Source organism: Ruegeria arenilitoris, assembly GCF_013032445.1.
GTDB lineage: Bacteria > Pseudomonadota > Alphaproteobacteria > Rhodobacterales > Rhodobacteraceae > Ruegeria > Ruegeria arenilitoris_F.
In genome coordinates this window covers 115,344-229,067 of the sequence record NZ_WQCA01000005.1, presented here as the reverse complement: position 1 = coordinate 229,067, position 113,724 = coordinate 115,344, and the positions used below count along the sequence as shown (strand labels likewise).

Annotated in this window: 108 protein-coding genes, 1 tRNA gene, 1 pseudogene and 1 riboswitch (2 of these 111 running past the window's edge); of the genes and pseudogenes, 58 read left to right on the top strand and 52 right to left on the bottom strand. The window is 56.9% G+C overall.

Going from position 1 to position 113,724, the window contains the following annotated elements; all coding sequences use genetic code 11:
• Positions 1-583, bottom strand: the 5' portion of a protein-coding gene (locus tag GOW98_RS08995) for an SIMPL domain-containing protein (RefSeq protein WP_170331152.1). It extends 113 nt beyond the left edge of the window; 583 of the gene's 696 nt are visible here — the first part of the coding sequence; the start codon lies at positions 581-583; its stop codon lies beyond the left edge, outside the window.
• Between the two features lie 164 nt (positions 584-747).
• On the opposite strand from GOW98_RS08995, the gene GOW98_RS08990 reads away from it, so the two are divergent.
• Positions 748-2,610: a hypothetical protein gene (locus GOW98_RS08990; RefSeq protein ID WP_170331150.1), complete on the top strand. Its 1,863-nt coding sequence runs from the start codon at positions 748-750 to the stop codon at positions 2,608-2,610.
• Between the two features lie 35 nt (positions 2,611-2,645).
• Here GOW98_RS08990 and hppD read toward each other — a convergent pair whose 3' ends face one another.
• On the bottom strand, positions 2,646-3,743 hold the full coding sequence (hppD, locus tag GOW98_RS08985; protein WP_170331148.1) for a 4-hydroxyphenylpyruvate dioxygenase: 1,098 nt from the start codon (positions 3,741-3,743) through the stop codon (positions 2,646-2,648).
• Positions 3,744-3,889: 146 nt separating this feature from the next.
• Here hppD and GOW98_RS08980 point away from each other — a divergent pair, with 146 nt between their 5' ends.
• Both GOW98_RS08980 and GOW98_RS08975 read left to right on the top strand, forming a co-directional pair.
• Positions 3,890-4,345 (top strand): Lrp/AsnC family transcriptional regulator, encoded by a 456-nt coding sequence (locus tag GOW98_RS08980; protein ID WP_170331146.1) that lies wholly within the window; start codon positions 3,890-3,892, stop codon positions 4,343-4,345.
• Between the two features lie 19 nt (positions 4,346-4,364).
• The gene (locus GOW98_RS08975) at positions 4,365-6,245 is read left to right on the top strand and encodes a monovalent cation:proton antiporter-2 (CPA2) family protein (RefSeq protein WP_170331143.1); all 1,881 of its coding nucleotides are present in this window, start codon (positions 4,365-4,367) and stop codon (positions 6,243-6,245) included.
• A gap of 28 nt (positions 6,246-6,273) precedes the next feature.
• Here GOW98_RS08975 and cobT read toward each other — a convergent pair whose 3' ends face one another.
• Positions 6,274-7,287, bottom strand: coding sequence for a nicotinate-nucleotide--dimethylbenzimidazole phosphoribosyltransferase (gene cobT / locus GOW98_RS08970; protein ID WP_170331141.1), 1,014 nt, complete (start codon positions 7,285-7,287; stop codon positions 6,274-6,276).
• Between the two features lie 79 nt (positions 7,288-7,366).
• Here cobT and cobS point away from each other — a divergent pair, with 79 nt between their 5' ends.
• Positions 7,367-8,131 carry an adenosylcobinamide-GDP ribazoletransferase gene (gene cobS / locus GOW98_RS08965; RefSeq protein ID WP_170331138.1) on the top strand — a complete coding sequence of 255 codons (765 nt, stop codon included), beginning with the start codon at positions 7,367-7,369 and terminating at the stop codon, positions 8,129-8,131.
• Here cobS and GOW98_RS08960 read toward each other — a convergent pair.
• The 6 genes from GOW98_RS08960 to GOW98_RS08935 all read right to left on the bottom strand — a co-directional run bounded on the left by GOW98_RS08960 (position 8,128) and on the right by GOW98_RS08935 (position 13,980).
• Entirely contained in the window at positions 8,128-8,898 is a 771-nt protein-coding gene (locus GOW98_RS08960; protein WP_170331136.1) for an ion channel, read from the bottom strand. The two genes, cobS and GOW98_RS08960, sit on opposite strands and share 4 nt — an antisense overlap.
• Positions 8,899-9,010: 112 nt before the next feature.
• The gene (locus GOW98_RS08955; RefSeq protein ID WP_170331134.1) at positions 9,011-9,520 is read right to left on the bottom strand and encodes a CarD family transcriptional regulator; all 510 of its coding nucleotides are present in this window, start codon (positions 9,518-9,520) and stop codon (positions 9,011-9,013) included.
• Positions 9,521-9,803: 283 nt separating this feature from the next.
• A complete protein-coding gene (gene fdxA / locus GOW98_RS08950) occupies positions 9,804-10,142 on the bottom strand; it encodes a ferredoxin FdxA (protein ID WP_170324594.1) in 339 nt (112 codons plus the stop codon).
• Positions 10,143-10,208: 66 nt separating this feature from the next.
• Positions 10,209-10,574, bottom strand: coding sequence for an RNA-binding S4 domain-containing protein (locus GOW98_RS08945; RefSeq protein WP_170331132.1), 366 nt, complete (start codon positions 10,572-10,574; stop codon positions 10,209-10,211).
• Between the two features lie 6 nt (positions 10,575-10,580).
• Complete coding sequence (locus GOW98_RS08940) at positions 10,581-13,388, bottom strand: helicase-related protein (protein ID WP_170331130.1); 2,808 nt, start codon at positions 13,386-13,388, stop codon at positions 10,581-10,583.
• Positions 13,389-13,410: 22 nt separating this feature from the next.
• On the bottom strand, positions 13,411-13,980 hold the full coding sequence (locus tag GOW98_RS08935; RefSeq protein ID WP_437436854.1) for a tetratricopeptide repeat protein: 570 nt from the start codon (positions 13,978-13,980) through the stop codon (positions 13,411-13,413).
• A gap of 69 nt (positions 13,981-14,049) precedes the next feature.
• On the opposite strand from GOW98_RS08935, the gene GOW98_RS08930 reads away from it, so the two are divergent.
• The 3 genes from GOW98_RS08930 (at position 14,050) to GOW98_RS08920 (ending at position 17,220) form a co-directional block, all read left to right on the top strand.
• Positions 14,050-14,340, top strand: coding sequence for an SCP2 sterol-binding domain-containing protein (locus tag GOW98_RS08930; protein ID WP_170331126.1), 291 nt, complete (start codon positions 14,050-14,052; stop codon positions 14,338-14,340).
• Entirely contained in the window at positions 14,340-15,317 is a 978-nt protein-coding gene (locus GOW98_RS08925; protein ID WP_170331123.1) for an alpha/beta fold hydrolase, read from the top strand. Before GOW98_RS08930 ends, GOW98_RS08925 begins: the two co-directional genes overlap by 1 nt.
• 82 nt (positions 15,318-15,399) lie before the next feature.
• Positions 15,400-17,220, top strand: a complete 1,821-nt coding sequence (locus tag GOW98_RS08920; protein ID WP_170331121.1) for a M3 family oligoendopeptidase — start codon at positions 15,400-15,402, stop codon at positions 17,218-17,220.
• Here the strand turns inward: GOW98_RS08920 and GOW98_RS08915 are convergent, their stop codons facing one another.
• Genes GOW98_RS08915 through GOW98_RS08905 form a run of 3 tightly spaced genes read right to left on the bottom strand, consistent with a single transcriptional unit; the run spans position 17,221 to position 19,413 of the window.
• Positions 17,221-18,096: a DMT family transporter gene (locus GOW98_RS08915; protein WP_170331119.1), complete on the bottom strand. Its 876-nt coding sequence runs from the start codon at positions 18,094-18,096 to the stop codon at positions 17,221-17,223.
• A 13-nt stretch (positions 18,097-18,109) separates the two neighbouring features.
• Positions 18,110-18,379, bottom strand: a complete 270-nt coding sequence (locus GOW98_RS08910; protein ID WP_170331117.1) for a DksA/TraR family C4-type zinc finger protein — start codon at positions 18,377-18,379, stop codon at positions 18,110-18,112.
• A gap of 59 nt (positions 18,380-18,438) precedes the next feature.
• On the bottom strand, positions 18,439-19,413 hold the full coding sequence (locus GOW98_RS08905; protein WP_170331115.1) for a Gfo/Idh/MocA family protein: 975 nt from the start codon (positions 19,411-19,413) through the stop codon (positions 18,439-18,441).
• A gap of 153 nt (positions 19,414-19,566) precedes the next feature.
• Between GOW98_RS08905 and GOW98_RS08900 the strand changes: the two genes are divergently transcribed.
• Complete coding sequence (locus GOW98_RS08900) at positions 19,567-20,745, top strand: dipeptidase (protein WP_170331113.1); 1,179 nt, start codon at positions 19,567-19,569, stop codon at positions 20,743-20,745.
• A 206-nt stretch (positions 20,746-20,951) separates the two neighbouring features.
• Positions 20,952-22,031, top strand: a complete 1,080-nt coding sequence (locus tag GOW98_RS08895) for a fasciclin domain-containing protein (protein WP_170331111.1) — start codon at positions 20,952-20,954, stop codon at positions 22,029-22,031.
• 51 nt (positions 22,032-22,082) lie between these two features.
• On the opposite strand, the gene rpoH is transcribed toward GOW98_RS08895, so the two are convergent.
• Positions 22,083-22,979 carry an RNA polymerase sigma factor RpoH gene (gene rpoH / locus GOW98_RS08890; protein WP_170331109.1) on the bottom strand — a complete coding sequence of 299 codons (897 nt, stop codon included), beginning with the start codon at positions 22,977-22,979 and terminating at the stop codon, positions 22,083-22,085.
• 146 nt (positions 22,980-23,125) lie between these two features.
• Complete coding sequence (locus GOW98_RS08885; protein WP_170331108.1) at positions 23,126-24,160, bottom strand: RluA family pseudouridine synthase; 1,035 nt, start codon at positions 24,158-24,160, stop codon at positions 23,126-23,128.
• Here GOW98_RS08885 and GOW98_RS08880 point away from each other — a divergent pair.
• From GOW98_RS08880 to GOW98_RS08850, 7 genes are all read left to right on the top strand, one after another.
• A complete protein-coding gene (locus GOW98_RS08880; protein WP_170331106.1) occupies positions 24,159-24,464 on the top strand; it encodes a DUF6476 family protein in 306 nt (101 codons plus the stop codon). The two genes, GOW98_RS08885 and GOW98_RS08880, sit on opposite strands and share 2 nt — an antisense overlap.
• 451 nt (positions 24,465-24,915) lie before the next feature.
• Entirely contained in the window at positions 24,916-26,082 is a 1,167-nt protein-coding gene (locus GOW98_RS08875) for a tyrosine-type recombinase/integrase (RefSeq protein WP_170331105.1), read from the top strand.
• Positions 26,083-26,104: 22 nt separating this feature from the next.
• Positions 26,105-26,938 (top strand): hypothetical protein, encoded by an 834-nt coding sequence (locus GOW98_RS08870; RefSeq protein ID WP_170331103.1) that lies wholly within the window; start codon positions 26,105-26,107, stop codon positions 26,936-26,938.
• 102 nt (positions 26,939-27,040) lie between these two features.
• On the top strand, positions 27,041-27,301 hold the full coding sequence (locus GOW98_RS08865; RefSeq protein ID WP_170331101.1) for a helix-turn-helix transcriptional regulator: 261 nt from the start codon (positions 27,041-27,043) through the stop codon (positions 27,299-27,301).
• Positions 27,294-28,025 carry a hypothetical protein gene (locus GOW98_RS08860; protein WP_170331099.1) on the top strand — a complete coding sequence of 244 codons (732 nt, stop codon included), beginning with the start codon at positions 27,294-27,296 and terminating at the stop codon, positions 28,023-28,025. Before GOW98_RS08865 ends, GOW98_RS08860 begins: the two co-directional genes overlap by 8 nt.
• Before the next feature lie 100 nt (positions 28,026-28,125).
• Complete coding sequence (locus GOW98_RS08855) at positions 28,126-29,334, top strand: hypothetical protein (protein ID WP_170331097.1); 1,209 nt, start codon at positions 28,126-28,128, stop codon at positions 29,332-29,334.
• Positions 29,335-29,540: 206 nt separating this feature from the next.
• Positions 29,541-29,879, top strand: a complete 339-nt coding sequence (locus GOW98_RS08850) for a hypothetical protein (RefSeq protein WP_170331095.1) — start codon at positions 29,541-29,543, stop codon at positions 29,877-29,879.
• Between the two features lie 150 nt (positions 29,880-30,029).
• Here GOW98_RS08850 and GOW98_RS08845 read toward each other — a convergent pair whose 3' ends face one another.
• The 3 genes from GOW98_RS08845 to GOW98_RS08840 form a co-directional block, all read right to left on the bottom strand.
• Positions 30,030-31,700 (bottom strand): hypothetical protein, encoded by a 1,671-nt coding sequence (locus tag GOW98_RS08845; RefSeq protein WP_170331093.1) that lies wholly within the window; start codon positions 31,698-31,700, stop codon positions 30,030-30,032.
• Between the two features lie 118 nt (positions 31,701-31,818).
• Positions 31,819-31,944 (bottom strand): hypothetical protein, encoded by a 126-nt coding sequence (locus GOW98_RS26055; RefSeq protein WP_302479257.1) that lies wholly within the window; start codon positions 31,942-31,944, stop codon positions 31,819-31,821.
• 541 nt (positions 31,945-32,485) lie between these two features.
• On the bottom strand, positions 32,486-32,653 hold the full coding sequence (locus GOW98_RS08840) for a hypothetical protein (RefSeq protein ID WP_170331091.1): 168 nt from the start codon (positions 32,651-32,653) through the stop codon (positions 32,486-32,488).
• 905 nt (positions 32,654-33,558) lie between these two features.
• On the opposite strand from GOW98_RS08840, the gene GOW98_RS08835 reads away from it, so the two are divergent.
• Both GOW98_RS08835 and GOW98_RS08830 read left to right on the top strand, forming a co-directional pair.
• Positions 33,559-33,957 carry a plasmid mobilization protein gene (locus tag GOW98_RS08835; protein WP_170331089.1) on the top strand — a complete coding sequence of 133 codons (399 nt, stop codon included), beginning with the start codon at positions 33,559-33,561 and terminating at the stop codon, positions 33,955-33,957.
• Positions 33,957-35,186, top strand: coding sequence for a hypothetical protein (locus GOW98_RS08830; RefSeq protein ID WP_170331087.1), 1,230 nt, complete (start codon positions 33,957-33,959; stop codon positions 35,184-35,186). Before GOW98_RS08835 ends, GOW98_RS08830 begins: the two co-directional genes overlap by 1 nt.
• A 23-nt stretch (positions 35,187-35,209) precedes the next feature.
• Here GOW98_RS08830 and GOW98_RS26230 read toward each other — a convergent pair whose 3' ends face one another.
• Entirely contained in the window at positions 35,210-35,380 is a 171-nt protein-coding gene (locus tag GOW98_RS26230) for a transposase (protein ID WP_170331085.1), read from the bottom strand.
• A gap of 414 nt (positions 35,381-35,794) precedes the next feature.
• On the opposite strand from GOW98_RS26230, the gene GOW98_RS08820 reads away from it, so the two are divergent.
• The 4 genes from GOW98_RS08820 to GOW98_RS08805 are packed head-to-tail and all read left to right on the top strand — an operon-like array spanning position 35,795 to position 42,168.
• Positions 35,795-37,378: a type I restriction-modification system subunit M gene (locus tag GOW98_RS08820; protein ID WP_170331083.1), complete on the top strand. Its 1,584-nt coding sequence runs from the start codon at positions 35,795-35,797 to the stop codon at positions 37,376-37,378.
• A 9-nt stretch (positions 37,379-37,387) separates the two neighbouring features.
• Complete coding sequence (locus GOW98_RS08815) at positions 37,388-38,677, top strand: restriction endonuclease subunit S (RefSeq protein WP_170331081.1); 1,290 nt, start codon at positions 37,388-37,390, stop codon at positions 38,675-38,677.
• Positions 38,678-38,689: 12 nt separating this feature from the next.
• Entirely contained in the window at positions 38,690-39,340 is a 651-nt protein-coding gene (locus tag GOW98_RS08810) for an abortive infection family protein (protein ID WP_170331079.1), read from the top strand.
• Positions 39,337-42,168, top strand: coding sequence for a type I restriction endonuclease subunit R (locus tag GOW98_RS08805; RefSeq protein ID WP_170331077.1), 2,832 nt, complete (start codon positions 39,337-39,339; stop codon positions 42,166-42,168). Before GOW98_RS08810 ends, GOW98_RS08805 begins: the two co-directional genes overlap by 4 nt.
• A 97-nt stretch (positions 42,169-42,265) precedes the next feature.
• Here the strand turns inward: GOW98_RS08805 and GOW98_RS08800 are convergent.
• Positions 42,266-42,352, bottom strand: a tRNA-Leu gene (locus tag GOW98_RS08800).
• A gap of 143 nt (positions 42,353-42,495) precedes the next feature.
• Here GOW98_RS08800 and GOW98_RS08795 point away from each other — a divergent pair.
• Both GOW98_RS08795 and lipB read left to right on the top strand, forming a co-directional pair.
• The gene (locus tag GOW98_RS08795; protein ID WP_170331075.1) at positions 42,496-43,155 is read left to right on the top strand and encodes a DsbA family oxidoreductase; all 660 of its coding nucleotides are present in this window, start codon (positions 42,496-42,498) and stop codon (positions 43,153-43,155) included.
• 39 nt (positions 43,156-43,194) lie between these two features.
• Positions 43,195-43,857 (top strand): lipoyl(octanoyl) transferase LipB, encoded by a 663-nt coding sequence (gene lipB / locus GOW98_RS08790; protein WP_170331073.1) that lies wholly within the window; start codon positions 43,195-43,197, stop codon positions 43,855-43,857.
• Positions 43,858-44,433: 576 nt separating this feature from the next.
• On the opposite strand, the gene GOW98_RS08785 is transcribed toward lipB, so the two are convergent.
• A complete protein-coding gene (locus GOW98_RS08785; RefSeq protein ID WP_170331071.1) occupies positions 44,434-44,853 on the bottom strand; it encodes an HIT family protein in 420 nt (139 codons plus the stop codon).
• Between the two features lie 304 nt (positions 44,854-45,157).
• On the opposite strand from GOW98_RS08785, the gene ctaD reads away from it, so the two are divergent.
• The 4 genes from ctaD to GOW98_RS08765 all read left to right on the top strand — a co-directional run bounded on the left by ctaD (position 45,158) and on the right by GOW98_RS08765 (position 49,241).
• Positions 45,158-46,816, top strand: a complete 1,659-nt coding sequence (gene ctaD, locus GOW98_RS08780) for a cytochrome c oxidase subunit I (protein WP_170331069.1) — start codon at positions 45,158-45,160, stop codon at positions 46,814-46,816.
• 155 nt (positions 46,817-46,971) lie between these two features.
• Complete coding sequence (locus GOW98_RS08775) at positions 46,972-48,000, top strand: bestrophin family protein (protein ID WP_170331067.1); 1,029 nt, start codon at positions 46,972-46,974, stop codon at positions 47,998-48,000.
• Positions 48,001-48,105: 105 nt separating this feature from the next.
• Positions 48,106-48,705 (top strand): 2-hydroxychromene-2-carboxylate isomerase, encoded by a 600-nt coding sequence (locus tag GOW98_RS08770; protein ID WP_170331065.1) that lies wholly within the window; start codon positions 48,106-48,108, stop codon positions 48,703-48,705.
• A 44-nt stretch (positions 48,706-48,749) separates the two neighbouring features.
• Positions 48,750-49,241: a DUF2244 domain-containing protein gene (locus GOW98_RS08765; protein WP_170331056.1), complete on the top strand. Its 492-nt coding sequence runs from the start codon at positions 48,750-48,752 to the stop codon at positions 49,239-49,241.
• Between the two features lie 25 nt (positions 49,242-49,266).
• Here GOW98_RS08765 and GOW98_RS08760 read toward each other — a convergent pair whose 3' ends face one another.
• Entirely contained in the window at positions 49,267-49,752 is a 486-nt protein-coding gene (locus GOW98_RS08760) for a GatB/YqeY domain-containing protein (protein ID WP_170331054.1), read from the bottom strand.
• Between the two features lie 183 nt (positions 49,753-49,935).
• On the opposite strand from GOW98_RS08760, the gene carA reads away from it, so the two are divergent.
• Complete coding sequence (gene carA / locus GOW98_RS08755; RefSeq protein WP_170331052.1) at positions 49,936-51,102, top strand: glutamine-hydrolyzing carbamoyl-phosphate synthase small subunit; 1,167 nt, start codon at positions 49,936-49,938, stop codon at positions 51,100-51,102.
• A gap of 84 nt (positions 51,103-51,186) precedes the next feature.
• Entirely contained in the window at positions 51,187-53,061 is a 1,875-nt protein-coding gene (locus tag GOW98_RS08750) for a glycosyltransferase family 2 protein (RefSeq protein WP_170331042.1), read from the top strand.
• A gap of 3 nt (positions 53,062-53,064) precedes the next feature.
• On the opposite strand, the gene GOW98_RS08745 is transcribed toward GOW98_RS08750, so the two are convergent.
• Positions 53,065-53,712, bottom strand: a complete 648-nt coding sequence (locus GOW98_RS08745) for a GntR family transcriptional regulator (RefSeq protein WP_170331039.1) — start codon at positions 53,710-53,712, stop codon at positions 53,065-53,067.
• A gap of 100 nt (positions 53,713-53,812) precedes the next feature.
• Here GOW98_RS08745 and GOW98_RS08740 point away from each other — a divergent pair, with 100 nt between their 5' ends.
• The 3 genes from GOW98_RS08740 to GOW98_RS08730 all read left to right on the top strand — a co-directional run bounded on the left by GOW98_RS08740 (position 53,813) and on the right by GOW98_RS08730 (position 56,066).
• Entirely contained in the window at positions 53,813-54,457 is a 645-nt protein-coding gene (locus tag GOW98_RS08740; protein ID WP_170331036.1) for a pyrimidine 5'-nucleotidase, read from the top strand.
• A gap of 87 nt (positions 54,458-54,544) precedes the next feature.
• The gene (locus GOW98_RS08735) at positions 54,545-54,793 is read left to right on the top strand and encodes a hypothetical protein (protein ID WP_170331034.1); all 249 of its coding nucleotides are present in this window, start codon (positions 54,545-54,547) and stop codon (positions 54,791-54,793) included.
• 76 nt (positions 54,794-54,869) lie between these two features.
• Complete coding sequence (locus GOW98_RS08730) at positions 54,870-56,066, top strand: UbiH/UbiF family hydroxylase (protein ID WP_170331032.1); 1,197 nt, start codon at positions 54,870-54,872, stop codon at positions 56,064-56,066.
• 22 nt (positions 56,067-56,088) lie between these two features.
• Here GOW98_RS08730 and GOW98_RS08725 read toward each other — a convergent pair whose 3' ends face one another.
• Positions 56,089-57,216, bottom strand: coding sequence for an aminotransferase class V-fold PLP-dependent enzyme (locus GOW98_RS08725; RefSeq protein ID WP_170331030.1), 1,128 nt, complete (start codon positions 57,214-57,216; stop codon positions 56,089-56,091).
• A gap of 233 nt (positions 57,217-57,449) precedes the next feature.
• Here GOW98_RS08725 and GOW98_RS08720 point away from each other — a divergent pair, with 233 nt between their 5' ends.
• On the top strand, positions 57,450-58,151 hold the full coding sequence (locus GOW98_RS08720; RefSeq protein WP_170331028.1) for a GntR family transcriptional regulator: 702 nt from the start codon (positions 57,450-57,452) through the stop codon (positions 58,149-58,151).
• A gap of 6 nt (positions 58,152-58,157) precedes the next feature.
• Here the strand turns inward: GOW98_RS08720 and GOW98_RS08715 are convergent, their stop codons facing one another.
• Together GOW98_RS08715 and GOW98_RS08710 are read right to left on the bottom strand one after the other, a co-directional pair.
• On the bottom strand, positions 58,158-58,616 hold the full coding sequence (locus tag GOW98_RS08715) for an Lrp/AsnC family transcriptional regulator (protein WP_170331026.1): 459 nt from the start codon (positions 58,614-58,616) through the stop codon (positions 58,158-58,160).
• Positions 58,613-59,068 carry an Lrp/AsnC family transcriptional regulator gene (locus GOW98_RS08710; RefSeq protein WP_170331023.1) on the bottom strand — a complete coding sequence of 152 codons (456 nt, stop codon included), beginning with the start codon at positions 59,066-59,068 and terminating at the stop codon, positions 58,613-58,615. The genes GOW98_RS08715 and GOW98_RS08710 overlap by 4 nt, the downstream gene beginning before the upstream one ends.
• Positions 59,069-59,199: 131 nt before the next feature.
• Between GOW98_RS08710 and ilvC the strand changes: the two genes are divergently transcribed.
• Complete coding sequence (ilvC, locus tag GOW98_RS08705) at positions 59,200-60,222, top strand: ketol-acid reductoisomerase (protein WP_170331022.1); 1,023 nt, start codon at positions 59,200-59,202, stop codon at positions 60,220-60,222.
• 77 nt (positions 60,223-60,299) lie between these two features.
• Entirely contained in the window at positions 60,300-61,202 is a 903-nt protein-coding gene (locus GOW98_RS08700; RefSeq protein ID WP_170331019.1) for a DMT family transporter, read from the top strand.
• On the opposite strand, the gene glmM is transcribed toward GOW98_RS08700, so the two are convergent.
• From glmM to GOW98_RS08660, 8 genes are all read right to left on the bottom strand, one after another.
• Entirely contained in the window at positions 61,199-62,542 is a 1,344-nt protein-coding gene (glmM, locus tag GOW98_RS08695) for a phosphoglucosamine mutase (protein WP_170331017.1), read from the bottom strand. The two genes, GOW98_RS08700 and glmM, sit on opposite strands and share 4 nt — an antisense overlap.
• A gap of 34 nt (positions 62,543-62,576) precedes the next feature.
• On the bottom strand, positions 62,577-63,575 hold the full coding sequence (folP, locus tag GOW98_RS08690; RefSeq protein ID WP_170331015.1) for a dihydropteroate synthase: 999 nt from the start codon (positions 63,573-63,575) through the stop codon (positions 62,577-62,579).
• Positions 63,572-64,492: a dihydroneopterin aldolase gene (locus GOW98_RS08685; protein WP_170331013.1), complete on the bottom strand. Its 921-nt coding sequence runs from the start codon at positions 64,490-64,492 to the stop codon at positions 63,572-63,574. The genes folP and GOW98_RS08685 overlap by 4 nt, the downstream gene beginning before the upstream one ends.
• Before the next feature lie 281 nt (positions 64,493-64,773).
• Positions 64,774-65,415 carry a cell wall hydrolase gene (locus tag GOW98_RS08680; RefSeq protein ID WP_170331011.1) on the bottom strand — a complete coding sequence of 214 codons (642 nt, stop codon included), beginning with the start codon at positions 65,413-65,415 and terminating at the stop codon, positions 64,774-64,776.
• A gap of 186 nt (positions 65,416-65,601) precedes the next feature.
• Positions 65,602-68,142: a putative PEP-binding protein gene (locus GOW98_RS08675; protein ID WP_367646826.1), complete on the bottom strand. Its 2,541-nt coding sequence runs from the start codon at positions 68,140-68,142 to the stop codon at positions 65,602-65,604.
• Positions 68,143-68,206: 64 nt separating this feature from the next.
• Positions 68,207-70,282 (bottom strand): glycine--tRNA ligase subunit beta, encoded by a 2,076-nt coding sequence (gene glyS / locus GOW98_RS08670; protein ID WP_170331009.1) that lies wholly within the window; start codon positions 70,280-70,282, stop codon positions 68,207-68,209.
• 9 nt (positions 70,283-70,291) lie between these two features.
• A complete protein-coding gene (gene gltS, locus GOW98_RS08665) occupies positions 70,292-71,506 on the bottom strand; it encodes a sodium/glutamate symporter (RefSeq protein WP_170331007.1) in 1,215 nt (404 codons plus the stop codon).
• A gap of 7 nt (positions 71,507-71,513) precedes the next feature.
• The gene (locus tag GOW98_RS08660; RefSeq protein ID WP_170331005.1) at positions 71,514-72,035 is read right to left on the bottom strand and encodes a DUF6446 family protein; all 522 of its coding nucleotides are present in this window, start codon (positions 72,033-72,035) and stop codon (positions 71,514-71,516) included.
• Between the two features lie 91 nt (positions 72,036-72,126).
• On the opposite strand from GOW98_RS08660, the gene GOW98_RS08655 reads away from it, so the two are divergent.
• Positions 72,127-72,759 (top strand): MarC family protein, encoded by a 633-nt coding sequence (locus GOW98_RS08655; RefSeq protein ID WP_170331003.1) that lies wholly within the window; start codon positions 72,127-72,129, stop codon positions 72,757-72,759.
• Between the two features lie 8 nt (positions 72,760-72,767).
• Here GOW98_RS08655 and GOW98_RS08650 read toward each other — a convergent pair whose 3' ends face one another.
• Positions 72,768-73,697, bottom strand: a complete 930-nt coding sequence (locus tag GOW98_RS08650; protein WP_170331001.1) for a glycine--tRNA ligase subunit alpha — start codon at positions 73,695-73,697, stop codon at positions 72,768-72,770.
• A gap of 205 nt (positions 73,698-73,902) precedes the next feature.
• Here GOW98_RS08650 and GOW98_RS08645 point away from each other — a divergent pair, with 205 nt between their 5' ends.
• Positions 73,903-75,642 carry a serine protease gene (locus GOW98_RS08645; protein ID WP_170330999.1) on the top strand — a complete coding sequence of 580 codons (1,740 nt, stop codon included), beginning with the start codon at positions 73,903-73,905 and terminating at the stop codon, positions 75,640-75,642.
• A gap of 53 nt (positions 75,643-75,695) precedes the next feature.
• On the opposite strand, the gene GOW98_RS08640 is transcribed toward GOW98_RS08645, so the two are convergent.
• The 5 genes from GOW98_RS08640 to metZ all read right to left on the bottom strand — a co-directional run bounded on the left by GOW98_RS08640 (position 75,696) and on the right by metZ (position 82,337).
• Positions 75,696-77,270 carry a thiamine pyrophosphate-binding protein gene (locus GOW98_RS08640; RefSeq protein WP_170330996.1) on the bottom strand — a complete coding sequence of 525 codons (1,575 nt, stop codon included), beginning with the start codon at positions 77,268-77,270 and terminating at the stop codon, positions 75,696-75,698.
• Entirely contained in the window at positions 77,270-78,718 is a 1,449-nt protein-coding gene (locus tag GOW98_RS08635) for a TrkH family potassium uptake protein (RefSeq protein ID WP_170330994.1), read from the bottom strand. Before GOW98_RS08635 ends, GOW98_RS08640 begins: the two co-directional genes overlap by 1 nt.
• A gap of 50 nt (positions 78,719-78,768) precedes the next feature.
• On the bottom strand, positions 78,769-79,596 hold the full coding sequence (locus GOW98_RS26050; protein ID WP_170330992.1) for a transcriptional regulator: 828 nt from the start codon (positions 79,594-79,596) through the stop codon (positions 78,769-78,771).
• Positions 79,597-79,872: 276 nt separating this feature from the next.
• The gene (folE2, locus tag GOW98_RS08625; protein WP_170330990.1) at positions 79,873-80,976 is read right to left on the bottom strand and encodes a GTP cyclohydrolase FolE2; all 1,104 of its coding nucleotides are present in this window, start codon (positions 80,974-80,976) and stop codon (positions 79,873-79,875) included.
• Positions 80,977-81,146: 170 nt separating this feature from the next.
• Positions 81,147-82,337 (bottom strand): O-succinylhomoserine sulfhydrylase, encoded by a 1,191-nt coding sequence (gene metZ, locus GOW98_RS08620; RefSeq protein WP_170330988.1) that lies wholly within the window; start codon positions 82,335-82,337, stop codon positions 81,147-81,149.
• 65 nt (positions 82,338-82,402) lie between these two features.
• Positions 82,403-82,480: riboswitch (SAM riboswitch) on the bottom strand.
• A 133-nt stretch (positions 82,481-82,613) separates the two neighbouring features.
• Here metZ and GOW98_RS08615 point away from each other — a divergent pair.
• The 6 genes from GOW98_RS08615 (at position 82,614) to GOW98_RS08590 (ending at position 88,532) form a co-directional block, all read left to right on the top strand.
• Positions 82,614-83,549, top strand: coding sequence for an alpha/beta fold hydrolase (locus tag GOW98_RS08615; protein WP_170330986.1), 936 nt, complete (start codon positions 82,614-82,616; stop codon positions 83,547-83,549).
• 23 nt (positions 83,550-83,572) lie between these two features.
• The gene (locus GOW98_RS08610) at positions 83,573-84,262 is read left to right on the top strand and encodes a glutathione S-transferase N-terminal domain-containing protein (RefSeq protein WP_170330984.1); all 690 of its coding nucleotides are present in this window, start codon (positions 83,573-83,575) and stop codon (positions 84,260-84,262) included.
• Positions 84,263-84,909: 647 nt separating this feature from the next.
• The gene (locus GOW98_RS08605) at positions 84,910-85,797 is read left to right on the top strand and encodes a helix-turn-helix domain-containing protein (RefSeq protein ID WP_170330982.1); all 888 of its coding nucleotides are present in this window, start codon (positions 84,910-84,912) and stop codon (positions 85,795-85,797) included.
• 113 nt (positions 85,798-85,910) lie between these two features.
• Positions 85,911-86,864, top strand: a complete 954-nt coding sequence (locus tag GOW98_RS08600) for an alpha/beta hydrolase (RefSeq protein ID WP_170330980.1) — start codon at positions 85,911-85,913, stop codon at positions 86,862-86,864.
• A gap of 118 nt (positions 86,865-86,982) precedes the next feature.
• Complete coding sequence (locus GOW98_RS08595) at positions 86,983-87,450, top strand: nuclear transport factor 2 family protein (protein ID WP_170330978.1); 468 nt, start codon at positions 86,983-86,985, stop codon at positions 87,448-87,450.
• A 617-nt stretch (positions 87,451-88,067) separates the two neighbouring features.
• Positions 88,068-88,532 carry a phosphate-starvation-inducible PsiE family protein gene (locus GOW98_RS08590; protein WP_217359471.1) on the top strand — a complete coding sequence of 155 codons (465 nt, stop codon included), beginning with the start codon at positions 88,068-88,070 and terminating at the stop codon, positions 88,530-88,532.
• A 332-nt stretch (positions 88,533-88,864) separates the two neighbouring features.
• Here the strand turns inward: GOW98_RS08590 and GOW98_RS08585 are convergent.
• Positions 88,865-89,631: pseudogene (locus GOW98_RS08585) on the bottom strand (transposase); the annotation flags it as partial.
• Positions 89,632-89,715: 84 nt separating this feature from the next.
• Positions 89,716-90,087 carry an OB-fold nucleic acid binding domain-containing protein gene (locus tag GOW98_RS08580; RefSeq protein ID WP_170330976.1) on the bottom strand — a complete coding sequence of 124 codons (372 nt, stop codon included), beginning with the start codon at positions 90,085-90,087 and terminating at the stop codon, positions 89,716-89,718.
• Positions 90,088-90,214: 127 nt separating this feature from the next.
• Here GOW98_RS08580 and GOW98_RS08575 point away from each other — a divergent pair, with 127 nt between their 5' ends.
• Together GOW98_RS08575 and GOW98_RS08570 are read left to right on the top strand one after the other, a co-directional pair.
• The gene (locus GOW98_RS08575) at positions 90,215-90,538 is read left to right on the top strand and encodes a 2Fe-2S iron-sulfur cluster-binding protein (RefSeq protein WP_170324526.1); all 324 of its coding nucleotides are present in this window, start codon (positions 90,215-90,217) and stop codon (positions 90,536-90,538) included.
• Entirely contained in the window at positions 90,538-91,284 is a 747-nt protein-coding gene (locus GOW98_RS08570) for an FG-GAP repeat domain-containing protein (protein ID WP_170330974.1), read from the top strand. The genes GOW98_RS08575 and GOW98_RS08570 overlap by 1 nt, the downstream gene beginning before the upstream one ends.
• 94 nt (positions 91,285-91,378) lie before the next feature.
• Here GOW98_RS08570 and purD read toward each other — a convergent pair whose 3' ends face one another.
• Positions 91,379-92,641: a phosphoribosylamine--glycine ligase gene (gene purD, locus GOW98_RS08565; RefSeq protein ID WP_170330972.1), complete on the bottom strand. Its 1,263-nt coding sequence runs from the start codon at positions 92,639-92,641 to the stop codon at positions 91,379-91,381.
• A 75-nt stretch (positions 92,642-92,716) separates the two neighbouring features.
• Between purD and xseA the strand changes: the two genes are divergently transcribed.
• A complete protein-coding gene (gene xseA, locus GOW98_RS08560) occupies positions 92,717-94,210 on the top strand; it encodes an exodeoxyribonuclease VII large subunit (protein ID WP_170330970.1) in 1,494 nt (497 codons plus the stop codon).
• Positions 94,211-94,217: 7 nt separating this feature from the next.
• Here the strand turns inward: xseA and GOW98_RS08555 are convergent, their stop codons facing one another.
• On the bottom strand, positions 94,218-94,613 hold the full coding sequence (locus GOW98_RS08555; protein ID WP_170330967.1) for a hypothetical protein: 396 nt from the start codon (positions 94,611-94,613) through the stop codon (positions 94,218-94,220).
• Between the two features lie 127 nt (positions 94,614-94,740).
• Between GOW98_RS08555 and GOW98_RS08550 the strand changes: the two genes are divergently transcribed.
• From GOW98_RS08550 to GOW98_RS08530, 5 genes are all read left to right on the top strand, one after another.
• Positions 94,741-95,379: a lysoplasmalogenase family protein gene (locus tag GOW98_RS08550; protein ID WP_170330965.1), complete on the top strand. Its 639-nt coding sequence runs from the start codon at positions 94,741-94,743 to the stop codon at positions 95,377-95,379.
• A 58-nt stretch (positions 95,380-95,437) separates the two neighbouring features.
• Entirely contained in the window at positions 95,438-96,601 is a 1,164-nt protein-coding gene (gene ftsY, locus GOW98_RS08545) for a signal recognition particle-docking protein FtsY (protein ID WP_170330963.1), read from the top strand.
• 85 nt (positions 96,602-96,686) lie between these two features.
• Positions 96,687-97,589, top strand: coding sequence for an EamA family transporter (locus GOW98_RS08540; protein WP_170330960.1), 903 nt, complete (start codon positions 96,687-96,689; stop codon positions 97,587-97,589).
• Between the two features lie 16 nt (positions 97,590-97,605).
• Positions 97,606-98,211, top strand: a complete 606-nt coding sequence (locus GOW98_RS08535; protein ID WP_170330958.1) for an inner membrane-spanning protein YciB — start codon at positions 97,606-97,608, stop codon at positions 98,209-98,211.
• A 153-nt stretch (positions 98,212-98,364) separates the two neighbouring features.
• Entirely contained in the window at positions 98,365-99,033 is a 669-nt protein-coding gene (locus GOW98_RS08530) for a Crp/Fnr family transcriptional regulator (RefSeq protein ID WP_170330956.1), read from the top strand.
• A 211-nt stretch (positions 99,034-99,244) separates the two neighbouring features.
• Here GOW98_RS08530 and GOW98_RS08525 read toward each other — a convergent pair whose 3' ends face one another.
• From GOW98_RS08525 to rpiA, 6 genes are all read right to left on the bottom strand, one after another.
• Positions 99,245-100,681, bottom strand: a complete 1,437-nt coding sequence (locus GOW98_RS08525; protein WP_217359490.1) for a DegQ family serine endoprotease — start codon at positions 100,679-100,681, stop codon at positions 99,245-99,247.
• Between the two features lie 185 nt (positions 100,682-100,866).
• A complete protein-coding gene (locus GOW98_RS08520) occupies positions 100,867-101,061 on the bottom strand; it encodes a DUF2065 domain-containing protein (protein ID WP_170330952.1) in 195 nt (64 codons plus the stop codon).
• Positions 101,061-101,939, bottom strand: coding sequence for a protease modulator HflC (gene hflC, locus GOW98_RS08515; protein WP_170330950.1), 879 nt, complete (start codon positions 101,937-101,939; stop codon positions 101,061-101,063). Before hflC ends, GOW98_RS08520 begins: the two co-directional genes overlap by 1 nt.
• Positions 101,939-103,081 (bottom strand): FtsH protease activity modulator HflK, encoded by a 1,143-nt coding sequence (gene hflK / locus GOW98_RS08510; protein WP_170330948.1) that lies wholly within the window; start codon positions 103,079-103,081, stop codon positions 101,939-101,941. The genes hflC and hflK overlap by 1 nt, the downstream gene beginning before the upstream one ends.
• Positions 103,082-103,153: 72 nt before the next feature.
• A complete protein-coding gene (gor, locus tag GOW98_RS08505; protein ID WP_170330946.1) occupies positions 103,154-104,512 on the bottom strand; it encodes a glutathione-disulfide reductase in 1,359 nt (452 codons plus the stop codon).
• A 141-nt stretch (positions 104,513-104,653) separates the two neighbouring features.
• Positions 104,654-105,439, bottom strand: coding sequence for a ribose-5-phosphate isomerase RpiA (rpiA, locus tag GOW98_RS08500; RefSeq protein WP_170330944.1), 786 nt, complete (start codon positions 105,437-105,439; stop codon positions 104,654-104,656).
• Positions 105,440-105,606: 167 nt separating this feature from the next.
• Between rpiA and GOW98_RS08495 the strand changes: the two genes are divergently transcribed.
• Genes GOW98_RS08495 through GOW98_RS08480 form a run of 4 tightly spaced genes read left to right on the top strand, consistent with a single transcriptional unit; the run spans position 105,607 to position 109,071 of the window.
• Entirely contained in the window at positions 105,607-106,308 is a 702-nt protein-coding gene (locus GOW98_RS08495) for a glutathione S-transferase family protein (protein WP_170330942.1), read from the top strand.
• A gap of 1 nt (position 106,309) precedes the next feature.
• Positions 106,310-107,683, top strand: a complete 1,374-nt coding sequence (locus GOW98_RS08490; RefSeq protein ID WP_170330941.1) for an L-serine ammonia-lyase — start codon at positions 106,310-106,312, stop codon at positions 107,681-107,683.
• Positions 107,684-107,705: 22 nt separating this feature from the next.
• Positions 107,706-108,116 carry a GFA family protein gene (locus tag GOW98_RS08485; RefSeq protein ID WP_170330939.1) on the top strand — a complete coding sequence of 137 codons (411 nt, stop codon included), beginning with the start codon at positions 107,706-107,708 and terminating at the stop codon, positions 108,114-108,116.
• 40 nt (positions 108,117-108,156) lie between these two features.
• Positions 108,157-109,071, top strand: coding sequence for a DMT family transporter (locus GOW98_RS08480; protein ID WP_170330937.1), 915 nt, complete (start codon positions 108,157-108,159; stop codon positions 109,069-109,071).
• Here GOW98_RS08480 and GOW98_RS08475 read toward each other — a convergent pair.
• Positions 109,016-109,693 (bottom strand): thiamine diphosphokinase, encoded by a 678-nt coding sequence (locus GOW98_RS08475; RefSeq protein ID WP_367646825.1) that lies wholly within the window; start codon positions 109,691-109,693, stop codon positions 109,016-109,018. The two genes, GOW98_RS08480 and GOW98_RS08475, sit on opposite strands and share 56 nt — an antisense overlap.
• A 152-nt stretch (positions 109,694-109,845) precedes the next feature.
• Here GOW98_RS08475 and GOW98_RS08470 point away from each other — a divergent pair, with 152 nt between their 5' ends.
• Both GOW98_RS08470 and GOW98_RS08465 read left to right on the top strand, forming a co-directional pair.
• On the top strand, positions 109,846-111,456 hold the full coding sequence (locus GOW98_RS08470) for a hypothetical protein (RefSeq protein ID WP_170330934.1): 1,611 nt from the start codon (positions 109,846-109,848) through the stop codon (positions 111,454-111,456).
• 70 nt (positions 111,457-111,526) lie between these two features.
• Complete coding sequence (locus tag GOW98_RS08465) at positions 111,527-112,201, top strand: GNAT family N-acetyltransferase (protein ID WP_217359470.1); 675 nt, start codon at positions 111,527-111,529, stop codon at positions 112,199-112,201.
• A gap of 74 nt (positions 112,202-112,275) precedes the next feature.
• Here GOW98_RS08465 and GOW98_RS08460 read toward each other — a convergent pair whose 3' ends face one another.
• Positions 112,276-112,518 carry a DUF2842 domain-containing protein gene (locus GOW98_RS08460; protein ID WP_170330932.1) on the bottom strand — a complete coding sequence of 81 codons (243 nt, stop codon included), beginning with the start codon at positions 112,516-112,518 and terminating at the stop codon, positions 112,276-112,278.
• On the bottom strand, positions 112,518-113,724 hold the 3' portion of the coding sequence (locus GOW98_RS08455) for an adenylosuccinate synthase (protein WP_170330931.1). Its footprint extends 89 nt past the window's final position; the window shows 1,207 of its 1,296 coding nt (coding positions 90-1,296); the start codon falls outside the window, past its right edge; its stop codon occupies positions 112,518-112,520. The genes GOW98_RS08460 and GOW98_RS08455 overlap by 1 nt, the downstream gene beginning before the upstream one ends.

Sequence of the window (113,724 nt, the reverse complement as noted above, 5' to 3'; positions counted from 1 at the left end):
GGCGGACACCGCCAGCCTGTTCGCTGATCGTCTGAACCTGCCCCAAAGTCACGTTGGCCGCCTGCGCCAATTGCTCGGCCTTTGCGGTGGCCTCGGCCACGGCCTTGGCGCGCGCCTCTGCCTGCAGCGGGGCAGGATCCTGGACACCAAAGCTCAGCCCGCCGAAGTCATTGGCGCCGTCCTGAATGACCGCATCCATGATAGTTCCCAGCTTGGTCAGATCACGCACGCGCACCTGTACGTTATTCGAGGCGACAAACCCTGTAATCTCAGGCCGCTCACCGCTGGAGTTGTTGCGACCGGACCAGACCGGCGATAGTGACAAATCGCGAGTTTGCACGTCGCGGGTTTCAACACCCATGTCCTCCAGCCGCTTCAGAATCCGTGCCACGGCATCAGAGGTCGCCTGCATGGCGTTCGATGCCTCTGTATCTTCGTTAGTGACGCCCAGAGTGATGGTTGCCATATCGGGCGCGGCCTGAACGGTTCCGGTCGCATCCACAGTGATGCGACGTTCTTCCGCATGGGCCATGCCTGCTGCAGTCACGGCCATCATCGCGGCCAGAAAAGCGATTTTCTTCAAGGTCTTCCCTCCAAATTCTCTACTAACAACATGGTGGCGACAGGGCGGATCAAACAAGGGGAACTTCCGGCTTTTTCTTTCCCTCGGCGGGAACCTGCTTTAATGTCTCTCTGCGGACGAAATGTCGTTTGCATTGATGCTGACAATTATGGTTCCTCGGGAATATGAAACCCGCCTTTGCGCTGTCTTTTTCTGCGACCGGAATTTCTGTGCATCACCAGTCCGATGGCGACTGGTATTGCATAGGTGAGGTTGCGCTGGATGCGCCAGACCTGAACGCGCAGCTACACGCATTGCGGGACACAGCGTTTGCTCTGGAAAACAACCTGAGCTGCAAGGTTGTGATTCCTGCGGATCAAGTCCGGTTCCTGTCGACGGAAACAGACGGAGAATCGCCCGAGGAACGTGAAAGCCGGGCGCGGTCGGCGCTGGCTGATGCAACCCCCTATTCGGTCGACGATCTGGTCTTTGACACCGCAAGGGCCGGCGCAACCACCCATGTCGCGGCCATCACGAAACAGACGCTAAGCGAAGCGCGCGATTTCGCGACCGAGCACGGGTTCATTCCGGTTCAGTTTACGGCAGACACCAATCCGGACCTCTTCCCGACGGAACCGTTGTTTTCAGAACATACAACGGAATACAAAGACCCAGCGGCACCACACAACAGTGAAACCACTGCGTCTAACGTCCACACCATTGCAAACACCACGCCTCCGGAAGTATTCCGTACGCCATCTGTGGGCGCGGCTCCCAAGGCGACCTCTGAAACGCCGGTCAAGCGATATGTAATCCCGGCCGCAGCCTGCCTCGCAATCGTGCTAGCGTTGGGTGCGTGGGCCCTGATCGCGTCGAATAGAGGCGAAGAAGCGGAAACCGCGCAGAGCGAAACCTCCCCGCCCGCGCCTGAAACTCAGGTCGTTGACGTCGCACCAGAAGTGCAAGCCGAGCCGGAAACACTGCCCCCCGACACAGCTGAGCGCGAACAGGATGCCGCCTCGGCCGACGACACTGACCTTTCAGCCACAGATGCCGCGATCCTCGAAGCGCTGAACGTGGCGCCTACGCCAGTAGAAGAAATCGCTCAGGACCCAGACCCTCAGGACATCCCAGAGCAAGAGGGTATAGAGATCACTGCACCCGAACCTCTGCTGCCCCCGGTTCTGCCGGCACTGGACGAACTGTATCTGGCATCCATCGACAACTCTAACCTGTCCAACGACGCAATAGCCCTGCCTTCAATCGAGAGTTTTGATACCGATTTGCCCTTCGACCAAGTCGCGCTGCCCAGCGTTGCCGGGTCACGGTTCGAACTGAATGAACAAGGTCTGGTCAATCCCAGTGTTGAAGGAGCGACGACCCCAGAGGGGATCGTCGTCTATCTTGGACGTCCATCGAAGGTACCGCCTACCCCTCCTGTCCGATTTGAGCAGGAACCTACACTGGAAGAACCTTCTGACAGGTTGGCAGGGCTGCGCCCCAAATCACGCCCAAGCGACCTGAATGAACGGTTTGAGCGCCAGCAACTGGGCGGGCGCTCACGCGACGAGCTGGCGGCGCTGCGCCCCAAACTGCGCCCGGCATCCCTGCAACGGCAAGAAGTTGAGGAAGAACCGGCGCCAGTAGTGCTGGGAGGATTGAGCGTACCGCGTCCCAAGACGCGTCCAGCGGGTCTAGCCCCTTCGTCAAGCACCCAGACCGCCAGTTTGGGTTCGGCGGCTGGCATCAGTCAGCTTGAGGCCGGGTCGTTCCAGCCAAAAGCCGTAGCTCCCAAGATTCCGTCATCGGCCTCGGTTGCGCGACAGGCTACGATCGACAATGCGTTGAACCTGCGTAAGCTGAACCTGATCGGTGTCTACGGCACACCCGCCAACCGCCGCGCGCTGGTGCGCCTACCCAGCGGTCGCTACAAAAAGTTGAAAGTGGGCGACAGGCTGGACGGTGGCAAAGTCGTCGCCATTGGCGACAGCGAGTTGCGATATCAGAAAAGCGGCCGGAACCTGACGCTGAAAATGCCACGTGGTTAAAGCGGCGGAAATGCCCGCCGCTTCAAATCATTCAATCAAGCAGCTGAAATTTCACCGCTTTCAATCTGTTCGCGTTCAATGGATTCGAACAGAGCCTGGAAGTTTCCCTCACCAAACCCGTCATCCCCTTTACGCTGAATAAACTCGAAAAAGATCGGGCCGATCACGGTTTTCGAGAAGATTTGCAGCAGGATCCGGGTCTCACCGCCATCTACAACGCCCTCGCCGTCGATCAGGATGCCGTGCTTCATCATGCGATCAAGCGGCTCTTCGTGGTCGGTGACGCGGTCTTTGGACATATCGTAGTAAGCGGTGTTCGGGCCCGGCATGAACTTCAACCCTTTCTCGGCAATCGCATCGGTCGATGCATAGATATCCTCGCTGCCCACCGCGATATGCTGAATGCCCTCGCCTTTGTACTTGTTCAGGTAGGATACGATCTGCCCGGTCTCACCACGATCCTCGTTGATCGGAATGCGGATACGGCCACAGGGCGACGTCAGGGCGCGACTAAAGAGGCCGGTATACTTACCCTGAATGTCAAAGAACCGAATTTCACGGAAGTTGAACAGGCTTTCGTAGAACTTAAACCACTTGTCCATATTCCCGCGGTACACGTTGTGCGTCAGATGGTCGAGGTAATAGAACCCGTCGCCGCGCGGCTTGGACTGTTTGGTCCAGGTGAACTCATGGTTGTACGGAGAAGTGTCATGATACTGATCGATGAAGTAGATCAGCGACCCTCCAATGCCCCTGATTGCGGGAACATCCATGGTCTTGTCCGCCGCGTCATAGGGTTCGGCGCCTTTGGCAACCGCGTGTTCATAGGCTTGTTGCGCGTTCACGACCCGCCAACCCATCGCTGATGCGCAGGGGCCGTGCTCGGCAACAAACCGTGCGGCGAAGCTTTCAGGGTCGGCATTCAGGATGTAGGTGACGTCGCCTTGCTGCCACAGCTCAACTGCGGGTCTGTCTGTGTGGTAGCCAACTTTTTCAAAGCCCATCTTGGTGAACAGGTCTCGCAATTCCTGCGGTTCAGGATGCGCAAACTCCACAAATTCAAACCCGTCGGTACCGACCGGGTTTTCTTTGCTGATGACAGACTTCGGGGCGTTATGAGGGAAAGGACCCATGGTGCACCTCTTTCAAAACAGGAATTTCTTTGCTGATTCCAAAATACTCCTTATCTCGCGCTGTTTCTGCGCATAGTTTTCGTGTAACCTAGGATCAAACGCGCAAAAGCCGCATCATTTCTAGCCTGAATGAAGAAAGTCCGCATATGCTGGATGCAACCGACACGCGCCTGCTGTCTGCCCTGCAGAAGGATGCCCATCTGACCGCGCATCAATTGGGTGAAATGCTGAATCTGTCGCCCAGCCAGGCTGGACGACGACGGCAGAGACTTGAGGCCGAAGGGTATATCACCGGTTACGCCGCGCGGCTGGACCCGCTCAAGCTGGGCTTGAACGTTCAGGGATTCGTTCAGGTCCACCTAGGCACGCATGGCCCCGATCAATCGGAAAGCTTCGCCCGTATGGTCGACACGCGCCCCGAGATCACCAGTGCCTGGACGATGACTGGAGAAGCAGATTATTTGCTCCATGTTTATTGCGATGATTTATCTGCGCTCAACCGCTTGCTTCATCAGGTGATACTGCCGCATCCTGCCGTCGCACGAGTGCAAAGCCAGATCGTGATGGACCAGCTCAAGCGCGACGCCCCTTTGCCCACCTGACCTGACCGAAAGGACCGACATGGACGACTTCCTCTATCAGGCCTCGATCTATCTGGCAGCTGCCGTGATCGCCGTGCCCCTGTCGGCGCGCCTGGGGTTGGGGTCCGTGTTGGGGTATCTGGCTGCAGGCATTGTCATCGGCCCTATGTTCGGCCTTGTCGGAGCCGAAACCGAAAGCCTGCAACACGTGGCCGAGTTCGGCGTGGTCATGATGCTGTTCCTGATCGGGCTGGAGCTTGAGCCCCGCGCGCTGTGGGATATGCGGGACAGACTGTTGGGTCTGGGTGGCCTGCAGGTCGGACTGTCCACCGCTGCCATCGCCGGCGTCGCCATGTACTCAGGCCACCCTTGGTCGGTCGCTTTGGCGGTCGGGTTGACCCTGTCGTTGTCCTCAACAGCGATCGTGTTGCAAACGCTGTCAGAAAAGGGGCTGATGCAGACCAATGGCGGTCGGGCCACGTTTTCAGTGCTGCTGACGCAGGATATCGCGGTTATCCCTATTCTGGCGCTGCTTCCTCTGTTGGCGTTGCCTTCCATACCGCATCTGGAAAGCGACGGATCTATCGACCGTGGGGTGAAAGACCTGCACGATACAGGACACCACAGCTTGTCTCTGGTCGAAGGCCTGCCGGGTTGGGCCGTCACCTTGGTAACCATCGGTGCAATCGCGTTCGTGATCCTTGCCGGAGTCTACCTTACACGGCCCCTGTTCCGCTTTATCCACGCGACACGTCTACGTGAGATGTATACCGCGCTGGCGCTTATGATCGTTGTCGGGATCTCTTTCCTGATGACGCTTGTTGGCCTCTCTCCTGCTCTGGGCGCGTTTCTGGCGGGTGTTGTTCTGGCCAGCTCGGAATTCCGGCATGAAATGGAAAGCGACCTTGAGCCGTTCAAGGGCCTGTTCCTGGGCCTGTTCTTCATCACAGTCGGCGCCGGGATTGATATTGCCTATTTCTTCAATGATCCGCTTGAGTTAATCGGGCTGGCCCTTCTGGTTATCCTTTTCAAAGGGATCATTCTGTTTCTGGTCGGACGCGCCTTCAAGCTGCGCGGCCGGGATCACTGGTTGTTCACCCTGGGCCTCGCGCAGGCTGGTGAGTTTGGTTTTGTCCTGCTGGCCTTCTCGACCCAGCAGAACGTCATCCCGTCCGACCTGTCACAAAAACTGCTGATGATCATCGCCCTTACCATGCTGATCACACCGCTTCTGTTCATCATCTACGACCTGCTGTCCCGCCGGATCAGAGACAACGGTCCGCAACCGGAACCAGATAAAATCGACGAGCAAGGCCCGGTGATCATCGCTGGCATCGGTCGTTTTGGTCAGATCGTGAACCGTCTGGTTCGCGCCAGCGGGTTCAAAACTATCGTTCTGGACCATAATATCGAAACCATCCAATTGATGCGGCGCTTTGGCGTTAAAGGATTTCTGGGCGATCCAACCCGGCCCGAGTTGCTGCGCGCTGCAGGGCTTGAGAAAGCGACCGTGCTTGTTGCCGCGATGGACGACCGCAAGCAAGTGACGCGGATCGTCAGCTTTGCCCGGCGTCAGCGCCCGGATCTGCACATCATCGCCCGCGCCCATGACCGCACCCACGTGTACGAGCTGTATCAAGCAGGCGCGAACGACATCGTGCGCGAAATGTTCGACAGTTCACTGCGGGCCGGGCGTTATGTGCTCGAGAATATCGGCCTCAGCGAATATGAGGCCGCACAGGCCGAGCAAACTTTCTACCACCACGACCGTACATCAATCCGCGAATTGGCCGATTTGTGGATCCCGGGAATGCCGACGGCTGAAAACAAGAAATACATCGAACGCGCGCAGCAATTCGAGAAGGATCTGGAAACCGAGCTTTTGGAACTGGCCGAAAAGCACGCCCAGAAATCGGCCTGACCCTGTAATGCGGATCAGGCCTATCGGGTTACCCGTCTGAGACGCCAGCCTCGGCAAAAGTGGCCATGCCAGAATGGCATGCGACCGCGCTTTTCAGAATGTTGATCGCCAGCGCCCCGCCCGAGCCCTCGCCCAGTCGCAAGCCAAGGCTCAGCATCGGTTCTTTGCCGAGTTTTTCCAGCACAGCACCATGCGCGCCTTCTGCACTCTGGTGACCGGCAACGGTGTGATCCAACGCATCGTCCGAGACGTCCGCCAGACAGGCCGCAGCTGCCGAGCAGATGAAACCATCCAGAATGACCGGAATACGCAGAACGCGCGCGGCGGCGATGGCACCGGCCATGGCGGCAATCTCACGACCGCCAAGGCAGCGCAGAACATCCAGCCCGTCGACCGCCCCTGCGTGCAGCGCCACGCCTTCGGCCACCACGCGGGTTTTGTTGATCAGCCCGGCGTCATCCACACCGGTGCCACGCCCGGTCCAGTCTGCCGCATCCCCGCCAAACAGGGCACAGGCGATTGCTGCGGCGGGGGTGGTGTTACCGATCCCCATCTCTCCGACAACCAGCAGGTCGGCCTTGGGATCAACCGCATTCCAACCCGTGCGCAGCGCTTGCAGCAGCTCGTCCTCGGACATGGCCGGGCCTTCGGTGAAATCAGCTGTAGGAGAGTCCAGATTCAGCGCGTGCACATCCATCGTCGCGCCAGCAGCCTTGGCCAGTTGGTTGATCGCCGCACCGCCGTGTTCGAAATTCATCACCATCTGCACGGTCACTTCCGGCGGAAAGGCAGAAACGCCCTGCGCCGTGACACCATGGTTGCCCGCAAACACAATCACCTGCGGAGCGGTAATCTGCGGACGGGCATCCCCACGCCACCCCGCATACCAGATCGCCAGATCCTCAAGCCGACCCAGTGCGCCAGGCGGCTTGGTCAATTGCCCGTTGCGGTCAGCCGCCCCTTGCAGCGCAGCCTCGTCCGGGCCAGGTGCTTGAGTCAAAGTATCACGGAGTGTTTTCAGGTCATTAAGTTCAGGCAGCATCGAAAGCCTCGTTGCATCAGAGTGGTCCTGTGTGTTTAACCGAAGCGTTCGATCCAACAAGACCCGGAAAGGCGCGGGAGTGCATAAAAACGACAACACCCTGATTTCCGCGTGGGACATTCCGCTGGCGTTGGTGCTGCTGACGCGCCTGCCATTACCGCGCCTGCCCGAGAAGATCTTTGCCCGTCAGGCCGATTCCGCCTGGGCTTTCCCCGTGGTCGGGATGGTGGTGGGCCTGCTGGCTTGTGCTGTGGGTTGGGTCTCAATGGCGTTGGGCTTGCCCGCATTGGTCGCGGCTATACTCCTCACCACCACGTTGGTGATTTCAACCGGGGCCATGCATGAAGACGGGCTGGCTGACACCGCGGACGGGCTTTGGGGCGGGTTCGCGCGGGAACGTCGCTTGGAAATCATGAAGGACAGCCATATCGGGGCTTATGGCGTTCTGACGCTGATCTTCAGCCAACTCATGCGTATCGCTCTGATCGCGGCTCTGCTGACGGCTGGCGCTTACGGAGCGATCCTCGCCGCGTGTGTCCTGTCCCGCGCGTTCATGCCGGTTCTGATGAGCGCCCTGCCCAACGCCCGCAACAGCGGTTTGAGCCACTCAGTCGGTGGGCCACGCGGCGCAACGGTTGCGGTCGGGCTTGCGCTGGCCGTTAGCTGCGCGGTGTTTCTGATGGGGTCAGGAGCCGCCCTGCCCGCCCTCGTTGCCGCTCTGGCCGTCGCGGTGCTGGCTTGGGTCGCAAAGGCTAAGATCGGCGGTCAAACCGGTGACATTCTGGGAGCCTCACAACAACTGGCCGAATTGACCTTTGTCACGGCTGCGGTCGCGGCACTTTAGGTCGTACCGCCTGTCTCGATCCTCAGGGTCGCACCGCAATGTTTGCAATGCACCGCGTCCGGATCATGACGGTAGAGCCCGCAACTGGGACATTTGTGGCGCACTTTCTGCGGCATGAAGATCGCCTGTGCCAACCGAACGAAAAGCGCCACGCCGACCACCATGATGAACACCGAAAACAACTTGCCGCTTGGGGTCGACAAGGTGATATCGCCGAATCCGGTCGTGGTCAGCGTTGCCATGGTGAAGTAGAGCGCATCGATATAGGCGGTCTGGCTGTTGTCGGGAATGAAAAACACGAGAACCGCCGTGGAGGTTGCGAACACGAACACCAACAGGTTGATCGCGGCGATAACAGCATCCTCATGGGTCCGGAAGAACTGACTGTCGCGCCGCAGATCGCGCAGCAGGTGGTACGAGTGGATCAGCCGCAATGCGCGTAGAATTCGTACGAAGGCCAGATTTCCAGGCAAGAACGGCTCTAACAGCAACGAGGCGATCACGACGATATCGGCGAGCGTATAGATCTTGCGCAGCAGCTTCCATCTGTCTTTTGCAATCCACAGTCGAGCGAGGAAATCCAGCAGGATTACAAACCCGACGCAGAGGCTGGCAATGGTGATCCCCGGTCCGTGCGGAACATTCGCCGTGGCCACAAAGAACACGATAGACGCGGCATCAAACAGGATCAAACCATAGCGAAACCAGATCGAGACCGGCTCATGTGCGACGTATAGAAACTTAACGGTTTGCTTTATCCCGGTCATGTATCCGCCTCTGGTTACAGGAAAATTAGCGGCAAACGCGAAATTCACCAAGACCAGAGACAAAAAAGGCCGCCCCCTGCAGGAGCGGCCCGAAATTTGGCTTAGGCAGCGATTAGGCGGCGCGCGAGGTCAGAACCTCATCCACCTGTTTGGCTGCCGAAATTTCTCCAGCGCCAGAGACGGCGGCTACTTCGCGGGTCAAACGCTCAAGCGCGGCTTCGTAAAGCTGACGCTCAGAATAGCTCTGCTCGCGCTGATCGTCGGTGCGGTGCAGGTCGCGGACTACTTCGGCAATCGAGATCAGATCGCCCGAGTTGATCTTTTGCTCATACTCCTGCGCACGGCGGGACCACATGGCGCGCTTGACCTTGGCCTTGCCTTTCAGGGTTTTCATCGCCTGGCTGATGACATCAGGCGAGCTGAGCGACCGCAAACCGGACTCGGTTACCTTGTTGGTCGGCACCCGCAGGGTCATCTTGTCTTTTTCGAAGGAGATGACGAACAGCTCAAGCGAGAACCCGGCGACTTCCTGTTCTTCGATCGAGATGATCTGACCCACGCCATGCGCAGGGTAAACAACATAGTCGTTCGGGCGGAACTCAAGCTTTTTCGACTTAGACATACAGGTTCATCCTTGGTTACAGAGCGAGATACAGGACGACAAAACCCCCAAGCCGGAGCCTCTACCGGCTCCGCCAAGCGGCTGGTTTGTCATAAAATCAGAACTCCAAAGCAGTCATACTTACGGAGTACATCCCCATCTCATTCAACATTCGCTTCTGATTATATCACAAAATTACGACACCTGAAAGGCCACGCCCTTTTTCGACTGTGAAACCTTATGTTTTTCAAGGCGATGTAAGCTGTTTCTATACCTGAACGAACAAGTTCAGAGGGCGAATCGCTTAACCACCTTCGCCGGGCGCTTCCGAGAAATACTTCTCCATCTTGCCCTCTTCACCGTCGCGTTCTTCCGCCTCGGGCAGCGGGTCTTTCTTTGTCACGATCACCGGCCATTGTTCGGAATACTTCCGGTTAAACTCGACCCACTGATCCATGCCAGGCTCGGTATCGGGACGGATGGCGTCAGCCGGGCATTCCGGTTCGCACACACCACAGTCGATGCATTCGTCGGGGTGAATGACCAGTGTGTTCTCGCCTTCGTAAAAGCAATCGACTGGACAGACCTCGACACAGTCGGTGTATTTGCAGGCGATGCAGTTTTCTGTGACGACGTAGGTCATGGTCGGATTCCCGTTTGCGGTTTGGGCGACTAGCTAATCCAGTATTGCATTGTCTTCAAGGGAGGATCAGCCCTCTTTGGTGCGAGAAAGATCAAGCGCGCGCCGATCTTTCTTGGTCGGACGACCTTTTCCCTCGAAACCCGGATTTTTGGGCGGAGCGTCCTGTTTTTCCGTCATTTCGAAGTACAACGTCTGCGCCTCGGGCGCAGGGCCGCGGCGTTCACCGAGCTTTTCGACCCGAACCACCCGCACAATGCGGCCTTGTGGGAAGGTCAGAACGTCTCCGGGTCCTACGGCTTGCGCCGGTTTCAGGACCCGGTTTCCGTTCAAACGGACGTGACCGCCGCTGACCTGTTTGGCGGCCAGACTGCGGGTCTTGAAGAACCGCGCCTGCCACAACCATTTGTCGATCCGCAGCTTGGCCTCAGCCATCGGCGTTTAGTTACCGTCCTTCAAACCCATCAACGCGGCTGCGAACGGGTTATCGGGATCGATCGCCTTTTCCTTCTTGGGCGGACGCGAGGAGAAGGACTTGGCACCTTGTGGTTTGCCGCCCTTTTTGCCCTGCGGCTTGCCGCGCCCGTCCTGAGGCTTGCCACGCGGTTTGCCCTTGCCCTGCCCCTGCCGCTGTTCTCGGCGCGGGCCACGGTTGGCTTGACGCTGACGACCCCAGGTGAAGGTGTAGAATATCTCAACCTCGGGCTCTTCCGATGCCGGAGCCTCGGCTGGCGCCTCGGTGCTTTCGGTGGCCTCGGCTGGCGCCTCGGCGGGGGTGGCGACCTCTTCGGTTGCCGCCTCAGGCGCCGGGGTTTCTTCGGCTGGCGGTTGCTCGGTCGCTTCGGCTACAGGTGCCTCGACCGGTGCCGCCTTGACCTTTTCACGCTCGCCGCGCTCGGCGTTGTAGCCAAGCCCTTTCATCAGGTCGGCGAACTGTTCCAACGTCATACCAGTGATCGACAGCATATCGGGCTTGGCTTCGAACCCACCACGGCTGTCTTCGGCGCGCAGCATGTCGGCCAGACGTTCCAGCATATCGATCCGAATAGAGCGTTCGCCCGCATCGCGGTAACCGCACATGGTGTCGTAGCCTGCGGGCGCATCCTTGGCGACCGGTACAGTGACAAGACCCGGAGGCGGTGCTTCGGGGAATTCCTGCAGTCCGTTGGACAGCGCCCACAGCACTAGACGCAGGCGCGTCGGTGCCGGTTTCAGCAGCAGCGGCATGAAGATCGTGAACTGACCAAAGCGGATGCCGTGCTTGCGCAGCGCACCTCGGGCATCCTGATCCAGATCCTTGACCTCTTGGGCAACGCCAGCGCGAGGCAGCACACCCAACGCTTCGACCATACGGAAGGCGAACCCTTTGGCGAGGCCAGTCAGTTCTTCGTCACGCGACAGGGTCAGCAGCGGCTCAAACAAAGCAGCCACTTTGCGGTCGATGAAGTGCTGCAGGCGGCGCTGCACCTTCTGTTCGACGTCAGGTCCCGCGGCCTCGTCCACAAAAACCTCGACCATCGGCTTAAGAGGCTCTGCCCCGGCAACCAGTTTGCCGACTGCATATTCGCCCCACATCAGGCCACCCTGATCGGTGAAATCAATTTCGGTATCGGGCGCGTTGTAGAAGCGATCAGCACGCAGATGGAATTGCGGCGCGAGTGCTTGCAGGGACGCCGATTTCAAAGCTTTCGCCTCGGTTCCTTGCGCGCTTTTGTCCGGACTAAACCGGAACCCTTCCAGACGACCGACGAATTCGCCTTCGACGGTCACTTCACCCTTGTCATTTACTTCGGCCAAAAGGGCCTCCTTCTGTTTGAGCCGGCGCAGCAACACAGATGTGCGCCGGTCCACAAATCTTTGCGTCAATCGGTCATGTAATGCATCCGACAGCCTGTCTTCTACAGTGCGCGTTTCGTCTCGCCAATGTGATTCGTCACGCACCCAACCGTTTCGCTGCGCAACATATGTCCAAGTGCGAATATATGCCAACCTTTTGGAGAGTGCGTCAATATCGCCATCCGTACGGTCGATCCGGCGTATCTGCCTAGCCATAAAGTCATCCGGGATCGAACCGCGTTCATGCAAGTGGCCATATATCACTTCGAGCAGATTGGCGTGTTCGGCATGGCTAATACCACGAAAATCGGGAATTCGGCACACATCCCACAGCAAACGGATCGATTTGCCATCGCTGGCGCGAGCCGCAACCTCAGCCACTTGTGACAGCGATTTCAGCACGTTCAAATCGTCAGCGGGCCGCGCCTTGATCAGATGTTCGTCATTCGGGCTGACCTCAAGCGAGTCGATCAGCGCGTCAACTGAGCCGAACCTGAGGGCGGCATTCCGCCAGTTCAGTTTTTTCATCGGCGTGAACCGGCTGTCCATGATGGCTTGCGCCACGCCTTCTTCCAATGGCGGGGCCTCTCCGGTCACACCGAAGGTGCCGTCAGACATGCCGCGCCCGGCGCGGCCTGCAATCTGGGCCAATTCATTCGGCGCAAGCGGACGCATCCGGCGCCCGTCGAATTTGGTCAGCGAGGAAAAGGCGACGTGATCGACATCCAGGTTCAGCCCCATCCCGATTGCGTCGGTCGCGACCAGATAGTCGACCTCGCCATTCTGATACAAGTCCACCTGCGCATTCCGTGTCCGTGGGCTGAGCGCCCCCATGACCACGGCCGCCCCACCCTTTTGACGGCGCAGCAGTTCGGCGATGGCATAGACGCTATCGACCGAAAACCCGACGATGGCGCTGCGCGGCGGCATCCGGCTGATCTTCTTGGAACCAGCGTAAACCAATTGAGACATCCGTTCACGACGCACGAACTGCGCCTCGGGCACCAGTGCCGCGATGGGGCCACGCATTGTATCTGAGCCGAGAAACAGCGTCTCATTAGTGCCGCGTGAACGCAGCAGGCGGTCGGTGAAGACGTGTCCGCGCTCGGGATCGGCGCAGAGCTGAATCTCGTCAATGGCCACGAAGTCCGCGCCCATACCCTCGGGCATCGCTTCGACGGTGCAGACCCAGTATTGAGTACGCGGGGGTACGATCCGTTCTTCCCCAGTGACTAGCGCCACAACGGACGGGCCGCGAATGGCTACGATCTTGTCATATACCTCGCGCGCTAGCAGACGCAGCGGCAAGCCGATCACACCGGTCCGGTGCCCCAGCATCCGCTCGATTGCGTAGTGCGTTTTACCTGTGTTGGTCGGGCCAAGTACGGCCACGATTCGGGATGACCCGCTCACCTTTGCCCCCTGCCCCGGTTCTTTAGAGGGCCGAGCCCTCGACCTGAGGCTTCAGTCGATTCACAGCATTGGTTACTTCTTCATGATGCGGATGTATAGCCAGCGCGCGCTCATAGGCACCCAGCGCCTTGTCGGGCTGTTCGATGATCTCGAAGATCAGGCCAAGGCCATAGATAGCCTCGTAATTATTCGGGTTCAGCGTCAGCGCGTGTTCCAGATCAGCGGCGGCCATGCCAAAGCGATCCATCCCGAAAAACGCCGAAGCCCGCAGGTGCCAGCCTTCGGCAAAGCCGGGCGCGTGATCGGTCAGTGCCGTCAGATGTTCGATGGCGGCCAATGTATCGCCATCCTCAAGAGCCTCGCGTCCGCGTTCTAACAGCAAGTCCGCCGAGGCAGAGCCAGACTGAGCCCACAGCGCCTTGAGCTGCCGGTCCAATCCAATCGCCTGTTCCGGTGTGGCCAGCGCCAGTTGCTGCAGCAGCGCGTCCTCATCCCTCAGGTCCGCCTGTTGCGCGGCGGAACTGGTGGAAAACATGACCGTGACAAAAAATGCCGCGACGGTACCTTTGAGATTGTTTGTTGCAATGCTCATAACAATGTTCAGTGTAGCGTTGCGACCGGGGATGTCCATTCACGGCGCAGAAACAAAATGAGGAACACCATGAGCGACACCCTTGAAAAAGCCGCAGCGGCGCTGAACGAAAAACTGACCGGCGGCGATTTCGACGCTTCGGCCAAGTTTGCAATCGCCGATCTAGGCGCTATCGTTCTTGATGCAAACGGCGCACGTGTCAGCGACGAAGAGGCCGACGTAACCCTGAGCGCCGATGCAGACACGTTTGAACAAATTCTCAGCGGCGACCTGAACCCCACCGGTGCGTTCATGTCAGGCAAGCTGAGCGTTGACGGTGACATGGGTGTTGCCATGAAACTTGCCTCGGTGCTGGCCTGATGCAGTTCTCGCCGGCCCCTTTTTATGAAGACGTGGCCGGCGGACCCGCCGGTGGTGCGGCCCATTGGGTGACAACTGCAGATGACACCCGTATCCGCATGGGCCACTGGCGCCCCGAAGGCGAGGCAATCGGCACGGTAATGATGTTCCCGGGCCGTACAGAGTACATCGAGAAATACGGTGATTCCGCAGCCGAGTTCGTTGGGCGCGGTTTTGCGTGTCTGGCCGTAGACTGGCGTGGTCAGGGGCTGGCGGATCGCCTGCTGGATGACCCACGCGTCGGGCATGTCGAACAGTTCACCGACTATCAGCACGATGTGCAGGTCACGCTTGAACTCGCTGACGAATTGGACTTGCCGAAACCTTGGTATGTGATTGGTCATTCGATGGGTGGCGCGATCGGGCTGCGTGCGGTTCTGGAACGCGACTGCTTTGCCGCTTGCGCGTTTACCGGCCCGATGTGGGGCATCTTCTTTACTCCGATCATGAAGCCTCTTAGTCGGTTGACCGCCTATTGGGGGCCGCGGATCGGACTGGGGGAAAAAACCCCTCCAACCACTTCGTTGGAAAGCTATGTTGCCTCGCAACCCTTTGACGGCAATGTGCTGACACGTGATCCGGCGATGTACCAGATGATGAAAGATCAACTAATCGCGCACCCGGAACTGGCCCTCGGCGCACCATCGACAATCTGGCTGCGCGAGGCGTTGGACGAATGCGCCTGGTTGATGGAGCAGACCGCCCCCGCGACGCCCTGTCTGACCTTTCTGGGCAGCCACGAGCAAATCGTTGACCGCAAAGCGATCCGCGCGCGGATGGCGAATTGGCCCAACGGCACTCTGGTTGAAATTCCCAAAGGCGAACACGAGGTACTAATGGAGCCGCCCGGGGTGCGCGGCCCAGTATATGACCAATTGGTGGCTCATTTTCTGGCCGCTCAATCGAACACCGCACCTGCGCCTGCCCTGTCGAACTAAAGAAACGCTCACGCAAAGGCGGCTTGTGATCCGGGCCGCCCGCGCCTAGATGTTTGCGAAAGCAGATTTTCCGAGGTGATTCATGCGCGACCTTCCCTTTCCCGTCCGTGACGCAAACGCAGCCGGAGGAACCGGCGATCTTGGCAACCTGCCGGAATGGGATCTGACCGACCTCTACAGTTCAGAAGAGGCGCCAGAACTGGATCGGGATCTTGAATGGCTTGACGGCGAATGCGCATCCTTTGCGGCAGACTACGAAGGCAAGCTGGCCGATCTGGACGCCGAGGGCCTGCTGACCTGCGTGCAGCGTAACGAAAAGATCAACTCGATTGCTGGGCGCATCATGTCTTTCGCCGGTCTGCGGTACTACCAACTGACCACCGATGCCGAGCGCGCCAAGTTCCTGTCGGACATGCAGGAAAAGATCACCATCTTCACCACGCCGCTGGTTTTCTTCACGCTGGAAATCAACCGCATCGACGATGACGCTCTGAAGGCTCTTTTCGATGCCAACGCAGATCTGGCCCGATACGAGCCGGTCTTCCGTCGCATCCGCGCGATGAAACCCTATCAGCTGTCCGACGAGTTGGAAAAATTCCTGCACGATCTGGGCGTGGTCGGCGACGCGTGGGAGCGTCTGTTCGACGAAACCATCGCCGGTCTGACCTTTACCGTTGATGGCGAAGAGTTGAACATCGAAGGCACCCTGAATCTGCTGACAGAACAGGACCGCAGCAAACGCGAAGCCGCCTCGCGCGAGTTGGCAAACGTGTTTCAGGATAACATCAAAACCTTCGCCCGCGTGCACAACACACAGGCCAAGGAAAAGGAAATCGTTGATCGCTGGCGCAACATGCCGACCGCTCAGACCGGTCGCCACCTGTCCAACGACGTCGAGCCCGAAGTGGTCGAGGCCCTGCGCGAGGCCGTCGTGGCCGCCTACCCCAAGCTAAGCCACCGCTATTATGAACTGAAGCGCAAATGGCTGGGGCTGGACGTGATGCAGGTCTGGGACCGCAACGCGCCGCTACCGATGGAAGACACTCGCGTCGTTGGTTGGGATGAGGCCGAAAAAACCGTCATGGACGCCTATAACGCCTTCGATCCCCGCATGGGAGAAATCGCAGCGCCGTTCTTTTCAAAAGGTTGGATCGATGCCGCCGTGAAACCGGGCAAGGCTCCGGGCGCGTTTGCGCATCCGACCGTGACCGACGTTCACCCCTACGTGATGCTCAACTATCTGGGCAAACCGCGTGACGTGATGACCCTGGCGCATGAGCTGGGTCATGGAGTCCATCAGGTGCTTGCCGCAGATCAGGGTGAAATGCTGTCCTCAACCCCGCTGACGCTGGCCGAGACCGCATCCGTTTTCGGTGAGATGCTGACCTTCCGCAAAATGCTGGATCAGGCCGAAACCCCGGAACAGCGCAAGGTGCTGCTGGCCGGTAAGGTTGAGGACATGATCAACACGGTCGTCCGCCAAATCGCCTTCTACGACTTCGAATGCAAGTTGCACGCCGCCCGCCGCGACGGCGAATTGACCCCGGACGACATCAACGCCCTGTGGATGAGCGTTCAGGCCGAAAGCCTTGGGCCCGCATTCGAAATCATGGAAGGCTATGAAACCTTCTGGGCCTATATCCCACACTTTGTGCACTCACCCTTCTATGTCTACGCCTATGCGTTCGGAGACGGCTTGGTGAACGCTCTCTATTCGGTTTACGCAAGCGGATCGGACGGGTTCGAGGACAAGTATTTCGAGATGCTGCGCGCTGGTGGATCGAAACACCACAAAGAATTGCTGGCCCCGTTCGGGTTAGACGCAAGCGATCCAAAGTTCTGGGACAAGGGTCTATCGATGATCTCGGGCTTCATCGACGAACTGGAAGCGATGGAAGACTGATCACTTTTGGCTTTTGGTGGTCAAGAACACGGCGGCCACGATCAACGCGGCACCAAGGGCTGCAATCGGCGTGATTGCGGCCCCCAGAAATAGGGCCGAGTTGATGAAAGTGAACACAACTGAGGCTGCAAACATCAGCGTCGCTGTCAGCGTCGACACCCGCGCGGCGGCCTCATACCAAAGATAGTAGGCCAACGCGGTTGGGAGCACCCCCAGCAAAAGCAGGAACACCAAGTCATTGATCGTTGGAACCTGCAGCGAAAACACGGCCAATGGCAACAGCAATACGCCTGAGCATGTGAAGACGCCCAACAGGAAATTCAGCCGTTCCCCTGTCGATTTTGAGTTGCGCATCGCCCGGCTGCTAGAGATCAGAAACACCGCCCAGCTGAGCCCTGCCCCGATTTCCAGAAGATCGCCGAACAAAGGCTCTCCGCCCCCCCGAAAATCCCGGAAAACGGTCAGGAACACGCCCAGTATGGCCAGACCAGTGGCCAGAACGTCCGTACGCGTAACGGGTGTATCCGCGAAGAAATAGAGGAATACCAGAACAAAAAACGGCGCGGTGTTCTCCAACACCATCGCATTGGCGGCACCGGTGTGTTCAAGCCCGATATGGAAGAGGATGTAATTGACTACCGTCGACAGAACGGCCAGCCGAAAACTCCAATCCGCAAGCCGGATCGATACGGAAATACGCATCACGCGCAACATGCCATAGATGGCCAGAGCGGCGATGAACAGGCGCGTCACGGCGATTTGAAGCCCACCCAGATCACTGGTCAGATAACGGACGATGACGCTGTGCGTGCCCCACAGGAATGCGGCGAGAAACCCAAGAACCAGACCGTTTTCCAGAAGCTTGGCTTTGGGCATCGCGCAGCCCCGCTCACTTCAACTGGCTGTCTTTGGAGCCGCGTCGGTTGATGCCCGAGCGTGCCTTGAAGGCTCCGTCGCGCTCCTGTTGGCAATCAAGGCACAGCTTGACACCCGGCAAAGCCAGACGACGTTTTTCGGGGATCGGCTCTTCGCATTCGGCGCAATGGGTCAGGCTTTCCCCCACAGGGCGCTTTTGCGCCTGCATCCGGGCCAGTTCGTCCGTGATGGACGCCTCAATCTGTTCACTCACCGCGCCGTCGCGCGCCCAACCGCCTGCCATGGGCCTCTCTCCTGATCAGGTGCCCGACAGACTAGCGCGACGGTGCGTTGAGTGGCAAGTCAGAGGGAAACAGCCCGCTCCAGAACCTGATCAATCATTTCCTGTGTCCCGCGTGAGAACTCTAGAGGGCATGGATATGCGGCCCCGTCGCGTACTGAACGGCAGAAGGCCTCGACCTGAAGTTTGTAGTGATCGTCACCCGGAAAGCGCGTGACCTGAGCCTCAAGCCCCGGTCGGTGCAACTCTACCCGTGCTTCACCAAAGACCCGGGCGTTGAACGGCGCGGTAAGACGGATCACGCCGCCTTCGCCGTGGAATACCATTTCCTGATGCGGATGCATACGGATCGAGACATAGCTGGAATAGGTAAAGTCAGGGAATTGCGCGCGAATTTCCGTGAAAGTGTCGATGCCATCCTCCCACCGGATCGAGGATTCGACCTGAACGGGTTCTTGACCTGTCGCAAACCTTGCGCTGCCAATCACATAAACGCCGATGTCGCGCAGGCCCCCGCCACCAGTTTCCGCTCGGTTTCGGATGTTTGTGGTATCCGCGCGGTTGTCGAAACTGAAAGCACCGGTCACGTGCACCAGCTTTCCAATGGCTCCGTCTGCGATCAGCTTACGAACGAACTGCCACTGAGGATGGTGCACGATCATATAAGCTTCTGCAGCCAGAAGCCCCGTTTCATCCCGCTTTTGGATAAGCGGTGCGAACTCGGCAGCGGTCATGGTCATTGGCTTTTCACACAACACATGCTTGCCAGCGTCCAGCGCCTTGAGGCTCCACTCTACATGCATATGGTTCGGCAGAGGGATGTACACAGCTTCGATCTGAGGATCCGCCAACAACGCCTCGTAGTTGTCATAGACGGACAGATCAGGGTTAAAGGACTGAAACGGCTCGGCTTTGGCCACACTGGAGGTCGCCAGACCAGCCAGACGGGCACCATTGGCCGCGTGAATCGCCGGTGCCATGTGCTGACGGGCGAATTTCGCGGCGCCGAGAACGCCCCATTGAACTGATTTTTGCATGTGACCCTCCAAAATGTGCGACTACGTTCGACTTAGAAAGTTATCGCTAACATTGCAATTGCCGATCTTCTCGGAATCAACCGACGCCAAGTCAGGCTTTAATCTGCGGGGAACCTTCGTACTCTGCTCTCAATCGGTTGGGAGTGAGTGAAAATGAAGAAAGTACTCAAGTGGATTGGTGGTCTGTTTGTGCTTGCGATGATCATCGGCGCTGTAGTGTTTTTTGGATTTTTGCCGCCTTACATTGAAGCTCAACGCAACAGCGTGATCGACCACGACCCTTTTGAAGTAACGGATGAAGCCGAGGCTCTGCACAAAACTCTGATTGTCGGCGACTTGCACGCCGATCCGCTGTTGTGGAGCCGTGATCTAACCCAACGAGGCACACGGGGTCAGGTTGACATTCCCCGACTTGTCGAAGGCAACGTCGCCTTGCAAGTCTTTACAGCCGTTACCAAATCCCCTGCCGGACAGAACTATGAAGCGAACTCGGCCGAGGCCTTTGACAACATAACCCTTCTTGCGATTGGACAGCTTTGGCCCCTGCGCACGTGGGACAGTCTAAAGGAACGCGCGATCTATCAGGCCGACAAACTTCATCAACTCGAGGCCGCCTCGGGCGGGCAGTTGAAGGTTGTTAAAACCCGTGCCGATCTTGACGCTGTGCTGGCCGCGCGCGCCGCGGGTCAGACGGTTGTCGGAGGCATTCTGGGCATAGAAGGCGCGCACGCTTTGGAGGGCGACCTGAACAATCTTGACGCCCTTTTTGACGCCGGGCACCGCGTTTTTGGGCTGCATCACTTTTTCGACAACGAGTTGGGAGGCTCGCTGCACGGGTTTGGTGAAACCGGCCTGACAGAATTCGGCCGTCAGGTCGTGGCTGAACTGGAACAACGCCCCGTCGTGATCGACCTTGCGCACTCCAGCCCACAGGTGGCGCAGGAGGTTATCGCAATGACGAACGTCCCTTTGATTGTCAGCCACGGTGGCCTGCACGGATTTTGCCCGGTCAAACGCAATTTCCCGGATGATCTGATGCGAGACATCGCCGCAACCGGAGGTGTGATCGGCATGGGCTATTGGGCGGATGTCACCTGTGGAGACATTTCCCCAACGGGCATCGCCAAGATGATCAAGGCAGCAATTGACACCGTCGGCGAAGACCACGTGTCGCTGGGATCGGACTATGACGGGTCGGTCGAAACAGCGTTTGACACCTCGGAACTGGCCGCTTTGACATCCGCTTTGTTGGCTCAGGGACTGACAGAAACTCAGGTCCGGAAGGTCATGGGAGAGAATATGGTTCGCGTTTTCAGGCAACAATTGAACTAGAGGTGGGTTTCGCCATAACCGGATGAAATTACTTTTTGATTTCGAACCAGCGGATGTAATAGGCCGCTAATTTCAAATCGTGACATCCGAATTTCGTGATCCGTATTCAGGCTCCCCCCGTACCAAATGTATCGCCGGCGGGAAGAGGTGTCGTTTCGATTTCTTCCTCAGTTAAGGGCGCCAAACAGGGTGGGAGATGAATCGATATGCCTGACATGACAGACGTACCAACGATCACAGAACGCGTTATTCAGTTCAGCGGTGACCCGGGAACATTTGACAGCGATGGCGGGGATTTCGACATCCTCCGCGAAGCTGTCATTGCTGCCGGGCTAGCCGACACTTTGAACAGTGATGAGGTCGACCTGACCGTTTTTGCACCAACCGACGCAGCCTTTGTCGCGCTGGCACAGGCCTTGGGTTTTGACGGTTCGGACGAAGGCGGAGCGCTTGGCCACATCGTTAAGGCGCTCACTTTGCTGGGTGGAGGCGATCCCCTGCCCCTGCTGACAAACATCCTCAAGTATCACGTAGTGGATGGTTCCTTTACCAAAGACGCAGTTGTCAGCCTTGGTGACGGTGCAGAAATCGAAACCTTGCTGGGATCAAGCGTCGAACTCAACCTGCTGAGTGACCCTCCAAGCCTTGAAGATGCAGATCCGGGTATCGCTGATCCAGGCCTTATTGCTTTCGACGTTGAGGCGTCTAACGGGATAATTCATGTTTTGGACGGGGTTCTGCTGCCGGTCTCGGTGACCGGAATTCTGGGGAAGAAGAACACGGATTTCATTTTAGGTGATGACACGGATGAGTTTCACTTTACCGGGCGCGGTCAGGACTTTGTGCACGGTGCCGGTGGCAATGACGTGATCAATGTCGGGCGCGGCGATGATGTGGCCCTTGGTGGAGACGGTAATGACATCATCTTTGGTGGGCGCGGGAACGACATCCTGCGCGGCGATGACGGGCACGACCAGATATTTGGCGGGCGCGGCAAGGATTTGATCGACGGAGGGGCCGACAATGACTTCCTGTTTGGAGGTCGCGGGCGTGACACCTTTGTTTTCGAGGAAGGTGATGGGTACGACACCATCGCTGACTTCAAGGTTGGCAAGGACAAGATAGACCTCAGCGCCTATGAAGACATCGAAAGTTTCGAGGATATCGAAGATCAAATCTCAAGCGGCTTCTTCCGGACCAAGATCGAGCTAGGCGATGGCGACAGCATCAGCCTACTTGGTGTCAACGGCATGCATCTGTCCGAAAGCGATTTCATCTTTGCCTGAACGCAAAAAGCCCGCCGGTGTCGGCGGGCTTTGTTCCTGCCGGGCCGTGTCTCAGACGGTTCCCAACATTCCTTTTTCGCGCGCAAGTTCGCGCATTTTCTTCTGTAGCTTCTCAAACGCGCGCACTTCGATCTGCCGGATACGTTCACGGCTGACGTTGTACTGTGTGCTGAGTTCTTCCAGCGTGACAGGCTGATCCATCAGGCGACGCTGGGTCAGAATGTCCTTTTCACGGTCATTCAGCACATCCAGAGCAGCCGCCAGCAACTCGCGCCGCGCGTCCAGTTCATCGCGGGCCTCGTAGTCACCAGCTTGGTCGGCATCTTCATCCTCCAGCCAGTCCTGCCACTGCATCGTGCCTTCGCCCTCGGACCCGACGGTCGCGTTCAGCGAGGCATCGCCACCGGACATCCGGCGGTTCATGCTAACAACTTCCTCTTCGGTCACACCCAGATCTTCGGCGATCTGCTTGACGTTCTCGGGGCGCAGGTCGCCTTCTTCCAACGCACCGATGCGCGCCTTGGCTTTGCGCAAGTTGAAGAACAGCTTTTTCTGCGCCGAGGTCGTGCCCAGTTTCACCATCGACCATGACCGCAGGACGTACTCCTGGATCGAAGCGCGAATCCACCACATTGCATAGGTCGCCAACCGGAAACCCTTTTCCGGGTCGAACTTTTTTACAGCCTGCATCAGGCCCACATTGGCCTCGGAAATCACCTCGGCTTGCGGTAGGCCATAGCCGCGATAACCCATAGCTATCTTGGCCGCCAGTCGCAGGTGCGACGTGACCATTTTATGAGCGGCTTCAGTGTCTTGCTCTTCCACCCAACGCTTGGCGAGCATGTACTCTTCTTCCGGTTCCAGCAGCGGGAACTTGCGAATTTCCTGCATATAGCGGTTCAGACCGCCTTCCGGCGTCGGCGCGGGGAGATTTGCGTAATTTGCCATGTTTCATGTCCCTCCGACAAATGTTTAAGTCGTTAACATAGGATATGGGATGCCGCCCCTATCCGTTCAAGAGGTACCGTTAACAGTTTGGAATTAACGAACGATAAAGGAAACCTAAGAAAATGTTATTCACGTAACTTTGCGCATTATGTCAGCGGCGCACGCAGCTGTTCAATCAGTTTCTGCATGTCGTCCGGCAACTCGGCCTCAAAGCGCAGGTTTTCCCCTGTCACCGGGTGCTCAAAGCCCAAAACGGCGGCGTGCAGCGCCTGGCGCGGAAAGGCACGGACGACCTCGGAGGTCGCGGGACTGAACGCCTTGGCCGCCAGTTTACGCTTGCCGCCATAAACAGGATCGCCCACCAGACCATGCCCGGCATGCGCCATGTGAACGCGAATCTGGTGCGTTCGGCCGGTTTCCAGCCAACACTCGATAAGTGCCAGCCCTGCCGGATTACCGTATGTCTCAACAAGACGCGCGCGCGTGACAGCGTGGCGACCACCGTGGAACAACACCGCTTGTCTTTGCCGATCGGTCTTGTGGCGTGCCAACTGCGTGGTTAGACGCATGATATTGCCGGGCTCGAAGCTGACGCCTTTCACCCCCCGCAGACGCGGGTCATTGGCATCGGGCACGCCATAGCAAATGGCGCGGTAATACCGCTCGACCGTGTGCGCTTCGAACTGGGCCGCCAGCCCATGATGCGCCGCATCCGATTTCGCAACGACCAGCAGGCCACTGGTTTCCTTGTCGATGCGATGCACGATACCGGGGCGCTTCACCCCGCCGACGCCGGACAGATCATCGCCGCAATGATGCAGCAGCGCATTGACCAGCGTCCCGTTCGGCGAACCCGGCGCGGGATGCACGACCATGCCCGCCGGCTTGTTGATGACGATCAGGTCGGCATCTTCGAAGACAACCTCAAGTGGGATGTCTTCGGGGCCGATATGGCTGTCTTCCGCCTCGGCCACGGAGATCGACACCAACGCACCTTCGGCAACTTTGGCCTTGGGGTCGCGCGCCTCAGCGCCATTGATAAGGACGGCACCTTCGTCGATCAACTTGCCCAACCGCGTACGCGACAGGTTTTCCTCGTCTGGCACATCGCGCGAAAGCGCCTTATCAAGGCGTGGCGGCGGATCGGCCGCGATCTGAAATTCAATCTGACGGGTGCCCATGACTGTCCCTTCCGAACCGCAAGAACCGCAGGAAACGCCACAGCTTCGCCTGCTGCGGAGAATGGTCATGCTGCTGACCGCGGTGATGATTGGCGGGGTTCTAGTAACATTCGCGCTGATTGTCATCCGGCTATCCGACAGAACCCCCACCCTGCCCGATCAAGTAGAACTGCCCGACGGTGCAAGGGCGCAAGCGGTGACTATCGGCAACAATTGGTACGCGGTGGTGACTGATGACAACCGTATTCTGATCTTTGACAAGACAACAGGTCGCCAACGTCAGGAAGTCTTCATAGAGCCCTGACGCTCAACCTTCCAGCGCCATACGGAAGACAAACTCGGATACGCGGCGCAGAGCGCCATATTCTTCCGGTGTGTCGCGTCGGAATTTCCGATCTTCTTCGCTCAATTCGACCGGGCTGAAAAGCTGCGGCCTGTCGGCCGTGTTAGAGAATTGCTTTTGCTTGATGGGGAGATGCAGCAGAAATTCTTAAAGCATATACGGCAACAATAAAGGTAGCCCGCCAACCCAGTAATTGGCCGAACAGCTTAATTATATTTTGCTATTTTTATTTTTTTGGTGCGGTCGAGAAGACTGTCATTTCCATATCAACAAGCATCTACTCTTCTTAAGTGGCTCGAAATCGTCCACTAGTACATTGTTTTTAATAATTTCCTTTGCATCACACAGAGCCAAGGGATATCAGGAAGTCGCAGCAGATACTCCGCCTAAAGGTGGACGAAAAGGTGGACAAATGAGCAGAGCCCTTCACAAACTAACCGCGCTTTCAATCAAAAATCTTCCGCCAGGAAAGCACTCAGACGGAGGCGGACTTTGGTTGAACAAACGAAACGACGGCGGGTCCCAATGGTTTCTGAGAGTGACGATTCACGGCAAGCGGCGGGAGATGGGATTGGGTTCGGGAACCGAAGTGAGTTTAAAGGAAGCCAGATCAGAGGCGAACAAATGGAGAGATGTGGCAAGGAGCGGCAAGGACCCTATCAAAGAGAGAGAACGACTACGAAGAGTTGCAGAAAGAAACTTACACTTACTGCGGGATGTAGCTGTCGATGCCTTCGAGTCTCATAAAGCGTCGCTCAAGGATGACGGAAAAGCCGGGCGTTGGTTTAGTCCGCTTGAACTTCATGTGTTACCTAAACTTGGGGCTATTCCAGTCTCCGAAATTGATCAGATAGATATTCGCGACACTCTCAAGCCAATCTGGCACACTAAGGCTAGCACCGCACAAAAAGCTTTGGAGAGACTGGGGATTTGCTTGAGGCACGCATCAGCATTAAATCTGGACGTTGACCTTCAAACAGTCGAAAAGGCGAAAATATTACTTGGAAAACAAAAACATAAGGTGAAACATATCCCCGCAATGGCGTGGCAGGACGTTCCCGAATTCTACTCTACGCTCCAAGAACCAACGCCAACTCATCTCGCTTTGCGGCTGTTGATCCTGACAGCGGTGCGATCAACACCAGTCCGTTACCTAAAGCTAGAGAACTTGTCAGCTGACACCTGGGTGGTCCCAAAGAACTTAATGAAGTCAAAGGTGGGGGCAGAAGAAGACTTTTCCGTTCCGCTATCGACTGAGGCACAAAAAGTAGTTGAATTAGCCAAACCCTTTTCACGCGATGGCTACCTTTTTCCATCCCCTAGAAAAGGTGTGTTAAGTGATGCCACGATGGCACGGTTAATGGAGCGACAAGGCTTGTCTGCGCGACCACATGGGTTTCGTTCCAGCTTCAAGGATTGGTGTGCCGAAACAACGGATACCCCTGAGCACATTTCTGAAGTTGTTCTCGCCCATTCAAGCGGCAGCAAAGTCTTAGATGCCTATCGACGAACTCAATTTCTAGACTTACGGCGCCCGTTGATGGAGCAATGGGCCCAACATGTAACCAAAAACTTGTAAGAAGACTGAGGCGCAACAAGAGATGTTCTACGAAAATCCAAACTGGATTCCCCTTTTCGAGATTTCAGAAAAAATATGGGAGTTTTTGGCGGCAAAAATACCTGATCAGCAACCCGAAGAAACCGGTGCAATAAACGACCCTTTTGAACCATACGTCTTTGTCAAGAAACGGGATTCTACTTCGCGAGGAAGTAGGCCGGTTCTTGAGCCCGTAGAAGTAAGCGGAGACGGTTCTATTGTCCGAACTCTGTCGGAAGAAGAAGTTCAGCCTCACGAAGAGCCTAGAGCCGGAAACACACCCGAACTGATAGCGTCTTATGCCGAATATTATGGTTGGCTTTGCGATGCTGTGGTGTGGTCCTTTTTGAAACAGCAACGGGAAGCCCGTGTTCTACTAACCAACGGTCAATCTGGTTTGGTTTCATCAGCTGTCTACACGCGCGAATCGAACTTTTCTGGAAGCTCAAACAACCACATCGACATTCGGATAGGTACAATTGGATCTGGCCACCGAGCTACGCTGATCAAACCAAATAGGCAAGGCGCAAATCAAATAAAGCTGGAAGAAGTCTACTATGGCAACTTCTTGTACCAACCAATTGCCTTCAAACGCACCGATTTCGAGCAGTTCTTTAAAAACTTGAAAGAAAAAGAATTTCTGGAGTTCGAGCCAACAAGCGAAGAAATCGTGCAGCAAATCGTCGAACTATATCGCTCTGAAAAAGTGACGGATGAGGAAGCAAAACGGAGAATCGCTCCGTTCCTCACCAGGGATGCTTGGCAGGAACATCGTAGGGCGGCAGCGGTAAGAGAACCACTAGTGAAGAAGCGTGGCCCAAAGGGACCAAGATCCTGAGTGCTAGAAATTTCTCCGGGATAATTCCTTCTACACAAAAATTTTCTCGGGGAAATTCAAGTTCCAAGATCAACCCAGATCAATACATGAAAGGGATGATCAATGGAAAATATCGATCCACTCCTCACTGCTCCAGAGAGCGCGCAGTATCTACAAGTCTCAGTGCCGACTTTCTGGCGGCGAGTCGCTGACGGAACCGTGCCACCTGCCGTAAAAATCGGTTCACTGTCGCGCTGGCCGCTCTCTGAGATCAAAATGGTAATCGAGGATGCAAAGAGCCAAAGGTTCCATGCTTCGACAACCAAACCTTTGGGAAACATCGTTCCCGTAACGATTGAAGACATGGGAGGTCGGAATGACTGACCTCCCAAATTTCTCAAAAGTGAAAATCCAGTGCCTTACCGAAATGGTGCAGGATGCGGATTTGGCAGATAGTTCTTTTAGAGCGGCTTCTCTTCTTTTCTTGAAGTACGCCGACCATGTGTCCGGTGAGTGTTATCCAAGTTTCGAAACCGTAGGATCAGTTCTTGGCAAACATCCAAAATCGGTCAAAAGAGCTCTCACCAGGCCAGCTTTGGCGGCGTATTTGATCAGAAAACCCGGAACCAACAAGGGTAACTCTTCTCGTTACAAGCCTACAAAAAATCTGCTACTCGCTGCTCAAAGCAGAAAATCAAAGCAGGGCAAAAATGCCCTTCAAAAAGCAACCTTTGGGGCGCAATCTTATCCTCAGACCGGTACATTTTTGGGCGATGAAGCAGTACGAAACTGCCCCCCGAACAAAGACCAAGAACAAAGAAAAAAAACGACTGGCTCCACCAAGAGTTTGCTTCAAGAGGAGCAAACAAGCTTGGAGCCAGTCTTCGTCAAAACACTCGATTACTCGTGCAAAGAGTGGGAAAGCTTGTGTCAAAAGCTCTCCGGCAAAAGCCTCGAAGAACTACTTGGAACTTCGGAGCTAAACGGAACCAAAGGGTTTTTCCTCTCTGAGAAATGGCCTCCGCGAGAATTGCGAGACTATGAGTTGTTTCGCAAGGAAATGGAATATCTCCGTCAATTCCAGACGAACCCAGTATCTGCGGCTTGACCGTTAATAGGCGGGTTCCAACGACTTACCCTCCGGAATTCGGAGGCAACTTGGAACTGCCAACGAGTTGACGCGCCTCCAATAAAGCAAGGAAAATTCAATGTATCTGGCTGACTCATTGCGATTAATTTCGTCAGGCCTCAGTGACCACGACCGTGAAACGCTCCCTTCAAGAATTGTCTCTCACAAAGTCGGAATTGCCGAAAAAATTCTGAAAGAAGCGAAAATGTACGCTTTTGAAAAATCAGCGTTGGAAATGGGTGGGAGCATGAAAATCTCGGATCCAGTACAACTTCATCTGGTTCTTCAATCGGCTTTGTCCGTCCCGGAACAATCCTATTGGCTTGAAGCGAAGGGTGGTGAGAGGGAGAAAGCCCTGAGCCATCTACGTGACACGATTTTACGACCGCACGCACAAAACGAAGGTACGCCCTATCGAACCGGTGTTTTGCTAAAAACGATTGAGCCTGGCGTCGCGGAATACCGACCAATTTGGAATTTTGCAGGCGGTGACCCGGCGTCCCGACTTCGAAAGGAAGCCATGAAAGCCCTGGAAAGAGACGGAAGAAAGCGAAACAAACTTGAGAGAAAGGCACTTTCCGAGTTCCTAAAACTCAACGTCAACTGCGGCTACGCAGTAATCGATGTGCGTCACGAGCCAAATTACCCCACACCTGGTCAATTTTTAGACCTCGTTCACAAGGGCGATGAAAATGCAAGCGTCTGCTATCGCTTCGCCACAAAGCAAAACTCCCCGACCGTATTTGGCCAATCCTTGCAACCGTGGGAAGTGACGCGAATTGCATGGTGGGCGTATTGCATGGGCAGCATGGAAGGTATGGCACTTCATTTCAACAATTCGGATACTGACTACATCAGGGAAACCGCCAGCTTAGGCCGCCAGGTTTCCGATATCCTCGCTGAAGCCGAATCAAACATGTCCGGTGAAATTACTTACATCGCTGCCATGTTGTCAGTTCTTGCCGCTGAAACCGGTAAAAGAAACACGCACAGCGCCATCGCAACAGTTGATCGGCCCGAAAAAAGGACCCGCATCCGCCGCCCAATCTCTCCAAACCAAGTCGATCAAGATCGACTTCGCATCATTTCGATGAACATTCATGACCGCAATATAATGCGGCGTGCTCGAACCGAGCCAATCTCAAATCCAACAAGAAGTGGGAGACTGCGCAACTTACATTTCGTGAATGGGCATCTATTCCGAGCCCGGAACGGTAAAATGACTTGGCGGCGTCCACATTGGCGAGGGACGGCCACAGGACAAGCCACTCTCACTCGAGTTTTGTAGCAAGTTCGACAAGACCTGACGGGCGGGTTGAACGCCTTGGGCGACGAGTGGGCTGAAAGTGCCAGTGAAACAACCGAAGAAAGGGCGGCACTGCCTGAATGACGGATCACAGATCAACCTCAAGTGGGAGGCAGGTGTATTCATCGCCGAGACTGACCTTGGACTTCTTTTAACGTCTCTTTCATCAGTTCACACATTTGCAGCTTATGAAAAGACAACTTGAATCACATCCCGAGAAATGGAACGACCGCGCAGCGGTCGAGGCAGCGGTCAGAGCTGGCCGAGTACGTCCTGAATTCATGACACCTGCCCAGCTCGATCAGATGCAGCAACCAGCCACGCAGGTGCCAGCTCCAGCGGTGGACGCCGCAGTAGAGAGCGTCGAACACCTGCGCTCTAGATCATCGGAATGGTGGAAGGCCATGCGAGACGCGACCGGCTTGCGCGTATCCGAAATTCTCGAACAAATCGGTGACGAAATCGACGATGACGACGCCCCAACAATCGACGTAGAAGGGATCATAGCCCTAAACCTCGGAAAATAAAGGGTAAATCCCGGTGCAGCGCAGGATAGTAGTACAAGAAAAGTTGACGACGGCGTACCAAATGACTGAAAGCGGATCGCTGTTTCAGAACGGGTTTCTTCAATTAGTACAATTCTGCTAACTGGATCGTCGGTTGGTGCTATTGATCGATTAGCAGTTAAAGGCAATACAAGGCGGGTAAACCTCTTTGAAACCATCAAACGCTGTTTCTGCCGCATCACCAGCAGCTCGACCACCTTCTCTAACGAAGTTTTCGGCGTCCTTCTTTGCTCTTTCCATAGCATCCTTTTGAGCACTAATTATGGCTCTTTGGATCCTTCCGTTAAACTCTCGAAACTTTTTTTCAGCTTCAAATACAGCTCTTTCGGCCTCCCGAACCATTCTTTCTGCTTCCCTAACCGCATCTCTAAGGACAAGTTCTCCGTTGATGACAAGTCCGCCAACGCCCAAACCACCAGCACGAACGACCAAATCACTGTACGCTCTCAATAGGCCTTCTGGGTCATCCAGTTTGTCAATTAAGCCTTGAAGTTCTAAAAGAAGCTCTTCGGCTCGCGCACGATTGATCTCCGCTGACAACAGCATTGCTCCAAGTTGACCGTGCAATCTGCTAAGGTAGTCTTGTGATATGCCATTGGGGGGTCCGTTCTGCTCCTTATATAGTGAAGCAATGAATAAACAGTCCCACAGCATCGACTCCTTCCAAGCTTGTTCCTCTGGCTCGCGTTCCCAAGCCCACTGGTGTCTCTTAAAAAACTTGTTGTTGTCGGAAGAAGGGCATTGCGAAAGTATCAGTGGCAACATTGCATTTTTGTTGCCTCGTCGAGTGGCGACATACTGAAAAAACGGATTGAGTGGCTCTTTCTCTGCGATTTTGACCGCTTGGTCGTGCATCCAATCCATCCCATAGCCCAAGTCCTCTAGGGTCATAATCTGAAGTACCGCATTGTGCCTGGAAAACCCTGGGTCATTCAAAATAGCAGACAAGCCAGCCTCAAGTTGGCTTAGATGGAGTAACTCAACTTGTAGGCCAATTATCTGCGTCCTTAATGCTTCAACAGGTGCAATCGCCTCTTCGTAAGCGCGCAAAGCTTCGTCGAAGTTATCACGCAATAATTTCAGCCCTGGGTGCTCAAAGGGTAATTTTCCTAGAGTATCGTCGTATGCCTGCTTCATCTCCTGAGCGACATTCGAAACCGTAGGAACAGGCTGGAGTGGGTCAACAGTGCAGAAGGGAACCCCCACAGCCAACTTTCTTCCCAAAAGGCTGAGAATTTGGCAATCACCTACTCTGAGTGCGCAGCGATTATTCTTGCAATATCTCGGAGTTCCATGGGGAAAGCACTCGTCAACTGCGAGGCATCGTTGGTTGGAATCAATCCAACTAATCCAGCGTCTAAATGCGACAGCATCGCGGGTCTTCGCAAAGTATACTATTAACCCCTTTGCTTGATCTCCGCTAAAAGTCGTTTGCCCTCCTTCCATCCCGGGTGGTTCATCAGGTTTTTGAAGCCGTTTGTTCGGGGATCTCCAAAACCTACCGTCCTCATCTTGTGAATTTCTGACACCTTCGCACCCCCTTGGGTCACCGGATCTACACAACAATGCGTTGAATAAAACGGAGTCTCCGTCATCGCAAAAAGGAGAATTTTCCGACCCAATATCTTTTGCTGGGAAATCTCCGAGTTCTGAGGGGCAGGAATACGCTTTGCTCTCCCAGAAAGTAATTCTTCTTTCCAATTCCAACAGATCGTCGGCAAATACGAATTCGGTTGAACAACAAAGTGAGCTTGCCACGAGCAGAGTTACAATTCGGTTCATGTCACACCTCATGAAAAAGGTCTCTAAAAAGGAATGCATTACCATAGCATAAAGTGCGAACACCCCTATAATCTTTGTCCGAAAGAAAGCCTGTAGGATCAGGAACATTTTTTGGGATTCAGAATCCTCGTGGCGTATCCCTTTGGGCAAAGGCTTCGGGAGAACACAGCGCCAGCGCCAGTTTTGTCAGAAGACTGCTTGAGTTCGTCTCGGCGACCATCTTGATGGCGAGTTGGGTCTGCATGGCCTATCTTGGGGTCACTAGTAGTTTTCCAACGTCGGCGTTTTGGCATCGCGGGAGTGTGTTCGGGGTATTGTCCGCATCGACCAGATCAACGATAACTTGCCTCTCACCACGTCTTGGTGATCCGTACTCTTCCTCACTGCAATAATCGTCTTCAGTACGATATCTGTGCGCTGTCCGTTCTAGCCGCGATGATCGTTTGTTCAAAGGCCGAATCTGACGTTCGTTGTGTTGCATAATTTTAGCGTTAGGGCTCACTACGGACCTTATCCGCAACGCAGAAATACCAAAGCTTGTGACAACACCCTGCCCCCTACAGGATCAGACCCAGATAATCACATCCGAGGGCCGCTGAAAAACGCAATATCACGCTTTGCTCGACACGCCATAGCGTAAGCCAAAACCAGACTTCTAGCGGTCGCAACCGTCATCTGATTTCTCTTGAAGCCTGCGCCGCTATTGCAGCTAACAGCCCTGCGAAACGACCGCTTCATAACGGTGTGATTCAGAGCGAGCGAATTGAACATCATTGCTAGCATGTTCATTTCGTGCGCCCCTTTGTTTCAACGGCGGCAGCGAAAATTCCGAGCAAGGCGTGTTCATTTCGTTCCACCCTTTTTAGGTGATCCAGAATATCACCCAGCAGCTCGACTAGCTCACGATGCGAGCTATCCAGCGCTCTTTTGATTTCAAAATCATCTGTATTCATTTTGAGTACCTCCTGACCTGCAAATGTGCGGGGCAGGTCAGAACGCAAGCTTGCTTTAAGATTGTTTTAAACACTAAAGGGTGAGTCGCGAGGCTCACCCTGCAACCACGTTCGTAAACATGCCTGCCAGATCAGATTTCAAAGTCACCTACCTTACGGCTGGCTTCTCATTCTTTCTGTAGTAGCCACCCCGGGAAGATGACTTGTTCGTTTTTATCCCCGGCCCGAAGGCCGGACAAACTGCCTACTAGGCAGAGCGAGACTCAAATCGCGAGTCTCGGACTTCTAAGCTGCCTATGCGACAGTGAACAACGACCTTTTCTCATATGCGGGATCTCCAATGAAGAATAAAAAAAAACAAAAACAATGCTTTAAGCACTCCTAGTTCACACAAATCTCGGAAAATATGTCAAACAGGGACAATTGTTCCAGCCAAACCCGGAATATATGCCAGGTTTTCTGCGCAGCTAGGACAGACTACGTTTGTCCTGGCTGACGCTCACCTTGTCAGCAGCTGGCGGGAGCCGGGGCGCTATGGGAACAGCCCCGGCTCACAAAACACGACGCCTCACCTGTTAATCACTAAGCTGTTCAAGATCGCTTAGTGAGGCCATGCCGTATATGGGCTCAGCTTTTCTCTTTTTGTCATCCCTTGGCCCTATGGCCGCTCTAGTCCACAATTTTCGTGTGGCCTGGTCGCGTGGTCCTTGTGGCCCGCATCTACCTGATAAGGTTGTATTTTGAAGTTTGACTGCAACTTATTAACCAGCGCCTGATTTAGGGGACTGAAGAATTGAGCAAGTGGGACTGAACGGACCCTGCGGGCCCGATCAGACTCTTGGAAAGGGGAGCTGCGCTCCCCCTTCACCCCCACCACCGGGCCACATTTGAAATCGGAGATTTATATGGACCCAATTGCACCTGAGACCCCACCAGGCCACCGGCCAGCCAAGACCCGCACTTTCAAGATGCGTTTGTCGCCTGACGATGCAGCGAAACTGAAAAGCTGGGCGCATGAAAACGAGCTTAGTCAGGCTGATTTTGCCCGTTTCATGATCTTTGCCCGCACCAGCTATGCGCCGCCAAATTCGAGCAAGCTTGAGGCCGTGGCCCGGCAACTTGTCAGCATCGCCACCAACCTGAACCAGTGCCAAAAGACCATCAATATTGCTCGAGCATCCGGCACTCTGACCGCTGCCCAGTTCGAAGCTATGCATAAGGCGGTGAGGGATGGCTTGACAGCATGGTCCGAACCTTTGGACGAGCTGCGCAGCGAGTTAAAGAAACTGAGGCCAGCGGACTAGTGATCATCAAGACCGGCACCATATCTTCGGGGGATGGCCCCCGAATATGTGCCTATGCCGCCAGGCAAGGCGACAATGAGCGAGTCCTGATATTGAATGACAACGCCCCTCAGCTCTTGATTGTAGATGAATTTGCCGAAGCGAGAGGTAGAAAGAACGGTCTTCTGCACATCATCATCTCACCAGACCAACAGCTATCATCTGATGAACTGGCCGCGACCGTCTCCGCGATCCGCGAGGAATACGGATTTAATCCTGATGATCCTGAAACGCTGGCAATGCACCAGAGCAGGCGCGCGGACGGAACCATGCAGGATCACTACCACCTAGTTCGGCCTGCCTCAGACAGCGACACAGGCCGCACCTACAAGGTTTATAAATCAAAGTGCCATGACGAAGCGGTCAGCCGACTTTGCGAGCTTATGTATGGCCACAAGCTGACCTCAGGCGCACATAACAATTTCGCAGCAAATAGACTGCGCGAAATGGGTCATGACGACTTTGCAAACAAAGTCGCAGAGCTGGCAAAACCTTGCTGGTCGTCGTTTTCACACAACCAGCACCAGCAAGCCAAACGCAACGATTTCGACCTGCCAGCCCTCCGCCACCAGCTCAAGCTAATTGCCGAGCTGGCACCAAATCAGCAGCCCAACAAACTGGCCGAACTAATCCATGATCTGGGTTTGGAGCTGGCCGACGCTTTCGAGCAAGGCCGAGGCCGTAGCCGGATCAATCTAAAGCTGGGCGACAAGATCAAAAGTCATAACGCCAATAGAACTTTGAAGATCAAAGCCGCAGAAGTGGCAAATTTCATTCATGAAACAAAGGAGCATTTGAATGGCCTCAGATCCTACACCCCAGAATCCAGAACAGAACCTGCGAGATCTGCTAAAGCAGATCATCGAGGGCCAGAACCGGATCCACACGAGCAATCAAGCGATGATCCGGCGCCAGAACGCCTTACTGAATATATTGCAAGCAGTGGCGAAGGGCTAGGCAGCGAAGCCGCCGAGTTGGCAGCCGCAGTCGAGCGCTTGCGACCGCAGATCGCTCAGTTTGCATTCAATCGTGCAAGCGATCTGTCTGAAGTTGATCTGGAAGCGCCACCCGACTTGAATGACCCTAATTTGCTGATCAAATTGGCGCGGATGCTTCGAAAATCACTGCAAGGTGCTCAGGACACACTAAAGCGTCGCATGTCAGGAAACTATTCTTCTATGCGACCATAACCTTCAGCTGCTTGTTATCTTCATCAACCGCTATCAAGCGAGGAAATCAGCGAAGTATCCATAACTCTATAACTTGCTTGCCATCTGTAAAAACTGGCCGAGGTGATGCAATGTTCGCTGCACAGATCAGCAACAGGCACGTCGGTCTCAGCCTGCTTCAACTTACTCACAATCTGAGTGCCGCTGTATTTCAACTTCTTCGTAGGAAACTCTTCATTCGTTTGTTTGAGAAATTTCTACTTTCTAAGGCATCTAGCTTCAGGGAGGACTATCCAGCAAAAATCTTCGAATCTATCAGTTTGTGCTCCCTGGCTAAGGCCGCGCGATGACCCACGTGCGCAACCTGATTTTCACAAGCTGAAAGTGTCCTAAAAGTTATGGCATTAGAATTTGGGACGACTTTTGGGGCCGATGTAAGCGTAACGCCACAACTGCCCAGCGAAGTATAGTTTATGGGACATGGTCAAAACTGAGAATCCATATTAGGATCACAAAAAAACCGGAAACCGGGAACCGTCAGGCAGGGACTTCAGCACTTTTTCTCGCGAAAAATTCATTGCTGGACAACATCTTAGCGGACAACTCCCTTTAAGGTGCAGCAAGAAATAATGACTGAAGCTCAAAAACAGCGCCTAGAGAGCCAACTCTGGAAGATTGCAAACGAACTTCGCGGCAAGATGGATGCAGATGAGTTCCGTGACTACATTCTGGGTTTCATCTTCTACAAGTACCTCTCCGAGAAACAGCACCTATTTGCGAACAAGCTCCTCGAAACCGAAGACATTAAGGACTACCCCCATGTAACCAACGAGGAAGACCTCGAAGCCATCAAAGAGGAATCCCTGGAGAAACTTGGGTACTTTCTTCGCCCAGAAGAGCTGTTCACCGCGATCACGGCGAAAGGAAATATCAAAATTGATGAGGATGATGAGGAAGAAGTTGGGAACTTCATTCTCGATGATCTTCAGGAAATTCTTAACGCCATCGAGCAGAGCACGATGGGGAATGAGAGCGAAGACGACTTCAACAAGCTCTTCGAAGACATCGACCTATCAAGCACTAAACTAGGTCGTAGCCCTTCAGCTCGTAACACGCTGATTGCCAAAGTTCTTGCTCACTTGGAAAAAATTGACTTCCAGCTTGGACAGGTGGACGCAGACGTTCTCGGGGACGCTTATGAATACCTTATTGGACAGTTTGCATCCGGGGCCGGGAAAAAAGCTGGAGAGTTCTACACCCCGCAGCAAGTTTCGCGTGTCTTGGCCAAAATTGTCACCTTGGGGAAAAGCCGCATCAAGAACGCCTATGACCCAGCATGTGGGTCGGGTTCATTGCTTCTCAGGATCGCCAAGGAAGCCGAGGTTGGAGAATTCGCAGGGCAAGAGCTCAACCGCACGACCTATAATCTTGCTCGAATGAACATGATCCTGCACGATGTGCATTTTTCTCAATTCGATATCCGCCAAGAGGACACGCTTGAGGAGCCTATGCATTTTGAGGAACGTTTCGAGGCAGTGGTTGCCAATCCCCCCTTTTCTGCACGATGGAAGAGTTCCAACAATCCTCTTCACGAGACAGATGACCGTTTCAGCCAATATGGCCGCTTAGCACCAAGCACCAAAGCTGACTTTGCTTTCGTTCAGCACATGATTCATCAGCTGGCCGAGAACGGAACCGCAGCAGTGGTGTTGCCTCACGGTGTACTGTTTAGAGGTGCTGCTGAAGGTACTATTCGCGAGTACATTATCAAAGAGCAGAACTTCCTAGACGCTGTCATTGGTTTACCACCAAATCTCTTCTATGGGACCTCAATCCCGGCCTGTGTCTTGGTACTCAAGAAATGCCGGGAACACGACGATAACATCCTTTTCATTGATGCGAGCGGCCATTTTGAAAAGCGCGGGAATCAGAATTTCCTTACGGAAAAGCATGTTCAGAAAATTATCGAGGCCTATACTAATCGTGGAAATACTGAGAAGTTTGCCTACGCCGCACCGCTCTCTGAGGTCGCTGGCAACGGCTACAACCTTAATATCCCACGCTATATTGATACATTCGAGAAAGACGAGCCCGTTGATCTCGCATTGACAACACAGAAACTCCAGTCCCTTGAATCCGAAATGCAAGAAACCGAGGCATTGATAGTTGAATTCTGTGCCGAGCTACAAATTCCAGCTCCATTTACCTCGTAAGATATTGTTATGACTTTCTCATCAATTAAAGCCCCCAAGCTGAGGTTTCCTGGGTTTACGGGGGATTGGCAGAAAAGCTCTTTGAGTACATTTGTCGATCCGAACCGCAAAATAACTTACGGGATAGTTCAACCTGGAACCTTTGTAGAAGAAGGCGTACCACTCGTTCGCGGCGGTGACTATTCGACAGGATGGGTCTCTCTCAGTGAAATCAAGCGGGTGGCACCTGAGATAGATGCTCCCTATCAACGCTCAAAGCTTCGCAGTGGTGACCTACTGATGACAATCGTTGGAGCTAATACTGGTACAATTGCCTCCGTTCCGGATTGGCTCGAAGGTGCGAATATCACCCAGACAACTGCCCGTATAGCAGTTCATGGACCCACCGCAGACAAAGGGTTTATACTTCAATGTCTCAAGTCGCACATCGGCGTAAGCGAAGTGCGTAAATACGTAAAAGGTGCTGCGCAACCTGGGCTTAACCTGTCCGATATTGAAAACTTCGACATTCCCGCGCCTACCGTTTCCGAACAGAAAAAAATCGCTTCGTTTCTTGGGGCAATTGATAAGAGGGGCGCACAATTAATTACTCAACGAAGCCTTCTGGAGGACTTCAAAAAAGGCTGCATTCAGCAACTTTTTTCCCAAGAGATTCGGTTCAAAAACGACGAAGGTGGCGATTTTCCAGATTGGAAAGAGAAATCGCTTGGGGATGTTTTTACATGGGTGCGAACGAACAGTTTTTCGCGAAATCATCTCACTGACGTAGGAGGTGAGGTTCAGAATATACACTACGGTGACATCCATACGAAATTCCATTCGAATTTTCGGCAGTCAGACGAGGAAGTCCCCTTTGTAAAGGGTGCTCGGGCAGCGGACGTCCCTGAAAATGAGAAATGCAGACTGGGTGACGTAGTGATTGCTGATGCGTCAGAAGATTACGCAGATATTGGGAAAGCAATAGAGATTGTCGAGCTTAGTGCCACTCCTCTTCTTGCCGGGTTGCACACATTCATTGCACGTCCAGTTCCTGGAGCCCTCGCTCTTGGTTTTTCTGGTTATCTTCTGCGAACACCGGCGATGAGAAAGCAAATAATGAGAATTGCGCAAGGGATTTCGGTGCTTGGTTTATCTAAAGGGAATCTAGAAAAACTCACCATCCAATTACCTCATCCAGATGAGCAGAAAAAAATAGCGAAGTTCCTTTCCTCCATCGACATCAAAATTTCGCTCGTTTCCGAAGAACTCAAGCACGCCCAGACCTTCAAGAAGGGCTTGCTTCAACAGATGTTTATTTAATCCGCCTGCCTTATGGAAAAATTGAAACATGAAATCCACCGGATCAAGCGCCACCGGTTGGAATACTATCACAGCCACCTCGACTTGGTGGAGGACTATATCGACGAGAAGCCTGATATCTCGATTGAGACCTGTAAGGCTCTAATAGAAGGCATTTCTAAGCTTTCCCTGCACCTCCTCAACCAGGAACCATTAAACGGCTTGGTAAAGCAGGACAGGAACGGCGGGAACAAATCCGAGCCTTTTCAAACCGTCTTTAAGCGAGCACTTCAAGAGCTCCAGAAGGGGCGCGGGTTTTCCGATGCAGCTCTGTGCAACCGCTTTGGCACAGCTATCCAGTACATCGGTGAACTGCGAAACGACCACGGTGATATCGGACATGGCCGCGCTTCGCTCAAAGAACAGGTAAACGATGCGGATTTTGCCGAACTCATCATCGGGATCACCGACAATATTTGCACCTACATGCTGCGGCGCCTGGATATGCTTGCTGAGCCTGTTCTCGAATACGAGGACAATCCTGAATTCAATGAGTACCTTGACGACCAGCACGCCCTTCCTGGCAAAGTGCGCTACAGCCATGCGCTCTTTGACCAAGAGTTTGAGACCTATGAGATTTTGCTGAGTGACTACAATATTGAACTTAATCCGGATGACGAATGACACCTCAGTCAGAACAACAGCTAGAAGACGCCTTAATCGCTCAGCTTGAAATCCTGGGCTGGGACAAGGTGACCATTGCCGACGAACAAGACTTGTTGGTAAACCTAAAGCGTCAGTTGGAGAAGCACAATAAAGTGCTCCTTTCTGATCTTGAATTTCGGCAGATACTCAACAAACTCGCGCGTGGAAACATCTTCGAGAAAGCGAAAACCCTTCGCGATATGGTGGACTATACCCGCGACGATGGAACCAATGGACACATCCAGCTCATTAACCAAATCCAGTGGTGCAAAAATCAATACCAAGTGACGCATCAAGTCACCATGACCGGTAAGTATACGAACCGCTATGATGTGACGTTGTTAGTGAATGGCCTGCCCCTTGTGCAAATCGAGCTCAAGCGCAGAGGCCTCGAAATGAAAGAGGCCTTCAACCAAACCAACCGATACCATCGGCATAGTTTTTCAGCTGGGTATGGGCTCTTTGGTTTTATCCAGCTTTTTGTCATAAGCAACGGAGTCAACACGAAGTATTACGCCAACAACCCAGTGAACCGGCGCGATTTCAAGCAAGCTTTTTTCTGGGCCGGAGAAGACAATAAGAAAATCTCGCAACTCAGCGAGTTTGCGGAGGTCTTCCTGGAGAAATGCCAGCTCTCCAAGATGATCACCAAATACATCGTTCTCCACGAGAGCGATCAGCTACTGATGGCGCTCCGCCCCTACCAGTTCTACGCAGTCGAGGCGATTGTTGAGCGTGTCATGAACACGACAAAGAACGGCTATATCTGGCATACAACTGGTTCCGGAAAGACCCTCACATCGTTCAAGGCAGCGCAGATTTTGACGCAGAGCAAACACGTGCACAAAGTGGTGTTTGTCGTTGACCGCAAAGATTTGGACTTTCAAACCATTAAGGAGTTCAACAGTTTCCAAGAGGGTAGCGTTGACGCGACGAATAACACTAAGAAGCTGGTGGAGCAGTTTTCCGACGACACCCCACTCATCGTGACGACCCTTCAAAAGCTTAACACTGCAATCAGTAAAGAGCGGCATCTCAAGGTCATGGAAGACCTCAAACACAAGCGCATGGTTTTCATCTTCGATGAATGCCACCGCAGCCAGTTTGGAGAGACTCACAAGCGGATAACTGACTTCTTTGATAACGTCCAAATGTTCGGCTTCACTGGGACGCCAATCTTCGCGAACAATGCGGCGAAAAACGCTCTCGGAAAACGCACGACCAAAGACCTTTTTGGTGACCAACTACATGGTTACGTGATCACTGACGCGATACGGGACGAAAACGTACTGAAGTTTTCAGTCGAGTATATCCGAACGATCAAACGGAAGAATGAAATCGAAGACATCGAGGTGGAAGCCATCGATACAGCCGAGGTTATGGAATTCCCCGCCCGCCTGGAAAAAATCACCGACTACATCGTTGCGAACCACGACCGGAAGACACACAACCGTGAGTTCACGGCTATTATGTGCGTCTCAAATGTAAAGAGCCTCATCGCCTACTACGATCTATTCAAGGCTAAAAAAGATGCTGGAGAACACAATCTGAAGGTTGCCACCATCTTCTCCTATCAAGCCAATGAAGAGGATGCGGACGCCGACGGCTTGGGCGACACGGATGACCTGCCTGATGATGGTCGCCCGGTAAACGTCCATAGCCGTGAGAAGCTCGATGAGTATATCGCAAACTACAACGCCATGTTCGGAACGAACTACTCCACCAAGGACAGCAAGCTTTTCTATGCCTACTACAAGGATATCGGAAAGCGTGTGAAGGCGCGACAGGTCGATATCCTATTGGTCGTAAACATGTTCCTTACTGGTTTTGACAGCAAACCGCTGAACACGATCTACGTTGATAAGAACCTGAGGTATCATGGTCTATTGCAGGCCTATTCCCGTACAAACCGGACGATGGGATCAAAAAAGTCACAAGGTAATGTGGTCGCCTTCAGGAACCTGAAGCCGGCAACCGACCAGGCGATTGAGCTCTTTGCAAACAAAGATGCTCAGGAGGAAATTATCCTGGCACCGTATGAGGACTATCTGGAAAAGTTCGAAATCGCTGTCAGCAACTTATTCGCGATCACACCCGACATTGAAAGCGTTGATGACCTCTTAACAGAGGAGGACGAGGCAAAATTCATTCAAGCGTTCCGAGAAGTTATCAGAGTTAAGAACGTGTTGGATTGCTTCACGCAGTTCAGCTTTGAAGACCTGCCAATGGACGAACAACTTTTCGCTGACTTCCGCAGCAAGTATCTTGATCTATACGACAAGGTTCGCAGCGAGAAAGAAAAAGAGAAAGTCTCCATCCTTGATGACATCGACTTTGAAGTTGAGCTTATCAGTCGGGACAAAATCAACGTCAGCTACATCATCGCGCTCCTTCTTGACCTGAGAGACAAGCAGCCTGCCGATCAAGCAAAAGCCCGCAAGAGTATCATCGATATTCTCGACACTGAGGCTCAGTTACGAAGCAAGAAGGAACTTATTGAACGTTTCATCTCGCAGCACTTCCCTGATCTCCCCGTCACCGCAGACGTAGGAGCAGAATTCAATTCCTTCTGGAACGAGCAGAAGCGAGTGGCTATCGAAACTCTCAGCTCTGAAGAAGGTTTGAAAAAGGAAAAGCTTGAAAAGGTCATCGGAAATTATCTGTTCACAGAAAAAACACCGATGCGCGACGATATAATCGGGATCATGAATAAACGCCCGTCTCTCCGGGAGCGGAGCACTGTTGCTGAGCGTGTGATTTCAAAAATCAAAGCCTATGTTGAGACCTATATTGACGGGGTGGACTAGTAAGTAACCACCCATGCGCCAAGGTGGATAGATGGGTGGTTAAAACTCACTCAAAACCACATATATTATTGTTTTATAATGATTTTTATATTTTTTATGGTGCGGTCGAGAAGACTCGAACTTCCACGGGAGTTACCCCACAGCGACCTCAACGCTGCGCGTCTACCAATTCCGCCACGACCGCACTGCCAGTGACTTGGTAGAGGGGCGTATAGACGCTGATGACCGGGATGTGAAGAGGCAAAAAACACACCGGTTTGAATTCCCTATACGCGCCCATATCTATAGCTCCACAGTATCTTCCATCACACCGTCAGGAGTCTGAACATGACCACCTCCGATCCCCGCCCTGTCGTTCAGATCGACATTATTTCGGACGTCGTCTGCCCCTGGTGCATTGTTGGATTTCGGCAGCTTGATCTGGCCCTGAAGCAGGAAAACGTGCTGGCGCATCTCAGGTGGCATCCGTTCGAGTTGAACCCAACCATGCCGCCCGAAGGTCAGAACCTGCGCGAGCATATCATGGAGAAGTACGGAACGACCGCCGAACAAAGTCAGCAGGCCCGGGATCGGCTGACCCAGTTGGGCGCAGAACTGGGATTTGCGTTCAACTTCAGCGATGACAGCAGAATGGTGAGCACCTTTGCCGCGCACCAATTGCTGGATTGGGCTGAAACTCAGGGCCGTCAGCATCCGCTGATGCTGGCGTTGTTTCAGACGTATTTCACCGACCAGAAGGACGTCTCGCAAATTGATGCCCTGCTTGATGCGGTTACGTCGGCCGGGCTGGACGCTGACGCCGCGCGATCGGCGCTCGAATCCGGCGCCCATGAAGCCGCAGTCCGCCAAAAGCAGGAGTTCTGGACCAGCCGGGGTATCTCGGGCGTTCCGTCGATGGTGTTGGGCGGCAAATACCTGGTGACCGGGGCGCAGGGTACCGACACCTACGCCCAGATTCTGCAACGCTGCCTGGCCGAGGCCGCCTGACCCCTTTCCCTTGCCGCACCTGCACGATATGGAACCGCCATGGAATGGAAAATCACCGACGGGCTTACCGACTATACCGAAGCCGTCGCCTTTATGGAGGCGCGGGTGGCTGCGATCGCTGCAGGCGAGGCGGACGAATGCGTGTGGTTGCTGGAACATCCGCCGCTGTATACGGCAGGAACCTCGGCCCGGATCGAAGACCTGACCGACCCTGATCGGTTCCCGGTCTATGAGGCCAAACGCGGCGGGGAATACACCTATCACGGCCCCGGTCAGCGCGTGGCCTATGTCATGCTGGATTTGAACAAGCGTGGCAAAGATGTGCGCGGCTTTGTCAAAAAGCTGGAGAACTGGGTGATCGCTGCGCTGTCAGAATTCAACGTGCACGGTGAAATCCGCGACGGTCGCGTCGGCGTCTGGGTGCGCCGGGACGACAAGCCACTAACAGCTGCGGGCCAGCCAGCCGAAGACAAGATCGCCGCAATTGGCCTGCGCCTGCGCAAATGGATTAGCTTTCACGGCATTTCCATTAATGTCGAACCGGATCTTGAGCATTTTTCGGGTATCGTCCCATGCGGTATCACCGAACACGGGGTCACGTCACTGGTCGATCTGGGCCTTCCGGTGACGATGGACGACGTTGATGTGGCCTTGCAGAACACGTTCTCGGACTGCTTCCAGTCAGTCGGCACCGGCCCCTGATTCGAATCGCGGCCTCTCAGCGACGAGGCCAACAATACCCCTCCGCAAATTCCTTTGTTTCCGAAATTAAACGCAATCCACGATTTCTCCTCTGAAATTTAGGAAAATCGGGCGGAAAGCTCACTCAGAGGAATACACAGCGCGCGTTAAGGGGTATTCTGTATGTACCGTTCTAGAGTGAGTGGTGTGTTAAACCGGTGATCCTGGGTAGACCGGGTATTCGGTCAAGTGTTTGGTTACGAGTCTGCCGTTCCGACCCCAAATCGGAACGGCAATTCCGTTCAAGCCCTTCCGCAATCCGTCATGACTTAATCGATAGCCCCGTTCTGGTTCGATCGACGCGTTCCAGCTACGGTGCCATGTGATCAATCCCAACCCCGGATTTCAGCGCTTCTTTCATAGCCGACCACATGGTTCCCGCATCCGTCCAAAGCTGGGCCGCTATCCCAAGATGCGTCCTTATAGCAGGTTCGCAACACCGCAGGCTGATACTGTGGCGACGACCATGTTTGAACCATGCGCTGCGCTTTCGGCGACTACAACACACGCTTGGAGCCACACGATAGCAAGCAATGATCAGGCCAGAGCCGCTTTGATCTTTTCCGCGTGCTGCGCGATCAGATCGAAATCTCCCATCTGCCCCGGAGCACGCAGCGAAACACCCTCGTGACGCGGCAAGACGTGGAAATGCAGGTGGAAGACCTCCTGCCCGCCTGCGGCCTCGTTGAATTGCTGGACGGTGACGCCGTCGGCGTCAAAGGCTTTGACCACCGCATTCGCCAGTTTCTGCGTCGTTGAGGTTACGGCGGCCAGCTGCTCGGGTGATGCGTCCAGCAGGTTTCGGCAGGGCGTTTTGGGGATCACCAACAGATGCCCATCTGACCGCGGCATGATATCCATGAAAGCCAACGTAACGTCATCCTCGTACACGCGGGTCGAGGGGATCTCTCCGCGAAGGATCTTGGCGAAAATGTTGTCGGGATCGTAAGCGGCCATATCAAGTCTCCGATTTCGGGTATTGAGAGTAGTTCTGCGGCGCACATACCCAAGGGTCAAGGCGGAACTCTGCCGCGCTGTACGAATGATCGTTTGCGGCCCCTTGAAATAATAGAAGCAATTGCCAGATATGCCGTGTTCATGGCCAGGATTTCGCGGATTTTCCTCCGACCCGCGACAATTAATCTTGATCCAGATCAAACTCGGCCATTGAAGGCGCCTCTTTCGCAATCTAAAACCAGCAATAATACCGCGCGCCGGAGAGGTCTGGCTGCGCGGTCAGTTGCAACAGGAGGCACCTATAATGGCAGACGCAGCCATTCATGGTCATGGCCATGAAGACGAGCGCAGCTTTTTCCAGCGCTGGTTCATGTCGACCAACCACAAGGACATCGGGATTCTCTACCTGATCGTTTCGGCTCTGGCCGGTTTGATCTCGGTTATGATGACCGTTTACATGCGGCTCGAGCTGATGCACCCCGGTGTTCAGTACATGTGCCTGGAAGGCTTCATGGCCGACCCATGTACCCCCAACGGTCATCTTTGGAACGTGATGATCACCTACCACGGTGTTCTGATGATGTTCTTCGTTGTCATCCCTGCCCTGTTTGGCGGATTTGGCAACTATTTCATGCCGTTGCAGATCGGTGCGCCGGATATGGCGTTCCCGCGGATGAACAACCTGTCCTTCTGGCTGTATGTCGCCGGTACCTCGCTGGGCGTGGCTTCGCTGCTCAGCCCCGGTGGTAACGACCAGCTGGGTTCAGGCGTAGGCTGGGTTCTCTACCCACCGCTGTCCACGACCGAGGGCGGCATGTCCATGGACCTTGCGATTTTCGCCGTACACGTATCGGGCGCCTCCTCGATCCTCGGCGCGATCAACATGATCACCACCTTCCTGAACATGCGTGCCCCGGGCATGACCCTGTTTAAGGTGCCGCTGTTCAGCTGGTCGATCTTCGTTACCTCATGGCTGATTCTGCTTTCGCTGCCGGTTCTGGCAGGCGCGATCACCATGCTGCTGATGGACCGCAACTTTGGCTTCACTTTCTTTGACCCAGCCGGTGGCGGTGACCCGATCCTGTATCAGCACATCCTGTGGTTCTTCGGCCACCCGGAAGTGTACATCGTGATCCTGCCCGGATTTGGCATCATCAGCCACGTCATCGCGACCTTCGCGCGCAAGCCGATCTTCGGTTACCTGCCGATGGTTTGGGCGATCATCGCGATTGGTGTTCTGGGCTTTGTCGTGTGGGCGCACCACATGTACACCGTTGGCATGTCGCTGCGTCAGCAGGCCTACTTCATGCTGGCCACGATGGTCATCGCGGTTCCGACGGGTGTTAAGGTATTCTCGTGGATTGCGACCATGTGGGGTGGCTCCATTGAGTTCAAAACACCGATGCTGTTCGCCTTCGGCTTCCTGTTCCTGTTCACCGTTGGCGGTGTAACGGGCGTTGTGCTGTCTCAGGCCGGTATCGACCGCGCCTATCACGACACCTACTACGTGGTTGCACACTTCCACTACGTGATGTCGCTGGGTGCCGTTTTTGCCATCTTCGCGGGTGTATACTTCTACTTCTCGAAGATGACCGGTCGTCAGTACTCGGAATTCTGGGGCAAGGTTCATTTCTGGCTGTTCTTCATCGGCGCCAACTTGACCTTCTTCCCCCAGCACTTCCTGGGCCGTCAGGGCATGCCGCGCCGCTATATCGATTACCCTGAAGCGTTCGCGCAGTGGAACTTCGTGTCGTCGATTGGTGCGTTTATCTCATTCGCCTCGTTCCTGCTGTTCTTCGGCATCGTGATCTACGCCCTGCTGCGTGGCGCGAAAGAGACCCGTCCGAACCCGTGGAACGAATACGCGGACACGCTGGAATGGACCCTGCCCTCGCCGCCGCCCGAGCATACGTTCGAGCAACTGCCAAAGCAGGAGGACTGGGACAAAGGCCACGCGCACTGATCCCACCCATTCAAAGAACGACCATGGCCCCGCCTTGCGCGGGGCTTTTTCTTGGTCAAATCGCCTTAGCCACCGGTAACATGGACACAAACGACGGGGTGCGAATAGTATTAAGGAATTGAAATCCATCAGGTCCCGGCGGAAATTCACAGCCCATGTTACTTCACGACGGCATTTCGGTTCGAAAACTGCTCAAGGGATCGGTAGGTTTTATCTGTCTGGTTCTTGCCTGGATTTTTTTGGTTCAGGTGGTGGATGAGCTCACACCAATTGACTTAATATCAAACCCCAGCCCACCAGTCGCGATGCTGGGTCTAGCTGTGGCTTTCTTTCTGGGATTCAAGAATACTTCGACCTATGGACGTTGGACCGAAGCCCGCAGGGTCTGGGGTGACATTGCCAATACAAGCCGGGACTGGGCCAACACTGTCAGCACTCTGGTCCAGCCCAATGGCTCTCGGATTGACGATGATCTACGCAGTGAATTGATTGAACGGCACATCGCGTGGCTGAACATGCTGGCCTATCAATTGCGCCAGCCCTCCTCGACAGGTCGCAAACGTATGCCTTGGTTGTTCGGGCACAAGAGCATCTCCAAAGGGACAGACCAGCATCAATTGCCCGAAAGCTGGCAGAACCACCAATTGAAATCGGATTTACCCCACATGGAGGGTAAGACCAATCGCGCCGCGTACCTCCTAAACCTGCAAGCCCGGAGGCTGTCGGACATGGCTCAAAAGGGGCAGATCGACTCGTTCTGGCATGTGGCCTTGATGGATCGGTTGGCACGGCTTACAGCGGCACAAGGCCAGTGCGAACGGATCAAGAATACTCCTTTCCCACGGCAGGTCGCTGAAGTTGGTCGGCTGTTCAGCTGGATCTTCATCTTCATGTTGCCTCTGGCATTCAATGATGAACGCTCAATCATGGCGGGGACTGACGCAGCGTTGATGAAAACAGTGCTGACCGACTGGCTGACCTTTGCTCCGGTCGGCGCTCTGGTCTGCTGGATCTTCTTTGTGACAGAACGTGTCAGCGCCTCGATGGAAGATCCATTTGAAGGGGACGTTACCGATGTTCCGATCTCGGCGATGTGCCGGACAATCGAGATCGACATCCGCCAGATGACAGGTTGCGGTCAAGCACCTCGACCCGTTCAACCGGTCGAAAAAGCACTGTTGTGAACCGAGCCCCAACATTCGGGCCGACAAAGGACTTAAGGCAAATATCGAAAAACTGACTGTTTTAGGGTATTATACAGGCAGAAACTCTGAGATCGGAGTGATTACATGCCTGATATTGATTTTTGGTATTCCATTGGCAGCACCTACAGTTTTCTGACAATCATGCGTTTGGATGATTGGTGCGTGGAACATGGCACCTCGGTGACGTGGCGGCCTTTCAACGTGCGCAACGTGATGCAGGAACAGCAGAACATTCCGTTTGCTGGCAAGCCGGTGAAGTCCGCGTATATGTGGCGGGATATCGAGCGCCGAGCCGCAAAGTACCACATTCATGCTCAGTTGCCCGCGCCCTACCCGATCTCAGACCTGCCGCTGGCCAATCAGGTCGCCCTTCTGGGCATGGGCGATGGCTGGGGAAAGAACTTCACTCAGGTATTGTATCGTATCTGGTTCGAAGAAAGCATCGAAGCTGGCAGCGAAACCGCCATCTCTGAGGCTTTGCACAGGTGCCAGCAAGACCCACGACTGGTTTTGGCCCGCGCCCGCAGCCCCGAAACGGTAGCCGCGCTTGAGGCCGAAACAGAGATCGCGACAAAACTTGGGGTATTCGGTGCCCCGAGCCTTGTTGTTCGCAGCGAAGTGTTTTGGGGGGATGACCGATTGGACGACGCGTTATCCTGGGCCCGAGTTGGCCACGTAACCTGATCTTTTGCCTTCGACACGCCACATCATTGCGCTAGCTTTCAGCCATGCCCTATCGATGGAATCAGACCTCTGAAACCGAACAGGAACTGCGCCTTTGGCCGCATAACTCGCTGCCGCGGCGTGGGGCGATGATTGTGATCCTGTCGGTGTTCTTATTTGGACTGATTCCACTGATGGCAGTGCTGGGGTCGGTCATCCTGTGGGGGTTGCTGCCCTTTCTTCTGATTACCGTTCTAGGCTTGTGGCTGGCCATTCAGACCAACTATCGCGCGCGCAGTGTGTTCGAAGTTCTGACACTCAGTGGAACACAGGCTCGATTGGTCCATCATACGCCGGGCAGAGAACAGCAGGAATGGTCCTGCAATCGCTATTGGGCACGTCCAGCGATGCATGAAAAAGACGGGCCTGTACCGCACTATGTCACTTTGGTCGGCGACGGGCGCGAAGTGGAGATTGGCGCATTCCTGTCCGAAGAAGAGCGCATCGCGCTTTACGGCGACCTGATGAAAAAACTGCGCGAGCCAGTCGCGCAGTGAGCTTAGCTTCAGAATTTGAGTTCTGTCAGCAGCCGCCGTTGGACGCGGCGCAAAGATGATCCTTGACCATCGGACCGACCTTGCCGAAATCCATTTGGCCGGTATAGCGGGTCTTGAGTTCGCCCATCACCTTGCCCATGTCGCGGATCGATCCTGCCCCTGTCGCGGTGATTGCCGTCTGGATAGCTTTGGATACCTCATCCTCGTCCAACTGCTTGGGCAGGAACTCTTCGATAACTTCGACCTCGCGCAGTTCCCGTTCGGCCAGGTCCAGTCTTCCGCCCTCTTCATAGGCGCGGGCGCTTTCCTTGCGCTGCTTGGTCATTTTTCCAAGAATTTCAAGAACCTCAGCGTCGCCGCAGCCCTTGGCCTCTTCGTTGTCAGATGCCCGCGAAGCGATATCGCGGTCTTTGATCGCAGCGTTAATCAACCGAAGCGTCGACAGACGTTCGGCATCTTTGTCTTTCATTGCTAGCTTCAGAGCGGAGTTCACTCGTGATCGCATATCCATATGATCTGTCCATCCCCATGGAAAAGGAACCCCGACCATATCGAAACAAAAAGCGCGACACAACCAGAAGTGAATATTGCTAACCCATTGATTTTCCTCAATAGCGCAAAATTTGAACAGACTTGACCCAGCGCCACAACCCCCTTAGTTATGCGCCGATTTACCCAGCAGGAGAGTCGCCCGATGGCCCAGAACGCCCCGTCCAAGCCCACCGCATGTCTGGCATTGGCCGACGGTACACTGTTCTACGGGATGGGCTTCGGCGCCACCGGTCAGACCGTGGCCGAGCTGTGCTTTAACACCGCCATGACCGGCTATCAGGAGATCATGACCGATCCTTCTTATGCAGGGCAAATCGTGACCTTCACCTTTCCCCATATCGGCAATGTCGGTGTGAACCCCGAAGATGACGAAACCGGTGATCCGGTTGCCGCCGGTATGGTTGTCAAATGGAACCCGACCGAGCCTTCGAACTGGCGCTCGGCCGAAGAACTGAAAACCTGGCTTGCTCGTCGTGGACGTATCGCCATCGGCGGCGTCGACACCCGCCGCCTGACCCGCGCCATCCGTCAGCAAGGCGCGCCGCACGTGGCGCTGGCCCATGATCCCGATGGCAATTTCGACATTGAAGCTCTGGTCGCTGCTGCGCGCGGTTTTGCTGGTCTGGAAGGCATGGATCTGGCCAAAGAGGTCACCTGCGCCCAAAGCTATCGCTGGGATGAGATGCGGTGGGCCTGGCCCGACGGCTATACCCGTCAGGAAGCCCCCGCGCACAAAGTGGTTGCCGTGGATTTCGGCGCTAAACGCAACATTCTGCGCTGTCTCGCCTCGGCTGGCTGTGACGTAACCGTTCTGCCCGCCACCACAACCGCAGCGGAAGTGTTGGCGCACAATCCCGATGGTGTCTTCCTGTCCAACGGCCCCGGCGATCCGGCGGCCACCGGTGTATACGCCGTTCCGATGATCAAAGAGGTTCTGGACACCACCGACCTACCGGTCTTTGGCATTTGCCTGGGACACCAGATGCTGGCGCTGGCCTTGGGCGGTCAGACCGTCAAGATGAACCACGGCCACCACGGTGCGAACCACCCGGTCAAGGATCTGGACACCGGCAAGGTCGAGATCACTTCGATGAACCATGGCTTTGCGGTAGACGCGCAGTCCCTGCCCGAGGGCGTAATGGAAACCCATCGTTCCCTGTTTGACGGATCGAACTGCGGCATTCGTATGACAGACCGTCCGGTCTATTCGGTCCAGTATCACCCCGAAGCGTCGCCCGGCCCGCAAGATAGTTTCTACCTGTTCGAGCGTTTTGCAGATGCGATGGCAAACAAGAAAGCCACGGCCTAAACAACCGATGGAACAGGGTTAACCCGCTGTTAACCAATATTGAGCAACCCTGACGCCTGCTAACCGCGTCAGGGTTGTTTCTTTATGGTCGAATTGAACCTGCAGCATTTCGCGCACGCCGCGCCGATACCTGCTCAGGAGCGAAAACCTTTGGGGGCGTGCCTTGTCGATCGCGGCCTGATCACAAAGGCGCAGCTGGACGAAGCGCTGTTTCTGCAATCCTGGCAGCAAGCTCCGCTTGGTGAAATACTTGTCGCCGAGGGTTGGGTCACACGTCAGGACGTGCTGGAAGCGCTGTCCCATCAATCCGGCTTGCAGATTGCCGATCTGGACAACTCTCCGCCGTCTCAGAAATTGTGTCAGATCAAACCCGCTGACTTCTGGCTGGCCCATAATGTCATTCCCTGGCGTCGCATGGGACCGATCCTGCTGGTGGCAACGGCGCGACCCGATCTGTTCCCGAGCGTGCGCGACGACTTGGCAGATGTCGGTTACACAGTCATTCCCGTACTTGCAGCCGCAGAACAGATCGACGGGGCAATCGCGGACATGTTCTCAACCCCTCTGGCCGAAGCGGCCGAAGCCCGCGTGCACATAGACCATAGCTGCCGATCCTGGACCCCGCTTTCCCGTGCCGCATACGCAACCGCACTCGGGGTTGTATTAGCGCTTTTTTCGACCCTTCCTCTGGTCGGGCTTGCCGTTATTGTGATGGCTGCCGTAGTCACCCTGATCCTGTTTCTAACCCTACGTCTGTCTGGTCTGCTGAGCTACATCTGGCACCTACAATACCTAACGCCCAAGGCTTTGGCTGAATGCGATCCGCCAGTATTGCCTTGCGTGTCCATAATGGTGCCGCTTTTCAAAGAAAGGGAAATAGCCGACGCCCTGATCTTGCGCTTGCGGCGGCTGACCTACCCCAAAGCCCTGCTTGATGTTATACTGGTTCTGGAAGAATCCGACGAGGTGACGCAGTCCACCCTGGCCAAGGTCGATCTGCCGAGTTGGATCAGAACCGTCGAGGTGCCTGCCCTGAACGGATTGACAACCAAACCCCGTGCAATGAACTTTGCACTGGATTTCTGCCGGGGTGATATTCTGGGTGTCTGGGATGCAGAAGACGCGCCGCAACCTGACCAGATCGAGCGGGTTGTCCGGCACTTTGCCCAAGCTGATGAAGAGGTGGTCTGCCTTCAAGGTGTTCTGGACTATTACAACCCCCGAACCAACTGGCGTTCACGTTGCTTTACTATCGAGTACAACAGCTGGTTCCGGGTTGTCCTGCAGGGCATTTCCAAACTTGGGCTCGTTGTGCCGCTGGGTGGGACCACCTTCTTTTTCCGGCGCGACAAGCTGCTGGAACTCGGTGGGTGGGATGCCCATAACGTCACCGAAGATGCCGATCTGGGCGTACGTCTAAGCAGGGCGGGCTATCGCACTGAGTTGGTGAACACCACCACTTTTGAAGAGGCGAACTTTCGTGCCTGGCCCTGGGTGAGGCAACGCTCTCGCTGGCTCAAGGGGTTCATGGTCACCTACCTTGTTCACATGCGCTCACCCAAACAATTGCTAAGCGATTTGGGCCCACTGCGGTTTTTGGGCGTACAGGCGTTCTTTCTTGGAACCGTCGGTCAATTCCTGCTGGCCCCGGTGCTGTGGCTGTTTTGGCTGATATCCTTCGGCCTGCCCAGCCCGTTTGATCCGATCCACTCCAACGCCGGGTTGACCGCCCTATTCAGCCTGTTTCTCTTTGCAGAAGCCGTCAATGCACTGATCGGCGCAATAGCGGTGTCTGCACGCGAAAGGCGGTTCCTGTTACCTTGGGTCCCGACAATGCCGCTATATTTCCCGTTGGGCGTTTTGGCCGCATACAAAGCCCTTTGGGAACTGGTGCTCGACCCGTTCTTCTGGGACAAAACGCAACACGGTCAGGCCAGCGAAGAGACCCTGCCGCACTGAAAATCAGTTTTCGCGCCGTACAGCATCCTGTTTCAGACGCGTCATGAAGGCGACCGAGATGTGATCCTTGAGGGCGCGTCCGGCCGCCTCTTCGTCACGGGCGGCGATTGCGTCGACGATCCCCTTGTGTTCGCTCTGCGCGATCTCGCCACGACCATGTGCCGCCAGAGACGTCGTGGCCATCAGCGCCATGGTGCGATGTACAAGGTCCAGTTGCTGCACCAAATAGCGGTTGTGCGAGGCCAGATGGATTTGCTCGTGAAACCGCCGGTTTGCCCGCGACAAGGCAGCCGGATCATCTACCAGCGCGTCATCGGCAACGACCATATCCTGCAACACCTTGATCTCTTCTTCGGTGGCGTGTTTGGCGGCCAACTTTGCGGCCAGCCCTTCCAACTCTCGCCGAACTACATAGAGCTCGGCCATCTGGTTGTGGTCCAGAGACGCCACAATCAGCGACCGCCCATCGCGTTCCAGCAGGGATTGCGTTTCCAACCGCTGCAGAGCCTCGCGGATCGGCGTGCGGGAAACTCCGAACCGTTCGGCCAACTCGCTTTCGACCAGACGGTCGCCGGGCTTGTAAACGCCCACGTCAATCGCTTCGAGTATCAGGCTGTAGGCATCTTTGGACGGCTGTCTGGATTGGGGCATTGGGTGGTTTGTCTCCTCGTTCGAACATGTCTATCCGTCACTTGCCCTCAGGATCAAGAGCAGCATTGAAAACCAATGCCCCGCGCCCTAAACCAAACTCATGGTCAAACCTGCCTTTTCCCACGTCACCCAATGGGTGTTCGATCTGGACAATACACTCTATCCGCCGCACATGCGCCTGTTCGATCAGATCGAGGTGCTGATGACGGATTATGTGGTGCAGGCCATCGGCGTGGACCGGGCTGAAGCGGATCGGCTGCGCTCGCATTACTGGCGGCAATACGGCACCACGCTGGCCGGGCTAATGGCCGAGCATGATCTGGACCCCGATCCTTATCTGCACGCAGTTCATCAGGTAGACATGAGCCACATGGACCCTGACGCAGAACTGGCCGATCACATCCGGTCCCTGCCCGGGCGGCGTATCGTCTATACCAACGGCAGTGCGCCCTATGCAGAACGTGTTCTGGATGCGCGAGGTCTCAGTGGCATGTTCGATGCGATCTATGGCGTCGAGCACGCGGGCTACAAACCAAAGCCCGAAAAAGCCGCGTTCGAGGCAATCTTCGCACAGGATGGAATCGACACTTCCAAGGCCGCGATGTTCGAGGATGATCCGCGCAATCTGGCCGCCCCGCACGCGATGGGAATGCGCACGGTTCACGTCGCGCCCGAGCCGCACGAGGCCGACCATATCCACCATCATACAGACGATCTGACTGCGTTTCTTGCGCGTCTGCGATAGGCTGTCACACTGCGACGATCTGCACATTTTGCAGGTGCAGCATCGCCCCTATATGCGCCTCAGCGACGAACAGAACTGGAGAATCCCATGAGCGCGATCGAGATGCCTCGGCGCCTGCCTATTTGGCAGCGCTTGTTGTTTGCAATCCCCGTTTTTGGCTGGTTGGCCAAGGATGCCGCAAATGGTGAGGCCGAAGATTGGTATTACACAGCTGCCGCGATCGTTAGCATGTGGGGATGCTCGGCCCTGTTGTTTGGCCTGCCAGGGCTTTATATCCCGGCTGTCATGATGGTGCCGATGATGTTCATCCTTCTCATCCTGATTTCGCGCGGCTGAGAAACGGGACAGGATGTCACTTGGCACCCGGCTTGGAACCGAACTAGTTTCTGCCCAAGACTCGGAGACCAATGCCATGAAAGACAGCTGTGACATCCTGATTTCCGGCGGAGGTATCGCCGGACTGACCGCTGCGGCGGCTTTTGGAACTGCCGGGTTCGACGTGGTCTGCGTCGACCCCACTCCGCCCATCACCGAGCGTGACGTGGACGGGTCCGACCTGCGGACCACGGCGTTTTTGCAACCGGCACATGGGCTTTTGGAGCAATGCGGGTTGTGGCAGCGGCTGGATGAACACGCCGCCCCCCTGCAGATCATGCGCATTGTCGACGCGGGCGGCGACGTACCGGAACCCCGCGTAGTACGTGACTTTAACGCCGCCGACATTTCGGAGCAGCCTTTTGGCTGGAACCTTCCTAACTGGCTGTTGCGCCGCGAGATGGTGGCCCGTCTGGCCGAATTGCCCAATGTCGATTTCCGCCCCGGCACCGGCACTGTCAGCCTGTTCACCCGCACCGCCGAGGCCCGTGTGGGCCTGAGCGACGGCAGCCGTATCCGCTGCAAGCTTGTGGTTGCCGCAGATGGGCGCAATTCACCGATGCGCGAAGCCGCGGGAATTAACGTACGCACCACGCGTTATGGTCAAAAGGCGCTGGCCTTTGCTGTGACCCATCCGGTTCCACACGACAACGTCTCGACCGAGATTCACCGCTCGGGAGGGCCCTTCACACTGGTCCCCCTGCCCGACTGGCAGGATCAGCCCTCCTCGGCGATTGTCTGGATGGAACGTGGACCGCGTGCTGTTGAACTGCTGAATACCGAACCTGAGGCGTTTGAGGCTCTGATGACCGAACGGTCCTGCGGGTTGTTCGGTCCGTTGAAGCTGGCCTCACGCCGGACCATCTGGCCGATTATCAGCCAGTCGGCAGAACGGCTGTCGGGTGAGCGAATCGCCCTGATGGCCGAGGCCGCCCATGTGGTCCCGCCCATCGGCGCACAAGGGTTGAACATGTCCTTGGGAGACTTGCGCAGCCTGCTGGATCTGGCCCAAGCCCGCCCTGAAGGGCTAGGAGACGCGCAGATGCTGGACGCCTACCACAAGGCCCGCCACACCGAGATTGAGATGCGGGTTAAAGGTATCGACCTGTTGAACCGTGCCTCGATGATTGAGACACGGCCTTTGCGCGATGCGCGGGCGATGGGGCTGAATGCGCTGTATTCCCTGCCGCCCGTACGTAAAACACTGATGCAGATGGGCCTCGGCGTTCGTTGAGGCCCCCAGATCACTCAGAAGATCACAGGACTTGATCCAACACGCGTTTGAGGCGCGCGATTGTGGCGTCAACGTCATACAACTTGTCCAGCCCGAACAGGCCAAGACGGAAGGTGCTGAAACCTTCGGGCTCATCACATTGTAGAGGTACACCAGCGGCGATCTGCATCCCCAGCGCGGCAAATTTCTTGCCGTTCTGGATTTCAGGGTCCGAAGTATAGCTGACCACAACGCCCGGCGCGCCGAACCCGTCGGCGGCCACGGATACGATGCCCTTGTCCTTCAGCATCGCCCGCACCCCGTTGCCCAAAGCCCATTGCGCCTCGCGCAGCTTTTCAAAGCCATACTCACGGGTCTCAACCATCGTATCCCGAAAGGCCTGCAACGCGTCGGTCGGCATGGTGGCGTGATACGCGTGCCCGCCATTCTCATAAGCCTGCATGATCTGACGCCATTTCTTCAGATCGACCGCAAAACTGTCGGATGTGGTTTCCTCCAAACGCGCCTCAGCCCGTTCGGACAACATGACCAGCCCTGCGCAGGGCGACGCGCTCCACCCTTTCTGCGGGGCCGAGATCAGCACGTCCACACCCGTTGCCTTCATGTCGACCCAGACGCAACCCGATGCAATGCAATCCAGCACCATCAGCGCGCCAACCTCATGCGCCGCCTCGGCCATAGCCGTCACATAGTCGTCCGGCAGAATCAGGCCCGCAGCGGTTTCCACATGCGGCGCAAACACCACATCCGGACGTTGCTCTCGGATTGTTGATACCACTTCTTCGATCGGCGCCGGCGCAAACGGGGACGGGCTGGAGTTCCCAGTCTGCTGTGCCTTCAAAACTGTGGCAGAAGCCGTCAGCGTTGCGGATTCGATGATCTGGCTCCAGCGGTAGGAAAACCACCCATTGCGCACAACCAACACATTGGCATTACGCGCAAATTGGCGGGCCACAGCCTCCATTGCGTAGGTCCCGCCACCCGGAATCACCGCAACGCCATCCGCGTTGTAAACATCCCGCAACATCGTCGAGATATCGCGCATAACGGTCTGAAACCGAACCGACATATGGTTCAAGGAACGATCCGTGAAAACGACCGAGAATTCCTCAAGCCCGTTGGGGTCAATGCTATCCAAAAGCGCCGGCATGATTTGTCCTTTCAAACAGTACTCGGGCAAGCTGAAATTAATGCCGAGATTGGTAACGCAGTTATCTTGCGCCGACAATTGACGCAACGGAACTTTATTTCCCCGTGAAAAACAGACCCAAAATTGCACTAATTGACCACCTAAGTGACGCTAAGTAGTACCATCACCCCTTTACACCCAGAGGTGTTTCTGAACAGATACATACACTTTGTAGAAGAAAGGCTTTACTTCACGTGACTGCTCAAAAGCGGATTAGTTTTCAGGTCGTACGGGACGAAGTTAAACGTCGTATTGAGAACCGAATTTGGCCACAAGGATCTTTACTGCCGACGGAAACACAACTTGCGGAAGAATTCAATTGCGCACGTGCAACCGTAAACCGCGCCCTACGCGAACTGGCTGAACAAGGATTTGTTGAACGCAAGCGCAAGAGCGGCACGCGGGTCAAAAAGGAACCCAGAAAACACGCGAAACTCGAATTTTCACTGGCGCGTCAAGCCGTAGAGAATCAGAATTCGACTTACCGCTATTCTCTGGTGGAACGGAACGTCGTGCCCAGCCCCGGTTGGCTGGCATCACAGCTTAGCGTTTCACCGGATGCACGTGTGCTGCATGTGATCTGCATGCATTACGCCGACAACCGCCCCTTTCAGATGGAAGAGCGCTGGATCAACATCGACACTGTGCCCGAAGTGGAACATGCCGATCTCAATGCACAGGGCCCGCATGAATGGCTGCTTAACATCGCGCCCTTTACAGAAGCCGAAGTTGCCTTTTGCGCCATATCTGCTGACGGACGCCTTGCGGAGTTCATGGGAACAACAGCCGGGACCTCGATGATCCAGCTTGAGCGAACAACCTGGAGAGATGGTGTGCCGATGACCTTCGCGCGGATGACCCACCATCCCGGTTATTGCATCCGCACCAAATACTGATCCCGGCTAGCCGATCGGACCGGGCAACCGCTCTTCGCTCAGCAAAACATTGGCTTCGACGTCGCCTGCGCCGGGTAAAGTCATGATCCGCCGCCGCAGAACCCGTTCAAAATCGGACAGATCGCGCGCCACCACGCGCAGGCGGTAGTCGTACAGTCCAAGGACGTGTTCGACCGTCTGAACTTCTGGAATGGCGCTGACCGCGCGTTCGAAATCTTCCAGACTGACCTGACCTTTACGTGCCAGTTTGACGCCCAGAAAGACCGTCACGCCGAACCCCAAAGCCTCGGCATTCAGACGCAGGCGGCGGCCCCTGATGACTCCTGCTGTTTCAAGCCGCCTGATACGCCGCCAGGTCGCTGGCTGGGACAATCCGAGTTTCCGCCCCAGAGCACCGGCACTTTGCGTTGCGTCCTGCACCAGCGCACGCAGAATTTGGCGGTCGGTGTCATCAAGCTCGATCATACCGGCAAGACCTCGTTTCGCTTTACCCGCGCGATATGCATCAGCGCCTCGATATCGGCGATATGTGGCAGGGTCAGGATACGGTCGCGGTAGATTTGCTGATAATGAGTCATGTCGCGCGCCAGTACCGAAAGACGTACATCCACCCGCCCCAGAAAGGTTTGGATCTCGATCACTTCGGACACTTCACGTGCAGCGACAGTGAATTCATCAAAGGCGCGGGGCTGGGTCTTGTCCAACGTCACGCGCAGCGAGACCTCGACAGCATATCCAAGCGCGGCCCAGTCAATCACAGCCTCCTGCCCCTGAATGACACCCGAGGCCTGCATCTTCTCAACCCGGCGCCAGCACACGCCCTGGCTGATCCCGCACCGCTCGGCCAATTCGGCCATCGAAAGGGTCGGTTCGGCCTGCAGATGGCGCAGAATGCGCCGGTCCATGTCATCAAGCATGAATTCTACACTTTTTCAGGTTAACGCGAATAACTTTTCATCTTTTTGACAAATACACAATGCTTCAACGCTCGCCAACCACACCAGACCGAACTAAAAGCGCAGCAACCGTAACAGAAAGGACCGGAATCATGCGCGTCTATTACGATCGCGATTGCGACATCAACCTGATCAAAGACAAAAAAGTGGCCATTCTGGGCTATGGCTCGCAAGGTCACGCCCACGCGCTGAACCTGCGCGACTCGGGTGCCAAGAACCTTGTCGTCGCTCTGCGCGAAGGTTCCGCATCGGCCAAGAAAGCCGAAGCCGAAGGTCTGCAGGTCATGGGCATCGCCGAAGCGGCAGCCTGGTGCGACGTCATCATGTTCACCATGCCCGACGAACTGCAGGCAGAGACCTACAAGAAATACGTGCATGACAACATCAAGCCCGGCTCGGCCATCGCCTTCGCCCACGGCCTGAACGTTCACTTCGGCCTGATCGAGCCGAAGGAAGGCGTCGACGTCATCATGATGGCCCCCAAAGGCCCCGGCCACACCGTGCGTGGCGAATACGTCAAAGGCGGCGGCGTGCCCTGCCTGGTCGCCGTCCACAACGACGCAACCGGTAAAGCGCTGGAAATCGGCCTGTCCTACTGCTCGGCCATCGGTGGCGGTCGTTCGGGCATCATCGAAACCAACTTCCGCGAAGAGTGCGAAACCGACCTGTTCGGTGAACAGGCCGTTCTGTGCGGTGGTCTGGTCGAACTGATCCGCTGCGGCTTTGAAACGCTAGTCGAAGCCGGTTACGCGCCGGAAATGGCCTATTTCGAGTGTCTGCACGAAGTGAAGCTGATCGTTGACCTGATCTACGAAGGCGGCATCGCGAACATGGACTACTCGATCTCGAACACCGCCGAGTACGGTCAGTACGTCACCGGCCCGCGCATCCTGAAATACGACGAGACCAAAGCGCGCATGAAAGAGGTTCTGAACGACATCCAACAGGGTAAATTCGTTCGCGACTTCATGCTGGAAAACGCTGTTGGTCAGCCGACCATCAAAGCGTCGCGCCGCGCTAATGACGAGCACATGATCGAGGAAACCGGTGCGAAACTGCGCGCCATGATGCCCTGGATCTCGGCCGGTAAAATGGTCGACAAAGAAAAGAACTAATCCCGACAGTTCTTTACGAAGGGGCGGCCAATCGGCCGCCCTTTTTGTCTCAACAGCTCCTGACCTCAAGGCGCAACATGGTTGACCAACCCACTTCCCGCGATTGGAGCGGCGTTATTTCTCTGGGCCTCATCTGGGGCGGGACGTTCATGGTGGTTGCCATGGCGCTTGAGGGGTACGGGCCGGTCACCGTTGCCACCGCACGCACCACGTTGGGGGCGTTGACCTTGTTGGGGATGATGGCACTGACCGGGCGCAAGCTACCTTCGGGCAACCCGAAACTCTGGTGGTACATCACCATCATCGGCCTGCTGTCGACCGCGCTGCCCTTCATGTTGCTCAGTTGGGGGCAGCAATACGTGGCCTCGGCCTTTGCGGGCCTGTCGATGGCGGCCATTCCGCTGATGGTGCTTCCACTGGCGCATTTCTTTTCCGATGAGCCGCTGAACCTGCGCAGATTTCTTGGGGTCTCGCTGGGGTTTTGCGGTGCATTGGTGCTGATCGGCCCCGGCCTGACGCAAATTGGACAGGGGGCGGAACCTTTGGCGCAACTGGCCTGTATCGGGGCAGCCTTGTGCTATTCCTGCGCCTCAATCTTTACCCGGCGCTGTCCTCCGGTTGACCCTGTCGCTCTGGCCGCGTTGTCACTGGTCGTCGGCGCGGCGCTGTTATTGCCGATCATGCTGGTGACCGAAGGCCTGCCCCGCTGGGAGGGCACACGCCCCGGCCTGGCGATCATCGCACTGGGCCTATTGCCCACCGCCTTTGCCACTTTGCTGCGTGTTTCGATCATTCGCAGCGCCGGGTCCGTCTTCCTGACGCTGGTCAACTATCAGGTGCCGATCTGGTCGATGATCTTCGGCGCCTGGATTCTGTCCGAGGCGCTGCCGCTGCGGTTCTACATCGCGCTGATCATGATCCTGACCGGGCTGGCGATCAGCCAGTGGTTCAGTCTGCGAAAGATGCTGCTGGGGCGTTAACCTGCAACCGCCTCGACCTCGGCCACGATACCATCGACAACTTGCGTCAGCAGAGCGTCATCTTCGCATTCCGCCATCACGCGGATCAGAGGCTCGGTGCCCGATTTGCGTATCAGCAGACGCCCTTGTCCATTCAGGCGCGCCTCGGCATCGGCGATTGCGGCCTTAACGGTGCTGTTTTCCAGCGGGGTCTGACCATCTTGATACCGAACGTTCTTCAGCAGTTGCGGAACGGTTTCGAACTGAACCGACAGCTCGGACGCTTTGCGGCCCGAAAGCACCATCTCAGACAGGAAATGCAGGCCGGCCATCAGGCCGTCGCCGGTGGTGGCATAGTCGCTCATGACGATATGGCCGGACTGTTCTCCACCCAGATTGAATCCGCCTTCGCGCATCCGTTCAACGACATAGCGGTCGCCAACAGCCGTCCGCTCCAGTCGCAGCCCTTGCGTGGCAAGGTGCCGTTCCAGCCCGAGGTTAGACATGACCGTCGCAACCAGTGCACCACCTTCCAGGCGATCGGCCTTGGCCCAGCTAGTCGCCAGCAGCGCCATCAGCTGATCCCCGTCAGCCACCTGCCCGTGTTCATCGACCATCACGACCCTGTCAGCGTCGCCGTCGAGGCAAATACCAACATCCGCGCCATGGGCCACAACCGTTTCAGCCGCCAGCTGAGGTTTGGTCGAGCCGCAATTCAGGTTGATATTCTTACCGTTCGGCGCGGTCCCGACCGGAATGACATCGGCGCCCAATTCCCACAGAACCTCGGGCGCGGTGCGGTGTGCGGCGCCGTTGGCGCAATCGACCACCACTTTCAGACCGTCCAGACGCAAGTCGCGGGACAACGAAGACTTCACCCGCTCGCCATAGCGGAACCGCGCATCATCCACGCGGCGCGCGCGGCCGATGTTTTGAGCCTGCGCGGGTTTAACCCCCTCTTCTATCAGACGTTCGATTTTCAGTTCTGCCTGATCGGACAACTTGTACCCGTCGGGGCCGAAGAACTTGATGCCGTTGTCATCCGCCGGATTGTGACTGGCAGAAATCATCACACCCAGGTCCGCACGCATGGACCGGGTCATCAGCCCAACAGCAGGCGTTGGCACCGGGCCCAACAACAGCACATTCATCCCGGTCGAGGTCAGACCCGCCGTCAGCGCGTTCTCCAACATATACCCGGACAGGCGCGTGTCCTTGCCGATCACCACCCGGTGCGCGCCGGATTGATTGCGGCGGAAATACCGTCCGACGGCAGCGCCGATGCGCAGGGCCATCTCGGCCGTTATCGGATGGGTATTGGCGGTGCCCCGCACCCCGTCGGTTCCGAACAGCTTGCGCATCATGTCACTCCGTAATTTCTTGCCTGTGAAGGGATTACCGGACGGCGGCCCACAGACGCAAGGCCTGAGCGGTCTCAGGCACGTCATGAACCCGCAGGATTTGCACGCCCTGAGACAATCCTGCCAAAGCAACGGCAATTGATCCCGGCGCACGCGCGTCCTTGCGCGGTTCCTGGCCGATCTGCCCGATGAGCCCTTTGCGCGACACACCCAGCAGAATCGAACAACCGATTCCATGGAACAGGCTGAGATTTTGCAAAAGGGTCAGATTATGATCCTGCGTCTTGCCAAACCCGATACCCGGATCAATCACGATCCGGTCGCGGTTCAGGCCCAGTTGCTCTAACTGCGCCGCCGTTCCCTGAAGGAAATCGTATACATCCAGAAGCACGTCGTCGTATTGCGGGTCGTCCTGCATCGTGGCCGGATCGCCCTGCATGTGCATCACGCAGACCGGGGCATCGACCTCGGCGCAAAACGGAGCAAGCTGCGGGTCAAAGGTGAAGCCTGAGACGTCGTTGATCAGCCCCGCCCCCGCATCCCATGCCGCCCGCGCAACGCTGGCCTTGCGGGTGTCGATGGAGATCAGAGCCTGTGTGTTGGAACGGATGGCCTCAATAGCAGGTTGGGTTCGTGCGATTTCTTCGTCTTCCGGCACGTAAGAGGCCCCCGGACGTGTCGACTCGCCACCGATATCCAGAATGCTGGCCCCATGCGCCACCATCTGTGCTGCCGCAGCAGCTGCCGCCTCGACCGAGTTGTGCACGCCGCCATCGGAAAAGCTGTCCGGTGTCGCGTTCAGGATACCCATGATCTGGGGTTGGTCCATCGCCAGTCCGGAGATTTCGGCCCGCGGCCCCGTCAGGCGGGCAAGCACATCGCCCGGAACGTCCTGCGCCGCAACAACCTTCGGGGCTTCTGTTCGCGACAGCCGTTCGGCATGTGTGAACCACAAAGTCTGACCGGCAAGAGGTACTGCCCCGTCCGGGCGGGCCGATCCATGCTGCACAAGCGGTCGGAAGTATTCGGTCACAGTTGCGCCTGATCCACAGGAATGGCGCGCAGAGGCGTCTTCGGCGCTGTTGGCAAGGCTCCGCCGATCACCATCATTTCGCTGGCCTCAAAGGTAGCCGCGAACCACGCAGCCAAGGCGACGGCGTCCGATGGCGCAGCCGAGGGACCATCAACTGCATCCAGTACGACTTTGGATGGTGCCCAGACGCAGATCTGGCCATTCTTCATCGCCCAGTCCAATTCGGTCCGTGTCGAAACCACCACACAGCGATGGTCCCGCGCGGCAAGCACCCAGGCGTTCTGCTCAATCGCCAGTAAATCAATCCGGCGCTGCGTCATCACGTGCCCTGTCTGAGGCACCGTCATATCAGCAGCGCCCACGCACAGGATCAGAGGGCGCTGGCGATTCTCCAACTGGTCGATCCACCCGGTTAGGTTGGACGACGCAATGGCTTCATTCGACAAGAATACCAACCGCGGATGAGGGCGATCTTCCTCGATCACATCGTGATGGATGTTGTCCTTGCCGCGCACAATCTCAACGCCCAGAGCGCCGGGACCACGGTCCAGTTTTTCAATGCGTACAAAAGCTCTTACGGCCTGCGGTTCAAGCAAGATGCGTTCTGCGACGCGATCCGCGAGTGTCTCAAGCAGGTTCAGCCGCTCTGCCGCCAATTCATGAGCAATCGCTTCGGTCACGCGGTCGTAGGACAGAATACGATCCACGTCATCATCGATCGGGTCGGTCAACGGGCGCACTTCGACCACGATGTTAAAGCAGATGCGCTGAGTGGTTCCGCGTTCGGCCTGAAAAGCGCCGATCTCGACCTCAACGATATGGTCGCGCAATGAGATGCGATCCAGCGGACCGCGCGTTGCAGTCGCTTCGGACCGCTCGGACGGGTGCGCAAAGGCAAGACGGATTTCAGAGCTCATACGACAGACCTTTTCGGGCTTGGTGGGTTGATCAGCCAAAACTATAGGATGAGCGGGCGTATAACACCGCCTCAAACGCCATTCCAGACATCGAATGCGGCGTTGTATAGCGCGAGCCCAAAGAACCGCCTGCGGTGCACTATGCCCCGACATTTGACACCCGCCTAATCTGTCGACCGATTGATCGGAAACTGCAAACCATTACAGGAACCGCCTAAACGTCCGCAATTGGCCAAATTTTAGCACCCCGCGCTGCCAATCTAACAGCGCGGGTGTGCTTTTTAGTTGCTCGCGGTTCGGTAGTTGTGCCTGTAGAAGATATGTACACCAATTCGCGCCGTTTCCTTGTAAACGCGCGACCACGACGGGCGTACCGCAGTTGTGTGGTAATGGGTGGCCCCTTCGGTCAGTTCCTTGGCGACACCATCAATCGCGACACGCGCAACCTTGGACACCCGTTCATAGGCCTTTTTTTCGCGGATTACTTCTTTGTGGCCATCGCAAGTATAGGTGAATTGGCATTGATACTTCTTGCCAGTTCCTTGCTTGATCACACCGCACAGTGAATTTGGAAAACGGCTGCTTTTGACGCGGTTCAGAATGACTTCGGCCACAGCGAACTGTCCCCGAACGCTTTCACCGCGCGCCTCAAAGTACAGCGCTTCGGCCAGACATTTGAAGTGTTCGTCTCCGGAAGCCGTGGGCTGTTGATCCAGCCAGTTCTTCGAATACGAAATTTCAACTGGCTCAAGCTTTTTGCGTGGCTTGAACAGATTCAGATAGTCGCGAAAATTCTGTCCGGGCAGTTCGCTCCGTGCGACAAGTTCGCGTTTCGTAGTATCGGTGGCTTCCTTTTCAGCGAAAGACACACTCGGCAGCACGGTTGCCGCCAATGTGGCAGCAGCCAGTATGTATCGTAGCATCAGATAACCTCGCACAGGCACAAATCGCGCCGTACCCTCCCCCGGCGGGCGCGACGAGGCATTTAGCGCAGTCCGGCGAAGACGTCTAGTTCCAACAAAAATGCAAGTGGAAAATCGCTCGTGAGGAAAATCAATTCCGGCACAAGGTTGCTCAAAAACCACTAATCCTAGGGCAAAAGGCCCCTGTCAACCCCCAAGTCTGGACGAAATCGCCAGCTGAGCGGAAGCCAGCCGAGCAACCGGGACCCGAAACGGAGAGCAAGACACGTAGTCAAACCCCAGATCGCGGCAAATAGCGATTGATTCGGGGTTTCCCCCGTGTTCGCCGCACACGGACAGGGTAACATCCGGTTGGGCCTGACGCCCGCGCTCTGCCCCCAGTTTCAGCAATTCCCCTACCCCATCGGGATCCAGAACGTGGAACGGGTCTTCGACGAACACGCCCTGACGCACATAAGCTGACATGAACCGGCCCGCATCGTCACGCGACAGGCCATAGGTCATCTGGGTCAAGTCGTTGGTACCGAAACTCAGGAACGACGTCTGCGGTGCGATCTCATCCGCCCGCAGACAGGCACGCGGGGTTTCGACCATAACACCCAAGCGGTATTCGAACTCTTCCCCGCGTTCGCCGGCGACCGAAGCGGCAACCGAGTCGATGCGGGATTTGACCAGTTCCACCTCACGCTTGGCAGAAACCAGCGGGATCATCACTTCGGGCACCACCGGAGCACCGTCCTTGCTGGCCTCAAGAGTTGCCTCAAAGATGGCACGCGCCTGCATGTCGTAGATTTCAGGCACGGTTACACCCAATCGTACCCCGCGCAGACCCAGCATTGGGTTGTATTCGGTCATCGCCGCGACGCGCCGTTCGACGTCGGAAACCGGCAAATCCAGCGCTTCGGCCAGTTCGCGTTGTCCGCTGCGTGTGGTCGGCAGAAATTCATGCAATGGTGGATCGAACAGTCGGATGCAGACGGGTTGTCCTTCCATGATCCGGAACAACTGTACGAAATCCTCGCGCTGCATCGGTAGCAAACGTTCCAGAACCGCCGCACGGCCGGAAGAGGTTTGGGCAAAGATCATCTCGCGCATAACGATCAGGCGACCGGGGTCAAAGAACATATGCTCGGTCCGGCACAAGCCGATCCCCTGCGCCATAAAATTCCGCGCAGTTTGCGCGTCCGCGGGCGTATCGGCGTTGGCGCGGATGGCGATATCACGTTCGTCATCGGCCCATCCCATCAGCGTCTGGAAACAGTCATCCAGCGCGGCCTCAAGCATAACTGGTTGCCCCGCCAGCACTTGCCCCGAAGTCCCGTCGATCGTCAGTGTATCGCCGGTTTTAAGCACCCGACCATCCGGTGCCGTCAGCATCTTCTTTTTGGTCTGAAACCGCATCTCGGACGCGCCGACGATACAGGGCAGCCCCAACCCGCGGCCAATAACTGCGGCGTGGCTGGTCATGCCCCCTTTTTCTGTCAGCACCGCAACGGCCGCGTGCATCCCGCGCACATCCTCGGGTGAGGTTTCGCGACGCACCAGAATACAGGGCTCACCCCGCGCGGCGCTGGCCTGCGCTTCGGCTGAGGTGAACACGATTTTACCTGTCGCAGCACCCGGGCTGGCGGCGATACCGGTGGTCAGAACATCCCGACGCGCTTCGGGGTGAACTTGCCGGTGCAGCATTTCGTTCAGAGAATGCGGATCAACCCGCATCACCGCCTCTTGCGGTGGAATGATGCCATCTTCGGCCAACCGCACCGCAATCCGCAGCGCGGCCCGCGCACTGCGCTGCACCCGCACGCCGTCCAGAATGTGAACGTGGCCGTTTTCGATCACGAACTCGACCTGCATTTCCTCGCGCAGTTTGGTGCGCATCAGCGCAGCATGGGACTTGAGGTTGGCAAAGGCCTCCGGCGCCACTTCTTCCAGCGACTTCCCGCGCGGGTCCTTTTCCAGATAGAGCGCCGCGACACCTTCACCCAGCGCATCGCGCCCCTGACTCTGACTCAGGTATCGGCCAGTGATCTGCGGCAATCCGGTGGTCGAGTCGATCAATTGCAGCACGCCCGATCCGCATTCGCCCTGCCCGACGCCAGGGATCATCTCTTGAATGACAAGTCCGAGCCCCGCGTCCGCAGGCGCACCCTTGGCCTGACGCAGCAAACGGGCCGAGGTTCCGTCCCACGCCCGCGCCATTGATCGCAGCACGGCGATCAGCTGTTCTCCCCGGTCCTGCGGGAATGCTTCGTCGGTCTCGTCCTCATAGGCCCGCAAGGACATGCGCAGCCCTTCGCTGCCATCCGCGTCGATATCGTCGAACACATCTGCGTCCAAACGGGCCACGTGGATGGCAAAGCTTTGAACAAAGCGCAGATACAGTGCGGCGGCGGCCTCGTCCCCCATCGATCCTGACAGGTCCAAATACCGCCCATCATTCATACCAATGTTGAGGATCGCACCCGGGCCGCCCCAATCCGGATCTTCAGAGCTGGGTCGTACACACAGTAGTGCGGTCTGATCGAACTGTTCGAGAATGGCCACGAGATCGGGCACATGGCCTTCAGCAATCCGATGGACCGCATCGAAGGAAAGCGCGACCGTTCGCGGCACCGGCAAGTCCAGACGGACCAGACGTTGCAGGCATTTCGCCCGCCCGCCATGGGTGTTGGCGGTGACGGGCGCTTCGGACGTGATCAGTGTGGTATGTGGATTATTCTGCACTGCGGCACCTTTTGGTTTGCACGCAGCATAAGCCCCTGCACCAATGGCGCAAGGGCGTTCTGGCTTAGCCTTCGATCTTGCTGAGATCCGCCACGCTGGAGCAAACCTTACGAATCTGGCTCAGCAAGTTCAGGCGGTTGCGGCGCAGGATGTCGTTGTCTGTATTGACCTGAACATCCTCGAAAAACGCATCCACCGGACCACGCAGCGCAGCCATTGCCGACATTGCCGACGGGAAGTCCTCGGACTTCAAGGCCGTGTTGATCTCTCCCTGCGCCCCGTCCAAAGCGGCAAACAGCGCCTTTTCATTGTCCGTCTCAGCAAATTTCACATCCGCACCGTAGGAGTATTCGACGCCGTCTTTCTCCTCGGCCTGCGTCAGGATATTGTTGGCGCGCTTGAACCCCTGCACGAGGTTTTCCCCATCCTCGGTCGCGATCACCGCGTTCAGAGCCCGGGCACGTTTGACCAGCAGGTTGAGGTCGTCATTCCCCTCCATTGCGATGCAGGCATCGATGATGTCATGACGGATGCCCTCGTCGCGGAGGAAGACTTTGAGGCGGTCGTGGAAGAAGGAGAGGAGGTCTGCCGATTTTTCTTCAAACTCAGAGCTATCGGAAACCTGCATCGTGAACGTTGAAAGTAAAGGCATACTTAGTTCGTTGGTCAGAACCAATCGAATAACCCCCAACGCCGCGCGACGCAGGGCAAACGGGTCCTTCGAACCCGTCGGTTTCTCATCAATCGCCCAGAACCCGGTCAGCGTGTCCAGCTTATCCGCCAAGGCGACCGCTACAGAAACCGGTGCGGTCGGCACGTCATCCGACGGGCCGAGCGGCGAGTAGTGTTCTTCACACGCCTGACCGATCTCTTCGGGCAGTTCAGCCGCAGCAGCATAGTAGCGGCCCATCAGCCCCTGCAGTTCTGGGAATTCATAGACCATTTCCGAACACAAATCGGCTTTGCATCCCTGCCCCGCCAAAGTGGCCAGTGTTTTGTCGGCCCCTGTCGCGGCGGCCAGTTCACCTGCAAGATGCCCAATGCGAATAACCCGCTCGCCTTGCGAGCCCAGCTTGGCGTGGAAGGTTACATTGTTCAGGCGGTCAACCCACGGCTCGAACCCATGTTCCTTGACCACACGCAGGTCGTTCTCCCAGAAAAACTTCGCATCGGCCAAACGCGCCGACAGTACCTTTTGGTTACCCGCCAGAATGCTCGCGCCATTGTCGGCGGTTTCGCGGTTGGCGACGGTGATGAAACGTTCAATCCGGCCGGTCTTGGGATTGCGAACCGAGAAAAACTTCTGGTGTTCTTTCATCGAAGTCTGCAGCACCTCGGGCGGCAGGTCCAGGAATTCGTCGTCGATCTGCCCCATCAGCACCACCGGCCATTCGACCAGTCCGGCAACCTCAGCCAGCAGGCCCTTGTCCTCGACCACTTCCAGACCCGCGGCAAAGGCCATGTTCTGCGCGTCGTTCCAGATATGCTCGGCCCGGTCAGTTGGGTTCAGCACCACAAAGGCGCGCTTCAGCTTGGCCGCGTAGTCGTCGAACGACGTAACCGAGAACCGGTTCGGAGCCATGAAGCGGTGACCAGCGGTGGTGTCACCGGATGTGATGCCATCGACCTCAAGCGGCACGACCTGCGCGCCGGCCTCATCGGTCAGGATGCACAGGATCGAATGCAACGGACGCACCCAGCGCAGAGGACCACTGCCCCAACGCATCGATTTGGGCCAGGGGAAATTGCGGATAGTGGCCTCAAGCACCTCGGCCACGATTTCGGCAGCCGGACGGCCAGCTTTCTCGATGGTGGCAAAGTAGACCGCACCTTTCGGGGTATCACGTTCTTCCAGTTGATCACGGGTCAAGCCCGCGCCGCGCAGAAAGCCTTCGATGGCCTTGTCCGGTGCGCCAACTTTCGGCCCTTTGCGTTCCTCGCGGATCGTCGGGCTTTCAGCCAGCAGGCCTTCGATCGCCAGCGTCAGACGGCGCGGCGTGGTCAGGGCGGCAGCCCCGGCATAGGTCAAGCCAGCCTCGACCAAACCATCGGTGATCCGCTTTTTCAGGTCCTCGCCCGCGCGGGTCTGCATACGGGCGGGGATCTCCTCGGAAAACAGTTCGATCAGCAGGTCGGGCATTTTCGGTCCTTAGAAATTTACGATCGTCTGAATGACGATGGCATTGGCGATATCCACAAAGAAGGCGGATACAAGGGGCAGCACGATAAAGGCAATAGGCGACGGGCCATATCGCTTGGTAACTGCGGTCATATTGGCGATAGCGGTCGGCGTCGCACCCAAAGCAAAGCCACCAAACCCCGCGGACAGAACGGCGGCACGGTAGTTGCCGCCCATCACCGGGAACAGCACCCAAATCACAAAAGCCACGGCAAACAGGGTCTGCGCAGCCATGATGACGACGATGGCCAACCCCAATTCGGCAATGGTCCAGAGCTGCAGGCTCATCAGCGACATGGCCAGAAACGCACCCAGCGAGAATTCCGAGATCAGCGCCAGTGAGGGCGTTCGCGAAACTGGTGGTGCCTTGGGTGCCAGAACCGCACGTAAGTTGGCGATAACAATCCCCATGATCAGGCAGGGCACGAAAACCGGCAGCATCAATCCGGCGGCTGCGATTGCCTGATGTAGGACGTAACCGAAGATGATGGCCAAGTTCAGATGCAGCAGGACGCGCATGATGGTGAGATGATCGATTTTGGCCTCAGCCTCAGTCGCATCGTCCGGCAGTCCGACCGTGTGCTCTTCATCAGGACGATCCGGGGTCAGGTTTTTTCCTTCGATCAGCAATCGGGCAATTGGTCCGCCAACCAGTGCCGCAAGCACGAGGCCGAGCGTCGCCACAGCCACGCCGAGTTCTGTCGCACCGTCCAATCCAGTGACCGCGCCAACCTCGGGGGCCCAAGCGATAGCGGTGCCATGCCCTCCGATCAGAGAAGCCGACCCAAAAAGAACTCCCGCCTGTGCCGGAAAGCCAAAGGCAACCGCACCGGCAGCACCAACGACATTCTGGGCAACAATTGTCACCAACGTCAAAATGAGAAGCAATAGCAGAGGCTTGCCTCCGGAAATCAAATCTGCCAGCCGCGCGTTCAAACCGATCCCGGCAAAAAACACAATCAGCAGGAAATCCCGAGAGGCGAGATCGAAGGTCAGCTCAATCCCGGCCACGAGATACAGAAACAGCACAACGAGAGAGGCCAGTAACCCGCCGGTCACTGGCTCGGGGATATTGAATTGACGCAGCAGCGCGACGCGGGCGTTGATCTCGGCCCCAATCAGGTAGACCGCAATTCCAAGCGTGGCGGTCAGAAAATTGGGAATATGGATCGCTGCGTCCGTCATTGTGCCCTCAGTTTTCAGGCCGGGGCGGGCATTCTTCGCCCACCACCGTTCCGTCATAGGCCTTTTCACCGCAATTGTTCAGCGCGTGCCAGACATAGCCTTTGCCATCTGAAGTCACCGTAACGATGCGGTCGACACCATAGTGGATGTTCTTGGCCCCCAAGAACGCCTGTGCCTGCCCGGATTTCAACGCTTCGGCAATTGCGACCGCGTCGTAACAGTCAAACCACCCCGGCGCGGTCAACGGTTCAGGGTTTTCTACCCGCCGGAACGCCGCCAGATCCTCGGCCGTCAGGTCGGTTTCAAAACACGCCCGGTACCGGATCGGAGAGCTGTCGGCATCAATCGCCTGAAACGCCGAGTACGGGATTGGCTGCGGGTCCTCTGCCCCTTCGACCACCAAGGACACATCCTGACCCGGCTGAGGTTCAACATTATAATAGAACCCATAGACCTGCAGGTAATACATGCCGACACCGGCCACAGCCGCAGCCAAGACAAGGATGATTGCAAGCAGTTTTCCGGTCATCTTTTGAACATCCTGATCACGCGGCCTCTTTCAACTTTATTGAAAATAGGCCAGTTTCCAAACCGATACAGGCCGGAATGAGGTTATTGGAATGGACATGACCCTTGCCGTTGGGTTCTTCGGCGCACTGTTTGCGATCATGAATCCGATCACCAACCTGCCCGTTTTCCTCAGTGTCACCGATGGCCTGACACCCGCCGACCAGCGCAAGGTCGCGGCGAAAACGGCGACCTATTGCTTGATCCTTGGCGCGGCGTTCGCGGCCATCGGCAACCAGACGCTTGGCCTGTTCGGGATCAGCGTGGACGATCTGCGCGTTGCAGGCGGCCTTGTCGTTCTGATGATCGGCCTGAACATGCTGAGCGGTAAAGAAAGCACGACGCATCACGGAACCGAGGGAGAAAAACAGGACTACCCCGAGCCTGCCACGGTTGCATTCTACCCGCTGGCCTTCCCCATTCTGGTCGGCCCCGGCACGATCACAACACTGATCCTGTATGCGCACCATATTTCCAAGCCTATGGACGCTCTCATCTACGCAAGCGTTTTCCTGGCCGTTCTGTTTCTGCTGTTCATTACTTTCTGGAACGCAGCTGCCTTGGCCAAGCGATTGTCGTCCAACGCACGCGTGATCATGAGCCGTTTCATGGGCATGATCCTGTCGGCCATCGCAATCAGCATGATTGCAGATGGCCTGAAAGTGTTGTTGCCCGGATTGGCCTGAGCGCCCCATCAGGCCTCAAACCCGGCGGCCTCGGTCAGCAGGAATGCATCGGCGCATTGTTTGGCCAGCGCCCGAACACGACCGATATAGGCCTGACGTTCGGTCACCGAAATCACGCCCCGCGCATCCAGCAGGTTGAACACGTGGCTGGCCTTGATGCACTGGTCATAGGCAGGGTGCGCCATGACGATGCGCTTGCCGGTTTTGGGGTCGTCATGTTCCTGCGCCAGAATGGCGGCGCATTCGGTCTCGGCCTCTTCGAAATGACGCAGCAGAACTTCGGTGTTGGCCACGTCAAAGTTCCAGCGGGCGTATTCCTCTTCGGTCTGCTTGAAGATGTCGCCATAGCTCAGCGGGCTGGGCGATTGCGGGTCGTTGAACGGCATGTCCATCACGTGGTCGATGCCCAACACATACATCGCCAACCTCTCCAAACCATAGGTCAACTCGCCCGAGACAGGTGCGCAATCATGGCCGCCAACCTGTTGGAAATAGGTGAACTGGCTGACTTCCATACCGTCGCACCAGACCTCCCATCCCAGTCCCCATGCGCCCAAGGTCGGGCTTTCCCAGTCATCCTCGACAAAGCGGATGTCATGCAGGTTCATGTCGATGCCGATGGCCTCAATACTGCCCAGATACAGTTCCTGAAGGTCCGGCGGGCTGGGTTTAATCAGCACCTGATACTGGTAGTAATGCTGCAACCGGTTCGGGTTCTCGCCATACCGCCCATCGGTCGGGCGACGCGACGGCTGCACGTAAGCTGCGGCCCATGCCTTGGACCCCAAAGCGCGCAAAGTGGTCGCCGGGTGGAACGTCCCTGCCCCAACCTCCATGTCGTAAGGCTGCAAGATGGCGCAGCCCTTCGAGGCCCAATAGGTCTGGAGACGCAGGATAATTTCCTGAAAAGAACGTGGTGCGCTGGACGGTTCGGTCATAACATTCCCTTTGGGCACATCCGCGCCCGGTTCCGGTCGGTTTTGTCCTTCCTATGCAAGGGGCCAAGGGGCGTCAACGGGCCAATGGTTACCGGCTGTCACTGCACAGCCACACTGGAAATTCCCCGTATTCCGAGCATGGCTTTCCGTGTCTCAAATCGCGTAATCTGCGGCAAAGCCAAAACACTGCGGATACGGGCAGACTATGACACGAGTAATTACTGCAATTTTGTTTCTAATTCTCTTCGGCACACGCGCCGTCTTTGCACAGCAGGAGGCAGGCGTCTGGGTGCAGGTCGAAGCCCGCCCAACGCTGCGCCAAGCGCAAGAGCGGGCGCAGGCCTATGCGAATGCATTGCCCGACGTGAATGGATTTCGCCTGAACACTGGCTGGTATGCCATTGTTATCGGGCCATATTTACGCAGCGACGCCGAACAGGTTCTGCGCGTTTACCGGGCCGAGGGTCAGATCCCGTCGGACAGCTACATTGCGTTCTCAAATTCGCTGGGACAGCAGTTCTGGCCCGTTGGATCAAGCTCTGTGGAACAGGGCGCGGTGAACCCGCCCGTTGAACCCACACCGCAACCTGACCAATCCACCGCCGGGCTGACCCCGCAGCCTTCGGACGAAACACGGTCGCAGGCTCTGCAATCGGAACGACTGCTGACGGCGCAAGAGCGCAAGAATCTGCAAACCGCCCTGCAGGCCGCAGGGTTTTATAATTCGACCATTGATGGCGCCTTTGGTGCAGGTACTCGGCGATCGATGGGCGACTGGCAGCGGTTCAACGGTTATGAACCCACCGGCGTTTTGACCACGGCCCAGCGTTCGACACTGATGGATGACTATAACGCGCCGTTGATCAGTGTTGGCATGAAGCGCCATTCAGACATGCAGGCTGGCATCGATCTGGACCTGCCGTTGGGCGTCATCGCCTTTGACCGTTATGAGGCCCCCTTTGCGCATTTCAATGGCACAGGTGACCTGAACGCCAAGGCGTTGCTGATCAGCCAACAAGGCAACAAGGCCACCCTGCGCGCGTTGTATGAAGTGATGCAATCGCTGGAGATTGTGCCTCTGGACGGTCCGCGCCAACTGCGCGGCGACCGTTTCACGCTGGAGGGTCGCGGCAACGGGATCGTGTCCTACACCGAAGCGGCGCTGAAAGACGACCAGATCAAGGGCTTTACGCTGGTCTGGCCCGAAGGGGATGAGGCCCGTCGCGCGCGGGTTCTGGCCGCGATCAAGGCCAGCTTCTCCACCAACGACGCCGTACTGGATGCCGGTGCGGGTGCGGAAGCCGATCAGAGGATCGATCTGGTGTCGGGCCTGCAGGTGCGCAAACCGCGCCTGTCCCGCTCCGGCTTCTTCACCGATGCAAACGGCACGGTTCTGACCGTGTCTGAGGCCACGGACAGCTGCACCCGGATCACGCTGAACGACGATCAAGAGGTCCAGGTTGCCCTGGTAGATTCCGATCTTGGTGTGTCGGTACTTCGCCCCAGCCGTAACCTCGCACCGATCAACATTGCCGAGTTCAGCACCGATAAACCACGTATTCAATCTGAGGTCGCAGTTTCAGGGTTCTCGTATGAAGGTGCATTGGGCGCCCCAACTTTGACATATGGTCAGATTAGTGATGTGCGCGGCCTTAACGGTGAAGACGGTGTGAAACGCTTGGCATTGGTGGCGCTGCCCGGAGATGCCGGCGGACCGGTTTTCGACGACAAAGGACAGGTTGTCGGTATGCTACTGCCCACCCCGACCGAAGGGCGCACCCTGCCCGCTTCGGTCAGTCTGGCAGCATCGACGGACCGCTTGAATGAAGCTTTGGAAAAGGCTGGTGTGTCCGGTCAGCCCAGCCAGTCCACTGCGGAAATCTCACCCAACGAACTCAGCCGACGGGCCAACGGAATGACCGTTCTGGTGCATTGCTGGGACTAAGCTGACCTGAAAAACGAAAAACGCCGCCCCTCCGGGCGGCGTTTTTTTTTTTGCTAAATGATGTCCGGCGTTATCCGGATCAGCGTTGGAGCCGGCGCATGAAACGCGGCTTGCACGGCCGCCTGCATCTCTTCCAGATTACCCGGGGCGGCAGACAAGGCCCCGAAGGCTTCGGCCAGTTTGCAGAAATCGGGATTGCGGGCCACAACGGCGTTAGGGGCGATCTGACCACGGACCATGCTGTCTTCGATCTCTTTCAGCTTACCGTTGTCCCACAGGATGATCGGCAGAGACAGACCCAGCTCAACCGCCGCGCCAAGCTCCATCATCGTGTATTGAAACCCATAATCCCCTGCGATCACAGCAGTGGGTTTACCCCGCCGCGCAACCGCGCCCCCTATCCCGGCTGGCAGCGCATAGCCCAGCGTGCCGAACCCGGTCGGATGGTGCCAGTGATAGGGATAAGCCATGTCCCAGACCTCTTTGGCGACATAGGCGAACTGGGTCATGTCGGAATAGATCATCGTGTCCGCTGGCATGGCCTCGCGCAGGGCATCCAGCACCGGCACGATCCCTGGACGTTCGGCATCGGACTCGGCGCGCCAGCGTTTACGGGCCTCGGCGACCTCTTCCGCGCTCCAGCCGGTCGCCGTTTTCACGGATTCAATTGAAGCCCATAGAGCATGGGCAAAGCTCTCACCATCAACCTGCAACTTGATCCCCGCGCGGTGACGGTCGGACAGAACCTGCGGATCCAGGTCGACCCGCACCAGATGAGAGGAATGCCCCAGCGTGTCGCGCCACAGGTCAACCTCACCCAGTTCCGCCCCCACAGCGACCACAAGATCGGCAGAGCCTATCACGTCAGCACTGCCCGGGCGTGGCAGCGTGGCGCCGTAATCCAACGCATAGCCAAGCCCCGCCATTCCGCGACCGGCATAGGTGGTGAAACACGCGGCCCCCAACTGGGTCAGTATTTGCCGCCACAGATTGGACCGCGCCCCGCCACCCAGAATGAACAGCGGCCTGTTCGAGATGTTCAGCAAAGACATGAGCGGCGCCAGATCAGGCGGCACCACTTTGGACCGCAAACCGGGCTGATTGGGAAACGGTGCCGGGTCAGCCTCGGCCTCAAGGCGCGAAATCGGCACCTGAATGTGCTTGGGGCGCGGACGCGAGAGCTCGAATTCTTCAAAGGCACGTTCGACCAGCCCATAGGCCGCCTGTGCGGTATTGGCCTGGTGAGACCAGTCCGTCACGGTTTCAGCAGCACCGCGTTGGTCTTTCATCTGGTGCAACTGGCCTTGCACCGCGTCTGTCTCGCTTAAACAGGACGACATCACCAGCATCGGCACCGAGTCTGTGTAGGCCTGCCCCATCGGGGTCATGATGTTACACAACCCCGGCCCGGTGATCACGTAAGCCACACCCGGCTTGCCGGTCGCACGAGCATAGCCGTCGGCCATGAACCCGGCCCCTTGTTCGTGACGGGCCAGAACATGTGTGATGCCCGCCTCTTCGATGCCACGATACATTTCCTGATTGTGAACGCCAGGAATGCCGAAAATCACATCAACGCCCCGGTCTTTCAACATGTGCGAAATCTGGGCACCCAGAGGTCTTTTCATCAACTTCTCCAGAATTGGACAGTAAACAGCGCGTAGACGGCCAACAGTTCCAGCCGCCCGACCAGCATACCGATGGACAGCAACCACTTGGCCGTATCGCTCAGCCCGGCAAAGTTACCCGCAGGGCCGATCTGATCCCCCAGCCCCGGCCCCACATTGGCCAGCGCCGTCGCCGCGCCCGAGACGGACGTGATGAAGTCCAGCCCCGTCAGCGCCAGCGCCCAGGCCAGTACCCCCATCGACAGCACGAAGAACATGAAAAAGCTCATCACCGATGTCAGAACGTCCTGCCCAATCGTGCGCCCGTCATAACGCGGCTTAAACACGCCGTGCGGTGACCGGATACGACTGATCTGGGTTTTGATCGAGGCAAACAACAGCTGATAACGGAAGATCTTGATGGAACAGGCAGTCGAGCCCGCGCACCCTCCGATCAGGCCAATCAGAAAGAACAGCATGACCGGAAAACTTCCCCAGGTCATATAGTTGACGCTGGCATAGCCGGTGCCGGAAATGATCGAGGTGATGTTGAACAGCGACTCACGAAATGCCTGCTCCCAATGATGCGGAAAGACCGAGATCAGGAACACCGCCATGACCAGAACCAGTACCAGGATCGTCGCCAGAAAGGTCTTGATCTGACTATCTTGCCAAAGGGAGTTCGTGTTTCCATTGGCAAACTGGACGTAGCGTACGAACGGCAGGGCCGCGAGGATCATGAACACCGCGGCCGCGTATTCGGTTGGTCCTGAAAACACTGCAAAAGACGAATCGTAGTTCGCAAATCCACCTGTCGCGATGGTTGTCATCGCGTGCACGATGGCGTCGAAAAAACTCATCCCTAAACCGGCGTAAACCAGTGCGCAGACAAAGGTCAGAAAGACGTAGATCAGGGAGATCTGGCCCGCGATCTCTTGCGCCCGCGGCAGGATTTTCCCCATGGTTTCAAATCCTTCCGAGCGGAAAATCTGCATCCCACCGACCCGAAGCTCGGGTAGGAACACCATCGCGACAACGATAATGCCAATCCCGCCCAGCCATTGCAGCACGCCCCGCCACAACAGCAACCCCTGCGGTAGCGTATCAAGACCAGATATAACGGTTGAGCCGGTGGTGGTCAGGCCCGACATCGCCTCGAAATACGCGTCGACAAAGCGCAGCTCGGTCGCACCAAACAAGAACGGGATAGCGCCAAAAAGGGGCAACGCCACCCAGACGCCAGTGGTCAGCAAAAAGGTCTGACGAATCGTCAGACCTTCGCCCACCCCGTTCGAGCAACTGATGGACAGGACAACGCCCGTCAGCATAGTGATGACGCCGCTTTCCAGAAACACGTGCCACTCGCCCCGACCTTCTATGAGATCCGCAAGCATGGGCAGCAGCATGGTCGCCCCAAGAATGGCGACCAACAGGCCAATCACATATCCAACCGGGCGCATGTCCGTCATGAGGCGCAGCGTTGGCGCGCCTGCACGACGGTGTCAAGCGGGTGTCCCGTTTACTCGTCCGTTTTACTAACGGGTGTGGGCATCGCGGGCGGCTTCGAAGGCGTGCGAGTCCGGCGTTGCGGTGCCGCAGGCTTGGCCTCGGCCTTGGGGGCTGTAGGCTTAGCCGCGGGCGCAACGGGTTTGGCGGCCTCAGCCTTAGGAGCTGCGGTTTTTGCAGCCTGCACCTTGGGCGCTGGTTTGGCGGCCGTTTTGGTCGCCGCAGGTTTCGCTGGGTTCTTTGCAGCTGCGGGTTTGGCCGCAGATTTAGGCGCAGCGGATTTGCGCGATGCGGCTTTTGCCGGAGCCGTGGTCGCTGCCGGTTTTACCACCGCTGGCTTGGGCGCTTGCGTCTTCGGCGCTGGCGTGGCGGCTGCGGTCTTTGGTGTCGCCGCACGACGAGCGCGGGTTGCCGGCTTAGGCGCGACAATCTCTGCAGGCTTCGATTCTTGCGATTTTTCTGCATTGACGGGCTTGGATGCCGCCGGAGTGGTCGCTTTCTTGGCCGGAGCGACCGTTGTTTTGGCCACAATCGGTTTGGGCGATTCGGCCTTCGGCGTTGCCGCCGCTTTGGCACGCGCGACCGGCTTAGCCTTCGGTGTCGCCGCAGATTTGGGCTTAGCGGCAGGCTTAGTAACTGGCGTGTTGGACTTGTACTCCGGCTTCGGTGTAACCGGCGCAGGTACCGCAGATGACGCATGCAGCGCATGCATAGGGGCAAACGGCAACTCCATGGCCGAGCTTGCCAGAATTTGCATAATCTTCAGTTGGTTGCTAACCGCATAGCCGGCCATGCGAATAGCCGCTGCCTGAAACTCAAGCGGCTGGGTAATCGGATTCATTAGTCGTTTCTCCTGTGAAAGCGATGCAACCTTCAAAGGGAAGAAGCACCCTGCTCCGCCCTGATGACTCGGGCGGACTGCCAAGGTCTGAAGTCCCGGGGCGTCTCACGTCTCGGCTTCCTCTCAGTGCGGCAAGGCGGCTGAAACACGCGCCTACCACGGCTGCATTCACCGTTACTTTACGTCAAAAAAAGTGCTGCCGCAGCATTATTTGCTGCGGTGCGGCGAAAGTTCGCCATTTCGTCTAATTTCGAGACTTCGAACGCCGCTTCTCAGTCACCCGATGTGAAAGAGAGTCGAGAACAAACGCGGGTCCAGACTGGCTGAAACGAAGGTCGGGCCTTCGGTCAAAACAGACACCGCATCATGGCTGTGCAGGCTTTCCTGATGGCTGGCAACCACTCGAAAATCACCAATGTGATGATCGGCAAGCAGTTCAGCACAGAACAGGCGGGCAGCGTCCTCGACAAAGATCGGGTTGGCTGCATTCAACTCTGCAAAAGCTTGTTCATCCTCGCGCTTGACCATCACCTGCGTTTCCGTCGGCACGGCGCGGCGGCAGAGCGCAATCAAATCTTCGAACCACAGGCAATCAGCCTCGCAATCGACAACAACCGAAATGCGCGCGACGGAGCGTTGCGAATGCGGCGTCGCCAACTGCCCGCGCGTGGACCGTGCATGTTCGCTCAGCTCCAGCGAGCATGGGCAGGTCGACGAATAGACATAGTCCAGATGCATGATCTTCTGACGCACGCCATTCTGTTCGACCAGTTCCAGCGCGATGTCGTAATACTGGTAACCCTCCAGACCAGAACGCAGGCTTTTCACACGAACCGGATAGGAAAACCGCATCTGGATACGCGCATCAAAGCTGTCCAAATCGGTCAAATAGTCATTCAGCGCGGCTTCCATGACCTCAAAGCTGAACGTGCGCTCGGCATGTTTGTAGAACGAGCGAATGATCCGGGACATGTTTATGCCCTTCTTTTCAGCCTCAAGGCTGACCGTCCCGGTCACGGATGTCTCCAGCGTAAGCTCGTCACCTTCCTTGCGGTGGAACCGGATCGGCAGGCGGAAATTGGAGATGCCTACATGCTGAATCTGCTGTTTTGCTCCACGGATCAGGCTGGACGGGCCGTTCTGTAGATCCGGCAAGGTCGCACGATATGCAGCATCGACTTTGAACCCGTCTGGATACTCACGAGACAACGTCGGGTAATTCGTCGGAACCAACCCCGGCACAAGACGTGCGATGGCGGGATCAAGTTGGGTGATCTCGGCCTCAGTAACGGTTTCGGCCCATTTTCGCAGCGTTTTCAGCGCGGCGGCAGCCTCATCATGGTCAGGTGCGTCATCAATGCTGCGGGGGTGCACGTTCATCGATCGGGGCTCCTCGGGTTGGTCGCCGGACTATATACAGCTTCGGCGCGTTTTCCAGTGTAACTGTATACGCGCCGAAACACAGCCCGGATCGAATTTACGTGAGGGACACATGATTTGTGCCCCTCATCGTCAAGTTCGAAACGGCTGTAGCAGGCAATTGGACGCCGTTATTGTTGAGAAACGTCCAATGCGCGACTGATATCGGCAAGCAGGTCACCTGCATCCTCAAGACCGATGGACAGGCGGATCAGACCCGGCGTGATGCCCAACTCATCCTTCTGCTCATCGCTCAGCCGCTGATGCGTCGTCGTGGCCGGGTGCGTCGCTATCGATTTGGCGTCACCCAGATTGTTCGAGATCACCGGTATTGTCAGCGCATTCAGGAACGCAAACGCCGCGTCCTTGCCGCCTTTGATGTCCAGCGAAAGAACCGTACCTCCCTTGCCACCTAGCTGTGTCTGAACCAGCGCATTCTGAGCATGGGTTTTCAGTCCCGGATATAGCGTCCGCTCCAGCGCGGCATGACCTTCCAGCGCCTCGGCCACAGTCTGCGCCGTCTCGGCCTGCGCATTGACCCGCAGAGCCATCGTTTCCAGACCCTTAAGCATGATCCATGCATTAAAAGGGCTGAGTGCACCGCCTGTATGCTTCATGTAGGGTTCAAGCGTGCCGCGGATGAAATCCTTGGTGCCAATGACGACGCCGCCAAGCGCACGCCCCTGCCCGTCGATATGCTTGGTCGCGGAATAGACGACTACATCGGCGCCTTGCTCAATCGCACGCGAAAAGACCGGTGTGGAAAACACGTTGTCCACGACCACCAATGCACCAACAGAGTGCGCCAGTTCGGCCACCGCTTCGATGTCGATCACCTCAAGCGTCGGGTTCGACATCGATTCAAAGAACACCGCCTTGGTGTCTGGCCGGATTGCCGCTTTCCACGCATCCATATCGGTGCCGTCGACAAAGGTGACCTCAACACCATAGCGGGTCAAGATGTTTTCCAGAATATACAGACACGACCCGAACAGGGCCTTGGCGGACACGACATGATCGCCTGCCTTCAGGATCGAGGTCAGCGCACCGTTGACCGCCGCCATGCCTGATGCCGCGGCGAAGGCATCTTCGCCTCCTTCCAGCGCGGCGATACGCTGTTCGAACATCGACACAGTCGGGTTGCCGTAGCGGGCATAGATGAACTCATCCGGGCCGGTCTCAATAAACCGTGCCTCGGCCTGCTCGGCGTTTTCATAGACGAAGCCCTGCGTCAGAAAGATCGCTTCGGACACCTCGTTATATTGGCTGCGACGAATGCCGCCATGGACGGCTTGGGTGCGTTTGTTCCAGCTCTCGCTCATGTCAATCCTCTCGACCCTTGTCAGGCAAGGGCATCAAAAAAACCCCAGACGCGGTCAAGCGAAAGGGGCCTTTCATCCTGACCTTTTAGCGGTGTTGTTTAGCGTGGCCCGCAATCCGGTAACAAATCGCCACGTGGTGTTGTTGCCCTTACGCCGCAGTTGCGGACGCGTCAACCCTTGCAACGGCATCGTCACGGTTCTGTAACCGTCCATTCACCAAAGCGTCATAGCGTTGTGCCACATCGGCGCCACAACATCTTGTATGGGGCAGAGCTAATGCCAGTAATCAGGATCAATGCCATCGGGGACAGGTTCGCCCTGCATCGCAGCCCGCGGTCTCCTCTTGGTACCTTGCGGCAAACGCGCGACACGCAGGGGCCGGTCATAATCATGACCCACGGGTACAAATATCGCCCCGACGATGCTAAAGCCTGTCCCCACCGGCACATTCTGTCGCTACATCCCACGCCGATGCCATGGCATTGCCCGAGCTGGCCGCAACAGTTGGGATTCGGGTCGGGTTTCGACGACGAAGGTCTGGGCATCGCGTTCGGCTGGAATGCGCAGGGGCCGCTTTGGGCTGTTCGTCGCCGCGCGGTCGAGGCCGGACGTGCATTGGCGGACCTGATCCACGAGCTACGCCGCCTGAATCCGAACCGGCCTATTCATTTCATAGGGCACTCGATGGGCACCGAACTAGCGCTTGAGGCGCTTCACTATATCGCCCCCGGGTCGCTGAACCGCATCATCTCGATGTCCGGGGCCGTGTATCAAAGCCGTACGTTGGAGGCATTGGACACACCCGCTGGTCAAAGGGTCGAGTTCATTAATGTAACCAGCCGCGAAAACGATCTGTTCGATTTCCTATACGAATGGTTGGTCCAACCGCCGCAGCGCGGTGACCGCAGCGTTGGCACCGGGCTGCACGCTCCAAACGTGATCACGCTGCAACTGGACTGCGCCCATACGCTGGACCACCTGTCGCGCGTGATTTTCCCGATCGGCACCCCGCAGCGCCGCATTTGCCACTGGTCCAGCTATACCCGCCCCGGTGTGCTGCGCCTTTATAACGCCTTGTTGCGCAACGAGGACCGGTTGAGCCTGCCCCTGCTGCGCAGCGGTATCCCCAAGGCGTCCTCGCGCCGCTGGTCACGGCTTTTTGCCCTGCCCCGCCCCAAAGCGCTCTTGCCGTTTGCACAGAAAGCCTCATGATCCTTCCAAGTTGAGGAGGCATCATGATCGACCTGTATTTCTGGCCCACGCCGAACGGCTGGAAGGCATCCATCGCGCTGGAAGAGATGGAACTGCCCTACACCACCCACCTGATCAACATCGGCAAGGGTGATCAGTTCGACCCCGAGTTTCTGAAGATTTCGCCCAATAACCGGATGCCCGCCATCGTTGACCCCGACGGCCCGGATGGTGCCCCGGTCTCGGTGTTTGAAAGCGGTGCGATCCTGATGTATCTGGCTCGCAAGACCGGGCGGTTTTACGGCAAAACCGAGCGCGACCGGATCGCCGTCGAAGAATGGTTGATGTGGCAGATGGGCGGCGTCGGCCCGATGGCTGGTCAGGCGCATCACTTCCTGAAATACGCACCACAACTGGACCCGCCGCAGGACCTGCCCTACGCCCAAGACCGCTATCGTGCCGAGGTCGGGCGGTTATACGGCGTTCTCGACCGGCGACTGGCCGAGAACGAATACGTCGCGGGCGATTTCTATTCCATCGCCGACATATCGATCTGGGGCTGGGCCAGCCTGTGGGAGGGGCAACAGCAGGTGCTGGAGGACAAACCCCATTTTACTCGCTGGCTGGAAACGGTCAGCTCCCGCCCCGGCATTCAGGCCGGGCGGGCGTTACACGCCGATCTGCGCGGCGATCAGCAGGACAAGCAGGCGCAGAGTGTCTTGTTTAAGCGATAAGGCATTGATCCAATATCGGTTCCGTGCGCAACCCTGTCATAGCCCGTAGACGCTGCGCATGCGCAAAAATTCTGCCGTGTGGTAGCGGCAAAACCGGGCATTCGACCAACTCGCAACGAGTTTGCGGCAGGGGTGATTTGCGTGCCCGCAAACTTTCCGAACTTTTGCTCATGCGGTCTTTTCGTGCACCTGCAGGCAACTCCTTTGCCGCGATGCATCCTATGTTGTCGACGCGGCCTTCCGGATCGATAGAAACGGGCTTAGTGAAAGCTGATCTTTCGGCACCTGCAGACGTAAGCTCATGGGAACATTGACTGCTATGTTTCTCCGGCAAAGGCAGCCAGAAGGTTGTTGAACTCGTCTGCGCGTTCGATATTGACCGGGTGGCTGGTTGAAGGCCTGCAATCGGGCAACATCATCAAACAGCGAAAACCAATACCAATGCAGTGTCGACAGCACGTTGATTGCACCCTCGAGCCCAAAGTGGAGGATGCCACGTGAGTGATGAAAAATTTAAGTCGCGACCAAAGCTGACACAGATTGTGCGACAGAAGCGCCGCTCTGGGGTGTCCCTTGCTGAAACCGGACCACTTTGTAACTCTGACAATACACGCGATATTCATCACTCTCTAACCGGGAATTCTGTTTTGCCTCTCAGATACGCTGACATTTACCCTTCGGAGCCGCTGCTCAACAGCGATGCGATGGTGCGCCCGTCGGCGGCCGCGCTGATGTCCGTGCGGTATTTCCAAGCCGAGCCGAACCGCATGCCAGAGGAGGTGTTTGAAGAGCATCACGTCCTTTTGAACCTTCAGACAAAGGCACATCGCGTTCAGAACTGGCGGGATGGCGTATTGCGGGATTTCACCTTCTGTAAGGACGAGGTCGTCGTTACCCCGGCGGGGACGCGTTCTGGTTGGCGGTGGCATGAGAAATCGGATGTGATCGTGATAACTCTGGACCCTGCCAAGGTGAAGCAGTTCGCGCAAACCGAACTCGGTATGCTGCTCGCCCCCCAGCAGTTTCAGGATTTGCCGCAGTTTTCAGATCTGGACCTCTGCGCCGCCGGCGTCATACTGCGAGACGCGCTGGAAACGGACGACCTGTCATCGGCGGTTATGTTCGAGGCCATGAGCCGTGTTTTCCTGGTTAAACTGTTGCAGAAATACGGAAAACGTCGTGCTGAAGATGTCGAACTCTCCTCTCGCTTCACATCCCGGCACTACCAGCGTGTGTTAACTTATGTGCAGAAGCGGCTGGATCAGACCATAACCGTAGATCAGCTTGCCGCCGAGGCGGGAATGAGCCCCTCGCATTTTGCCCGCGCCTTCAAAGAAACGCTGGGCTCGACCCCTATGCAATATGTCTTGGCCTATCGGATCGAGCAGGCAATGAAGATGATGGAGGATGCTGAGTGTCCCTTGGGCAACATCGCCCTAGCCTGTGGTTTTGCGGATCAGGCCCATTTCACGCGCAGCTTCAAGCAGGTGGTAGGGCAGACCCCGCGCGCTTTTCGATCGGCATTATCCGCCTGAAGCAGGATCTTTCAAAAACCCGGCAGTCAGGTACAATTATTCTTGTCCAGCCAGACGTATCTCTTTGGTCATCGGGCCGCAGCCCAACCTGATTGACCAAGGGAGATACGAAAATGAAAACCCTCGCACTCACAACTGCCGCCGCCCTGTTGGCCTCGTCCGCCGCCATTGCGCAGGTCGAATCCCGCACTGTGACGTTTGAAAACGAAGGATCCATGTTGTCGGGCACGCTTTACCTGCCGGAAGAACGCGGCGACGCACCGCTGCCAACTGTGATTGTCACCGGTGCCTGGACCTCGGTTCAGGAACAGATGCCTGCGAACTATGCTCGCGCAATGGCCGAGCGTGGCTTTGCCGCCTTCACATTTGACTTCCGCGGCTGGGGAAAATCCGGCGATCTGCCCAACAAGGTTCGCTTTGTGGAAAGCCCCGAAGCCAAGACCTCGGATATCAAGGCCGCGATTAAATTTGTCGCAACCCTGCCTGAGGTCGATGCAGATCACATCAACGGGCTGGGGATCTGTGCTTCCGCTGGCTACATGGTGGATGCCGTTTCCGGCAATCCGCTGGTGCAGCGTCTTGGTTTGGTGGCACCGTGGCTACAAAACAAAGAGATTGTTGAGGCCGTTTATGGCGGCGAAGACGGCGTTGCTGGCTTGATCGAAGTCTCGCACGCCGCTGAAGCCAAGGGGGGCGAGATTATTCCCGCTGCTGGTCCTGAAGGGGCAGACGGCGTTCTGATGCCGATCGGTGGCTACTATTACGAACCCGAGCGCGGTGCGATCCCGGAATACGACGACAAGTGGAACAATGCAGGTTGGGAAGGTTGGTTGATCTACCACCCCGCCGACAATCCGCAGCGTTTGGACAAGCCGCTGGCCATCGTGCACTCTGAAAGCGCCGCCATTCCGCAAGGTGTGAAAACCTTCCTGGCAGGCTTTGCCGGTGAGGCCACCGTACAGTTCCTGGAAGATGTGACCCAGTTCGACTTCTACGACAACCCCGAGGATGTGACCCGCGCTGCTGACACAGTGGCTGACCACTTCCGCATTGGCCTTGACGGCTGACTCAACCCGCGGTGGGTGCCGGGCCTTTCTGCCCGGCATCCCTCTTTTCGGATGATCCCAAATGACATGCACATTTCTCGCAACTCTAGCTACCGCAACTCTGATCGGAGGAGCCACCATGGCCGACATGATCCCCTCTGACACTTTCCAAGGTATCAGCCAGGCAATCACCGACATCGCCGCCGGGGCCGACCGTCACGATTGGACCCGCGTGCGTACAGCCTTTGCTGACACAGTCACCACCGATTACACCGGATTGTGGGGGGGCGATCCTGTCACCCAATCCGCTGACAAACTGATCGCCAGTTGGGCCGCCTTCCTGCCCGGTTTCGAGATCACCCACCACATGGTGACCAACCACACGGTGACCGAGCTAGCCAACACCGCCGCCAAGGCCGAAGCCGACTTCACAGCCACCCACCGGATCAACGACGAGTTCTGGGTGCTGGGCGGACGCTACAGCTATGACCTGGTGAAAGACGGTGCCGACTGGAAGGTCACCTCAGTGACCATGACACCCCTGTGGGAAACTGGCGACCGCGCCCTTGTCGCACAGGCCGGAGAACGCGCCGCAGAGAAAAAGTGAAAAGGGTTGCAATGACCGAAATGCGTTTTGCTCTTGCGACCGGTACTAGTCGAGGCATCGGTAAAGAAATCGCCCGTCAGCAGAACAGTGATTCCGGGCTTTAGGTCATTGTAAGTTCGCGCGAACCGGGAAAGGCAAAGCTACGGTGCAGCAGGTCGGATACGACACGGAGGATCTTCAACTGGACGTATCCGACCAGAATTCTGTTACAGCCGCTTTTAGGTGACGACAGGGAGCGCCCAAAACCTCCGGAAACTCGCAAAGCTCAAGCTGTCGATCCCTGCCATAGGATAAAGGGCGAGGCCAGTTTGCACTGAACTACTAAAATCAACGCCACAGTTGACGCCCGAACTCAAAAACGAACGACTTTTTCAACGGAATCACTTCAGAGTTGACAACGTGTCTTCTATGGAAACGGGTGCCCTGCTGGTTTCTTTGCGTTTGCAGTCGGCGCGACACGAGGTACGTCTCGAGACCATCAGGTCGTTTTAACGCTCAGCAGATCGGTCTAGAAAAATACATCCGTTTTGTGAGAGGGTTACGTCAAAGCCGTAGCGGGCGATGCATCTGGATGAAATGTCTCACGCTGGCGAACTAGTTCGGAATTGGAGATTACAGTGAGTGGCGAAGACGACAAACCCATCCCGGTACATGTAGAACTAGACCCCGATCACGAAGATGCCGTCGTTCGATGGTGTAACCGCATGATCCGCCACGGTGTCAGAGCATTGTCAGTGCTAATGCTGGGCATCATTCTTCTGGCCATTATAGACGCCGGTTTCACGACATATCAGAAGTTGCTGGAACCGCCTGTATACATCTTGGAAGTCAGTGACCTTCTCACGGTTTTCAGTGCCGTATTGGTCGTTCTTATAGCGATAGAGATTTATACAAATATAACTCTATATTTGACCGCTGACGTCATTCACATCAAGCTTGTGGTCGCGACAGCCTTGATGGCGGTAGCTCGAAAAATCATCACACTCGACGACAAAAGTTTGGAGCCGCACTACTTTCTTGGATACGCAGCCATAGGCCTGGCTTTGGGCGTAACGTACTGGCTTATAGAAAGAAAACCATAAACCGAGACGCTGGTTCACCGCCATTACTCCGGTGAGACCACTTGCAAACCCGAAACTGCAGACAGTTTAACGCATGCGATCCTGCTTATCGTCCGGCTGCCCCACAAAGTAACCGAATTTTGCCAATAGGTGCCCAAAGGCTCATCACCAGGAACGGCCGCTTTGTTCCGGAGGCTGTGTGGAAAGGCGCACAATCTGGTTTGTTTGCAAGCGTTTCAATTTGAGCGCAGCAGTCTCCGGTTTCGGCTCAGGGATGATCTTGAATGCTTTCTTAGCTTGTCCGGGTCGATTTGATCGATACGACGGCCATTTCTCAGCCTCCGAGATCGCCATGCCTTCATCGCGGCAATCAAAGCAGGCGTTCCGATCAGATTTATCATACGGGTCATGTTGCAGGCGAGAACATGGAGCGCCATTTCTGTTGCGACGTTCCTCAGCCTGAGCATTTTAAGTGGGTCGCGCCCATCCATGATTTGATCGTGCCGTAAGGGTGTTCGACGGTCATGTTGCGCACCGCGAATTGGATGGGGTCCTTGCCCAACTGTTCCTGAGCGCGCTCTGAGACATCCTCATGTCCCCACCGCCGGATGCCGCGCTCTTTGCTGCTGGTACCTTTGTCTTGGATGACCCAGCCTTCGCAATTGCTCGGCCACTATAGTCCTGCGCCTTCGCATTCATCGCCCTGAATCGGCTGCCGTCGATAGCGACGAGTTTTCTTTCCGGCAATTTGATGTCGCGGCACAGTGCGACAAACTGCTGGTAGACCTCGCGGATCGCAGGGCCGTTATCTTTGCCGAAATCAGCAATCGTTTTGAAGTCAGGTTTCGAACGGTCGATCAGCCAGTTGAGCTCAGGATTGCGACCACGTTCCCGTTCCAGATATTGAGATGATTGGACTTGGTTCAGATAGCCATCGAGATAAATCCAAAGCTTCAACCCCGGGGCGGCCAGTCGCAGCAGTAATAGTTTTGAAATCCAGCTCTGCCAAGCTGAGTACACCGACAAATGCATCAATCGCTCGGACGGCAGCGTCTTCCTCAATACATTCGGGAAGCAGCATCGCACGGTGCCTGTCAAATCCCTCGATAAAATGCCCCATCGAATGTCTCCGCAATCCTCGCAAAACAATACCAGATTTCATGAATTGCAGGGAGTTTCCGCACAGCCTCCGGACAACGCAGTCCTACCCCTCACCCCGCACCAGCACATCCAGCATCCCCGAGATGTCCTCGATCTCTTCCGCGATCACATGAGTCACCGAATGCGCCCTCTGCATCCGGCCCGTCACCTTCAGCAACCGACCCGAGATGACCGCGCGACGGAATTGTTCGTAAATCTTGCGCCAGACCACCACGTTCACGATCCCGGTCTCGTCCTCGAGCGTCAGGAAGATCACCCCCTTGGCCGTTCCCGGCCTCTGCCGCAGGATCACCAGCCCGGCCACGGCAATGCGTGCGCCCTCGGGCGGGGCGTCCAACTGGTTCGAGGGCAAGCAGGCGGGCGGGCGTGGCCAGTCCCGGTTTGAAACCGCAGGGCGAACAGAGGTAACAAGCATGAGAACAAAAATAGAACAAACGGCAGGAAAGTCCAGACGCGGCGTGATGAGTCGCAAATGAGGCTGGAAAGACCTAAATGCCTTCACTAAGGAAGAATTCGACAATCGAAAAAGGAAGACGCACGCAATGGCAAAGATCACCTATGTCGAGCACAGCGGTACCGAACATACAGTCGAGGTCGCCAACGGGCTGACCGTCATGGAAGGCGCCCGTGACAACAACATCCCCGGCATCGAGGCCGATTGCGGCGGCGCCTGTGCATGCTCGACCTGCCATGTTTACCTCCACCCCGACTGGGTCGAGAAAGTTCCGGCCAAGGACGACATGGAAGAGGACATGCTGGACTTTGCCTACGAGCCCGACCCTGCCCGCTCGCGCCTGACCTGCCAGATAAAGGTCACGGATGAGCTGGACGGTCTGGTCGTACAGATGCCCGAAAAACAAATCTGATGATCTCCAAAGCGCCGCGCCTGCCCGCCCGCCTGTGGCGATATCGGGCCCGCGGCGCGCTGCTGGCGTTGAGTTTATGGCTGGCGGGAATACCCCCCGCCGTAGCCGAAACAATTACAAGCGCCCGCTTTACAGAACCCACCACACGCTACGCTCACGGGGTCTTGGGCGATGACATCGAGTACGGCGCACTGGAATTGACGCTCCAAGGCGACACGCTCGTCATTCGACTGCCCTCGGACAAGGTGTTTGAAGATCTGGCTCCACGGCTGGTAGATATCGATTTGGATGGCACGCAAGAGGTAATCGTCGTCGAATCCCACAAACAGGCTGGCGCTCAACTTGCTGTCTATGACAGTGGCGGGAGGAAAATCGCCGCCACACCTCATATAGGTACCCGCTTTCGCTGGCTGGCACCAATTGGCGCTGACGATCTGGACGGCGACGGTTATGTGGAAATTGCCTATATCGACCGGCCACATCTGGCCAAGACCCTGCGCATCTGGCGCTACAAAGATGGCAATCTGTCCGAGATCGCCTCTCTGCCCGGTCTGACCAACCACCGCATCGGTGAAGACTATATCACCGGCGGGATCAGAGAATGCGGCTCTGGCCCTGAAATGATCGTTGTTAGCGCCGACTGGCAACAGATCGTCAGCGTCAGCCACGATAAAGGTTGGAAAACGAGACACTTGTCCCCGTTCAGCCGCAAAGCAATGAAACAGATTTTGAACTGCTCACATTAGACCCAACCGCAGCCCGCACCAGCGGGCTGCCCGGCCCAAGGCCTTTGGCGTTGCATCTTTGATGCAGCGTCAGGGCGCGGGAGCCTTATTTTGATCAGAGCGCCCGCCAACCGATATCGCGGCGGTAGAACCCATCCGGCCAGTCGATACCGCCCACCATTGCATAAGCCCGATCCCGCGCTTCCTGCAGCGTCTCGCCGCGTGCGGTGACGTTCAGGACACGACCACCCGAGGCTAAAATTTGCCCGTTCGCGGCCTTGGTTCCGGCGTGAAACACCATGTTCCCGCTATCTTCGGGCAAACCCTCCAGCCCTTTGATCACGCTGCCCTTCTGATACGCGCCAGGATACCCGTTCGCAGCCATAACCACGGTCAGGGCGTGATCATCGGCCCAGTTCACCTGTGCTTCGCCCAGCCGCCCTTCGGCGGCGGCGTGCATCAGGTCCATCACCTGCGCGCCAAGGCGCATCATCAGGACCTGACATTCCGGATCACCAAAGCGCACGTTGTATTCCACCAGACGCGGCTGGCCGTCCTTAATCATCAGACCGGCATAGAGAACACCCTGAAACGGCATCCCGCGCCGTTTCATCTCAGCCACGGTGGGTTTGATGATCTCGTCCATCGCGCGCGCTTCGATCTCTGCGCTCAGTACCGGCGCCGGGGAATAGGCGCCCATGCCGCCAGTGTTCAGGCCAGTATCGCCCTCACCCACGCGCTTGTGATCCTGCGCGGTGCCAACGGACAGGATGTCCTCACCGTCGCAGAGCACGAACAATGACGCCTCTTCGCCTTCCATGAACTCTTCAATGACGACCTCTGCACCGGCACCGCCAAAAGCGCCGCCGAACATGTCATCGATGGCCTCCAACGCGGTTTGCTCGTCCATCGCCACGATCACGCCTTTGCCCGCCGCCAAACCGTCGGCCTTGACCACAATCGGCGCCCCCTGAGCGCGGATATATTCTTTCGCCGGCTCTGCTTCGGTGAACCGCGCGTATGCCGCTGTCGGAGCACCCGACGCGTCGCAAATCTCCTTGGTAAAGCTTTTCGAGGCCTCCAACTGCGCCGCCTCTGCCGAAGGGCCGAACACCAGCACGCCCGCCTCACGCAGACGATCAGCCACACCTGCGGCCAGAGGAGCCTCAGGGCCGACAATCACGAAATCAATCGCGTTTGCCTCGGCAAAGCTGACAACCGCCCCGCCATTTTCGATATCCAGCGCGGCACACTCCGCAATCTGCGCAATCCCGGCGTTTCCCGGAGCCACGATCAGACGGTCACATTTAGGGTTCTGCATCACTGCCCAGGCCAGGCTGTGCTCGCGCCCACCACTGCCGAGAATGAGGATATTCATGACTGCTCTCCGATCTGCTTGGCCTCGCCTTGCGGGCGTTCTAAGCTGGGCGAGCATTTGACACAAGGCGCTGAAATGTCCGACCTGCTAGACGACCCCATTCCCGGTCAAAATACCCCTGAATACACCGTCTCAGACATCTCGGGCGAGGTGAAACGGACGCTCGAAGGCACCTTTGGGCGAATCCGTGTGCGTGGAGAGGTTGGGCGCGTGTTCAAGGCGCGCTCGGGGCATTTGTACTATGACATCAAGGACGACCGGAACGTGCTGGCCTGCACCACGTGGAAGGGCCAGATCTCGGGCCTGTCCGTTGTACCCGAGGAAGGGCTTGAGGTTGTCGTCACCGGTCGGCTCACTGCGTTCGGCGCGCAGTCGAAATACAACCTGAACGTCGATGAGGTCGCGGTTGCCGGGCAAGGTGCGCTGATGGCTTTGCTGGAGAAACGCAAGAAACAGCTTGAGGCCGAAGGGCTGTTCGCAGCGGAACGTAAAAAGCCGTTGCCCTATCTGCCGCAGATCATCGGAGTTGTAACGTCACCATCGGGTGCGGTGATCCGGGACATTCTGCACCGACTGCGCGACCGTTTTCCGCGCAAGGTTCTGATCTGGCCGGTGGCCGTGCAGGGATCAAACTGCGCCCCCGAGGTTGCGAATGCGATCAACGGGTTCAACCAACTGACACCCGGCGGAGCCCTGCCCCGCCCCGACCTGATCATCGTCGCCCGGGGCGGCGGGTCGATCGAAGATCTCTGGGGGTTCAATGAAGAGATCGTTGCGCGTGCGACGGCAGCCTCGGACATTCCGCTGATCTCAGCCGTGGGGCACGAGACGGATACTACGCTGATCGATTATGTCTCAGACCAGCGCGCACCGACCCCGACCGCCGCCGCCGAATTGGCCGTGCCCGTGCGGATGGAGTTGCTGGCCTGGACCGGAGAACAGGGCGCACGCTTGTCCCGCGCTGCAACAGATGCGGTGCAACGGCGATCCCAACGGTTGCGCGATCTGTCACGCGCCTTGCCACGCCCGGACAGCTTGTTGAATACTCCGCGACAACGGCTTGATTTGATTGCAGACCGCCTAACCCCGGCACTGGAGCGCGGCGTGCAAAACCGCCACCTGCAGGTAGTGAAACTGTCGGCCCATCTGCGCCCTTCAACCCTGCGCAACCTCGTATCAAGCCGCCAGGAAGCGGTGCACAACCTGTCCTCACGCCTGTCCCTGCGGCCTATTCAGCGCGAGATTGAGGTGCAGCGCCAGACTTTAAAGCGGCTGTCTGATCGGATGAACACAGCGCAGACTACACGGCTGGACCGGATGCAGCAGCAACTGATCGCCACGGACCGCTTGCGCGAAACGCTCAGCTATAAGGCCACATTGCAACGCGGCTATGCGGTGGTGCGTTCGGATGATCAGGTACTGACGACGAAAAAGCAGGCTGAAAAACACAGTTCACTCCAGATCGAGTTCGCTGATGGCGTGCTGACCACCGGCCAACCCGCTGGCCCGCGACCAGCCCCCAAGAAAACCTCGAAAAAGGACGCGCCGGATCAGGGCTCACTCTTCTGAATGCTCCCTACACCCCAACGTCAGGCCCATAGCAGATCATCTCTTCGTCGATATCATCAGCCTCATAGAGTTCTGTCTGCTCCGGATCGCCTTCGAACTGCGCGATCAGGCCAGTCCCTGAGCGAGTGAACAACCAACATTGCGGGTCCAGACGGTCTTCGTAGATAAAACAGATCTGTTCGTCCTGTTCATACCAGACACCTTCCTTGCAGTCGCCATCCAGAAACGACCAGATTACGCGGCGATTGGGCAGGTATCGCTCAACCCCGTAAACCTGACCCTGAAACCCATAGAACAGAGTTTTTCCGCGCGTGTAGTCATCGAAGTCTGCCCCCGACAACGCTGTCTGGGCCGACGCGGAAAAGGCGGGTAACAAGAGAAGAATCGCAAGGCATCTGATCATAGCTACATTCTGGCAGATGCGATTGTTTGGCGCCAATCACCATTTCCTCTGCCGTGCCTGCCTCCACGTTACCCGTTGAGGTTAAGCAACAACCCGTAACATGTTGTTAAAAAACAGGGAGGCAATCATGACAACCGCTTTGTTCTGGCTTGCAGGTATCTGTGCGCTGGCCTATCTGCCTCTGTCGCCACGCCCCGTCAACACCTTGCGGTCACTGCTGAAAACCGCATCCGTCGCTTTGCTGGCCGCAATCGCCTTCTTGCAGGCCGCACCGCATCTACTGGTTCTTGCGCTGGCCCTATGTGCCCTTGGCGATGCGTTGTTGTCGCGTGAAACGGATAGCACGTTCATGGCAGGCATCGCAGCCTTTGCTGCCGGACATCTGACTTATATCGCCTTATTCCTGACCCATCCCGCCAGCGATCCAGCGATGATTTTCGACAGGCCTGGCTATTTCTGGTCACTCATTATCCTTGGGATCGTAGCAGCCACCCTGCTCGCCCCGCGCGCCGGAGACCTCAAGGGCCCGGTGTTGGGCTACATCCCGATCATTTTGGGGATGGGCATTGCCGTTCTCTCATTGCCCGAAACAAGTGCCCTACGGTGGGCGCTGCCCGCTGCACTGGCCTTCATCGCGTCTGACCTAATCCTTGCAACCGAAAAGTTCCTGCTGCCCGCAGACCACCCGGCCCTGAAGATCACGCCGTATCTGGTCTGGCCGCTCTATTGGGGGGCGCAGGCCGGTTTGCTGGTCGCGTTTCTCTGACCCTTTGCAACTGCCGCAAATCCGCATTAGGTGAAGGGAACACCTGCGGAGACTAAAAATGGCGTTTTTCTCAAAGCTCAAGGACAAGCTGTTCAAATCCTCGTCCCGCCTCGAACAGGGGCTTGAGGCTATTGTTGAGGATGGCGGAGAGGAAACGACCGCACCGGATCCGATCATCCCAGACCCCGAACCGCGGCCCGAGCCCGTGCCGGAAGTTCCCGAGCCAGCCCCTGAGGCACCGGAGCCCGCGCCAGCACCGCAGCCGGTCGAGGTGCCTGAGCCTGCGCCCGTTGATCCAACCCCTGCGCCGCCCCCGCCCGAGGCCGCACCTTCCAAGGGCCTGCTAGGTCGTCTATTCGGCCGCAGCGAAGCCAAAACCGCTGTGCGCCGTACCTTGGACGACGACATGCTGGAGCAACTCGAAGAGTTGCTGATCGCCTCGGACATGGGCGTCGATACCGCCCTGCGCGTCACCGCCAACATGGCCGAGGGGCGCTATGGCCGCAAACTCTCGACCCAGGAAATCAAGCAACTTCTGGCACAGGAAGTCGCTCGCGTGATGGAGCCGGTGGCCAAACCCCTGCCCATCTACCCCAAACGCCCGCAAGTGGTGCTGGTCGTCGGCGTCAACGGATCGGGCAAGACAACGACAATCGGCAAGCTGGCTAGCCAGTTCAAATCGGCGGGCAAACAGGTCGTGATCGCCGCCGGAGACACCTTCCGCGCCGCCGCCGTTGAACAATTGCAGGTTTGGGGCGAACGCGCCGGTGTACCCGTCCTGACCGCGCCTGAGGGCTCGGACCCCGCCAGCCTCGCCTTCGATGCCCTGACCAAGGCGCAAGAGGACGGTGCCGACCTTCTGATGATCGACACCGCAGGCCGCCTGCAAAACCGCGCTGACCTTATGGAAGAACTAGCCAAAATCGTTCGCGTCATCCGAAAGGTGGACGAAACGGCGCCGCACAACACTCTTTTGGTCCTGGATGCGACGACCGGTCAGAACGCGTTGAGCCAGGTGGAGACTTTCCGCAAACTGGCCGATGTCTCGGGCCTCGTGATGACCAAACTCGATGGCACCGCCAAGGGTGGCGTGCTGGTGGCGCTGGCAGACAAGTTCGGCCTCCCCATCCACGCCATCGGCGTCGGAGAACAAATCGACGACCTCGCCCCCTTCGACCCCGAAGAGTTTGCCGCCGCCCTTACCGGTTTGGCCCAAAGCTGATCCGCACCTTCATCTGGCTATAGTATCTTGGGGGGCTTGGGGCGAAAAAACCCCAACCTCTCCACCCATCACAAAGATCTGACACTTGAGCGACTGGTTGATCTCCCTTGAAGGCACCGAAGCAGGCCACCAACTCGCGCTGGGGCTGGCCCTGATGGCGGCCTTCCTGCACGCGGTCTTCGGTGCCCTGCAAAAGGGCCGCCACGATCCATGGATGTCGCGCGGCGCCATCGACGCCAGCTATTGCCTGCTGGCCGCACCCTTCGCGTTTTTCGTCGTCCCCTGGCCCGAACCCAATATGTGGCCAATTTTTGCGACCGTATGGGTAATCCACATTGCCTATAAAACCCTGCAGGCGATGGCTTATACCAAGGGCTCTTATACGGTCGTCTACCCGGTGGTCCGAGGCACCGGCCCGCTTTTCACCGTCATCGGCGCCTATCTACTGTTCGGAGAAACCTTTACTGGCACCCAATGGTTTGGCGTGGCGGTCTTGCTGGCCGGTATTTTCGGACTCGCGCTCTACAATCTCCGCTTTCTCGAAACCAACCGCGAAACGCTGGGCATTGCTCTGGTTCTCGCAGTGGCCACCGGCCTATTCGTGGCGCTTTACACCACCTATGACGCCTATGGCATCCGCGCCACTGCCGACCCGTTCACCTTTCTGGCTTGGTTCTTCATGATCGACGGCGCGGCGATGCCGATCTACGCCTTCCTACGGTGGCGCGCCATGATCAACCGCCCGACCATCGGCCCGCTGATGTTGCGCGGGCTGGCAGGCGGTATCATCGCCCCCTTATCGTTCGGAGCCATCATGCTGGCCACAAGGCTCGACAAAGTGGGCGAAGCTGCCGTCCTTCGGGAAACCTCCACCGTATTTGCAGCCCTCATCGGCTGGCTTGTTCTTAAAGAAACCGTGGGGCCAAGACGGATCGGGCTGATGGCATTGATTGCACTCGGCGCCGTAATAGTTGAAATGGGCGGGTAAGCAGCAGGAAATCGTTATGACAGGCAAAAAAGAGATCAACCCGTTTCTGAAACAGGTGCTGGAACTTGGCCCTCCGCTGGCCTTCTTTTTCATCTACCTGCGCCTGCGTGACGACAGCTTCCTGATCGGCGGCATCGAATATTCCGGCTTCATCGTCGCCACCATCCTCTTTGTGCCGCTGATGCTGGGCGCTATGGGCATCCTCTGGTATCTGACGGGCAAGCTCAGCCGGATACAGATTTTCACCGCCTTCATGGTCATTTTCTTTGGCGGCCTGACCGCTTGGTTCAATGACGAGCGGTTCTTCAAGATGAAGACGACGCTGGTTTACGGCTTCTTTTCGATCATGCTGGGCATCGGCCTGCTGCAGGGCAAGTCCTACCTTGCCTATGTATTGGACGAGATGCTGCCAATGCGCCACGAGGGGTGGATGATCCTGACCCGGCGCCTTTGCGGTTGTTTTGCAGTTCTGGCTGTGGCCAACGAATTCGTCTGGCGCACAATGTCGACCGACCTCTGGGTCAAGATCGAAACTTTTGGCTTCCCCATTGCACTGATGGTGTTTCTAATGCTGCAGTTCAATCTGTTGCAAAGCTACATGGATGACCCTGACCACCAATAGCCGAGCCGGAAACAAACCCACTCGCCTCATGCGATTGTGATGCTCGGTACCTTTCTGCTACCGAATTACCGGGAAATGCAGACAAAATCCTTGGCTAAACGCTAAAGCTGTGGAAAGTTGTGTCACCACTCACAGCCGGAGCACCCGAAACTCATGACGGCTTTCCCTGACAGCGGCTTTCTGTCCGATGCATCAGACAGACTGAAAGCCATGCTTTCTGCACAGGCAACCGAGATTTCACTGGATCGCGGGGACGTTCTGTTCGAACAGGGCGACGAAGGCGACGCCCTCTTTGCCCTCCTTGAAGGCACGCTTGAGGTGTCTTTTCTGGCCATGAGCGGTCGTAAGTTGTCTCTGACCCTGATGAGACCCGGAGAAATTTTTGGCGAGATTGCTCTGTTCGACAGTGGCCCCCGTACCGCGACAATTGCAGCGGCCGAACCGTCCCGCGTTTTGCGTGTCAGGCAGGGCGATGTGATGGCTCAAATCCGCCAGCATCCTGATCTGGCCGTAGACTTGATCCGCCTGGCTGGCCTGCGTATGCGCTGGATGGGATCGCAACTGAATGAACAGGTTTTTCTGCCGATGCCAATTCGTCTGGCTCGTAAACTGCTACATCTTTCAGAGATGCAGGACGACCCATCGACAAAGATTACGCTGTCACAAAGCGAACTGGCCGAATTCGTTGGCGCCACGCGGGAAGCAGTATCCAAGACCATTTCCACCTGGAAGCGCGATAACGTGGTTGAGGCGTCGCGCGGCGGACTGATGATTCAGGATTTCGAAGCGTTGCGGGAATTGGCCGATTCCGACCTGATCTGACCCCTGTGACCTGCTTCACAGACCTTGGGCGGAGTTAAGCCTATCGTCGTAAGTGTTACCGTAGGAGGTCAGAGAATCATCCCCGATATCTGTCCACTGACCTCTCCCTGTACAAGAGCCACGTACCTCCCCGGTACGTGGCTCACTACCTCCCAGCACAAAAAAGGCCGGAGCATCTGCTCCGGCCTTTTGGGTTGTTTCAGGCTGTGGGTTATTCGCCCAGGCTCAACGCCACAAAGCGGGGTTCGCCGCCACGGCGCACCAGCAGCAGCAGCGATTTGCGCCCTGCCTCGCGCGCTTCATCCATGCGCGACTCGAGGTCTTCGATCGAACTGACCTTCTGCTGACCGGCCTCAGTGATCAGATCACCGGCGCGCAAGCCCTTCGAAAAGGCCTCGGATGCCTCGTCCACTTCGGTCACGACCAGACCTTCCGCATCCGCATCCAGCCCCATTTCCTCACGCAACTTGTCGGTCAGCGGTGAAATGGTCAGGCCCAAAATATCTGCGTTTTCCTCGGCAGGAGCATCCGGCGTTTCCTCTTCGCCGTCCTCGGCGCGCTCAGCGTCCTCGCGGCGGCCCAACGTCACCAGAACGGTCTGAGTGCCGCCGTCGCGATGGACAACCACGCGAACCGATTTGCCAACGGTGGTTTCGCCAACCTGACGCACCAGACCGCGGGTATCTGCTACTTCGACACCGTCAAAGCTGAGGATCACGTCACCGGCCAGCAGCCCTGCCTCTTTGGCTGGGCCTTCCGGCACATCACTGATCAGCGCGCCGCCGGGCTTGTCCAGCCCCATCGCCTCAGCCATGTCCTCGGTTACGTCCTGAATGCGTACACCCAGCCAACCGCGACGGGTTTCACCAAATTCGCGCAACTGATCGACGACTTTGACCACCACATTGGACGCCATCGAGAAACCAATCCCGATCGAGCCGCCATTGGGTGACAGGATCGCGGTGTTTACACCGATTACTTCGCCATTCATGTTGAACAAAGGACCGCCCGAGTTGCCTCGGTTAATCGCAGCATCAGTTTGAATGTAGTCGTCATAAGAGCCACTTAGCGCCCTGTTTCGGGCTGAAACGATACCAGCCGAAACCGAGAATCCCTGCCCCAGCGGGTTGCCCATTGCGATTACCCAGTCGCCTACACGCGCAATATCGCTGTCGCCGAACTGCACATATTTCAACGGCCCCGTCGCCTCGACCTTGAGAAGCGCGATATCGGTTTTCTCATCCGTACCAATCACCTTGGCAGGCAGCTCCTTCTTAGGCTGCCCGTCGCCGGGGAAGAATTCCACGAGAATTTCATCGGCTTCGGCAATAACGTGATTGTTGGTGACGATATAACCGTCCTCGGAAATCACGAACCCCGATCCCAGAGCATTGCTGCGGCGCGGGCGGTTCCCGTCATCACCGTTGCGATCCTGAAACTCACGGAAGAAATCCTCGAACGGTGAGCCCTCGGGCACGATCCCCTGAGGACCGGTCTGCCCCTCGATCAGGGTTGTGGTGGTGATGTTGACCACCGCCGGGCTGATCTTTTCGGCCAACGGTGCCAGGCTTTCGCCCCGCGCCTGCGCGGAGACGGTCTGGGCTAGAACAAGCAACATCCCCGCAAAAGCCAGCCACATCAGCCGCATGAAACCAACACTATCGTCCCGCTGGACGGAAATACTTCGTGCTTGTGCCTGCACTTGGGAACTCCTTGTCGACAATTCTTCTGTGGCCGCCCCTCGGCAACCTTTCTTAGCAACCAATGTAGTCAGTTTGTCCAAGCCCGCAACTCGGGATCGCGGGGAAATCACCGGCAAGTGAGATCACTGTATTAAAACCCGACCTGATAAGCTCCCCACAGCAGCACCAGACCACTGACGACACAAAGCAGACCTGCCAATCGCCGAGCCTGTTCCGGCAGCGACCGCAGCGCCTCAAGCATACGTTCAATAAGCGAAGGGGCCAGCGCGTACGCCAGCCCCTCGACAATCAGTACCAGCCCAAAGGCCAGAAGGATCATTCCCATTACCGCCCCGCCTGCCCGGTGGGCGACTTCAGGTAATTGAAGAACTCGGAATCCGGGCTCAGCACCATTGAGCTGTTTCCGCCCTGCAAAGCGTTTTCATACGCGCTGAGCGAGCGATAAAATTCAAAGAACTCCGGGTCTGCGCCATAGGCTTCGGCGAAGATCGCGTTGCGTTCGGCGTCCGCCTCACCGCGAATGATCTCGGCTTCACGGTTCGCATCCGAGACTAGCTCAACTACGGTCCGGTCAGCTTGTGCGCGCACACGTTGCGCGGCCTCGTTACCACGGGCGCGCTCGTCGGTCGCTTCACGTTCACGTTCGGCCTTCATCCTATCGAAGGTCGCTTCGAGGTTCGCTTGCGGCAGATCGGTGGCTTTCAAACGCACGTCGATCACGTTGACTCCCAGCGCCTGCGCTTCGGCAATTGCGCTGTTACGGATGCGCAGCATAAGCGCGGCACGGTCCGAGCTGAGGATATCACGCGACGACACCGAACCCAGTACTTCGCGGGTTTCGGCACGCAGGATGCGGTCCAGACGATCTTCTGCCACCGGAATGCCACCGACACCAACCGCCTGACGGAACCTGTTCAGATCCGAAATCCGATAGCGCGCGAAGGCGTCGACCACCAGACGACGGTCATCCAAAGGCGTCACCTCCAGCGGTTGAACGTCGATCGACAGGATGCGGTCATCATAGCGAACAACTTCCTGAATCAGCGGGATCTTGAACGCCAGACCGGGATCTTCTTTCACGGCAACCACGCGGCCAAATTGCAGAACCAACGCACGTTCACGCTCGTCCACAATAAAGATCGAAGACAGGCCGACAACGCCAAGGATCACAACGACAATGAGAAGAATGGGTGATTTACGCATCAGTTGTTCCCCTCGGCCTGATTGCGACGCAGCTCGTTCAGCGGCAGATAGGGCACAACACCCTGCCCCTGACCGGTCGAGTTTTCGTCCAGAATAATCTTATCCACGTCACCCAGAACCTGCTCCATCCGTTCCAGATAGAGGCGTTTACGGGTCACATCTGGCGCTTTGGAGTATTCTTCAAGAACCGCGCTAAAACGGCTGGCTTCACCCTGAGCGCTGTTGATCTGCTGAGCGCGGTAGGCTTCGGCCTCTTCCAGAACCTGTGCGGCTTCACCACGCGCTTCCGCGAGCACGCGGTTGGCATAGGCGTCCGCCACGTTTTGCAGACGATCCCGTTCCTGCGCAGCGGCCTGAACGTCGCGGAATGCGGCGATCACGTCCTGCGGCGGGTCCGCCTTGTCGAAGTTAACGCGAACTATATTGATGCCCGAATCGTAGCTGTCCATTGTCGACTGGATCAGCTCTTGCAGACGCTCAGCGATGATCCCACGATCCCGGTTCAGGATCGGGGCCAGTTCGCTTTGCGCGATGATCTCACGCATCGCCGATTCCGAAACGGCGCGGATCGTCTGGCGCGGATCTCGCAGGTTGAACAAGAACTTGGCCGGATCATTGATGTTCCAAACGACCTGATAGTCGATGTCGACAACGTTTTCGTCGCCGGTCAGCATCAGGCCATCATCACTACCGCGTGCGCCGCCCATATCCTCGGTTTGTTCGCGGGTCACCGGAATGACCTCAGCGGTCACGAAAGGCCACGGCGCAAAGTTCAGACCCGGATTGCCGACGGCCGAGAACTCACCCAGGAACAGCTCAACCGACTGTTCTTCGGGCTTGACGGTATAGAAGCTGGCCGCGCCCCAAAGCACAGCTGCAACAACGACACCGATCAAGATGGTTCCTTTGGTAAAGATGGGACCACCCCCACCTGCACCCTGACCGCCACCACGGCCTGAACCGCCACGACCGCCCATCAGAACGCGCAGCTGTTCCTGGCCTTTTTTCATCAGCTCATCGATTTCGGGGATCTGCGGGCCGTCGCCTTCGGGGGGCTTGCGCCCGTCCCCGTTGTTACCCCGATTTCCTCCGCCTCCAGAAGAGCCTCCGCCCCCCCAGGGGCCACCGCTGTTGCCCGCCATATGTATCTATTCCCTTGTGTTGGACCGTGTGATCACGGGTTCCCTTGTAACTTGTGTGCGCGCAGTTGCAAATCAAGCAGTGCGAACAGGTTGCCGCATTGTCACCAGCTCTTCCGCCATGACCGGGTGAACTGCAACCGTACGGTCGAAATCTTCCTTGGTTGCGCCCATCTTGACCGCAATTCCGGCTAGCTGGATCATCTCACCCGCGCCCGGAGCGACAATGTGACAGCCCAGCACCTTTCGGGTTGCCTGACTGACAATCAGCTTCATCAATACGCGCTGCGTGCCGCCAGCGAAGGCCTTCTGCATCGGCTTGAATGAAGTTGCGTAAACCTCAATCGGCTCTTGTGCCGCGGCGTCTTCCTCGCTGAGACCCACGGTGCCGAATTCCGGCTGCGTGAAGATCGCGGTCGGGATCAGCTCATGATCCACAGGCGTCGGGTTGCCTTTGAACACCGTCTCAACGAACGCCATACCTTCGCGGATCGCAACCGGGGTCAGATTCACTCGGTCGGTCACATCCCCGATGGCATAGATCGAGGGCACGCCGGTCTGGCTGTATTCGTCCACCACGATCTCACCCTTGCGACCACGTTCGACACCTACGGCCTCAAGGCCCAGTTTGTCGGCGTTCGGCGCGCGCCCGGTGGCATACATGACCACGTCAAAAACCTGTTCGGTTCCATTGGTGGCTTTGACCCAAATCTTGTCGCCCTGCTTTTTCATCTCGAGCACATTTGTGCCAAGATGCAGGTCGATGCCGTTCTGGCACATCTCTTCGCTGATCAGCCCGCGCGCTTCTTCATCGAACCCGCGCAGGATTTGCGCGCCGCGATAGAACTGAGTGGTTTTCACGCCCATCCCGTTCATGATCCCGGCGAACTCGCTGGCGATGTAACCACCGCCCACGATCAGGATGCTTTCCGGCAGCTTCTCCAGATGGAAAATCTCGTTTGAGGTGATGGCCAGTTCCGAGCCCGGAAATTCGGGCACAACCGGACGGCCACCAGTGGCGATCAAGATATGTTTGGCCGTCTTGCGGGTGCCATCGGCCAGTTCGACGGTATGCGCGTCTACAATCTGCGCACGTTGATCAAAACTCTCGACACCGTTGTTCTTGAGGATGTTGCGATAGATGCCTTCCAGCCGGTCCAGTTCCGTTACCAGCTTGCCGTGGAACGTTTTCCAATCCAACGCACCGGACTGGATATCCCATCCATAGGCCTGCGCATCCCCGACCATGCCCGAGAATTCGCTGGCAAACACCATCAGCTTTTTCGGCACACACCCCCGGATAACACAGGTCCCGCCATAGCGGTCCTCTTCGGCCAACGCCACTTTGGCGCCGTTTTCACCAGCCGCCACACGTGCTGCACGGACCCCGCCAGAGCCGCCTCCGATGACGAACAGATCATAGTCAAAGCTCATCCTGAGTTCCTTTACTTCGTCAGGCCAAAATTCGATGATTATCTGGGGTCTAAAGACGCGCTGCCAACCCTTGGCGGTGTGTAAACTTCACCTAAAGCACTGCCTGCAAGTCTGTTTCCCACTTCTGCTCTCGCGCCGGTCTCAATCCGCCAAGTCCGAGAACAGGTTGTCTCCACCCTCAACCAGTTGGTCCAGTTCGGTTGTGCCCGCGTTGATGTCGCGCAGTTCAACCCGGCCATCGCCGTGACCAATCACAACTTTGTCACAGATGTCGATGAACAGCCCGTTTTCGACCACACCCGGCACCTGATTAAGCACCAAGGCCAGCTGTCGCGCATTCCCGATGCGCTGCAGATGCAGGTCCAGAATGTGGTTGCCCTCGTCGGTTACAAAAGGCGCTTCGCCATGCATCCTGAGCATTGCCGAGTTGCCCAGAACATCCATCGTGTCCAGCGTCTCTTCGATCAGGGTCCGCGTGGTCTGCCAGCCAAAAGGGATCACTTCGACCGGCAGAGGGAAAGCACCCAGCGTTTCGACCTCTTTACCGGCATCGGCTATCACCACCATCTGGTCGCTGGCCGTGGCCACGATCTTTTCCTGCAGATGCGCGCCGCCACCGCCCTTGATCAAGTTCAGTTCGCCGTCAAACTCATCCGCGCCGTCGATGGTCAAATCCAGCCACCCCGCCTGATCCAGCGAGACCACCTCGATCCCGACTTCGCGGGCCAATTGTGCTGTTCGGATTGAGGTCGGCACCCCCTTCACCCGCAGCCCTTCGGTCTGCACCCGCTCACCCAGGCGACGCACCATCCAGGCGGCGGTCGATCCGGTGCCCAACCCGACGCGCATTCCATCCTGAACCAAATCAGCGGCACGGCGCGCGGCGACATACTTAGCCTTGTCGATGGGGGACATATCTCGGGTCATGGCAGCGTTTCCCTGTATTGCTGCAGGGTTTATACGGAATGCAACCGACGACTGCGAGAGCCAATTCGCCCCACCGCCACCCAAACATCTATCGAAAATACGCGTTTCCGATTGGAAACGTCGCAATCGAGGCTTTCGCAGAGGCCCCGGCGATATACATAGATTTTATGACCGCGCCATATCGCCTGCACTATGCCCCCGATAACGCCTCTCTGGCGATCAGACTGGCGTTGGAAGAGATGGGCCTGCCCTATGAAACCACTCTGGTGGACCGCCGTCAGAATGAACAGGACAGTGCGGCCTATAGGCACTTGAACCCGAACGGGCTGATTCCGGTGCTAGAGACTCCTCAGGGACCGATCTTTGAAACGGCGGCCATCCTGTTGTGGCTAGCCGACACGCATGAGAAACTGGCCCCTTCCCCCGAAGCACCGGAGCGGGCAGCGTTTCTGAAATGGTTGTTTTTTGCATCCAACACGCTGCACGCCGACCTGCGCATTCTGTTCTACGCTGAGAAATATATCGACGCCGCACAGGCCGACATCCTGCGCGAAGGTATCCGCCCGCGCCTGCGCCGACATCTGCAGGTTCTGGATGCTGAAGCGAAAAGCGCACCAAACTGGCTGCACCCAGAGCAGCCCTCGGTTCTGACCTACTATCTGGCTTGCCAGATGCGGTGGATGGCGCTGTACCCTGCCAACGCCGACCGCAGTTGGTATCAGCTGTCGGACACACCTCATCTGCAAGCGATCCTGACACAGCTTGAAACCCGCCCCGCAACCCAAGCCGCCATCGCGGCCGAAGGGTTAGGGGTTACACCATTCACCTCCCCGAGTTACGCTACTCCTCAAGAAGGCTCAGCTACCTGACATGTTTCTATCTGTCTTCGATATGTTCAAAGTGGGCATCGGCCCGTCTTCGTCTCACACCATGGGGCCGATGGTTGCGGCCGCCCGGTTTCTGGACCTGATGCGCGCGTCGCCGTTCGAATTCGCGGGGCTACGCGGATCGCTGCACGGGTCACTGGCATTTACCGGAGTTGGCCACGCGACCGACCGTGCCACCATCCTCGGGCTGGCCGGTTTCGTGCCGGATACCTACGACAACGAAAAGGCCGAGGTCGCGCTGGCTGAGATCAGCAAGACCCATACGGTTACGCCCAAAGGTCTGCCGACGCTGCATTTCGATCCCAAGACCGACCTGATCTTCGATTACGATCACAACCTGCCCGGTCACGCCAACGGCATGATCCTGATGGCAACCGACGCACAGGGCGATGTGATCCTGCGGCAGGTCTATTACTCGGTCGGCGGCGGCTTTGTCCTGACCGAAGAGGAACTGGCCGAGGGCAAAGATACCAACGACGGCGCGCCCGTGCCCTACCCGTTCCACTCAGCGGCAGAGATGCTGAAGATGGCGAATGCCAGCGGCAAGAGCATCGCCCAGATGAAGCGCGAAAACGAAGTCGCCCGAGGCTGCCCGGTCAGTTTCGCCAAAGGCACCGCGCGCCTTTGGGAGGTCATGAACGATTGCATCGAACGCGGCCTGAAGACGGACGGCATCCTGCCCGGCGGCCTGAACGTGCGTCGCCGCGCCAAGGGCATTCACGAAGCTCTGCTGGCCGAACGGGGCATGAACCTGAACGCGCCCCACACCATCAATGACTGGATGAGCGTCTATGCCATGGCGGTGAACGAGGAAAACGCTGCCGGTGGTCAGGTCGTCACTGCGCCGACCAATGGTGCGGCGGGCACGCTGCCTGCGGTGCTCCGGTATTACCTCGACCACGTGCCGGGGGCCTCGGAAAGCCATGTCGAGGATTTCCTGCTGACCGCTGCCGCCATTGGCGGTCTGGTCAAATACAACGCCTCGATCTCGGGCGCTGAGGCAGGCTGTCAAGCCGAGGTTGGCAGCGCGTCTGCGATGGCTGCGGCAGGTCTGTGCGCCGTGATGGGCGGTACACCGGAACAGGTGGAAAACGCCGCCGAGATCGCGCTGGAGCATCATCTGGGCATGACCTGCGACCCCGTCAAAGGGTTGGTCCAGGTGCCCTGCATCGAACGCAACGGGCTGGCGGCGATCAAGGCGGTTTCGGCGGCTTCGCTGGCGCTGCGCGGTGACGGCCAGCATTTCGTTCCGCTGGACGCGGCAATCGAAACCATGCGCCAGACTGGGCATGATATGCACGAAAAGTACAAGGAAACGTCTTTGGGCGGTCTGGCGGTAAACGTACCCAACTGCTGACGCCACAACAGGAGGGGATACCATGCGCGGTCATTGTCTGTGCGGCACAATCCGGTACGAGGTCGACCCTCCGGCCCTGTCCTGCGTCACCTGCCATTGCGACAGTTGCAGGCGGCAGTGTGCGGCACCGATGACCACCTATTTCGGCGTGCGCGACGGCCAGTGGCGCTGGACCGGCGAGGCGCCGAAAACCTTCAACTCCTCGCCCGGGGTCGAGCGCAGCTTTTGCCCGAACTGCGGAACGCCGATCTCGTTCCGCTCACAGTCGATGTCGGATGTGTTGCACCTGTACGTGGCGACGCTTGAGGACCCGAACCAGCTTGAACCCACACTGCACGTGGCACATGAGGAAAAGCTGCGTTGGTTGAAACTGGGCGACAACCTGCCCACCTGCATTGGGCCGGACTACACCAAGGTTCAGCCCCTGCCTTGAGCGCTTTCAACCAAGTGACAAAACCCTTAGCGTCGCGCACATGACACAGGATCGTCCGGTCTTTGGCATCGTCCTGATGCTTGGGTTTTGCGTCTTCGCCCCGTTGGGCGACGCGACTGCGAAGCTATTGGCTGAAACAACCCCGATCGGGATGCTCGTCTTCGTACGCTTTGCCGTTCAGGCTCTGATCTTAGCTCCGCTGGTCGCCTTTACCGGTCGCCCCTGGCGCATGTCAGGCCGTATTCTGCGGCTAACCTTCATACGTACGGTCCTGCACATCGTCGCCATCACGGCAATGTTCAGCGCGTTAAGATTTCTACCCCTGGCAGACGCCGTAGCTATCGCCTTTGTGATGCCCTTCATCATGCTGTTGTTAGGCAAATACGTATTGAACGAAGAGGTCGGCCTACGCCGCCTTGTCGCCTGTGCTGTCGGCTTTGTAGGCACACTACTGGTCATCCAACCCAGCTTTGTTCAGGTGGGTGCAGCAGCACTGCTCCCCCTTTTGGTCGCATTGTTGTTTTCCTTGTTCATGTTGGTGACGCGCCAAATCGCGAAAGAAACTGACCCGATTTCCTTGCAAGCGGTGTCTGGAGCGATGGCAAGCGTCTTGCTGTTGCCAATGCTGTTGATCGGCTCGTTCAACGAGGTTCGGTCGGTCTCTCTGATCGCGCCGCATCCGGATACCCATTTGCTGCTGATCGCTGTCGGCCTTCTGGGCACCGTCGCGCATTTGTTCATGACCTGGTCTCTGCGCTACGCCCCCTCGGCGACTTTGGCACCGATGCAGTATCTCGAAATACCTGTGGCAACCCTGTTCGGGTGGATAATTTTTCACGACCTTCCCAACGGAATCGCGGCGCTTGGAATCGCGATCACCGTGGCCGCCGGTCTCTATGTCATTCTTCGCGAACGGGCCAGCGCCCGGTCTGCCCCGACAGAAACGCCTGCATGACGTGATCCAAAGCGTCACGCGGCGCCATCGCCAACAGGCCGGGCCCGTCCACTATCAACTCGACTTCAGACAACGCCCGATTAGACGTGCCCACGCGACCGTTCGGTTCCAGCACCAGATCGTCGATCGGCCATTCCAGTCCTTTACTGCGGCCGGTTACGCGCCGAAACGGAAACAATGAAACCACATCCCCGGCTGTAAGGTTCAGCCCAATCTGCGGCGGCGCATGGAAAACTACCTCATGCTCTCCGAACAAGATGCAAGGCTGGTCCTGCAGTCGTACCAGAGCGTTTAGTACCGCCATCTGGTGATCCAATCGCCCGCCGAGAAACCCGACACCCAGCACCAACGGCGCTTCGATGCTGCGCAGAGCTTTGTCGAAATCCGTGCTGTCTTGTTCACGTATCGGAAACAACCGGTCTGCAGGTATGCGATCAAGATACGTGCCGCTCAGCGAATCAAAGTCACCGATAACGGCATCCGGCATCCGCCCCGAGTCCATCAAGGGAATCGCTCCACCATCTGCGGCAACAGCGATTTTGACGCGATTCAGCGCCAGATTCAGGTCTTCAGGACCAATTTCACCGCCTCCGACCAATGCAATTGGCTCTTCAGAACGCACAATTGGCACATTTTTTTTAAGATTGATCATTTTTTCCGGATTTGGACACATTGAGACCACAAAATGATAGGTTCATGCTGAGAGTTTCGAGCCATTGGTGCGCCCGACGTCGGGTAGATTGGCTCTTGTAGTTTGTAAAGGACGTGCGTCTGATGGTACAGAATAACAAGGTTTTAACCGTCTCTTATGGAACCTTCTCGTGCACTTTGGAAGGATTCGACGATTCGTTCGAGACGATGAAAGCAATTGCCGAGTACTTTCGCGATCTCGCGGCTGATGATCGGTACTTTGGTTCTGAACCCCCGCAACCCGACACGGAAATGCTGACAAAGATCGCAAAGCGGGATGGTTCTCGCAAGGTTGAAGCAAGCCAGAGCGATGCCGGGCTTTTGATCCGTGCCACGACCCAACCTGCTACCAGTGCGCCGGCTCTGAACGTTATCAATACACCACCCCCCTCTCCCCCTGCCATCACTGAATCGGAAGCCGTCGAAGATACACCTGCTCCGGCTGCTGACAGCATCGCCGCCAAACTGCAGCGCATCCGGGCCGTTGTATCTCATTCCGAAGAAAACTCGGTTATCTACGCCGAGGACGAAGAAACAGCCCTGATGAAAAGCGAGGCTGGCCCGTTAGATGCAGTAGCCGCAGCTTTTGCCGCCGGTTCGCTGGACCCTGCTGATCTGGAGAACACACCAGAAACCGACGCAACTTCCGGAATTGCTGACGCTTTCAGGGAAAAAGCAGAACCTGAATCGCCTCAGGCCGAAGAAGTCGAAGAAACGGCTGCGCCGATTTTGGAACCCAAAGTTGAAATCCAGAATTCAGACTCCAAGACCCCTTCCACCGTGGTCGAGGAAGAACCTGAAGATGAGGAAACCTCGCTGGATGTCTTGTTCTCGGACCTCGACGAAACTGCTGGAGCCGAACACGAAAACGAAGAGGTGGCCAACATCCTCAGCGACATCAGCGATGATGAAGAACCTGTTTCTGAATCCGCTGAAGATGTCATAACCGAGGAAGACGAGGTCAACCTTCTGGACGAGATTTCAAATGTGGAATCCATTCTGGCGGATCGCGCCGGTGAGTCGGAAACTGACAAACATGACCTGGACCATGACGTATCGCGCCTTATGGACAAAGTTGGTGAACATCTCGATGACCCAGATACCAGCGACAAGCGGGAAGCCTACACCCATTTGCGCGCAGCCGTCGCGGCTACTGAGGCGGAACGCAGCGAAAAAGGTGAAACCGTTCAGGCCGACGATGATCAGCAGTATCGTGGCGATCTCTCCTCAGTCGTAAGCCCGCGCCGACCGGAGGTACAGGTCACTAGCGCCCGCCCCAGCAGTGATTCCTCTCCGCTCAAACTGGTGGCCGAACAACGCATCGACAACCAGACCGAAGATGCCGGGCCTGTAACCCCTCGCCGTGTCTCGGCTGAGACCCAGCCTGAGGACACTGCAGAGGAGGAAAGTGGTTTTGCCCTGTTCGCACAGGAACAAGGTGCACAATCCCTACCGGACTTACTGGAAGCGGCAGCCGCTTACCTGTCCTTTATCGAAGGTCAGGAGCAGTTTTCGCGTCCGCAACTGATGAACAAAATTCGCTCGCTCAAGCAGGATGAATTCAATCGCGAAGAAAGCCTGCGTTCATTCGGTCAGTTGCTGCGGGACGGCAAGATCGAAAAGGCTGGCGGAGGACGCTTTGCAGCCTCAACTCAGATCGGTTTCCGCCCGGATGACGAGCGCGCCGCGGGGTAACCTCCCCTCTCGCTAAACAATACAATTGAGGATGGGTCGAAGATGTCTTCGGCCCATTTTTCTTGCAAAGATGCGCCGATCCTCCCGTTCGGTCACCATGTTGCTATGCTGCATTGCAGAAAAATGCTATTATGACTCGCAAGGTGACAGCATCGACAGCCCCTGTTCAAACAAAGGCCACGCCATGTATGAACTACCCATCCGGCGTCTCCGGATCTACGACAGACCGAAAGTAGAAAGCCATTTCAACAGCTTGGATGTCGACGCCCTGACCTCTCGGTTTGGCACCCCGGTTGATCTTTCTTTTGTTCAATCCTACCTGTCAGAAATTTTCGACAACGCGTCACTTGTGTTTGGTGCTTTTCCGGATTCGTGTTTGCGCGGTGTCGGTGAGTTGCGCACGCTTCCAGGGCACCAGGCCCATGTTGCCGAAGCCGCATTCACCGTTGAAACCGAATGGCAGGACCGGGGTATAGGCGATGCCTTGTTATCGCGGATCATCACCGCCGCTCGAAATCGCGGAATTCGTGAGGTGCACATGCTGTGCCTGGCCACCAATCAGAAAATGAGGCGCCTGGCTGCAAAACACGATGCAGACCTGAAATTGATTACGGGGCAGATCGAGGCAACGCTTACGGCGCCCTGGCCCACCCCGCTCAGCGTTGCTGAGGAAATTTCGGGGGAATATCACGCAATGGCACGCGCAATTCTGACTTGGCCTGTGTCCAATCGGCGTGCTGGCTGAGCTTGCTCAGGTGGCCGTCGGCACTGTCTAGCAGCGCCGACACGGCTGTTATCCTCCAAGTGCCATCGTTTCCTTTACTCCGACGGCTGGTCCGGGTCTTCCTTGCCGACGCCCTTGAACACGAACTTGAACGGCAGCGCCCAGACAATGCCCAAAGCGATATAGACAAGCAATTCCAACCAAATCGGAGGACGGTCGAGCCAATTCACGATTGTCACCACCGCCACGATATAGACCGGCAATCCAATCAACAGCAGCACCAGCGACCAGCGACGCCGGGCTTTGTAGCTGAGACCGGTCTTTCCGTTGTCGCTCATCAGTCAGCAAACGGGTCGGTCACCAGAATGGTGTCGTCCCGCTCCGGGCTGGTGGACAGAAGGGCTACGGGGCATTCGATCAGTTCCTCGACACGACGCACATATTTGATCGCGTTGGCCGGCAGATCGGCCCAGCTGCGTGCGCCTTCGGTAGATTCGCTCCAGCCCGGCATTTCTTCGTAGATCGGGGTGCAGCGCGCCTGCTGATCGGCTGCGGTGGGCAGATAGTCCAGACGTTCACCGTCCAGCTCATAGCCCGTGCAGATCTTCAGCGTCTCGAACCCGTCCAGAACGTCCAGCTTTGTCAAAGAGATGCCGTTCACGCCACTGGTCGCGCAAGTTTGGCGCACAAGGCAGGCATCGAACCAACCACAGCGGCGCTTGCGGCCAGTGGTGGTGCCGAACTCATGCCCGCGCTCACCAAGGCGCTGGCCGTCCGCATCGTCCAGTTCAGTCGGGAACGGGCCTTCGCCCACACGGGTAGTGTAGGCTTTGACGATGCCCAGAACAAAGTCGATTGAGCCGGGCCCGATACCCACACCCGTTGCCGCCTGACCGGCGATCACGTTGGACGAGGTCACAAAGGGGTAGGTGCCGAAATCGATGTCCAGCAACGCGCCTTGTGCCCCTTCGAACAGGATGCGTTTGCCCGCCTTGCGCTTTTCGTTAAGCACTTTCCAGACCGGCGCGGCGAAGGGCAGGATTTCCGATGCGATTTCTTTCAACTGAGCAATCAGCGCATCGCGGTCCACAGGCTCGATCCCCAGACCCTTGCGCAGCGGATCATGGTGCTGCAGTGCACGGTCCACACGCGCCTCAAGCGTTGCTTCGTCAGCCAGATCGGCAACGCGCACGGAACGGCGGCCTACCTTGTCTTCGTAAGCTGGGCCGATGCCGCGACCGGTGGTGCCGATCTTGGTGCCTTTGCTGGCGGCTTCTTCGCGCGCGCGGTCCAGTTCACCATGGATCGGCAGGATCAACGGCGTGTTCTCGGCGATCATCAGGGTTTCGGGCGAGATATCGACGCCCTGTGCACGGATGGTCGCGATTTCCTTGATCAGGTGCCAGGGGTCCAGCACGACGCCGTTGCCGATGACGCTCAGCTTGCCACCGCGCACCACGCCCGAAGGCAGCGCGTGCAGTTTATAGACCTCTCCATCAATAACCAGCGTATGACCGGCATTATGCCCGCCCTGAAAACGCGCG

Excerpts from the sequence above, each read along its gene's own strand:
- GOW98_RS08580 (WP_170330976.1), bottom strand. The coding sequence starts at position 90,087 with ATGCTTGTTACCTCTGTTCGCCCTGCGGTTTCAAACCGGGACTGGCCA.
- GOW98_RS08750 (WP_170331042.1), top strand. The coding sequence starts at position 51,187 with ATGGTCGAATTGAACCTGCAGCATTTCGCGCACGCCGCGCCGATACCT.
- GOW98_RS08725 (WP_170331030.1), bottom strand. The coding sequence starts at position 57,216 with ATGCCGGCGCTTTTGGATAGCATTGACCCCAACGGGCTTGAGGAATTC.
- GOW98_RS08910 (WP_170331117.1), bottom strand. The coding sequence starts at position 18,379 with ATGGCAGGCGGTTGGGCGCGCGACGGCGCGGTGAGTGAACAGATTGAG.
- GOW98_RS08860 (WP_170331099.1), top strand. The coding sequence starts at position 27,294 with ATGACTGACCTCCCAAATTTCTCAAAAGTGAAAATCCAGTGCCTTACC.
- GOW98_RS08875 (WP_170331105.1), top strand. The coding sequence starts at position 24,916 with ATGAGCAGAGCCCTTCACAAACTAACCGCGCTTTCAATCAAAAATCTT.
- GOW98_RS26055 (WP_302479257.1), bottom strand. The coding sequence starts at position 31,944 with ATGCAGACCCAACTCGCCATCAAGATGGTCGCCGAGACGAACTCAAGC.
- GOW98_RS08785 (WP_170331071.1), bottom strand. The coding sequence starts at position 44,853 with ATGGCCGCTTACGATCCCGACAACATTTTCGCCAAGATCCTTCGCGGA.
- GOW98_RS08975 (WP_170331143.1), top strand. The coding sequence starts at position 4,365 with ATGGACGACTTCCTCTATCAGGCCTCGATCTATCTGGCAGCTGCCGTG.
- GOW98_RS08550 (WP_170330965.1), top strand. The coding sequence starts at position 94,741 with ATGACAACCGCTTTGTTCTGGCTTGCAGGTATCTGTGCGCTGGCCTAT.
- GOW98_RS08715 (WP_170331026.1), bottom strand. The coding sequence starts at position 58,616 with ATGATCGAGCTTGATGACACCGACCGCCAAATTCTGCGTGCGCTGGTG.
- hflK (WP_170330948.1), bottom strand. The coding sequence starts at position 103,081 with ATGGCGGGCAACAGCGGTGGCCCCTGGGGGGGCGGAGGCTCTTCTGGA.
- hppD (WP_170331148.1), bottom strand. The coding sequence starts at position 3,743 with ATGGGTCCTTTCCCTCATAACGCCCCGAAGTCTGTCATCAGCAAAGAA.
- GOW98_RS08485 (WP_170330939.1), top strand. The coding sequence starts at position 107,706 with ATGCGCGGTCATTGTCTGTGCGGCACAATCCGGTACGAGGTCGACCCT.
- glyS (WP_170331009.1), bottom strand. The coding sequence starts at position 70,282 with ATGCCCGACCTGCTGATCGAACTGTTTTCCGAGGAGATCCCCGCCCGT.
- GOW98_RS08925 (WP_170331123.1), top strand. The coding sequence starts at position 14,340 with ATGCAGTTCTCGCCGGCCCCTTTTTATGAAGACGTGGCCGGCGGACCC.
- GOW98_RS08880 (WP_170331106.1), top strand. The coding sequence starts at position 24,159 with ATGACTGTCCCTTCCGAACCGCAAGAACCGCAGGAAACGCCACAGCTT.
- GOW98_RS08480 (WP_170330937.1), top strand. The coding sequence starts at position 108,157 with ATGACACAGGATCGTCCGGTCTTTGGCATCGTCCTGATGCTTGGGTTT.
- GOW98_RS08900 (WP_170331113.1), top strand. The coding sequence starts at position 19,567 with ATGAAGAAAGTACTCAAGTGGATTGGTGGTCTGTTTGTGCTTGCGATG.
- GOW98_RS08685 (WP_170331013.1), bottom strand. The coding sequence starts at position 64,492 with ATGAGCTCTGAAATCCGTCTTGCCTTTGCGCACCCGTCCGAGCGGTCC.
- ftsY (WP_170330963.1), top strand. The coding sequence starts at position 95,438 with ATGGCGTTTTTCTCAAAGCTCAAGGACAAGCTGTTCAAATCCTCGTCC.
- GOW98_RS08660 (WP_170331005.1), bottom strand. The coding sequence starts at position 72,035 with ATGACCGGAAAACTGCTTGCAATCATCCTTGTCTTGGCTGCGGCTGTG.
- GOW98_RS08870 (WP_170331103.1), top strand. The coding sequence starts at position 26,105 with ATGTTCTACGAAAATCCAAACTGGATTCCCCTTTTCGAGATTTCAGAA.
- GOW98_RS08610 (WP_170330984.1), top strand. The coding sequence starts at position 83,573 with ATGATCGACCTGTATTTCTGGCCCACGCCGAACGGCTGGAAGGCATCC.
- GOW98_RS08945 (WP_170331132.1), bottom strand. The coding sequence starts at position 10,574 with ATGGCTGAGGCCAAGCTGCGGATCGACAAATGGTTGTGGCAGGCGCGG.
- folE2 (WP_170330990.1), bottom strand. The coding sequence starts at position 80,976 with ATGAACGTGCACCCCCGCAGCATTGATGACGCACCTGACCATGATGAG.
- GOW98_RS08905 (WP_170331115.1), bottom strand. The coding sequence starts at position 19,413 with ATGCAAAAATCAGTTCAATGGGGCGTTCTCGGCGCCGCGAAATTCGCC.
- lipB (WP_170331073.1), top strand. The coding sequence starts at position 43,195 with ATGGAATGGAAAATCACCGACGGGCTTACCGACTATACCGAAGCCGTC.
- fdxA (WP_170324594.1), bottom strand. The coding sequence starts at position 10,142 with ATGACCTACGTCGTCACAGAAAACTGCATCGCCTGCAAATACACCGAC.
- GOW98_RS08920 (WP_170331121.1), top strand. The coding sequence starts at position 15,400 with ATGCGCGACCTTCCCTTTCCCGTCCGTGACGCAAACGCAGCCGGAGGA.
- GOW98_RS08815 (WP_170331081.1), top strand. The coding sequence starts at position 37,388 with ATGACTTTCTCATCAATTAAAGCCCCCAAGCTGAGGTTTCCTGGGTTT.
- gltS (WP_170331007.1), bottom strand. The coding sequence starts at position 71,506 with ATGACGGACGCAGCGATCCATATTCCCAATTTTCTGACCGCCACGCTT.
- GOW98_RS08530 (WP_170330956.1), top strand. The coding sequence starts at position 98,365 with ATGACGGCTTTCCCTGACAGCGGCTTTCTGTCCGATGCATCAGACAGA.
- GOW98_RS08575 (WP_170324526.1), top strand. The coding sequence starts at position 90,215 with ATGGCAAAGATCACCTATGTCGAGCACAGCGGTACCGAACATACAGTC.
- GOW98_RS08555 (WP_170330967.1), bottom strand. The coding sequence starts at position 94,613 with ATGATCAGATGCCTTGCGATTCTTCTCTTGTTACCCGCCTTTTCCGCG.
- GOW98_RS08820 (WP_170331083.1), top strand. The coding sequence starts at position 35,795 with ATGACTGAAGCTCAAAAACAGCGCCTAGAGAGCCAACTCTGGAAGATT.
- GOW98_RS08835 (WP_170331089.1), top strand. The coding sequence starts at position 33,559 with ATGGACCCAATTGCACCTGAGACCCCACCAGGCCACCGGCCAGCCAAG.
- GOW98_RS08980 (WP_170331146.1), top strand. The coding sequence starts at position 3,890 with ATGCTGGATGCAACCGACACGCGCCTGCTGTCTGCCCTGCAGAAGGAT.
- cobT (WP_170331141.1), bottom strand. The coding sequence starts at position 7,287 with ATGCTGCCTGAACTTAATGACCTGAAAACACTCCGTGATACTTTGACT.
- GOW98_RS08850 (WP_170331095.1), top strand. The coding sequence starts at position 29,541 with ATGAAAAGACAACTTGAATCACATCCCGAGAAATGGAACGACCGCGCA.
- GOW98_RS08490 (WP_170330941.1), top strand. The coding sequence starts at position 106,310 with ATGTTTCTATCTGTCTTCGATATGTTCAAAGTGGGCATCGGCCCGTCT.
- GOW98_RS08795 (WP_170331075.1), top strand. The coding sequence starts at position 42,496 with ATGACCACCTCCGATCCCCGCCCTGTCGTTCAGATCGACATTATTTCG.
- GOW98_RS08570 (WP_170330974.1), top strand. The coding sequence starts at position 90,538 with ATGATCTCCAAAGCGCCGCGCCTGCCCGCCCGCCTGTGGCGATATCGG.
- GOW98_RS08645 (WP_170330999.1), top strand. The coding sequence starts at position 73,903 with ATGACACGAGTAATTACTGCAATTTTGTTTCTAATTCTCTTCGGCACA.
- GOW98_RS08740 (WP_170331036.1), top strand. The coding sequence starts at position 53,813 with ATGGTCAAACCTGCCTTTTCCCACGTCACCCAATGGGTGTTCGATCTG.
- GOW98_RS08885 (WP_170331108.1), bottom strand. The coding sequence starts at position 24,160 with ATGGGCACCCGTCAGATTGAATTTCAGATCGCGGCCGATCCGCCGCCA.
- GOW98_RS08735 (WP_170331034.1), top strand. The coding sequence starts at position 54,545 with ATGAGCGCGATCGAGATGCCTCGGCGCCTGCCTATTTGGCAGCGCTTG.
- GOW98_RS08640 (WP_170330996.1), bottom strand. The coding sequence starts at position 77,270 with ATGAAAAGACCTCTGGGTGCCCAGATTTCGCACATGTTGAAAGACCGG.
- carA (WP_170331052.1), top strand. The coding sequence starts at position 49,936 with ATGGCCCAGAACGCCCCGTCCAAGCCCACCGCATGTCTGGCATTGGCC.
- GOW98_RS08765 (WP_170331056.1), top strand. The coding sequence starts at position 48,750 with ATGCCCTATCGATGGAATCAGACCTCTGAAACCGAACAGGAACTGCGC.
- metZ (WP_170330988.1), bottom strand. The coding sequence starts at position 82,337 with ATGAGCGAGAGCTGGAACAAACGCACCCAAGCCGTCCATGGCGGCATT.
- GOW98_RS08730 (WP_170331032.1), top strand. The coding sequence starts at position 54,870 with ATGAAAGACAGCTGTGACATCCTGATTTCCGGCGGAGGTATCGCCGGA.
- GOW98_RS08805 (WP_170331077.1), top strand. The coding sequence starts at position 39,337 with ATGACACCTCAGTCAGAACAACAGCTAGAAGACGCCTTAATCGCTCAG.
- hflC (WP_170330950.1), bottom strand. The coding sequence starts at position 101,939 with ATGCGTAAATCACCCATTCTTCTCATTGTCGTTGTGATCCTTGGCGTT.
- GOW98_RS08930 (WP_170331126.1), top strand. The coding sequence starts at position 14,050 with ATGAGCGACACCCTTGAAAAAGCCGCAGCGGCGCTGAACGAAAAACTG.
- GOW98_RS08535 (WP_170330958.1), top strand. The coding sequence starts at position 97,606 with ATGACAGGCAAAAAAGAGATCAACCCGTTTCTGAAACAGGTGCTGGAA.
- GOW98_RS08865 (WP_170331101.1), top strand. The coding sequence starts at position 27,041 with ATGGAAAATATCGATCCACTCCTCACTGCTCCAGAGAGCGCGCAGTAT.
- GOW98_RS08650 (WP_170331001.1), bottom strand. The coding sequence starts at position 73,697 with ATGACCGAACCGTCCAGCGCACCACGTTCTTTTCAGGAAATTATCCTG.
- GOW98_RS08955 (WP_170331134.1), bottom strand. The coding sequence starts at position 9,520 with ATGTCTAAGTCGAAAAAGCTTGAGTTCCGCCCGAACGACTATGTTGTT.
- GOW98_RS08710 (WP_170331023.1), bottom strand. The coding sequence starts at position 59,068 with ATGCTTGATGACATGGACCGGCGCATTCTGCGCCATCTGCAGGCCGAA.
- GOW98_RS08615 (WP_170330986.1), top strand. The coding sequence starts at position 82,614 with ATGCCAGTAATCAGGATCAATGCCATCGGGGACAGGTTCGCCCTGCAT.
- GOW98_RS08855 (WP_170331097.1), top strand. The coding sequence starts at position 28,126 with ATGTATCTGGCTGACTCATTGCGATTAATTTCGTCAGGCCTCAGTGAC.
- GOW98_RS08990 (WP_170331150.1), top strand. The coding sequence starts at position 748 with ATGAAACCCGCCTTTGCGCTGTCTTTTTCTGCGACCGGAATTTCTGTG.
- GOW98_RS08845 (WP_170331093.1), bottom strand. The coding sequence starts at position 31,700 with ATGAACCGAATTGTAACTCTGCTCGTGGCAAGCTCACTTTGTTGTTCA.
- GOW98_RS26050 (WP_170330992.1), bottom strand. The coding sequence starts at position 79,596 with ATGAATCCGATTACCCAGCCGCTTGAGTTTCAGGCAGCGGCTATTCGC.
- GOW98_RS08960 (WP_170331136.1), bottom strand. The coding sequence starts at position 8,898 with ATGACCGGGATAAAGCAAACCGTTAAGTTTCTATACGTCGCACATGAG.
- GOW98_RS08635 (WP_170330994.1), bottom strand. The coding sequence starts at position 78,718 with ATGACGGACATGCGCCCGGTTGGATATGTGATTGGCCTGTTGGTCGCC.
- glmM (WP_170331017.1), bottom strand. The coding sequence starts at position 62,542 with ATGCGCAAGCTGTTCGGAACCGACGGGGTGCGGGGCACCGCCAATACC.
- GOW98_RS08840 (WP_170331091.1), bottom strand. The coding sequence starts at position 32,653 with ATGAATACAGATGATTTTGAAATCAAAAGAGCGCTGGATAGCTCGCAT.
- GOW98_RS08810 (WP_170331079.1), top strand. The coding sequence starts at position 38,690 with ATGGAAAAATTGAAACATGAAATCCACCGGATCAAGCGCCACCGGTTG.
- GOW98_RS08745 (WP_170331039.1), bottom strand. The coding sequence starts at position 53,712 with ATGCCCCAATCCAGACAGCCGTCCAAAGATGCCTACAGCCTGATACTC.
- GOW98_RS08760 (WP_170331054.1), bottom strand. The coding sequence starts at position 49,752 with ATGGATATGCGATCACGAGTGAACTCCGCTCTGAAGCTAGCAATGAAA.
- GOW98_RS08680 (WP_170331011.1), bottom strand. The coding sequence starts at position 65,415 with ATGCTACGATACATACTGGCTGCTGCCACATTGGCGGCAACCGTGCTG.
- GOW98_RS08470 (WP_170330934.1), top strand. The coding sequence starts at position 109,846 with ATGGTACAGAATAACAAGGTTTTAACCGTCTCTTATGGAACCTTCTCG.
- GOW98_RS08775 (WP_170331067.1), top strand. The coding sequence starts at position 46,972 with ATGTTACTTCACGACGGCATTTCGGTTCGAAAACTGCTCAAGGGATCG.
- rpiA (WP_170330944.1), bottom strand. The coding sequence starts at position 105,439 with ATGACCCGAGATATGTCCCCCATCGACAAGGCTAAGTATGTCGCCGCG.
- GOW98_RS08655 (WP_170331003.1), top strand. The coding sequence starts at position 72,127 with ATGGACATGACCCTTGCCGTTGGGTTCTTCGGCGCACTGTTTGCGATC.
- GOW98_RS08460 (WP_170330932.1), bottom strand. The coding sequence starts at position 112,518 with ATGAGCGACAACGGAAAGACCGGTCTCAGCTACAAAGCCCGGCGTCGC.
- GOW98_RS08600 (WP_170330980.1), top strand. The coding sequence starts at position 85,911 with ATGAAAACCCTCGCACTCACAACTGCCGCCGCCCTGTTGGCCTCGTCC.
- ilvC (WP_170331022.1), top strand. The coding sequence starts at position 59,200 with ATGCGCGTCTATTACGATCGCGATTGCGACATCAACCTGATCAAAGAC.
- GOW98_RS08895 (WP_170331111.1), top strand. The coding sequence starts at position 20,952 with ATGCCTGACATGACAGACGTACCAACGATCACAGAACGCGTTATTCAG.
- GOW98_RS08520 (WP_170330952.1), bottom strand. The coding sequence starts at position 101,061 with ATGGGAATGATCCTTCTGGCCTTTGGGCTGGTACTGATTGTCGAGGGG.
- ctaD (WP_170331069.1), top strand. The coding sequence starts at position 45,158 with ATGGCAGACGCAGCCATTCATGGTCATGGCCATGAAGACGAGCGCAGC.
- gor (WP_170330946.1), bottom strand. The coding sequence starts at position 104,512 with ATGAGCTTTGACTATGATCTGTTCGTCATCGGAGGCGGCTCTGGCGGG.
- xseA (WP_170330970.1), top strand. The coding sequence starts at position 92,717 with ATGTCCGACCTGCTAGACGACCCCATTCCCGGTCAAAATACCCCTGAA.
- GOW98_RS08770 (WP_170331065.1), top strand. The coding sequence starts at position 48,106 with ATGCCTGATATTGATTTTTGGTATTCCATTGGCAGCACCTACAGTTTT.
- purD (WP_170330972.1), bottom strand. The coding sequence starts at position 92,641 with ATGAATATCCTCATTCTCGGCAGTGGTGGGCGCGAGCACAGCCTGGCC.
- GOW98_RS08915 (WP_170331119.1), bottom strand. The coding sequence starts at position 18,096 with ATGCCCAAAGCCAAGCTTCTGGAAAACGGTCTGGTTCTTGGGTTTCTC.
- GOW98_RS08700 (WP_170331019.1), top strand. The coding sequence starts at position 60,300 with ATGGTTGACCAACCCACTTCCCGCGATTGGAGCGGCGTTATTTCTCTG.
- GOW98_RS08465 (WP_217359470.1), top strand. The coding sequence starts at position 111,527 with ATGCGCCGATCCTCCCGTTCGGTCACCATGTTGCTATGCTGCATTGCA.
- GOW98_RS08595 (WP_170330978.1), top strand. The coding sequence starts at position 86,983 with ATGGCCGACATGATCCCCTCTGACACTTTCCAAGGTATCAGCCAGGCA.
- GOW98_RS08525 (WP_217359490.1), bottom strand. The coding sequence starts at position 100,681 with ATGCGGCTGATGTGGCTGGCTTTTGCGGGGATGTTGCTTGTTCTAGCC.
- GOW98_RS08495 (WP_170330942.1), top strand. The coding sequence starts at position 105,607 with ATGACCGCGCCATATCGCCTGCACTATGCCCCCGATAACGCCTCTCTG.
- rpoH (WP_170331109.1), bottom strand. The coding sequence starts at position 22,979 with ATGGCAAATTACGCAAATCTCCCCGCGCCGACGCCGGAAGGCGGTCTG.
- GOW98_RS08935 (WP_437436854.1), bottom strand. The coding sequence starts at position 13,980 with ATGAGCATTGCAACAAACAATCTCAAAGGTACCGTCGCGGCATTTTTT.